Source organism: Pseudomonas sp. B7(2017) (genome assembly GCF_002112745.1).
GTDB lineage: Bacteria > Pseudomonadota > Gammaproteobacteria > Pseudomonadales > Pseudomonadaceae > Aquipseudomonas > Aquipseudomonas ekonensis.
The window spans coordinates 170,054-254,165 of sequence record NZ_NEIP01000009.1; the positions used below are offsets into that span (position 1 = coordinate 170,054).

General features: G+C 66.4%; 70 protein-coding genes and 1 tRNA gene (1 of these 71 only partly in view). 19 read left to right on the forward strand and 52 right to left on the reverse strand.

The window, feature by feature from the left end; genetic code table 11:
• On the reverse strand, positions 1-189 hold the 5' end (the start) of the coding sequence (locus tag CAG29_RS18350) for a Crp/Fnr family transcriptional regulator (RefSeq protein ID WP_085694933.1). Its footprint begins 495 nt before the window's first position; 189 of the gene's 684 nt are visible here — the first part of the coding sequence; it begins with the start codon at positions 187-189; its stop codon lies beyond the left edge, outside the window.
• A gap of 85 nt (positions 190-274) precedes the next feature.
• On the opposite strand from CAG29_RS18350, the gene CAG29_RS18355 reads away from it, so the two are divergent.
• Positions 275-799, forward strand: a complete 525-nt coding sequence (locus CAG29_RS18355; RefSeq protein WP_085582069.1) for a DUF962 domain-containing protein — start codon at positions 275-277, stop codon at positions 797-799.
• Positions 800-892: 93 nt separating this feature from the next.
• Here CAG29_RS18355 and CAG29_RS18360 read toward each other — a convergent pair whose 3' ends face one another.
• The 6 genes from CAG29_RS18360 to dibA form a co-directional block, all read right to left on the reverse strand.
• On the reverse strand, positions 893-1,882 hold the full coding sequence (locus tag CAG29_RS18360; RefSeq protein WP_085582071.1) for a sulfate/molybdate ABC transporter ATP-binding protein: 990 nt from the start codon (positions 1,880-1,882) through the stop codon (positions 893-895).
• 3 nt (positions 1,883-1,885) lie between these two features.
• On the reverse strand, positions 1,886-2,758 hold the full coding sequence (gene cysW / locus CAG29_RS18365) for a sulfate ABC transporter permease subunit CysW (RefSeq protein ID WP_085631851.1): 873 nt from the start codon (positions 2,756-2,758) through the stop codon (positions 1,886-1,888).
• A gap of 13 nt (positions 2,759-2,771) precedes the next feature.
• Positions 2,772-3,590, reverse strand: coding sequence for a sulfate ABC transporter permease subunit CysT (gene cysT, locus CAG29_RS18370; RefSeq protein ID WP_085582075.1), 819 nt, complete (start codon positions 3,588-3,590; stop codon positions 2,772-2,774).
• A 144-nt stretch (positions 3,591-3,734) separates the two neighbouring features.
• Positions 3,735-4,748 carry a sulfate ABC transporter substrate-binding protein gene (locus tag CAG29_RS18375; RefSeq protein ID WP_085582077.1) on the reverse strand — a complete coding sequence of 338 codons (1,014 nt, stop codon included), beginning with the start codon at positions 4,746-4,748 and terminating at the stop codon, positions 3,735-3,737.
• Positions 4,749-4,884: 136 nt separating this feature from the next.
• Entirely contained in the window at positions 4,885-5,067 is a 183-nt protein-coding gene (gene oscA, locus CAG29_RS18380) for a sulfur starvation response protein OscA (RefSeq protein ID WP_085582079.1), read from the reverse strand.
• 259 nt (positions 5,068-5,326) lie between these two features.
• The gene (dibA, locus tag CAG29_RS18385) at positions 5,327-7,246 is read right to left on the reverse strand and encodes a phosphodiesterase DibA (protein ID WP_085582081.1); all 1,920 of its coding nucleotides are present in this window, start codon (positions 7,244-7,246) and stop codon (positions 5,327-5,329) included.
• A gap of 146 nt (positions 7,247-7,392) precedes the next feature.
• Here dibA and desA point away from each other — a divergent pair, with 146 nt between their 5' ends.
• Together desA and CAG29_RS18395 are read left to right on the forward strand one after the other, a co-directional pair.
• Positions 7,393-8,577 (forward strand): delta-9 fatty acid desaturase DesA, encoded by a 1,185-nt coding sequence (gene desA, locus CAG29_RS18390; RefSeq protein WP_085582083.1) that lies wholly within the window; start codon positions 7,393-7,395, stop codon positions 8,575-8,577.
• Between the two features lie 229 nt (positions 8,578-8,806).
• On the forward strand, positions 8,807-9,796 hold the full coding sequence (locus CAG29_RS18395; protein WP_085582085.1) for a sensor domain-containing diguanylate cyclase: 990 nt from the start codon (positions 8,807-8,809) through the stop codon (positions 9,794-9,796).
• A 57-nt stretch (positions 9,797-9,853) separates the two neighbouring features.
• Here CAG29_RS18395 and CAG29_RS18400 read toward each other — a convergent pair whose 3' ends face one another.
• From CAG29_RS18400 to CAG29_RS18425, 6 genes are all read right to left on the reverse strand, one after another.
• The gene (locus CAG29_RS18400) at positions 9,854-11,065 is read right to left on the reverse strand and encodes a response regulator (RefSeq protein WP_085582087.1); all 1,212 of its coding nucleotides are present in this window, start codon (positions 11,063-11,065) and stop codon (positions 9,854-9,856) included.
• 140 nt (positions 11,066-11,205) lie between these two features.
• The gene (gene gabT, locus CAG29_RS18405; protein WP_085582089.1) at positions 11,206-12,483 is read right to left on the reverse strand and encodes a 4-aminobutyrate--2-oxoglutarate transaminase; all 1,278 of its coding nucleotides are present in this window, start codon (positions 12,481-12,483) and stop codon (positions 11,206-11,208) included.
• Between the two features lie 190 nt (positions 12,484-12,673).
• Entirely contained in the window at positions 12,674-14,116 is a 1,443-nt protein-coding gene (gene gabD, locus CAG29_RS18410; protein WP_085639510.1) for an NADP-dependent succinate-semialdehyde dehydrogenase, read from the reverse strand.
• Positions 14,117-14,434: 318 nt separating this feature from the next.
• The gene (locus CAG29_RS18415; protein ID WP_085631847.1) at positions 14,435-14,719 is read right to left on the reverse strand and encodes a RebB family R body protein; all 285 of its coding nucleotides are present in this window, start codon (positions 14,717-14,719) and stop codon (positions 14,435-14,437) included.
• Positions 14,720-14,751: 32 nt separating this feature from the next.
• Positions 14,752-15,294 (reverse strand): hypothetical protein, encoded by a 543-nt coding sequence (locus tag CAG29_RS18420; RefSeq protein WP_085582095.1) that lies wholly within the window; start codon positions 15,292-15,294, stop codon positions 14,752-14,754.
• Positions 15,291-15,518 (reverse strand): RebB family R body protein, encoded by a 228-nt coding sequence (locus CAG29_RS18425; RefSeq protein WP_085582097.1) that lies wholly within the window; start codon positions 15,516-15,518, stop codon positions 15,291-15,293. The genes CAG29_RS18420 and CAG29_RS18425 overlap by 4 nt, the downstream gene beginning before the upstream one ends.
• 199 nt (positions 15,519-15,717) lie before the next feature.
• Between CAG29_RS18425 and CAG29_RS18430 the strand changes: the two genes are divergently transcribed.
• A tRNA-Arg gene (locus CAG29_RS18430) sits at positions 15,718-15,794 on the forward strand.
• A 76-nt stretch (positions 15,795-15,870) separates the two neighbouring features.
• Here the strand turns inward: CAG29_RS18430 and CAG29_RS18435 are convergent.
• From CAG29_RS18435 to CAG29_RS18455, 5 genes are all read right to left on the reverse strand, one after another.
• Positions 15,871-16,161, reverse strand: a complete 291-nt coding sequence (locus tag CAG29_RS18435) for a hypothetical protein (RefSeq protein ID WP_371856105.1) — start codon at positions 16,159-16,161, stop codon at positions 15,871-15,873.
• Entirely contained in the window at positions 16,158-16,769 is a 612-nt protein-coding gene (locus CAG29_RS18440; protein ID WP_085694934.1) for a hypothetical protein, read from the reverse strand. Before CAG29_RS18440 ends, CAG29_RS18435 begins: the two co-directional genes overlap by 4 nt.
• Positions 16,766-17,347, reverse strand: coding sequence for an RNA polymerase sigma factor (locus CAG29_RS18445; protein WP_170930288.1), 582 nt, complete (start codon positions 17,345-17,347; stop codon positions 16,766-16,768). Before CAG29_RS18445 ends, CAG29_RS18440 begins: the two co-directional genes overlap by 4 nt.
• A 29-nt stretch (positions 17,348-17,376) precedes the next feature.
• Positions 17,377-19,077: a VWA domain-containing protein gene (locus CAG29_RS18450; RefSeq protein WP_085694935.1), complete on the reverse strand. Its 1,701-nt coding sequence runs from the start codon at positions 19,075-19,077 to the stop codon at positions 17,377-17,379.
• An 87-nt stretch (positions 19,078-19,164) separates the two neighbouring features.
• Positions 19,165-19,725: a YbhB/YbcL family Raf kinase inhibitor-like protein gene (locus CAG29_RS18455; RefSeq protein WP_085639522.1), complete on the reverse strand. Its 561-nt coding sequence runs from the start codon at positions 19,723-19,725 to the stop codon at positions 19,165-19,167.
• Positions 19,726-19,864: 139 nt separating this feature from the next.
• Between CAG29_RS18455 and CAG29_RS18460 the strand changes: the two genes are divergently transcribed.
• Complete coding sequence (locus CAG29_RS18460; protein WP_085694936.1) at positions 19,865-21,394, forward strand: FAD-dependent oxidoreductase; 1,530 nt, start codon at positions 19,865-19,867, stop codon at positions 21,392-21,394.
• On the opposite strand, the gene pgaD is transcribed toward CAG29_RS18460, so the two are convergent.
• From pgaD to CAG29_RS18515, 11 genes are all read right to left on the reverse strand, one after another.
• Positions 21,387-21,920, reverse strand: coding sequence for a poly-beta-1,6-N-acetyl-D-glucosamine biosynthesis protein PgaD (gene pgaD, locus CAG29_RS18465; protein WP_085582109.1), 534 nt, complete (start codon positions 21,918-21,920; stop codon positions 21,387-21,389). The genes CAG29_RS18460 and pgaD overlap by 8 nt on opposite strands.
• Positions 21,917-23,272, reverse strand: coding sequence for a poly-beta-1,6-N-acetyl-D-glucosamine synthase (pgaC, locus tag CAG29_RS18470; protein WP_085582111.1), 1,356 nt, complete (start codon positions 23,270-23,272; stop codon positions 21,917-21,919). Before pgaC ends, pgaD begins: the two co-directional genes overlap by 4 nt.
• Before the next feature lies 1 nt (position 23,273).
• The gene (gene pgaB / locus CAG29_RS18475; protein ID WP_085656652.1) at positions 23,274-25,271 is read right to left on the reverse strand and encodes a poly-beta-1,6-N-acetyl-D-glucosamine N-deacetylase PgaB; all 1,998 of its coding nucleotides are present in this window, start codon (positions 25,269-25,271) and stop codon (positions 23,274-23,276) included.
• Positions 25,272-25,283: 12 nt separating this feature from the next.
• Entirely contained in the window at positions 25,284-27,764 is a 2,481-nt protein-coding gene (gene pgaA, locus CAG29_RS18480; RefSeq protein WP_085694937.1) for a poly-beta-1,6 N-acetyl-D-glucosamine export porin PgaA, read from the reverse strand.
• Between the two features lie 252 nt (positions 27,765-28,016).
• Positions 28,017-29,522 carry a YdgA family protein gene (locus CAG29_RS18485; protein ID WP_085582115.1) on the reverse strand — a complete coding sequence of 502 codons (1,506 nt, stop codon included), beginning with the start codon at positions 29,520-29,522 and terminating at the stop codon, positions 28,017-28,019.
• Positions 29,523-29,713: 191 nt separating this feature from the next.
• On the reverse strand, positions 29,714-30,349 hold the full coding sequence (locus CAG29_RS18490; protein WP_085582117.1) for an NADH:ubiquinone oxidoreductase subunit N: 636 nt from the start codon (positions 30,347-30,349) through the stop codon (positions 29,714-29,716).
• Positions 30,350-30,440: 91 nt separating this feature from the next.
• Entirely contained in the window at positions 30,441-31,883 is a 1,443-nt protein-coding gene (locus tag CAG29_RS18495; RefSeq protein WP_085582119.1) for an efflux transporter outer membrane subunit, read from the reverse strand.
• Entirely contained in the window at positions 31,880-32,767 is an 888-nt protein-coding gene (locus CAG29_RS18500; RefSeq protein ID WP_085582121.1) for an HlyD family secretion protein, read from the reverse strand. Before CAG29_RS18500 ends, CAG29_RS18495 begins: the two co-directional genes overlap by 4 nt.
• Entirely contained in the window at positions 32,764-32,973 is a 210-nt protein-coding gene (locus CAG29_RS18505) for a DUF1656 domain-containing protein (RefSeq protein ID WP_085582123.1), read from the reverse strand. The genes CAG29_RS18500 and CAG29_RS18505 overlap by 4 nt, the downstream gene beginning before the upstream one ends.
• Positions 32,970-35,042: an FUSC family protein gene (locus CAG29_RS18510; RefSeq protein WP_085582125.1), complete on the reverse strand. Its 2,073-nt coding sequence runs from the start codon at positions 35,040-35,042 to the stop codon at positions 32,970-32,972. The genes CAG29_RS18505 and CAG29_RS18510 overlap by 4 nt, the downstream gene beginning before the upstream one ends.
• Positions 35,039-35,467, reverse strand: coding sequence for a MarR family winged helix-turn-helix transcriptional regulator (locus tag CAG29_RS18515; RefSeq protein ID WP_085632032.1), 429 nt, complete (start codon positions 35,465-35,467; stop codon positions 35,039-35,041). Before CAG29_RS18515 ends, CAG29_RS18510 begins: the two co-directional genes overlap by 4 nt.
• Positions 35,468-35,655: 188 nt before the next feature.
• Here CAG29_RS18515 and CAG29_RS18520 point away from each other — a divergent pair, with 188 nt between their 5' ends.
• Positions 35,656-35,934, forward strand: a complete 279-nt coding sequence (locus CAG29_RS18520; RefSeq protein ID WP_085694951.1) for an antitoxin of toxin-antitoxin stability system — start codon at positions 35,656-35,658, stop codon at positions 35,932-35,934.
• Entirely contained in the window at positions 35,931-36,212 is a 282-nt protein-coding gene (locus CAG29_RS18525; RefSeq protein WP_085582127.1) for a type II toxin-antitoxin system RelE/ParE family toxin, read from the forward strand. Before CAG29_RS18520 ends, CAG29_RS18525 begins: the two co-directional genes overlap by 4 nt.
• Before the next feature lie 3 nt (positions 36,213-36,215).
• Here CAG29_RS18525 and CAG29_RS18530 read toward each other — a convergent pair whose 3' ends face one another.
• Positions 36,216-36,461 carry a DUF2789 domain-containing protein gene (locus CAG29_RS18530; protein WP_085631829.1) on the reverse strand — a complete coding sequence of 82 codons (246 nt, stop codon included), beginning with the start codon at positions 36,459-36,461 and terminating at the stop codon, positions 36,216-36,218.
• Between the two features lie 115 nt (positions 36,462-36,576).
• Positions 36,577-37,038, reverse strand: coding sequence for an aminoacyl-tRNA deacylase (locus CAG29_RS18535; protein ID WP_085582131.1), 462 nt, complete (start codon positions 37,036-37,038; stop codon positions 36,577-36,579).
• 193 nt (positions 37,039-37,231) lie between these two features.
• On the opposite strand from CAG29_RS18535, the gene CAG29_RS18540 reads away from it, so the two are divergent.
• Together CAG29_RS18540 and CAG29_RS18545 are read left to right on the forward strand one after the other, a co-directional pair.
• The gene (locus CAG29_RS18540; protein WP_085582133.1) at positions 37,232-37,762 is read left to right on the forward strand and encodes an NfeD family protein; all 531 of its coding nucleotides are present in this window, start codon (positions 37,232-37,234) and stop codon (positions 37,760-37,762) included.
• Positions 37,763-37,764: 2 nt separating this feature from the next.
• Positions 37,765-38,520: a slipin family protein gene (locus CAG29_RS18545; protein WP_085694938.1), complete on the forward strand. Its 756-nt coding sequence runs from the start codon at positions 37,765-37,767 to the stop codon at positions 38,518-38,520.
• Here the strand turns inward: CAG29_RS18545 and CAG29_RS18550 are convergent.
• From CAG29_RS18550 to CAG29_RS18575, 6 genes are all read right to left on the reverse strand, one after another.
• On the reverse strand, positions 38,489-39,481 hold the full coding sequence (locus CAG29_RS18550) for a sulfotransferase family protein (protein ID WP_085694939.1): 993 nt from the start codon (positions 39,479-39,481) through the stop codon (positions 38,489-38,491). The two genes, CAG29_RS18545 and CAG29_RS18550, sit on opposite strands and share 32 nt — an antisense overlap.
• A complete protein-coding gene (locus CAG29_RS18555; protein ID WP_085582140.1) occupies positions 39,469-40,254 on the reverse strand; it encodes an aspartyl/asparaginyl beta-hydroxylase domain-containing protein in 786 nt (261 codons plus the stop codon). The genes CAG29_RS18550 and CAG29_RS18555 overlap by 13 nt, the downstream gene beginning before the upstream one ends.
• Positions 40,255-40,269: 15 nt before the next feature.
• Positions 40,270-41,784, reverse strand: a complete 1,515-nt coding sequence (locus CAG29_RS18560) for a TolC family protein (protein ID WP_085582142.1) — start codon at positions 41,782-41,784, stop codon at positions 40,270-40,272.
• Between the two features lie 41 nt (positions 41,785-41,825).
• Positions 41,826-48,203 (reverse strand): Ig-like domain-containing protein, encoded by a 6,378-nt coding sequence (locus CAG29_RS18565; RefSeq protein WP_085694940.1) that lies wholly within the window; start codon positions 48,201-48,203, stop codon positions 41,826-41,828.
• Positions 48,204-48,255: 52 nt separating this feature from the next.
• Positions 48,256-49,092, reverse strand: coding sequence for a sulfotransferase (locus CAG29_RS18570; protein ID WP_085582147.1), 837 nt, complete (start codon positions 49,090-49,092; stop codon positions 48,256-48,258).
• A 149-nt stretch (positions 49,093-49,241) separates the two neighbouring features.
• Positions 49,242-50,828, reverse strand: a complete 1,587-nt coding sequence (locus CAG29_RS18575) for a glycosyltransferase family 39 protein (protein ID WP_085694941.1) — start codon at positions 50,826-50,828, stop codon at positions 49,242-49,244.
• 233 nt (positions 50,829-51,061) lie between these two features.
• On the opposite strand from CAG29_RS18575, the gene CAG29_RS18580 reads away from it, so the two are divergent.
• The 7 genes from CAG29_RS18580 (at position 51,062) to CAG29_RS18610 (ending at position 58,913) form a co-directional block, all read left to right on the forward strand.
• On the forward strand, positions 51,062-51,649 hold the full coding sequence (locus CAG29_RS18580) for a phage tail protein (protein WP_085582151.1): 588 nt from the start codon (positions 51,062-51,064) through the stop codon (positions 51,647-51,649).
• 55 nt (positions 51,650-51,704) lie between these two features.
• Positions 51,705-52,016: a hypothetical protein gene (locus CAG29_RS18585; RefSeq protein WP_085582153.1), complete on the forward strand. Its 312-nt coding sequence runs from the start codon at positions 51,705-51,707 to the stop codon at positions 52,014-52,016.
• A gap of 147 nt (positions 52,017-52,163) precedes the next feature.
• Positions 52,164-54,245 carry a type VI secretion system tip protein VgrG gene (locus CAG29_RS18590; RefSeq protein WP_085694942.1) on the forward strand — a complete coding sequence of 694 codons (2,082 nt, stop codon included), beginning with the start codon at positions 52,164-52,166 and terminating at the stop codon, positions 54,243-54,245.
• On the forward strand, positions 54,242-55,096 hold the full coding sequence (locus CAG29_RS18595) for a DUF4123 domain-containing protein (protein ID WP_085694943.1): 855 nt from the start codon (positions 54,242-54,244) through the stop codon (positions 55,094-55,096). The genes CAG29_RS18590 and CAG29_RS18595 overlap by 4 nt, the downstream gene beginning before the upstream one ends.
• The gene (locus CAG29_RS18600) at positions 55,093-55,866 is read left to right on the forward strand and encodes a hypothetical protein (protein ID WP_085694944.1); all 774 of its coding nucleotides are present in this window, start codon (positions 55,093-55,095) and stop codon (positions 55,864-55,866) included. Before CAG29_RS18595 ends, CAG29_RS18600 begins: the two co-directional genes overlap by 4 nt.
• A 12-nt stretch (positions 55,867-55,878) precedes the next feature.
• Complete coding sequence (locus CAG29_RS18605) at positions 55,879-56,715, forward strand: hypothetical protein (protein ID WP_256576450.1); 837 nt, start codon at positions 55,879-55,881, stop codon at positions 56,713-56,715.
• Between the two features lie 11 nt (positions 56,716-56,726).
• Entirely contained in the window at positions 56,727-58,913 is a 2,187-nt protein-coding gene (locus CAG29_RS18610; protein ID WP_085694945.1) for a lipase family protein, read from the forward strand.
• 12 nt (positions 58,914-58,925) lie between these two features.
• Here the strand turns inward: CAG29_RS18610 and CAG29_RS18615 are convergent, their stop codons facing one another.
• From CAG29_RS18615 to CAG29_RS18630, 4 genes are read right to left on the reverse strand one after another with little or no spacing between them, the layout of a single operon-like run.
• Positions 58,926-59,423, reverse strand: coding sequence for a GNAT family N-acetyltransferase (locus CAG29_RS18615; protein ID WP_085582163.1), 498 nt, complete (start codon positions 59,421-59,423; stop codon positions 58,926-58,928).
• Between the two features lie 12 nt (positions 59,424-59,435).
• Positions 59,436-61,532 (reverse strand): biotin/lipoyl-binding protein, encoded by a 2,097-nt coding sequence (locus CAG29_RS18620; protein WP_085656638.1) that lies wholly within the window; start codon positions 61,530-61,532, stop codon positions 59,436-59,438.
• Positions 61,533-62,852: an efflux RND transporter periplasmic adaptor subunit gene (locus CAG29_RS18625; RefSeq protein ID WP_085656637.1), complete on the reverse strand. Its 1,320-nt coding sequence runs from the start codon at positions 62,850-62,852 to the stop codon at positions 61,533-61,535.
• Positions 62,849-63,631, reverse strand: coding sequence for an efflux RND transporter periplasmic adaptor subunit (locus CAG29_RS18630; RefSeq protein ID WP_085582169.1), 783 nt, complete (start codon positions 63,629-63,631; stop codon positions 62,849-62,851). The genes CAG29_RS18625 and CAG29_RS18630 overlap by 4 nt, the downstream gene beginning before the upstream one ends.
• Positions 63,632-63,800: 169 nt before the next feature.
• On the opposite strand from CAG29_RS18630, the gene CAG29_RS18635 reads away from it, so the two are divergent.
• Together CAG29_RS18635 and CAG29_RS18640 are read left to right on the forward strand one after the other, a co-directional pair.
• Positions 63,801-64,166 (forward strand): type II toxin-antitoxin system RelE/ParE family toxin, encoded by a 366-nt coding sequence (locus tag CAG29_RS18635; RefSeq protein WP_085694946.1) that lies wholly within the window; start codon positions 63,801-63,803, stop codon positions 64,164-64,166.
• On the forward strand, positions 64,159-64,464 hold the full coding sequence (locus CAG29_RS18640; protein WP_085582173.1) for an XRE family transcriptional regulator: 306 nt from the start codon (positions 64,159-64,161) through the stop codon (positions 64,462-64,464). The genes CAG29_RS18635 and CAG29_RS18640 overlap by 8 nt, the downstream gene beginning before the upstream one ends.
• Before the next feature lie 91 nt (positions 64,465-64,555).
• Here CAG29_RS18640 and CAG29_RS18645 read toward each other — a convergent pair whose 3' ends face one another.
• The 11 genes from CAG29_RS18645 to CAG29_RS18695 all read right to left on the reverse strand — a co-directional run bounded on the left by CAG29_RS18645 (position 64,556) and on the right by CAG29_RS18695 (position 78,952).
• Positions 64,556-66,088 carry an efflux transporter outer membrane subunit gene (locus CAG29_RS18645; RefSeq protein WP_256576449.1) on the reverse strand — a complete coding sequence of 511 codons (1,533 nt, stop codon included), beginning with the start codon at positions 66,086-66,088 and terminating at the stop codon, positions 64,556-64,558.
• Positions 66,085-67,155 carry an HlyD family secretion protein gene (locus CAG29_RS18650; RefSeq protein WP_085631805.1) on the reverse strand — a complete coding sequence of 357 codons (1,071 nt, stop codon included), beginning with the start codon at positions 67,153-67,155 and terminating at the stop codon, positions 66,085-66,087. Before CAG29_RS18650 ends, CAG29_RS18645 begins: the two co-directional genes overlap by 4 nt.
• Before the next feature lie 18 nt (positions 67,156-67,173).
• Positions 67,174-68,697: an MFS transporter gene (locus CAG29_RS18655; RefSeq protein ID WP_085631803.1), complete on the reverse strand. Its 1,524-nt coding sequence runs from the start codon at positions 68,695-68,697 to the stop codon at positions 67,174-67,176.
• 157 nt (positions 68,698-68,854) lie between these two features.
• Positions 68,855-69,772, reverse strand: a complete 918-nt coding sequence (locus CAG29_RS18660) for a LysR family transcriptional regulator (RefSeq protein ID WP_085631801.1) — start codon at positions 69,770-69,772, stop codon at positions 68,855-68,857.
• 182 nt (positions 69,773-69,954) lie between these two features.
• The gene (locus CAG29_RS18665; protein WP_085631799.1) at positions 69,955-70,821 is read right to left on the reverse strand and encodes an ABC transporter permease; all 867 of its coding nucleotides are present in this window, start codon (positions 70,819-70,821) and stop codon (positions 69,955-69,957) included.
• Between the two features lie 20 nt (positions 70,822-70,841).
• Complete coding sequence (locus CAG29_RS18670; RefSeq protein ID WP_085582183.1) at positions 70,842-71,702, reverse strand: ABC transporter ATP-binding protein; 861 nt, start codon at positions 71,700-71,702, stop codon at positions 70,842-70,844.
• A 5-nt stretch (positions 71,703-71,707) separates the two neighbouring features.
• Positions 71,708-72,733 (reverse strand): ABC transporter substrate-binding protein, encoded by a 1,026-nt coding sequence (locus CAG29_RS18675; protein ID WP_085582185.1) that lies wholly within the window; start codon positions 72,731-72,733, stop codon positions 71,708-71,710.
• An 18-nt stretch (positions 72,734-72,751) separates the two neighbouring features.
• Positions 72,752-73,639 (reverse strand): TauD/TfdA family dioxygenase, encoded by an 888-nt coding sequence (locus CAG29_RS18680; protein WP_085582187.1) that lies wholly within the window; start codon positions 73,637-73,639, stop codon positions 72,752-72,754.
• Positions 73,640-74,051: 412 nt separating this feature from the next.
• Positions 74,052-75,419, reverse strand: coding sequence for an HlyD family type I secretion periplasmic adaptor subunit (locus CAG29_RS18685; protein ID WP_085582189.1), 1,368 nt, complete (start codon positions 75,417-75,419; stop codon positions 74,052-74,054).
• Positions 75,409-77,565 carry a type I secretion system permease/ATPase gene (locus CAG29_RS18690; RefSeq protein ID WP_085582191.1) on the reverse strand — a complete coding sequence of 719 codons (2,157 nt, stop codon included), beginning with the start codon at positions 77,563-77,565 and terminating at the stop codon, positions 75,409-75,411. The genes CAG29_RS18685 and CAG29_RS18690 overlap by 11 nt, the downstream gene beginning before the upstream one ends.
• Before the next feature lie 34 nt (positions 77,566-77,599).
• Entirely contained in the window at positions 77,600-78,952 is a 1,353-nt protein-coding gene (locus CAG29_RS18695; protein ID WP_085694947.1) for a TolC family outer membrane protein, read from the reverse strand.
• A gap of 360 nt (positions 78,953-79,312) precedes the next feature.
• Between CAG29_RS18695 and CAG29_RS18700 the strand changes: the two genes are divergently transcribed.
• Positions 79,313-84,112: retention module-containing protein (locus CAG29_RS18700; RefSeq protein WP_139831509.1), on the forward strand; the 4,800-nt coding region annotated here is incomplete at its 3' end.

An 84,112-nucleotide genomic window follows, 5' to 3' on the forward strand; every position in this document is an offset into this window, starting at 1 on the left:
CGCGCCGATGCGCACCGCGCCATCGAGCACCGCGTACAGCCCGCACGGCGGATCGCCGCGCCTGAACAACCGCTGCCCCGCCGCCAGCCGCCGCTCCCGGGCCGCCGCCAGCAGGCTATCCTGAAAGGACGCCGGCAGATGGCTGAACCACTGCCCGGTCATCAGACGCTCGCGCCAGACCTTTTCCATGAACGCTCCCAAAGATTGTCGCCTGCCTGACAGAACGGGTGCCGTGCCCCAGGCATGATCCGGTCACCCTACAGGAGGAACAACAATGAAAAACCTCGTCGATCATTTGAGTCAATACGCCGCGTACCACCGCGACCCGCGCAACATCGCCAGCCACTTCGTCGGCATCCCGCTGATCGTGGTGGCGGTGGCGGTGCTGCTGTCGCGGCCCGAATGGCCGGTCGGCGCCCTGTGGATCTCTCCGGCGGTGTTGGTGGCGTTGGCGTCGGCCTGGTTCTACCTGCGCCTGGAGCTCCGTCTCGGCCTGCTGATGACCGGGCTGATGGCGCTGTCGGTCTGGGCCGGGCATGCGCTGGCCCAACAGAGCACCTTGGTGTGGCTGGGCAGCGGGCTGGCGATGTTCGTGATCGGCTGGGCGATCCAGTTTGTCGGCCACCATTACGAAGGGCGCAAACCGGCGTTCGTCGATGACCTGACCGGGTTGATCGTCGGGCCGCTGTTCGTGACGGTGGAGCTGGCGTTCATGCTCGGCCTGCGCCAGGGGCTGAAGGAGCAGATCGAGGCGCGGGTGGGCGGGGTGCGGGTCAATCCGAACCGCGCGGCCATCTAGCAGGCTGGCTCCCGCAGGGATTCCGATCGCTCACACACTGCGTGTTCACACCGGTTCACTGTGGGAGCCAGCCTGCTGGCGATGCTTTCGCCTTTAGAGACTGGCGACCTTCTGCCAGACCTTCGGCTTGAAGAACAGCGTCTCGCCCTTGGCCAGGCCGACCAGGCTGTCGTGGTCCTTCACCACTTCGGCCTCGATCAGGTCGCTCTGGCCTTCGACCTTCAGCGTCACCCGGGTGGTGGCGCCCAGCGGGCGGATGTCGCGCACTTGGGCGGCGTGGTGATCCTCCAGCTCATGGCGCGACAGCGACACTTCGTGGGGACGGAACAGCACGTGGTCGTCGCCGCCCAGGTGCAAGCGGTTCGAGTCGCCGAGGAAGTGATAGACGAAATCGCTGGCCGGGTTCTCGTAGACGTCGCCCGGCGAGCCGATCTGCTCGATCACGCCCTTGTTCATCACCACGATGCGGTCGGCGACTTCCATCGCCTCCTCCTGGTCGTGGGTCACGAACACCGAGGTCAGGTTGATGTCCTCGTGCAGGCGCGCCAGCCAGCGGCGCAGCTCCTTGCGCACCTTGGCGTCGAGGGCGCCGAACGGCTCGTCGAGCAGCAGCACCTTGGGCTCCACCGCCAGGGCGCGGGCCAGGGCGATCCGCTGGCGCTGGCCGCCGGAGAGCTGCTCCGGATACCGGTCCGACAGCCAGTCCAGCTGCACCATGTTCAGCAGTTCATGGACCTTGGCCGCGATCTGGCTTTCGTTCGGGCGCTGGTTCTTCGGCTTCATGCGCAGGCCGAAGGCGACGTTGTCGAACACGGTCATGTGGCGGAACAGGGCGTAGTGCTGGAACACGAAACCGACGTTGCGGTCGCGCACGTCGTGGCCGGAAACGTCCTCGCCGTGGAACACGATGTTGCCCTGGTCCGGGGTCTCCAGGCCGGCGATGATGCGCAGCAGCGTGGTCTTGCCGCAGCCGGACGGGCCGAGCAAGGCGACCAGCTCGCCGCTGTGGATATCCAGGCTGATGTTGTCCAGCGCCTTGAACGCGTTGAAGTTCTTGCTGACGTTACGCACTTCGATCGACATGAATTATTCCTCCGCGGCGCTGGTGCGCAGGCGGTTGATACGGTTTTCGCTCCACTGCTTGAGCAGCAGGATGAAGAGCGCCAGGATCAGCAACAGGCTCGCCACGGCGAACGCGGCCACGTGGTTGTATTCGTTGTAGAGGATCTCCACGTGCAGCGGCAGGGTGTTGGTGACCCCGCGGATGTGCCCGGACACCACCGACACCGCGCCGAACTCGCCCATGGCCCGGGCGGTGCACAGCACCACGCCGTAGATCAGGCCCCATTTGATGTTGGGCACGGTGACGTGCCAGAACATCTGCCAGCCGTTGGCGCCGAGCAGGCGCGCGGCCTCTTCCTCCTGGGTGCCTTGCTCCTGCATCAGCGGAATCAGTTCGCGGGCCACGAACGGCACGGTGACGAAGATCGTCGCCAGCACGATGCCCGGCAGGGCGAACACGATCTGGATGTCGTGGTCCTGCAGCCACGGCCCGAACAGGCCCTGGGCGCCGAACATCAGCACGTAGACCAGGCCGGCGATCACCGGCGACACCGAGAACGGCAGGTCGATCAGGGTCACCAGGATGCTCTTGCCGCGGAACGAGTACTTGCTCACGCACCAGGCGGCACTGACGCCGAACACCAGGTTCAGCGGCACCGAAATCAGCACGGCGATCACCGTGAGCTTCAGCGCCGACAAGGCGTCCGGCTCCAGGATCGCGGTGAAGAACTCACCGATGCCGTTCTTCAGGCCCTGGGACACCACGATGAACAGCGGCAGCAACAGGAACAGCGCAAAGATCAGCCAGCCGAGGCCGATCAGGATCCGGCGCGCTGCCGCGTTGCCGCGACGGGCGGCGTTGGCCGAGGACGCGGCCGCAATGGACGGTTGGGACATGGTTCGCGCCTCCTTATGGGGTTTCGATGCGCCGCTGCAACAGGTTGATCAGCAGCAACAGGACAAAGGAAACCACCAGCATCAGCACGCCGATGGACGTGGCGCCGGTGTAGTCGTACTGGTCGAGCTTGACCATGATCAGCAGCGGCAGGATCTCGGTCTTCATCGGCATGTTGCCGGCGATGAAGATCACCGAACCGTACTCGCCCACGCCCCGGGCGAACGCCAGGGCGAAACCGGTCAGCCAGGCCGGCAGCAGCGCCGGCAGCAGCACGTGACGGAACACCTGCAAGGGCTTGGCGCCCAGGCACGCGGCGGCCTCTTCGACCTCACGGGGGATGTCCGCCAGCACCGGCTGCACCGTGCGCACCACGAACGGCAGGGTCACGAAGGTCAGCGCCAGGGTGATGCCCAGGGGGGTGTAGGCGATCTTGAAGCCCAGGTCCGCGGCGAACTGCCCGACCAGGCCGGTGGGGGTGTACAGCGCCGTCAGCGCGATGCCCGCCACCGCCGTCGGCAGGGCGAACGGCAGGTCGATCATCGCGTCGATCACCTTGCGGCCGGGGAAGCTGTAGCGCACCAGCACCCAGGCCAGCAGCGTGCCGATGACGCCGTTGATGACCGCGGCGCACAACGCCGTGCCGAAGCTCAGCTTCAGGGCGGCCAGCACGCGGGGGGCGGAGATGATCGTCCAGAACTGATCCCAGGTGAGTTGGGCGGCGTGGACGAACATCGCCGCCAGCGGGATGAGCACAATCAGACTGAGGTACACCAAGGTGTAGCCCAGCGTCAGCCCGAAGCCGGGTATGACGGGGGAGATACGACGCGACATAAAAGTCCTTGGTCAAAAACACATCTAACAATGTGGGAGCGAGCCTGCTCGCGAAAGTGGAGTATCAGGCGACATGAATGTTGACTGATACTCCCTCTTCGCGAGCAGGCTCGCTCCTACAGTTTTTCAGGCTGCCAAATCAGATTACTGCGCCTGATAGATCTGGTCGAACACGCCGCCGTCGTTGAAGAATTTCGGCTGCGCGGTTTTCCACCCGCCGAAGTCCTTGTCAATGGTCACCAGTTCCAGCTTCGGGAACTGCTGGGCGTACTTGGCCGCCACGTCCTTGTCACGCGGACGGTAGAAGTTCTTCGCCGCGATCTCCTGGCCTGCCGGGCTGTACAGGTGCTTGAGGTACGCCTCGGCGATCTGCTCGTTGCCCTTCTTCTCGGCGTTCTTGTCGACCACCGCCACCGGCGGTTCGGCGAGGATCGACAGCGACGGCACGACGATGTCGAACTTGTCGGCGCCGCCGTCTTCCTTGAGCGCCAGGAACGCTTCGTTCTCCCAGGCCAGCAGCACGTCGCCCTGACCGTTGTTGACGAAGGTGATGGTCGAGCCACGGGCACCGGTATCCAGCACCGGCACATGCTTGAACAGGGTCTGCACGTAGGCCTTGGCCTTGGCTTCGTCACCGCCGTTGGCCTTCAGGCCATAGGCCCAGGCGGCGAGGAAGTTCCAGCGTGCGCCGCCGGAGGTCTTCGGGTTGGGGGTGATGACCGACACGTCGTTCTTGATCAGGTCGCCCCAGTCCTTGATGCCCTTGGGGTTGCCCTTGCGCACCAGGAACACGATGGTCGAGGTGTACGGCGTGCTGGCCTCCGGCAGGCGCTTCTGCCAGTCCGCCGGCAGGGTCTTGCCCAGCTTGGCGATTTCGTCGATGTCGCCGGCCAGCGCCAGGGTCACCACGTCAGCGCGCAGGCCGTCGATCACCGCCCGGCCCTGCTTGCCCGAACCGCCGTGGGACTGCTGGATCTTCACCGTGTCACCGGCATGTTTCTCCTGCCAGAACTTCACGAACTCGGCGTTGTAATCCTGATACAGCTCACGGGTCGGGTCATACGACACGTTGAGCAGCTCGTAGTCCTTGGCGACCGCAGAACCGGCAAACACAGCGCTGGCCAGGGCGGCCAAAGCGTAACGGCGAATCGACGACATGGGGAAAGCTCCTGGAATTCTGGGTGGTGGCTTTTTCTTATGGATTGCGAAAAGCGGTTTGCCTGTTCAAGACCGCCGTCTGCGCCGACGCCGGCATCAATCCCCCGCAGGCGCTGGCGCAGACCGGGATCGCGGTTCAGCCGGTCTTGTTGCCCGGCTGCTGCAGACGGAATTTCTCTTTGCGTTCGATCTGAACCACTTGGGCGTTGTGCACAGTGATCTCCACCGCGCCGAAACGCAGGTCGCGCAAGGCGCTCTGGATTTCGCGAAGGATGGTGCTTTCGTCCTGACCGTCAACGCTACGCAGGGATGCGCTCATGGTGCTGCTCCTTTGTATGGGATGTGCCTGGCAGCGGCTCGCGCTGCGTCCGGCGTGGGAGCAATATAAGAGAGGGCTGGATATTCTTAAAAAGACTATTTAAGAATGTTTATATAACTTTAAAACATTAGCTGACGGGACAAGGGCTTGCGGCCAAGCCCCCTGTGGAGAGGGCCATTGCTCCCTCTGGTCTGCACCGCAGACCCGAACCCGGGCGGGAGCTAGCGCCCTCGCCACGGGAGTATCCGCAGCTTGGCCGTCAGCCGATGACCGGAACCCTGGACCAATCGATGTCCTGCGCCGGCACCGGCCGCCCGAACCAGTAGCCCTGCCCCAGGTCGCACGCCTGCTCCAGCAGGAACGCCGCCTGCTCGGGCTGCTCGATGCCTTCGGCGTGCACCTGCATGCCCATGCTCCGGGCCAGTGCGATGATCACCCGCACGATCGCCCCGTCGTCCTCGTCCCACGGCAGGCCGGCGACGAACCCCTGGTCGATCTTGAGCTTCTGCACCGGCAGGCGCTTGAGCCGCAGCAGCGACGAGTAGCCGGTGCCGAAGTCGTCGATGGCCAGGCGAATGCCCAGCTCGCGCAGGCGATGCATCTGCTCCAGCGCCACCTCCGGATCGTCCATTACCGCGCTTTCGGTGACTTCCAGCTCAAGGCAGGCCGGATCCAGCCCGGTCTCGTGCAGCACCTGCGCGACCTGCCGGTACAGCTCGCGGCGGGCGAACAACCGGGACGACACGTTGACCGCGACGAACGACAGCGCCACCCCCGCCTGTTGCCACTGGCACATCTGCCGGCAGGCCTGGCGCATCACCCAGGCGTCGATGTCGGCGATCAGGCCGGTGCGTTCGGCGATGGGGATGAACTCCGCCGGCGACACCAGCCCCCGCTGCGGGTGCTGCCAACGCACCAGCGCCTCGACCCCCACCAGGCGGCCGCTGTGCAGGTCGTGCACCGGCTGGTAATAGACCCGCAGCTCCTGCTGCTCGAGCGCGCGGCGCAGTTCGAAGGCGATCTCGACCCGCTGCTGGGCGTGGGCGGTCAGCTCTTCGGTGTACAGCGCATAGCCGTTGCGGCCGCTGCTCTTGGCCTTGAACAGCGCCGCATCGGCGTTGCGCAGCAGTTGCTCGGCGCTCAGGGCATCGCTGGGGAACAGGCTGATGCCGATGCTGGCGTTGATGAACAGTTCGTGGCCCTCCAGGCAGAACGGCTCCTTGAGGCCGTCCAGGATGCGCTGGGCCAGCACCGCCGCCTGCGCAGGCTGCGGGCAGCTTTCGGCCAGCACCGCGAACTCGTCGCCGCCGAGCCGGGCCAGGGTGATGCCCGCCCCGAACAGATCCTGCAGCCGTGCGGCGACGGCCTTGAGCAGGCGGTCGCCGACGCTGTGGCTGAGGCTGTCGTTGATCAGCTTGAAATGATCCAGGTCGACCATCAGCAGCGCGCAGCCGCGCTTGTGGGTCTGGGCCGACGCCAGCGCCTGCTCGGCGCGGTCGCTGAACAGCAGGCGGTTGGGCAGGTCGGTCAGCGGGTCGTGGTGGGCCAGGTGCTTGAGTTCGTGTTCCGAGTCCTTGATCGCGCTGATGTCGGAAAACACCGCCACGTAATGGCTGAGCCGGCCCTGATCGTCGCGGATGACGCGGATCGTCTGCCATTGCGGGTAGATCTCACCGCTCTTGCGCCGGTTCCAGATCTCGCCGCTCCACTCGCCGCTCGTCTGCAGCGTGGCGAACATCGCCTGGTAGAAGCCCGGCGGATGGTGGCCGGACTTGAACAGGCTCGGCTGCCGGCCCAGCACTTCCTCGCACCGGTAACCGGTGATTTCCATGAAGGCGCGGTTGACGTGCACGATCAGCCCCTGCCGATCCGTCACCAGCACCCCCTCGCGAGTGCAGTCGAACACGGCGGCGGCCTGGCGCAGGCGCTCGCGGTCGGCCTGACGCTCGCGCAGCCGGGCGCCGATGCCGAGGCATTCGAACAACCGCGCCCGCGCGAGAAAGATCAGCCCGGCGCTGAGTGCCACGAACACGTAACCGTTGATCAGTTGCCAGTGCAGCAAGGCCACTGAATCATCGAAGAAACTGTTCAATAAGTAGCCAGTCCCTTGCAGCCAGACCACCGCCAGAACCAGGTAAAGCAGCGCTGCACGCAAGGCATCGCGATAAGAGGCAGACATTCGGCCGTCCATGTCCCTACAAAAAAGTTGGGATTATAGGTCAAGAAACATCCAGCCAACTCTTATCTGAAAGGGCGACTGGTTTTATCTGTGTGCTTGGTGATAATGCAGCGGCTGTTTTTTCTCTACAGAGGGCCCCAAAGGCTATGTGGTACGAAGGTTTTCTCGGCTTGTCGGCCTGGTCGCTGGTGGCCGTCACCCTGTTGATGACCCACGTGACGATCGTCAGCGTCACGGTCTATCTGCACCGCTACTCGGCCCATCGCTCCCTCGAGCTGAATGCCGGCCTCAAGCACTTCTTCCGGTTCTGGCTGTGGCTGACCACCGCGCAGAACACCCGCGAGTGGACCGCGATCCACCGCAAGCACCACGCCAAATGCGAAACCGAGGACGACCCGCACAGCCCGGTGATCAAGGGCCTGTCCACGGTGCTGCGCAAGGGCGCCGAACTGTACCGCGAAGAGGCCCGCAACCCCGAGACCCTGCGTATCTACGGCAAGAACTGCCCCGAGGACTGGATCGAACGCAACCTGTACAGCCGCCATAAGCTGCTGGGCGTGGCGATCATGGCCGTCATCGACCTGCTGCTGTTCGGCACCATCGGCATCACCATCTGGGCCATCCAGATGATGTGGATCCCGGTCTGGGCCGCCGGCGTGGTCAACGGGCTCGGCCATGCCGTGGGCTACCGCAACTTCGAATGCCGCGACGCCGCGACCAACCTGGTGCCGTGGGGCATCCTGATCGGCGGCGAAGAACTGCACAATAACCATCACACCTACCCCAATTCGGCCAAGCTGTCGGTGAAGAAGTGGGAGTTCGACCTGGGCTGGGCCTGGATCAAGGTCTTCTGCTTCCTGCGCCTGGCCAAGGTGCAGCGGGTCGCGCCGATCGCCCACCGCGTCAAGGGCAAGGGCAGCCTGGACATGGACACCGCCATGGCGATCCTCAACAACCGCTTCCAGATCATGGCCCAGTACCGCAAGCTGGTGATCGCTCCCCTGGTCAAGCAGGAACTGGCCCGGGTCGACCATTCGGTGCGCCACCAGTTCCACCGGGCCAAGCGCCTGCTGTCCCGGGAAACCAGCCTGCTGGAAGACCGCCACCACGTGCGCATCCAGAACATGCTCGAGCACAGCCACGCGCTGGCGGTAATCTACGAGAAGCGCCTGGCCCTGCAGCAGATCTGGATCAAGACCAGCGCAAACGGCCACGACATGCTCGCTGCCATCAAGGACTGGGTGCATGAGGCCGAGGCCAGCGGCATCCAGTCCCTGCGCGACTTCGCCGACCAGCTGAAAACCTATTCGCTGCGCCCTTCAGCCGCCTGACCGGTAGCCGGGCAAGCCCTCCCTCACAGGAGGGCTTGCCGCTGCAAGACCGGCAACGCGGTGTCCCCTGAATCCCCCTCGCCACGACCGCCCGGCGGGAGCCTCCCTCCCTCACCGCAACGGCGCGGAACTTAGCCCCGCATCCCCCATCTCAAAGACACTTCGCCACCCCAGCAGGCTCAGCTGTGGCCGCTGCGAACCGGCGGCACACCCTTTGAGATTCGCGTCGATGGTCAATAACAATGAAAACGGCTCATCCCCTTCCCAGTGGCCCGAAGCCGCGCAAACGCTGATGGCGCTGATGCACGCCCAGGGCGAAGTCGCCCGCCTGAGCGAACGGGAGCAACTGTTCAGCTCGCTGCTGGTCAGCGTCAATGCCGTGTTGTGGGCCTTCGACTGGGAAACCCGTCAGGTGCTCTACGTCAGCCCCGCCTACGAGCGGATCTTCGGCCGCTCCGCCGGGCTGCTGCTGGCGGACTACAACCAGTGGCGCGACAGCATTTACCCCGACGACCTGGACTACGCCGAACGCAGCCTCGCCGACGTGCTGCGCAAAGGCGCGGTGGAGGACCGCGAATACCGGATCATCGCCGCCGACGGCCAGGTGCGCTGGCTCAGCGACAAATGCTTCATCAACCGCCAGGAGGAACCGGGCCGGCCGGTGATCATCGTCGGCATCGCCGAAGACATCACCGAAAAGAAGCAGATGGAAACCGAGCTGCAACGCCTGGCCACCACCGACGCGCTGACCTGCAGCAGCAACCGCCGCCACTTCTTCGAATGCGCCCACCGCGAGTTCGAGCAGGCCCGCCTGCAAGGCTCGCCGCTGGCGTTCCTGCTGCTGGACATCGATGACTTCAAACTGATCAACGACACCTACGGCCACCCGGAGGGCGACAGCGTCCTGCAACGGATCGCCGAGTGCGGACGCGACTCGCTGCGCAGCGGGGATCTGTTCGGGCGCATCGGCGGCGAGGAGTTCGCCGCCGTATTCCCGGGATGCGCGCAGGACTTTGCCCTGCAAGTGGCCGAACGCCTGCAGCGGGAGATCCAGCGTTTGAGTTTCCAGCATGGCGAACACGCCTACGGCATCACCGTCAGCCAGGGCCTGACCTGCCTGACCGTCGACGACGAAAGCCTCGACAGCCTGTTCGCCCGGGCGGACGCGGCCATGTACAAGGCCAAAAGGCTGGGCAAGAACCGGATCGTCTGCGGCTGAGCCGCCTCCGGCCCTGTGGGAGCCGGCCCGCCGGCAGGAACTTTGCTCCAGACCCGGCTATTTGCGCATCCGCGTCAGTTCCGGCAGGCCGATCTTGAGCAATCGCGCCGTACGGCTCTTCGCCAGTTCCTCGACGCCTTCCTGCTCGGTCAGCCGAGCCATCTGCGCCGCCATGTTCATCACCAGCGCCTCTCGGGAATACACCCCGCCGCCGAGCTGGTAGACCGACGCGATCAGCTCGCGCAGCTCCAGCGGCAAGCGCCAACGGGTACGCAGCGCCGAACCGTAGGCCGCGCCGAACGCCACCAGCGCGTCGCCCACTTCTTCCGTCTCGTCCAGCGCACCGCCGGCCTGCTTCCACTCCTGCAGGCAGCGCAGCAGCGCCAGATCGCCGAGGCGGTGCAGCAGCCCCGCGCAATAGCAGCGCTCCTGATCCAGGTCGAGCAACCGCGCCAGTGTCCGGGCATATTCGGCGGTGTGCAGCGACAGGCCCCAATAGCGTTCGGCGTAATCGGCCAGGTACGGGTCGCTGAGCTTGGCGCTGCGCTTGAGCGCCAGGCCCAGGATCAGGTTGGTGCTCTGCCCGGTGCCCAAGCGGTGCAGCGCCTGGGCGAGGGTCTGCACCGGTGCGCCATGGTGCTGGGCAGCACTGTTGGCGGCGGCGATCAGCACGGCGGTGATCTGCGGGTCGGTGCGGATCTCTTCCTCCAGCAGCTTCAGGTCCAACCCGTCGGGATTGAGGCTGCGCTTGATCGCCACCTGCACATCGGTCATCAGCGGCGCGCCGTCGGTCTGCTCGCGGCGCCGCTCCAGGAACACCGACAGGGTCATGCCCGGCGCCAGCGCCGGCACTTCGCAGAACACTTCTTCCCCGGCGCTGAGCAGCAGGCCTTGCAGGCGCTCGGTCAGGCTCTCCATGTTCAGCGGCTTGGTCAGATAAGCGGTCGGCGCCAGCGGCAGGGCCTCGCGCACGCTGGCGCTGTCGTTGCGGGTGCTCATCAGGATGAACGGCAGCGGCGGGTTGCGCTTGCGCTGGCGGACGCTGCGCAGCACGTTCAGGCCGTCGACGCCGGGCAGCTCCCAATCGACGATGGCCAGGTCGTAGGGCACTTCGCCCAGCAGCGACATCGCCTGCTGGCCATCGGCGCACAGGTCCAGCCGCGCGTCGCAGCGCACGTTCAGCAACACCTGCTTGAGCAGATCGCGCGACCAGGGGTCGGCCTCGGCGATCAGGACTCTCGGTACAGCGGGTAATTCGACGGCAGTCATGCTCGCCCTCCCTTGCAATGGTTGAACCTTAGCCAATGCTGGCGATTCGATACAGCCCGGAATCGAAGGATGCGTTCCCCAGGCAACAAAAAACCCGCCGAAGCGGGTTTTTTGTCGATCCGGTCACACGGTGCCCGGCCTTACAGCTCGGCGAAGCACTCTTCGATGATCTTCAGGCCTTTGTCCAGCTGCTCGTCCGGCGAGGTCAGCGGCACCAGCACCCGCAGAACGTTGCCGTAGGTGCCGCAGGACAGCAGGATCAGGCCTTTTTCACGGGCCTTGGCCACCACGGCCGCTACGGCGGTCGGGTTCGGCTTGTGGCTGTCGCCGTTCTCGAACAGCTCGACGGCGATCATCGCGCCCAGGGCACGGACTTCACCGATCACCGGGTACTTGGCCTGGATGGCCTTGAGGCCGGTCACCAGACGCTCGCCGACGGCCTTGCAGCGGTCCAGCAGCTTCTCTTCCTCGAACACTTCCATCACCGCCAGCGCAGCGGCGCAGGCGATCGGGCTGCCGGCGTAGGTGCCGCCCAGGCCGCCCGGTGCGATGGCGTCCATGTATTCGGCCTTGCCGCACACACCCGCCAGCGGGAAGCCGCCGGCGATGGATTTGGCGAAGGTGGTCAGGTCGGCGGCGACGCCCATCTGCTCCATGGCGAAGAAGGTGCCGGTGCGGCCGGCGCCGGTCTGCACTTCGTCAGCGATCAGCAGGATGCCGTGCTGGTCGCACAGGGCGCGCAGACGCTTCATGAACTCTTTCGGCGCGACGTAGAAACCACCCTCGCCCTGCACAGGCTCGATGATGATCGCGGCGATGTCCTTCGGCTCGGCGTCGTTCTTGAAGATGCGCTCGATGCTGGCGATGGAGTCGTCGATGCTCACGCCGTGCAGTTCGTTCGGGTACAGCGCACGGAAGATGCCGCCCGGCATCAGGCCCATGCCGGCGGAGTAAGGCACGACCTTGCCGGTCAGGCCCAGGGTCATCATGGTGCGGCCGTGGTAGGCGCCGGTGAAGGCGATCACGCCGGCGCGGCCGGTGGCGGCACGGGCGATCTTCACGGCGTTCTCGACGGCTTCGGAACCGGTGGTCACCAGCAGGGTTTTCTTGGCGAAGTCACCCGGCACGCGGGCGTTGATCTTCTCGCACAGTTCGACGTAAGGCTCGTAGGCCAGTACCTGGAAGCAGGTGTGGGTCAGCTTGTTCAGCTGCTCGGTCACGGCGGCGATGATTTTCGGGTGCACGTGGCCGGTGTTCAGCACGGCGATGCCGCCGGCGAAGTCGATGAACTCGCGGCCTTCGACGTCGGTCACGGTGGCGTTCTTCGCGGAGTCGGCGAAGATCGGGTGGATCTGGCCGACGCCACGTGGAACAGCGGCTACACGGCGGGCCATCAGATCAGCGTTAGTCTTGCTCATTACATTCCTCATTCGCCGCTCATCGGTCGGCGTGGTTCAAGGATTACGCAGCGGGGAGGCAACTGGGGCAGCATGCGATGATCGACTGCCGCAGCTATCCCGGCCGCAGAGAAAATTCCGTTGTGGAGCGACGCAAAGGGACAGCGCTCTCGTGCCCTTTGCGCTTGGAGCAAAGCCTTGCCGGCGCGTCTCAGACGCCCAGGCAGAGGTATTTGATTTCCAGGTAGTCCTCGATGCCGTACTTGGAGCCTTCACGGCCCAGGCCCGACGCCTTGATGCCGCCGAACGGCGCGACTTCGTTGGAGATCAACCCGGTGTTGACGCCGACCATGCCGTATTCCAGGGCCTCGGCCACACGGAACACACGGCCCAGGTCGCGGGCGTAGAAGTAGGAGGCCAGGCCGAACTCGGTGTCGTTGGACATCGCGATCACTTCGGCTTCGTCCTTGAAGCGGAACAACGGCGCCAGCGGGCCGAAGGTCTCTTCCTTCGCCACGGCAGCGTCCTTGGACACGTTGGTCAGGATGGTCGGCTCGAAGAAGTTGCCTTGCATCGGCTTGCCGCCGGACAGCACGGTCGCGCCCTTGCCCACGGCGTCGGCGATGTGTTCCTGCACCTTGGCCACGGCCTTCTCGTCGATCAGGGGACCTGTGGTGGTGCCCTCTTCCAGACCGTTGCCGATCTTGAGCTTGGCCACGGCGGCCTTCAGCTTCTCGGCGAACGCGTCGTAGACCGCATCCTGGATGTACAGGCGGTTGGCGCAGACGCAGGTCTGGCCGTTGTTGCGGTACTTGGAGATGATCGCGCCTTCGACGGCCTTATCCAGGTCCGCGTCGTCGAACACGATGAACGGCGCGTTGCCGCCCAGCTCCAGGGAAACTTTCTTGATGTCCTTGGCGCATTCCGACATCAGTTGGCGACCGATCTCGGTGGAGCCGGTGAAGGACAGCTTGCGCACGGTCGGGTTGCCGGTCAGTTCGCTGCCGATGTCGCCGGCGCTGCCGGTGACCACGCTGAACACGCCTTTGGGAATGCCGGCGCGCTGGGCCAGTTCAGCCAGGGCGAAGGCGGAGAACGGGGTCTGCGAAGCGGGCTTGAGCACCATGGTGCAACCGGCGGCCAGGGCCGGGCCGGCCTTGCGGGTGATCATCGCCGCCGGGAAGTTCCACGGGGTGATGGCGGCGGTGACGCCGATCGGCTGCTTGATCACGATCAGGCGCTTGTCTGGCTGGTGGCCAGGGATCACGTCGCCGTAGATGCGCTTGGCTTCCTCGGCGAACCACTCGATGAACGAGGCGGCGTAGACGATTTCGCCCTTGGCTTCGGCCAGCGGCTTGCCTTGTTCGAGGGTCATCAGGCGGGCCAGGTCGTCCTGGTTCTCGATGATCAGCTCGAACCAGCGGCGTAGCTTGGAGGCGCGCTCCTTGGCGGTCAGCGCACGCCAGGCCGGCAGCGCCTTGTCGGCGGCCTCGATGGCGCGGCGGGTCTCGGCGGTGCCCATCTTCGGCACGGTGCCCAGGATTTCGCCCGTGGCCGGGTTGTTGACCTTGATCGTCTGACCGTTGTCCGCATCGACCCAAGCGCCATCGATGAAGGCTTGCTGGCGGAACAACTGGGTGTCTTTAAGCTGCATGTCGGCTTTCCTTAACAGCACCGCGCACGGCGCGGAGCAAAATTATGATTGTAGAAAGGCGCCTCTCGAGGCTGCCGTCAGGGAAATCATTCACCGGGTGAAGCACATGGATGGCGCACGGTCCGTAGCGTGTGCGGCTCAGCATCCAGACAAGGAGCGTTTGAAATCTCAAACGAATCCTAGGTTCAACAGGTTTAAAGGACAATAGGCCGTTCGAAAAAAAGAACAAAAACGGCGCATTTGTTGAGGTTTTCGGATCAACGAGCAAAAGGCCCCGCTCGGTGGGCGGGGCCTTTTGCAGTATCGGCGACAGGTGTTTCAGGTCTTCGGCGCCTTGGCGGCGACATCCTGGAGGATGTTCCGGGTCGCAAGGGCATCCGCCGTGGTGTCGAGGCTGTAGATCTGCATCACGCCCTGGGTGGCCGCCGCCTGGGCCAGGATGTTCTGCTGTTGCTGGGCGTTCACGGCATTCTCGAACAGGATGCCGGTGGAGTGCGCCATGGATTGGTAGAGACTGCCCAGCGCCATCGCCGGCGCCTCGGCCAGCACGTTGACGTTGGTTTGGGTGACCGCATCGGTGATCTGATCATTCACGGTTGCCATGTTCCGGCTCCTTTCGCTGGACGATGGGTTGCTCATGCATTGGCGGCCCGCTCGGCCAGGTTGGCGCTGAAGCGGGCGATGCTCTGGTTGATCCGTTCAAGCGCCTGGTCCACGCCTTCGCCGTCCAGGGCACCGGTGGCCGCCGCGACCGCCGCGGCGCCGCCGACCAACAGGTGGGTGTTGAGGGCTCCCAATGCGCTTTCGCTGGCGATCTCCAGCTCGTCGTTGACGATGCTTTCGGTCATCTTGCGCAGCAGCACGCCCTGGGCGGCCAGGGCCAGTTTGGTCACGCCGTCGAAATAGCTGGCCGCCGACTGCGCCACCAGACCGCTGGCCTGACGCACCAGCAGCTCCGACGCGAGGGCCGAGACCACCGGCGTCTGCGTGGCCAATTGGGTGTTCAGCAAATTGATCGACTCGACGATCTGCCGGTTCAGGGATTCGCTGCCGACGCCGTCGGCCACCTGCTTGAGCAACTGCTCGTTGAGCGATTCCAGCAGCGAGGCCGCCGTGGCGGCGGGGTCGGCCGCTGCCGGCTCTGCGGCGGCGCTGCGGGCCTGCTCCTTGTCCGTCATGATTTGTCTCCCACCGCCAGGATCTGCCGCACGGCCGCCGCCACCGTGGCGTTGCCGACGATGTTCATCGCCTGCTGGTGGCTGACCGCGTTCTCCAGGGCCAGGCCGACCGCGTGGCTGGCGACCTGGGACAGCGTGGCGATGGCCGTGGACGGCGCAGAGCCCACGACCTGTACGTTCGATTGGGTGACGGCATCGGTGATTTGGGGATTGACGGTAGTCATGGGTTTCTCCTTGGGGATGGGCATCCGGAAGCCCGCCGCAGGAAAACGATAGATCAGCCGCGCCAAAGCGCCAGAAGCGCTCATTGCAGGACATTGCAGCCGGCCGGCGCGCAGAAAAGGCCGGTAACGGAAACGCAATTCGCCAAGCTGAAAACCGGCATGGACGCCCCGGATCGACCTAGGTATGATGTCGCCCGCTGCACCAGTAGCTCAGCTGGATAGAGTACTGCCCTCCGAAGGCAGGGGTCGTGGGTTCGAATCCCGCCTGGTGCGCCATGAATCGAAACGAGAAAGCCCCGGACCGCAAGGTCCGGGGCTTTTTTGTGGGTGCCGGAACGGGCCGGCTTCGGATCTACTCCGTCGTCCAGTCGAACTCGTCGTACCCGTCATCCTCGTCTTCCCCGGCCTCCAGGTCGAAAACGTCATCTTCGTCAGCCACGTTCTCTTCCGCTTGGTTCAGCAGAAACTCCTTGCGGGCTTCGGTAATCGCTCGCCGCATCTCCTCGCCCTTTTCCGGGCAGTTGAGGAGTTGGGCGATGCGGTCGATTTTCGGTGCCACGGTGTTCTCCAGCGCATCGGCAATGCCCCGATAGTGCGCGCTTTTGCGGGGCAATGCCAAATCGCTGGCGGACGGAGCGGTCATTTTTCCTGCAATTGCGTGAGCCGCGCGTCGAGGTCGGTGCCCGGATAGCGCTTGTGCAGTTCGTTGAACAGCCTGTCCGCCGCCTGGGCCTGGCCGGCTTCGCGCAGGCGCAGGACCTCGCGCAGTTGCCGGTCGAGGCCGTTGGCCGGGGCCGCGGCGCGCTTGCTGGCCTTGGCCTCGTCAGCGCTGTCGGCGCTGAGCGCTTCGCTCTCCATCGGCGCCGCCCTTTCGGCCATCGGCGCCGGCGCAGGGGCCGACAGCGCGGCGGCCGGCGCGGCCAACGAGCGGGATTCGGCCGCTTCCTGGCGGGCCGCCGGCGCAGCGGGTTTGGCGGCGGGGGCGAAATCGTAGCGCGGCACCGGCTCGGGCGCCTGCTGCACCATCGACAGCATCAGCGCCACGCCGACCAGGCTGGCGAACGCCACCTGATAACGCGGCTGACGGCACATCCGCAGCCAGCGCTGCCACAGGCCCGGTTTCGCGGCCGGTGCCTGCCGGCGGGCGGCGTCGAGGATGAATGCATCCAGGTGCGGCGACGGTTCGCCAGCGTGGTGCTCGCGCACGTGCGAAATTGCCGGGTCTTCGGGTGTCCGGCGGGCGTCAGTCATGTCAGTACCTCCTCGGCCAGCAGCCGACGCAGTTTTTGCTGGGCGTAGCGCAGGCGGCTCTTGACCGTTTCCAGCGGTGTTTCGGTGAGGCTGGCGATCTGCGCCAGGTCGAGGTCGCCGTGGGCGCGCAGCAGGAACACTTCGCGCTGGTCGGCGGGCAAGGCCTGCAGGGCGTCCTCCAGGCGCTGACTGTCGCGGCTCAGGCTCAGCAGTTGTTCGGGATCGGTGGTTTCGTCGCTGACGGCGTGCGCCTGCTCGTCGTAGCTGTCGTGCAGCGGCTGGCGGGCGCCGTGCTTGCGCCAGTGGTCGATCAAGCGGTTGCGGGCGATCTGGAACAGCCAGGTGCGGAACGTCGCCCGGCCCTGCGGCCGGCTGGCGCTGCGGATCAGGCTCAGCCAGGTTTCCTGGTACACCTCCTCGGCCAGTTCGGGCTTGCCGCTCAGGCCCAGCAGAAAACGGTACAGGCCCTGACGGTGGCGGGCGTACAGAATCTCGAACGCCGCGCCGTCGCCCTCGCGGTAGCGCGCCAGCAGCGATTCGTCACTGCTGGCGGCAAGGCTGTCCTTGGCTGCGAACAGCTGGCTGATGAAGCCCTTCAGGCCGCTCACTATTCAATCCGTCGCTCGGTGGCTTCAGGGGCCGACGCCGTGGTGTCGCGCAGGCTCCGGGTCAGTTCCACCAGCTGCACAAATTCGTTGCGCAGGCCGAAGCGGTCATCGCCACGGGCGCCACGGGCCAGGTCTTCGGTGTCCTTCAGGCTGAAATCGCCGGTGTAGCGCCCGTCCTTGAGCTGCTGGGAAAACGCGGCGACGGCGGCGGCGAACCGCAGGTCTTCGCTCGGCGGCGCGACCCGGTCGGCGATCGGCCGTTCGATGAGCAGGCTTTTCCCACCTTGAGGCTGTTGATAACGCACACGCAGCATCGCCAATTCTCCATTCTTTTGCGACGCCGCCGCGCCGGCCTTGCCGTAGCGCAACGGCTCCAGCCAGCCCTTCTCTCCGCTCGGGACGATTTCGTACAGCGCCGTCACCGTATGCCCCGCACCGATCTCCCCGGCATCGACCTTGTCGTTGCTGAAGTCTTCGCGCTTCAGGGCCCGGTTCTCGTAGCCCAGCAGCCGGTATTCGCTGACCTGCGCCGGATTGAACTCCACCTGCAGCTTGACGTTCTTCGCCACCGTGGCCAGGGTCGAACCCAACTGGTCCACCAGCACCTTGCGCGCCTCGCGCAGGTTGTCGATGTAGGCGTAGTTGCCGTCGCCGGCATCGGCCAACTGTTCCATCAGGTGTTCATTGTAGTTATCCACACCGAAACCGAGGGTGGTCAGGGAGATGCCGGTCTTGCGCTTATCCACAGCCATTTGCTTGAGGCTGTCGAAATCGCTGACGCCGACGTTGAAGTCGCCGTCGGTGGCCAGCAGGATGCGGTTGATGCCGTTGGGGATGAACGCCTGCTGCGCCATCCGGTAGGCCAGCTCGATGCCCGAGGCGCCGGCCGTGGAGCCGCCCGCCGTCAGTTGTTCGATGGCGTTGCGGATCTTCGCCTTGTCCCGCCCGGACGTGGGCTCCAGCACCACCCGCGATTCGCCGGCATACACCACCAGCGACACCCGGTCCTGCTCGCGCAACTGATCGACCAGCAGTTTCAGGGTGCCTTTGACCATCGGCAGGCCTTCGCGGCGATCCATCGAGCCGGAGACGTCCACCAGGAACACCAGGTTGGCCGGGGCCAGCTCCGCCACCGCGCGGTCGGATGCCTTGATGCCGATGCGCAGCAGCCGGGTGTGCGGGTTCCACGGCGTCGCGGCCAGTTCGGTGGTCACGCCGAACGGCGAGCCGTCGGTGGGCAGCGCGTAGGCGTAGGGGAAGTAATTGACCATCTCCTCCAGGCGCACTGCGCCTTCGGGCGGCAAGCGGCCCTGGTTGAGCAGGCGGCGGACGTTGGCGTAGGCGCCGGTGTCGACGTCGGCGCTGAAGGTCGAGACCGGTGCCTCGGCGACGCTGTGGACAGGATTGTCGGCCAGTGCCTGGTACTGCTCGCGGTACTCGTCACGGTAGCCCTGTGGATAACTTTCTGCGGCAGGCATCGGCGCATAAGCGGCCATCGGTGCGGCGCGCAGGCTGCGCTTGGCCATCGCGCTGTCCGCCATCGCCGCTTCCTCCCGGACTTGAGGGGCGGAGACTTGAGGGGCGGAGGGAACCGGCGGCGCCACTGTACGGGAATCCGGTGTGGAGGACGCGCCGCAGCCGGCGATGACCAGCATCACGGCGGCGGCGACGGGGCGCAGGAACAGAGAAGGAAAGGACATGGGGGCTGACCTCGGGCGGAAATTGATCCATTCATCCCCTGAGACGGGCAGCCCCTCGCGTTCGGGTTAACCCCGCAAAACTTTTTTTCAGCGGTGGTAGCGCCGCACCGCGCTGCTGTTGCGCAGCACGTGGCCCTTGATCTTGTCCATCAGTTCGGCGCGGGTCAGCCCGGCGGGCAAGGCGTCCGGGGCCAGGTCCAAGGCGTAGATCTGGATGATGTAGTGGTGGGCGCTGTCACCGACCGGCGGGCACGGGCCGATGTAATGGGTGGTGCCTTTGCTGTTGGTGCCGCCGACGCCTTCGAGGGCCGACTTGGCGCCGACGCCGGCCGGGATCTGCCGGGTGGTGGCCTTGATGCCGTAATGAATCCAGTGATCGACGCCCAGGCCCTTCTGGCCGTCCGGGTCGTGCATGACGATGGCGTAGCTCTGGGTGCCGGTCGGGCCCGCGTTCCAGCTCAGGGCCGGCGACTGGTTCTTGCCGCCGCAGCCGCTGGCGTCGCTGGCCGCTGCCGAGGTGAACAGGCGGTTGTCCGACACGCCGGGGATGCTGAGGGTGAAGCGCTCCTGGGCCTGCGCCGGCAACTGCACGCAAAGGGCGACGGCAAGGGCCGCCAGCCAAGGGTTGAGAGAAATCGATCGGGTCATTCCGGGAGCACCTTGTGCGGTTGGGCCTTCGTCGGCCTGCAAACTATAGCCGTACCGTTCATGCCGTGGCAGTGGCAATTGGCTGAACCTGGGAATCGGCGCCAAACTCGTAAGAGAAACACTTGCGTGGAGCACGATCATGTCCCTGCACCGTGTCGCCCGTTTCGCCGATGTCCCCGAAGACCGTGGCCTGCCGGTGCAGGTCGGCGAACAGAAGATCCTGCTGGTGCGCGCCGGAACCAGCCTGCGCGCGTTCCAGGGCGAATGCCCCCACGCCGGGGCGCCGCTGGCCGAAGGGGCGATCTGCCATGGGCGCCTGATCTGTCCGTGGCACAAAGGCGCGTTTCGCCTTGAGGACGGCGCGCTGTGCGAACCGCCGGCCCTCGACGGCCTCATCCGCTACCCGCTGGAGCTGCGCGGCGACGAGGTGTGGGTCGACGATCAGCCCTTGGCGGATCCGCACACGCCGCCGGCGGACGACCCGCGCACCTTCGTCATCGTCGGCGCGGGCGCCGGGGGCACCGCCTGCGCCGCCGCGCTGCGGGAGAAAGGGTTCGGCGGGCGGATCGTCATGGTCGACCGCGAGCCCGGCGCCGGGTACGACCGCACGGTGCTGAGCAAATTCGTGCTGGCCGGGGAAATGCCGCCCCGGGAAACCCCGGCGCTGCGCGATGACGGGTTTTACCGCACGCAGCGCATCGAACGCCTCGAAGACGAAGTCACCGCCCTCGACACCGCGGCGAAGACCCTGCACCTGAAGCACGGCGCGAACCTGGCCTACGACGCCGCCGTGCTGGCCACCGGCGGCTCGCCCAACCGGTTGACGCTGCCCGGCGCCGACCTGCCGCAGGTCTTCGTGCTGCGCTCCAGGCTCCAGGCCGAATGCATCCTGGACAGCGCCCGCCCCGGCCAGCGCGCAGTGATCGTCGGCGACGGTTTCATCGCCCTCGAGTGCGCCTCGGCCTTGCGCCAGCTCGGCCTCGACGTGACGGTGATCGCCCACCACGCCGTACCCTTCGCGGCCCGCTTCGGCGATGCCGTGGGCCGCGCGCTGCGGGCGCTGCACGAGGACAACGGCGTCAGGTTCATCACTGGGCATGAGGCGCGCGAAATCATCGGCGACGGCAAGGTCGAGGCGGTGCTGCTCGACAACGGCCTGCGTCTGTCGGCGGATCTGGTGCTGGCGGGGATCGGCGTTCACCCGGCCACCGAGGCCTTTGCGTCGCTGCCGCGGGAAGAGGACCTGTCGCTGCGGGTGGACGACGGCATGCGCGTGGCCCGGGACGTGTGGGCCATCGGCGACATCGCCACGTTTCCGCTCAACGGCCGGCCCGAACGCATCGAACACTGGCGCCTGGCCCAGCAGCAGGCGCGGATCGCGGCGACCAACATGCTCGGCGGCGAGGAGCATTACCTGGACGTGCCGTACTTCTGGACCTGGCATTTCGGCAGGAGCTACGATTGCCTGGGCCATGCCGCGCACTGGGATGAGGTGGGGTTCAACGGCGACCCCGGCCAGCCGCCCTTCATCGGCCTGTTCGGCAGCCAGGGCGTGGTGGTGGCGGCCGTGGCCTGCGAAGAGGACCGGGCCATGGCCCTGCTGGCCGAACGCATGAAGCAGCCGCTGCCGATGGAGGAAGCCTGGCGGCTGATCCGCAGGCTCAGGTGATCCGGTGGCTCGGCTCGCGGTTGTCGTCGTCCTCGGCGTGCAGGAAGATCACCCGGGGATGCTCCAGCGGCGCCAGCGGCGGCGGCAGTTCGTCGGGCGTCACCGGCCAGAAGTGCGGCACCACATGGCTGACGTCGCCTTCCTGATCGTTGTGGATGGTCATCACCCCGCTGCCGCGCAGCTTCTGCAGGCGGTCGTCGCACAGCTTGAAGCTTTTGCTCAAGCCTTCGTCGTCCACCACCGGCGCCGGCAGGCGGCGCTGGGCGAAGCTCTTGCTCTTGCGCTGCTGGTAGCGCGCCCAGCCGATCAGGATCACCGCGTTGACCAGCGCCACCCACAGGTAGATCTGCAGGGTGCCCAAGGCCTCGAACGCGGAATTGTCGATCCGCGGCCCGCCTCCATGGGTGTCGATCAGCGGCCACAGCCCGCGCACCAGCAGGTACAGCAGGCCGACCCAGGCGAGCACGGTGATGAACACATCGACCACCACCAGGAAGGGCCGTTGGCGGGTCCGGATGATTTTCATTTGATGACCTCCTCTTCGTCGTCCCCGACCGGTTTGATGCCCCGGTCGGGACTGACCCAGCGCGCCCGCTTCTGGTGCTGGCCGAACAGCACTTTGGGGAAGCTGACCAGCGTGGTCAAAAGGCTGATGAACCAGAACACCAACGGATACCAGACCACCCAGAACATGGTCTTGCCCAGCCCCGGCTCGTAGCGCCGGTCGATCACGATGCTGACCGCGAACTGCACCAGGCAGACGAACGCCAGCAGCAGCCCGGTGAACGCCGGCGGCATCAGGTGGTGCACCGCGATGGCGTCCGGCAGCGCCACGAACTTGCCGACCGCCCAGAAGATCACCGACAGCAGGAAGGTGAACGCCCAGCCGGTGGACAGGCAGTACTCGAACAGCAGCGGCCAGAGGTAGCGGTGGCGGTACTGCCAGATCCCGCGGATGTTCTTGAACAGCACTTCGGCGCCGCCCTGGGCCCAGCGCAGGCGCTGCTTCCACAGGCCGCGCAGGGTTTCGGGCATGAGGATCCAGCACAGCGCGCGGGGCTCGTAGAAGATGCTCCAGTGGTCCAGTTGCAGCTTCCAGCTGATGTCGATGTCTTCGGTGATCATGTCCGGGCTCCAGTAGCCGACCCGGTGCAGCGCCGTGCGCCGGAAGGCGACGATCACCCCGGACACGGTGAAGATCCGCCCGAACACCCGCTGGGTGCGCTTGATCAGGCCGATGATCGAGGAGAACTCGCCGACCTGAACCCGCCCGACCAGGGTGGAACGGGTGCGGATCCGCGGGTTGCCGGTGACCGCGCCGAGCCGGGCGTTGTCAAGCATCGGCGCCACCAGGTAGGCCGCGGTGTTCGGCGCCAGCAGCGCATCGCCGTCGATGCACACCAGGTACTCGCTGCGCGCCGCGATGGCGCCCATGCGCAAGGCCACAGCCTTGCCCTGGTTCTCCGCCAGGTGCAGCACGCGCAGGCGCGGGTCTTCCTTGGCCAGGGCGTCGAGCACCTCGGCGGTGTTGTCCTTGGAGCCGTCGTTGATCGCGATGACTTCGATGTTCGGGTAATGCTGGGCCAGCGCCGCGTGGATGGTGTCGGCGGCGTTGTCGCCCTCGTTGTAGCAAGGGATCAGGATCGAGATCAGCGGCTCGCCGGCCAGGGGCGGCGGCAGCGTGTCGTCCTTCCACGGCCAGTGCCGCTCCCAGTGCAGCCAGAAATACAGGCCGCCGGAGATCCACAGCCCGGACATGAACAGCGGGTAGAAGAACACGAAGTCCATCAGGAACTGCCCGGTGACCAGGAAGATCAGCCCCAGCGGTACGCCGAGGACGAGCGCCAGAACAAGCAGGGCCAACAGTCTATCCAGCATGTCATGGGTTCCATTTGTTGGAGAGCGCAGGCCGCACGGCTTTCAGGTCCGGCAGGTTCTCGAGGAAGTTGTCCGGGTAATAGCCGAAGCTGGTCACGCCCTGACGCTTGAGCACGCCCATCCACTCGGCCAGTTGCGCGCCGTCGATTTCGGCCTGGTCCTTTTTCGTCCAGTCCCGGCCCTGCAGCTCGAACACCGTGCGGTCGAGCGCGCCCGGGCGAGCCTTGACGGTCGCCACCAGCGACTCCAGCCAAGGGCCGGAGCGGGCGTGGGTCTGTTTCTCCATGAGCGGCATGGCCATCGGCGCCGTCCAGTCATAGGTGACGAGGAAATCGTCGAAGTTCTGCGCGAACCACGCTTCGCTCGCCGGATTGAGCATCGGTTCGGCGAAGATGTTGCGCGCGGTCAGCACCTGCGGGCCGCGGATCGCCCGCACCTTGGCGGTCAGTTCCTGGGTGAAGTCGATCAGGTATCGGCTCTTGAAACGCGTCCAGCGCTGCATCGTCGCCGGGTCGTCGCGCAGCGCGCCGATCGAGCCCGGCAGGCCGTTGGCCGCGTAGACCTTGAGCGCCTGCGGGCCGGCGTCCTCGAAGTCCGAAAGCACCGCGTCGTCGTGGTAGAGGATGCCGTCCACCGAGGTCAGGCGCGCCAGGTCCTCGTAGATTTCGCCCACGACCCGCCGCACCTCGGGATCGAACGGCGACAGGCGCTTGTACTGGTCCGGATCGACCGACACGGCGCCGGTCTGCGGATCCCAACGGGTGACCCGCGGCAGTTTCGCGTCGAGGGCGAAGCTCAGCACCGGCATCCACGCATAGACCTTCACGTGGGCACGGGTGCGCAGCTGCCAGGCGACACGGTCGAACAGGTCGGCGCGCACCGGCAGGTGGCGGTTGGGGAAGTACAGCGAATGCACCAGACCGTCGCCCTGGGGATCGGCGAAGGCCTGCAGGAACACCGTGTTGGCGCCCATGTCGGCCATGCGCTGCACCAGTTTGCCGAGGTTGGCGTCCTGCTGCGCCGGATCCGGGTCGTAGACGTTGTCCAGGTCAACATGCACCACGCGCATCGGCGATTCGGCCTGCACCGAGACGATGCTGTTGGCGAAGTGCTCGCCGTCCGGATCCGAGGCCACCAGGAAACGCGGGCTGCTCATCAGGTTGTCGAGGGCGTCGAGGCCGTCGTCGAGGGTCAGGGCCATCTCGTAGCCCTGCTCGCCCACCACCGTCAGCGAGGTGCCGTCCGCCGTGCCGTACGGCCAGACCCAGATGCGCGGTTTCTTGCCGGTGACCTTGCGGATCTTCTCGGAGATGGCGGCCACGTCGGTGCGGATCCGCGCGCGGAATTCGTCCTCGGTCTCGTAGCGTTTGGTGACCGCGTTGTATTGCCGGGTCGCCGCCGCCGGCTGCAGGTTGCCCTGGGGGTTGGCGAGGATGCCCTTGTGGTTGGCGTCGGTGTGGGCGGCGATCTCCACCAGCCCCGACTGCGAGATTTCCCGCACCTGATCCCAGGTCAGGAAGTCCGAGCGCTGGCGCGGGGTGCCGGCGAAGTCCACCGGCTGGTTGAGCGGCGTGTCGATCCAGGTGCCGACCGGCGCCAGCAGCGCATGCCAGTTGTAGGCGCGCAGCACCGGCAGCACGCGGGTGTAGAAGCTGGAATAGCCGTCGTCGAAGCTGAGCAGGATCGCCTTGGGCGGCAGTTCCGGCCCGCCCTTGCGCGCGGCCATGATCTGATCGACCGTGACCGGCCGGTAGCCGTTCTCACGCAGCCACGCCAGTTGCTCGATCATGCGCTCGGTGCGCACCGCCACCACGGCCTGGTCGGGGTCACGGTCTTCGACGTCGTGGTAGGCGATGCCCAGCACGTGGTTCTTCGGCCACGGCTTTTCGCTGGCCGCCACCGGGCGCTCCGACGGCGGCAGGAAGGCCGGGGCCTGCTGGGCGCAGGCGCTGGCCAGCAGCGCGCCCAGCAAAAGGATGAATCGCGAAATCAGAGGCATCTTCAGACTCTTCTAGAAGCGGAAAGTGAGGTCGACGAGCAGACGCAGATCGGTTTCCCGATCACCGTCGTAGGGCCGGTTGATCGCGCTCAACAGGCCGCCCACTTCGAACACGTCGTTCCAGGCGTAGCGCTGGCCGTAGCCGATCAGCGCCATGCCGCCGGTGCCGTGGTCACGCTGGCTGTAGGTGCCCGCGCCCAGCTGGAACTGTTGGCTCCAGACCGTTTCGTAACGGTGGTAGAGCACGTGGTTGACGTTCAGCAGCGGCATGACGCTCAAGTCCGCCTTCGGGTTGAAGTACGGCACGTCATCGGACTTGGAGTTGTGGCTGGTGCCCACTTCAAGGCCGGCGTCGACCTGCAGGTTCGGCGCGCTGTACACGCCTTCGCGGCCGGTGAGCAGCGCCTCGACCCGGTTGTTGCCGTCGCTGAAGTGCGACGGGCTGACCGCCAGCTTCCATTCCCGGCTCTCGTTGGCCCGCCAGCGGATGAAACCGCTGCCGCCGTTGGCCTTGATGCCGCTGTTCAGCGCGCGCAGCGGGGTCTGCGCCGAGAGGTACTCAAGGCTGCCGCCGTATTGCCAGTGGTCGTCGATGTCCCGGGCGATCGCCAGGCGGGCGCCCTGCTTGTCGCCGAAACCGTAGGAGTGGTTGGAGATTTCCGCCTCCAGGGTCATGTCGCGGGTGCGGCGCTCCAGGCCCACGCGCTGGAAGCGGTGGTGGCCGGTGCCTTCGGTGAAGTCGCCGGTGGCGTAGCCGACGCCGGCGAACACCCGCCAGTCTTCATCGATGGGCGGGCTGTACAGGGTGCTTTCGATGCCGAAGTCCCGGCTGCCACTGACCGCGCCGGCATCGCCGCTGCCGCCGCCGTAAGCCTTGCCGCCGTAGCTTTCGACGCGCAGCTCGGCCATGTCATGCACTTCGCGCTGACGGGCCAGGCGCTGCACCTGCCGGTTGTCGGGGAAGCGCGCGACCACGTCGTCGGTCAGCGCATCCATCTGCCGCCATTCCTGCAGGTCCATGGCGGTGTGGGCCTGGGCGACTTCCAGGCCCATGTCCCGCGGCACCAGGCTTTCGGTTTCCTTGAGCTGGTTCTCGGCGCGGCGCGGCCAGTCCCGGGCCAGGTACAGGTCGGCCTGGGCCAGGCGCAGGCCGATGTTGCCCGGCGCCTGGTCGACCAACGTTTGCAGGCGCTCTTCGCCGTGGGGCAGGTCGGAGCCGTAGGTGCCGGCCTGCGCCGCGAGCTGCTGGGCGTCCATCCATTCGTCGTTGGGGTTGCCCACCGGCAAGCCCTTGAGCTCGATGCGCGGCCGCTGGGACTTGGCCAGGTCCTCGGCGACCTTGCGGGCCTCTTCGGCGCGGTCGCTTTCGAGCAGCGAGTAGTACAGGCCGGTGGTGTCTTCCAGGCGGTCGCCGGCATCGGCGTCCGGCGCTGTCAGCACCTGACGGTAGAGGTCGGTGGAGATCTCCGGCTGGCGCTGGTCCAGGTAGGACGCCGCCACCCAGCGCAGGGCGTAGGTCGGGATCTTCACCCCTTCGCCTTGCAGCTTCTGGTATTCGCCGATGACGTCGGCCGTGCGCGCCCGGGCCCGGAGCGCGCCCATGCGGTCGATGCGCCAGCGGGTCACGTCGTCGTGGGCGCTGGCGTCCGGCGTCCAGGTGGTCAGCAGCTTGTCGTAGTCGGTCAGCGCCCGGTCGGCGATGACGTAGCGTTCCTTCTCGCTGCGGGTGGCCAGGTCGGCGAGGCGCACCCGCTCGGCGGCCAGGTCGCCTTCGAGGCGACGCCGGGTGACCGGGTCGATCAGGCCCGGACGCTGGTCAGCCAGGCGCAGCGCAGGCTCCGGCAGACGGGCCTTCTGCAGGGCCGCCACGTATTCGCGGGCGACTTCCGGCTTGCTGCCGGCGCGGACGAACGCCTGATCGTATTCGTGCAGCGCGTCGTACTGCTTGCCGGCACGGGTCAGGGCATAGCCCAGCGCGAGCCGGCGGGAGGGGTCGTCGGGCCTGGCCGCGACCAGCGCCTTGGCGCGGGTCACCGCTTCGTCGGGCTTGCCGGCGTCGGCCTGGGTCAGGGCCAACCCCAGTTGCAGGTCGGCATTGCCCGGATCCAGCGCCAGGGCCTGGTTGTAGACCTGGGTCGCCTGATCCCAACGCTTGAGGTTGCGGTAGGCCCGGGCGGTGGCGGTCAGCGCCTGGACCGGCAACGTGCGGCCGCGGCCCTGGGTCTCGTAGACCTGCACCACTTCGGCGTCGAGCCCGGCCCAACTGGCGATCTGCAGGTGGTCGCTGACCTGGCCGGCGGTGGCCTGGGCCGGCGGCACCTGGCGCAGGGCATCGAGCGCGGGCGCATAGTGGCCGGCCCGGGCGTCGAGCACCATTCGGTCGTAGGCCGTATCGGCGAACCCCAGTGCCGGCCAGAGCAACTGGCTGCACAGCGCGACTCGGAACAATGGGCGTAAACCACGATGCAATACAGGAACATCAATACGCGGCATTCGTCAGCATCCTTACATGGCCAGCCGGGTCGCAATGCCCTCCTTGCCCATTCGTAACGGCGGCCGAATCGCAGACCCGGCCAAGCTTATCCAGGCAGTCTTGCACGCAAGCGTAGACCAATATCGACAACGCAATAATTATTCAGAATTGCAGTGACGGTTTTCCTACCGAACGAAAACCCAGGCGCCAGATAGCAAAACGCCCGGCGTCTGCGTTGCGCAGAGGCCGGGCGCCGTGGCGGTGCGCAGCGGTTACTGAACCTGGCTGACGCCGGCGAACTTGTTCATCAGGAAGCCGACGAACTGCTCGACGGTCATCTTCTGGCCGTTGAACTCCACCTGGTTGGCGGCGTAGTGCAGCTTGGTCGTGACGTTGGTGCCGTCCAGGGTCGCCAACTGCGAACCGACCGCCATGCCGGCGAACATGTCGGTGGCGGCGCTGGCCTGGTCGACGATGGCCTTGGCGTCGGTCTGGCCGTCGAGCTGCGCCTGAACGCTCATCAGGTCCACCAGCATCGGCTTGGACACCAGCACGTTGAGGTCAAGCAGGGCGATCAGTTGCTTGCCCAGTTGGTCCGGCGGCAGATCCATCGACTGCGGCTTGGCCAGGTCGATCACCAGATTGGCGCGGCTTTCGCCGTTGGCGGTCTTGAGCGACAGGTTCTCCAGCGCCACTTGGGGGCCTGCGGCCAGCAGTTTCTGCAGGTCGGCCTTGACCTGGGCCTCTTCGGCCGGGGTCAGGTTCAGCTCCGGCGCCGGCAGGCCGGCGGCTGCGGCTTCGGCGGCGGCCTTCTCGTAGGGCTGCAGCTTGGTCTGGTAGATCTGCATCAGCGACATCGTCGACGGAATGTCGAGGTTCTTCAGGCTCATGGCCAGGTTGGCCGAACCGATCTTCTTGTCGTTGAGGGTGACCTCGCCGATCTTGTAGTCGGCGCGGCCCGAAGCGCTGGAGCCGGTCTCTTCGGTGAGGTTCTTCATCTCGAAGTTCTTGATGCCCAGCACCGACTGCTTGGCGCCGAAGGTGGTCTTGCTGTTGGTCAGCTCCAGGGTGTTCTCCCCGGTGTAGTAGCCGTAGGTGCTCTTGGTGAGGTTGCTGGCCAGGGTCAGGCCGCTGAGCTCGATCTGCACCGGCGCCTCGTCTTCGGCGACGGTGGTCAGGTGCAGGCTGTCCATGTAGCCGTTGGCCTTGACCTTCTGGGCCTGGGCGCTGGCGGAGATGTCCATGTTCAGACCGGAGAACTTGAGGCTCGACTTGTCGTCCAGCGCCGTTTCCAGCGGCAGCAGTTCGAGGGTGCCGGTGGTGGATTCGTCGTAGCCGATGTTGACCACGCCCTTGAGCGGCGCGGCACCCTTGGTGGCGGCGAACCATTTTTCCGTCAGCGGGGTCTTTTCCAGCTCATAGTGACTGCTGGCCATGACCGGCAGCCATTTGAACGACGCCAGCCGCGAGAACGGCAGCGGGCCGTGTTCGATGCGGTCGGTGAACAGCAGCTCGACCGGCGCCTCGCCGAACATCTCGCCCTCGCCCTTGAGGCGGTACTGGGCGGTGCTGCTGAAGGTGTGGCGCTCCAGGGACACCAGCTCCAGCGACGCACTGCCGTTGGAGCCGGCCATGGCGGCCTGCAGTTCCTTGTTGGCGTTGGCGACGGCGTTGTTCAGCACGCCTTCGATTTTGGTGCCGGTGTACCACGCCCCGCCGGCGCTGATGGCGCCGATGGCAACAACGATTCCCAGAAGCACGCCTGCTGATTTATTCATGAATGACCCGATCGATTTCCGTGGCTGAAAGTGTGGTCGTCTTCCTTGAACCCGTGATCGGGCCGCGGCACGACTCCGCTGGATTTAGCGGTGCAGATTAGCACTGGCGCCCCGTGAGGGCCCAGTGTTTAAAGGTTAAAGAGTGTCCATGGCGAGGGGATGGCAGTGAGCTCGATGGCGCCTTGGCGGGCTCAGGAATACTGCACCTCGATCTCGTCCAGTTGATGGTCGAAGCTTTTGAGCCGCGCCGTCCAGGTGAACACCAGCACTTCGAAGTCCCGGTCGATCACCGCCCCGCCGGGGCCGTCGTTGCGCGGGTCGCAGAAGTCCAGCTGATAGCGTTCGCGGGCCATGGCCGTGGCGACGTCGGACAGTTCGCGGGCGTTGTTGAGCCAGTGCCAGCCGTCGCTGGCGACTTGCTTGTCGAGCTCCAGGCACTGCTTTTTCAGGGCATCCAGGCTTTTTTCCAGCGGCGTGCCGGTGAGTTCGCCCATGACTTCGGCGAAGGTGCGCCCCGGTTGCCAGTAGCTGCCCCAGAAATACCGGTCGAACACGGTCTCGACCCGGCGCAGCGCGACTTTGGTGTCCCAGATCAGCAGCAGCACCTTGCTTTGCTCCAGCTGGCGCTGCTTCAGCCGCCGGACCTGCACCAGGGCCCAGGCCACCACCACAATCCCCATGACCGCGATCAAGGCCACGGCGCTGTCGAGGAACACCATGGCCTTGTCGATCTGATGGGCCAGCATGATGCCGTAGAAATAGGTGGCCGAGAGCAGCACCAGCGCTACCAGGGCGCACCAGAAGCCAAGAGCGTAAGGGTTTTTCATTATTGGTTTCCCCGACCTGCGCAAGCCCAGTGCGCTGCAAGGACGCCTTGCACCGGGCGCCCTTCCAACACTTCAAAGCATAGCAACGGCCTCAGGGTTTGCCGGTGCCCGACGCTTGCGTTCGTCCGCTTTCCCAGCCGCCGCCCAGGGCGAGGAACAGATCGATCTGGCTCAGGGCGACCTGGGTGTTGGCCGACGCCAGCTGCGCCCGCACATCGGTGTAGGTGCGGGTGGCCTGCAGGTCGGCGAGGAACGACGCGCGGCCGGCCTGGTAGAAGCGGTGGGTCTGCTCCGCTGCCTGTTTCGCCGACTGCTCGGCATCGGCCAGCGCCTCGCGGCGCTGCAACTGTGCGCTGTACTGGGCGAGGCCGGTCTGGGTCTCGCGGACGGCGTTCAGCACCACGCCGTCGAAATGCGCCAGGGCGCCCTGGGTCGACGCTTCGGCCTCGCGGATGCGCGCCCGGGCGCCGTTGGTCGGCACGTTCCAGCTCAACGAAGGGCCGAAGCCCCAGCGGTTGGTGGACGGTTTGCCGAGGTCGTCCAGCAGGCCGACGGTGCCGATCGTCGCACCGAAGCTGATGTCCGGGTACAGCTCGCCGGTGGCGATGCCGATGCCGGCGGTCGCGGCGGCCAGTTGCCGTTCGGCCTGGCGCACGTCGGGACGGCGCTTGAGCAACGCAGCGCCGTCGCCGACGGGCATCAGTTGCGCGACCTTCGGCAGTTCGGCGCACCCGGCGGTGCCGGCCGGCAGTTGCGCCACCGGCTTGGCCAGCAGCATCGACAGGCGGAACAGCCCGGCCTGGCGCGCAGCCTCGTAGCGCGGCAGGTCGGCCCGCAGGGATTTCAATTGGGTCTGGGAGCGGGTGACCTGGGTCTCGTCGCCCCGGCCGGCATCGCGCAGGCGCTGGGTGAGCCGAGTGCTCTGGTCCTGCAGGTCGAGGGAATGCTGGGCGATTTCGCGCTCTTCGTTGGCGGCGCAGACCTGGGTGTAGGCGCGCACCACATCCGCCACCAGGGTGATGCGGGCTGTGTCGGCGGCGGCCTGGGTCGCGTCGGCGCTGGCCTTGGCCGCTTCGATGCCACGTTGCAGCTTGCCGAACAGGTCGAACTGGTAAGAGGCGCTGATGGCGATCTCGCCGATGTTGTCCACCGGCACCTTTTCCGGCAGCAGGAACGCTTCACCGGACTCCTGCAGGCGCTGGGCCCCCATCTTCACCCCGCCGCTCCAGCCACCGGCCGCCTCGGCCTCGTCGACCCGGGCCCGAGCCCGCGACAGGTTGGCCGCCGCCACCCGCAGGTCGGTGTTGGAGGCCATGGCCTGCTGCACCAGTTCGTTGAGCCGAGGATCCTGATACAGGCGCCACCAGTCGGCCGGCACCGGAGCCGACACCACCGGCTTGCCGTCCACCGCCAGTTCGCCCTGCAGGTCGTGGCGCTGCACCGCCGCTTCGCCCGGCAGGTGATAGTCCGGCCCGACCACCTGACAGGCCGACAGCAGCGCACCCAGCCCGGCGACCATCAGCGCCCGGTTCATTGCGCGGACTCCTGCCGGCCGTCCTCGATGATCGACACCGTGGCGGTGCGCCCGGCGATCATGCGGAAATCCTCGGGCACGTCGTCGAACGCGATGCGCACCGGAATGCGCTGCGCCAGCCGCACCCAGCTGAAGGCCGGGTTGACGTTGGGCAGCAGGTTGCTGCCGCTGGTGCGGTCGCGGTCCTCGATGCCGGCCACGATGCTTTCGACGTGCCCGCGCAGCTTCGCACGGTCGCCGATCACCCGGATGTCCACGGCCTGGCCCACGCGGATGCCGTCCAGCTTGGTCTCTTCGAAATAGCCGTCGATGTGGAAAGAGTTGCTGTCGACCACCGACAGCACCGGCCGACCGGCGGTGACGAACTCCTGGGCGCGCGGCGCCCGGTCGTTGACGTAGCCGTCCACCGGGCTGCGGATCACCGAGCGGTCGAGGTTGAGCTGGGCGCTGTCCACCGCCACCAGCGCTTCGGCGAGAGCCGATTGGGCGCGGGCGACCTTCGACAGGCTCTCTTCCAGTTGCTCGGCCGGCACCAGATTGCCCAGGCCCCGGTTGCGCTTGGCCTCGCGCTGCGCCTGGGCGAGGGTCTCTTCGCGGTCGGCGACGGTGGCCTTGGCCTGGCGCAGGGCCAGGCGGAAACGGTCCGGGTCGATGCTGAACAGCACCTGGCCGCGCTTGACCGGCTGGTTGTCCTTCACTTCCACCTGCTGGATCAGCCCGGACACGTCCGGGGCGATCTGCACGATGTCGGCGCGGATATGCCCGTCGCGGGTCCAGGGCGCAAACATGTAATACATCACCATGCGCCACACGACGACGACGGCGAACGTCACGATCAACAGGGTCAGCACGGTGCGGCCGAGCGTCAAAAACGGTTTTTTCATGTCATCAGGTATCGGCTGAGGGAATCCACGGCGCCCAGCAGCAAGGCGTACAGCGCCACGTTGAACAACGCCCGGTGCCAGACCAGGCGGTAGAAGTGCAGGCGCGTGAGCACGCCGTGCACCAGCAGGAACAGCAGGTACGTGATGCCCATCAGAATCAGCAGGGTCGGCAGGAAAATGCCGCTGATGTCCAGGTCACCGATCATAGGGGGGCTCCATCGATGCCGTGAGGCAACGGTTCTTCGGGTTCGGCGTTGCCGAGAAACTCGACGCCGGGCAGCAGCGCCAGGCGCAGGCCGCTGAGGGCATGCAACAGGTGCAGCCGGGTTTCGTCATCGCCGTGGCCGCTGAGGGCACGGCGGGTGCGGTCCATCGTCATCAGCAAGGGGCTGGGCGCCGGCAGGCGCTCGCCGGCCTTGAGGCAGGCGCGGAAGTAATCGCCGACTTCCGCCACCACCTGCTCCAGCAGCGCCTGCGGCGCGCCGGGCACCCGCGGGGTGTAGGCCAGCAGGTCGAGCAGGTTCAGCCCCACCCGCACTTCGCGCAGGGCGATGCCGGTGTCCTGCCCGGTCAGCGCCAGGCGCGGCAGGTGCTGCATCAGGCGGTCGAGCAGTTGCACGCCCAGTTGCCGGTGTTCGGCGAGGTTCGCCGGCTCCGTCATGTGGACGATGTCTTTCCAGCTGAACCGGGTCAGGCGCTTGGCCGCCAGCTCAGCGCCGAACGGCCGGGCCACCAGCGTCCAGATGAACGCGAACAGCAGCCCCATGGGACCTGCCAGGTTGGAGTTGGCGAAGGCGAAGAAATCCGCGTCGTAGGCGCCCTGGATGCTGATGAACGATGAGGTGTTGACCAGCGTCAGCAGCATGCCAAGGTAGAAGCGCGGCTGCACCGTCAGGGTGCCGACGCAGATGAACGGCACGGCGAACGCCAGCACCAGCATCGGGAAGTCGTGCAGGTTGGGCAACACCAGGAACAGGTACAGGCTGGCGAACAGTACCGACATCGCGGTCCAGAAGAAGAACCGGTAGATCTGCGGCGCCGGGTCGTCCATCGAGGCGAAGAAGCTGCACGACACCGCCGCCAGGATCACCGCGCTGCCGCCGTCGGTCCAGCCCAGCAGGATCCACAGCACCGACGCGACGATGATCGCCAGGATGGTCGAGGCCACCGAATACAGCATCAGCCCGCGGTCGAGGAACGGCGTCAGTCGCCCGAGGCGCCAGTGCCGGTAGACCGCGCGCCAGCTGTCCTGGCGCTCGCAGAGGATCGCGTCCTGCAGCGAACGGCAGTCCTGCCACAGGTCGATGAACTCGGCCAGGCGGTACAGCGCGTTGGAGAACAGCAACTGCCTGCGGTCGTCCAGGGCTTCGGCATCCGGCTGCAGGGCGTCGAGCCGATCCTTCAGGGTTTGCCACCGCCCGAGGTCGGCGTCCTTGTGGCCGAGCCACTCGCCGGTGGCTGTCAGCAGCGGCGCGAAACGCTCCACCAGCTCCGGCGTGCGGCGCTCAAGGGCATAGAGCGCATCGTCGAGGGCGTCGATCACCGGCAGCAAGTGGATCATCCGCCCGCGCAGTTCCTTGGTGTTGCGCACCGTCTGCGGCCGGGCGCCTTCGTGGGGCAACTGGCCGATCATCAGTTCGAGGCTGTTGAAGCTGCCGACCATGGCCATGCGCAGGGCGCCGATCTCTTCCGGGCGCACGTCGCGGCCGAGGAAGCGCAGGCTGTAGGTCGTCGCGTCGGCGAACCACTTGCCCACCGCGTCGTTGAACACCGGGGCCAGCCGGCGCGGCCAGAACATCGCCCCGACCACTGCGGCTACGGCGATGCCGAGGAAAATCTCCTCGGTGCGCGCCTCGGCCACGTCCCACACCGCCAACGGGTTGTCCACCACCGGCAGGGCGATCAGCGGCAAGGTGTAGCCGGCGAGCATCAAGGCGTAGTTGTTGGCGGTGCGCAGGTGCAGCGAGAGAAACAGCAGGATCCCCGTCCACAGCGCGATGACCACCACCAGCACATAGGGGCTCTGGACGAACATCGGCACGAACAGCACCGCGGCCGCCGCACCGAGGAACGTCCCGATGGCGCGGTACAGGGCCTTGGAACTGGTGGGACCGAGGAACGGGCTGGAGACGATGTACACCGTGGCCATCGCCCAGTACGGACGCGGCATCTGCATGAGCAGGGCGATGTACAGCGCGATCATCGAGGCGGCGAAGGTGCGGATCCCGTAGAACCAGTCCCGGGCCGGAGGAAAGCCGGAAAAGAAGCCGTTCACGGATGGGTCACCGCCGGCGGACGCGCCGCCTCGAAAGCCTTCAATACCCGAAGCGTAGCTTCCAGATCGCGCCGGTCGATGCCTTCCAGCACCTCATGGCGCAGGCGCACCAGTTCAGCCTCGACCGCCTGCACCAGCTCGCGGCCGGTGTCGGTCAGGCTCAGGCATTTGGCGCGGCGGTCCTGGGGGTCTTCGCTGCGGCAGACATACCCGGCGTGGCACAGCTGATCGAGCAGGCGCACCAGCGACGGGCTTTCCATCCCCGCCGCCTGCGCCACCTGCACCTGACGCACGCCTTCGCCCAACCGCCCGATCATCAGCAGCGGGACGGCGCAGGCTTCGGAGATGCCGTAGTTGACCAGCGTGGTCTGGCAGATTTTGCGCCAATGACGGGCGGCCACCACCATGGCACTGCTGATGTTCATCTGGAGGATGTCGAGGTTATCGGACACGGGCAAGGCACATACTGTTAGTTTGCTAACTATCAATATGGCATTGGCGGGGAATTTCAGTCAAGTTTTGAAACAAATTGATCCGTTGGTCGCAGTGAAGCTCCTTGATTGGTACTGACGGCGTATATACTTCGTCAGTACCTAAATCGAGGAACGACATGATGTCGAAACAAGCCGTTTTCACAATGAAGCTTGAACCGGAATTGCGCGAACAGTTCATGTCCGAGGCCGAAGCCAGCCATCGCCCTGCTTCGCAGATCGTGCGGGAAATGATGCGCGACTTTGTGCGGACACAACGGGAAGCACGGGAGTACGAAGCCTTTCTGCAACGCAAGGTCGACATCGCCCGCGATGCCGTCCGCTTGGGTGACGGCCTGTCGAACGAAGACGTTGAAGCTCAATTCGCCGCAAGGCGCAGGCGGGCAGACAGTCAAGAATGAAGATTATATGGACACCAACCGCCGCACAGGATCGTGCACAGATTTGGGATTACCTTTACGAAGCGAACCCAAAAGCCGCCGCAGACATGGACACCCGCTTCAGCGAGGCGGTGTCCCGCCTCTCCCGGAACCCGAACATCGGCCCCGTCGGCATCATCGCCGGCACGCGCGAGATCATTCCTCATCCCAGCTACCGTCTCGTTTACCAGATCGAGCAAGAGGCGGTGTGGATTCTGGCGCTGATCCATACCGCTCGACGATGGCCATTGCCGCAGTGACGACTACCCGGCCCTTCCCTTTCTCAACATCACATCCAACTGATCCACCACCTCCGCCCAATCCGCGTCATCCAGAATCTCGTCCCGCAGAAAGGCCTTCTGCGCCTCGTTCCAGAAAAACGCATCGGCCAGGTGCAGTTCCGGCTTGAGCGGGGAATGGGTGGCGATGAACTGGTCGATGCCGGCCGGATCGCTGGCCAGGCCGAGTTGCTTGAACAACGCTGAAAGGCTGTGGGTCGGGTTTTCCATGTCTGGCTCCTTCGAAAGTCACGGGCAAAGGAAAGACTGCGGGAGCCCGCCTGCCGCCGTCATCGCGGACAGGCTCGCTTGCGCAGGTCCTGCGTCGTGCACCGCAGGGCGGTAGCTAATCGCTCAGCTCCCGCACCTGCGCATGGGGCACCGCCTTGAGGAATTCAGGGATGCTCATGTGCAGCAGGTTGTTGTGGTTTCCGGCCTCCAGGTAGATGTCTTTCTGCCGGGTCAGCAGCGGGTCGATGACCATGTCCAGCCCGTAGGCGTCGCCCAGCGGCGGCACCGCGCCGCGTTCACAGTCGTCGAACAGGTGCGCCAGGTTGCTTTCGCGGGTGATCTGCCATTGCCCGCCATCGGGCACTTTGCTCAGGTCCAGATGATGGCTGGCCGGCAGCACGGCCATCAGGTAGTGCCCGTGGCGATCGTCGAGGATCACCGATTTGGCCACCCGCTCCGCCGGCACCCCGGCGACCCGCGCCGTTTCCAGGCTGCTGGAGGAGTGCGGATGAGCGACGATGTCATATTCGCATTGCGCCTGTCTCAGGCTGCTTTGCACCTTTCTTGCCATACGCATGATGCACCTCGATGCCCGCCGGCGCTGTGCGGCGGACGGTCATGAATGCTGTTGCCGTCCACAAAGTCTAGTCCGCCGGGCCGCCCGCACAGGGATTTCCGCCCACTGGCGGCTTGCCCGGACTGATCAAAAATCATCCAGGTGCAGGCTCAACTAGACTGTAGGTAAGCCCCTGACGCTCCCGGAGGGTCACGTGAACACCCGTTGCTGTGCGCTTGCCCTGTCGATGCTGCTCAGCGGAGCAGCCCTGGCGGCGGATGCCCCGCTGCCGGCGGTCAACCCGGTGGGCCTGTGGCTGATCACCCTCGGCATCGCGTTCATGATCGCCGAAGCCGTGCTGCCCAACTACGGTGTGGTCGGGTTGGCCGGCCTTGTCATGTTCGTGGTCGGCGCGCTGATCCTGGGTGACGTCGGCCTGCCGGTGCCGATGATGCTCGGCCTGGGTCTGGTCAGTGCGGTGCTGCTGGCCGCGCTGCTCTGGCGGGCCCTCAAGACCCGGCCGCGCCGGCCGGTCAGCGGCGACGCCGGGCTGCTCGGCAGCGTGACGGCGGTCACCGTCGTGGAGCCCGGCGATGCCCGCAGCGGCTGGGTGCAATTGCAGGGAGAACGCTGGCAGGTGCTCAGCCCCACGCCGCTGCACACCGGGCAACCGGTGCGGGTGGTGGGCCGCAAGGGCCTGTTGCTGCAAGTGGCCGCGGCTGACGCGGCACCGCTCGGAGAGTGATCATGGGTCTGCAAATCGGTTTTGTCGCGCTGCTGCTGTTGCTCATCGCCCTGGCCGGCTCGACGTTCCGCATCCTGCGCGAGTACGAACGGGGCGTGGTGTTCCAGCTCGGGCGCTTCTGGCAGGTCAAGGGGCCGGGACTGATCCTGCTGATCCCCGTGGTGCAGCAGATGGTGCGGGTGGACTTGCGCACCATCGTCCTCGACGTGCCGCCCCAGGACGTGATCACCCGCGACAACGTGTCGGTGAAGGTCAACGCGGTGCTGTACTTTCGCGTGCTCGACCCGCAGAAGGCGATCATCCAGGTCGAGGACTTCCTCATGGCCACCAGCCAACTGGCCCAGACCACCCTGCGCGCGGTGCTGGGCAAGCATGAGCTGGACGAACTGCTGGCCGAGCGGGAACGGCTGAACATCGACATCCAGCAGGTGCTGGACGCCCAGACCGACGCCTGGGGCATCAAGGTCGCCAACGTCGAGATCAAGCACGTCGACCTCAACGAATCGATGGTGCGCGCCATCGCCAAGCAGGCCGAGGCGGAACGGGAGCGGCGGGCCAAGGTGATCCACGCCGAAGGCGAACTGCAGGCCTCCGAGAAGCTCATGCAGGCCGCCGAGATGCTGGGGCGCCAGTCCGGCGCCATGCAGCTGCGCTACATGCAGACCTTGAGTTCGATCGCCGGGGACAAGAGCTCGACGATCGTCTTTCCGCTGCCGATCGAGCTGCTCAAAGGGATGAGCGACCTGACGAAACCGTAATGACCTCGGCGCACGATGTGTCCTGCCGCAACGCCTCCAGCGCCCGGTAAGGCGCCCCGGCGTAGTGCTCGACCCGCGCCTGGAGCAGCGCCGACGCTTCGCGGCGCTTGTCCTCGCCGTCGGCGACGAACACCTGCGCCGGCTGTTTCGCGTGCTGCACGGTCGCCGCCGATGCCCGAAGGCACTGCTCGGCGCTCAATCCGAAAAACGTCGCCAGGTGCCCGGTCATGGCCTCGGGCAATTCGCTGTAGTTCACCGCCAGCCCGCCGGAATCGCGGCAATGCACCCACCCGGCCTCCAGCAGACGCCCCAGGCGCCGGGCGATGAAGTCTTCGCGCCCCTCGAACGGCAGGCCGTCGTCCAGCACGCAGTCGCCGAGCATGCCCGCCACCATGTGCATGCCGGGACGGCGCATATGGGAGACGGCGATCTCCAGCGGGTCGCGGTAGACGAACAGCCACGGCGTCTGCCCGTGGCATTCGCGCAGCAGCGGCCATTCGCCGATGTTCCAGGCGTCGAGCTTGATCACCAGCCGCTGTTCGCCGCCGCGCCGACGCTGGCCGTAGGCCGACAGCAGCCCGGCGATGGCCGCCCGGCGTTCGGGCGCCGGCAGGTCGCTGCGCAGCAGGGCATCGAGGGGCGGCGGCTCGGACACGACGATGTGGTCATCGAGCCGGGCCAGCATCTGGCTGACCAGGGTCGAACCGCAGCGCGAGGCATGCAGGATGAACGCGCTCGGCGCAAGGCCGGGGCTGTGCGCCTGCCAGTCCGTCAGCGCCGACAGCGGCGTCTGCCGGCGCAAGGCCTGGTTGAACGGCAGCCGCAGCGCGTCGTCCACCGCATCGCGGAAAAACGGCTGGCGCAACGGCGCATCGCCGAACCAGCACCAGTCCACCTGCCACTGCCCGGCCTCGCTCCAGATGCGGATCGGCAGCCAGCCGTCGAAATTCATGCGCGCCATTGTTCGTTCCATGTCCGCCGTCCGTTGCGCATCGCGGCGCGCAGGGCCTGAGGCGTGAGCGCGAGGCCGCGCTCGGCGGCCAGCGCCACGGCGCAATCGATGAAGCGCTCGGGATCCTGCACGGCCTGCAGCGTCGCGCTGAGCGCCGGATCGTCCGCCACTTGCCGCTGAAACTGCTGCAGGGCCGTGTCTTCGGTGCCGGGGGCCGGCGTGTCCGCCAGGCCTTCGCCGATCATCCGCTCAAGCCAAGGGCAGGGACGGCAATCGAGCACCAGATGAACCCGAACGCTGCTGTCGCGGTTGTCGACCCGGTGGGGCCGCGACAGGTCGAGGAACCAGCACTCCCCGGCCTGCATCGGCATGCGCTGGCCGTCCAGCCAGAAATCCACGGCGGGCGGGCTGAGCAGCGGGATGTGCAGGCGCAGATCCGCCTCGGGGCCTTCCAGGTCGTAGTCGCGGTGTTCGTGGATCTGCCCGCCCGGCCCGAGCCGAAGCAGCCGGGCGCTGACGATCTGCAACGGCAGGCCACGCAGCGCCTGGCGCCAGCGGCGGTCGTTGAGCCAGGGCCCGCGGGGCACCGGCGCAGCCTGGCCGGGCGACAGTTCGGTGAACGCATCCGCCGCGGAGATCAGCGCCACGCCGCTCCAGTCGCCGGCAAAGTACGCGGTGTTGAAATGCCCCCGCCAGGCGCTGTCGTCAATCGCCGCCAGCGCCTGGCGCAGCAGCGGCAGATCCACCGCCACCGGCAACCGCGAGTAGGCCGGCCGGCTCATGGGACACCGGGCGCATCACTGCGCAGGGGCATGGGCCACCGGCACCGAAATGTCGCCCGAGGCCCACGCCGCTTCGCGGTTGGCCAGGGCGGTGGCGATCGACTGCACCTGGGTCGACTGCACCTGATCCGGCAGCGGATCGAGCCCGGCGCTGGCGAAGATCTGGCCGTAGGCGTTGCGCAGGTCGGCGTAGGCCAGGTCGCGGCGCAGGTCGGCCTGCAGGTTGTTCAGTTCGCCCTGGATCAGGTCCAGTTCGCCGATGCCGGCGGCCTGGTGGCGGTTGCGCAACTGACCGACGATCTGGCCGTCGATCTCCGACAACTGCTGGCTGGTCTTGAACTGGCGCAGCGCCTCCTGATAGTTCGCGTTGGCCACGTACAACTGGGCCAGCACCGCCACCGACATCGCCTGACGGCGTGCGGCGGCGACTTCTTCGCCGGCCTTGGCCACGTCGATGGCCGCCGGGGCGGAGATCACGTTGAACAGGTTCCAGGTGACTTTCACGCCGTAGTCGGCCCAGCCTTGCTCTACGAGGAACGAGTTGCTGTCGTAGTGCCCGCCGGCGGAGAACTCCAGCCCCGGCAGCATGCGCAACATGGCCTTGCGGGTCTCGGCGGCGCTGATGCGGGTCTGGTAGTCCTGCTCGCGCAGTTCCGGACGGTTGGTCAGGGCTTCCTGTTCCAGTTTGGCCAGGTCGACCTTGAGTTCCGGGATCTGGTAGCCGTCGTCGGTGGCCAGGGTCAGCTCCGAGCCCATCGGCAGGTTGATCAGGGTCGCCAGTTCGGTCTTGGCCAGCGACAGCGCGCGGCGCTGCTCCTCCAGCTGGCGGGTCGCCTCGATCAGCGAGCGTTGGTAGCCGAGGGCCTGCACCGGGTCGCCGATGCGCTGGTCGCTCATGCTCTGGCTGTTGCGCCGGGCGGTGTCGACCCGGGCCATCAAGGCATCGATCTGCTTGAGCAGGCGTTCGGCGGCCATCGCCCGCCAGTAGGCCGAGCGCACGTCCTGGACGATGGTGTTGATCACCTTGCGCCGGCGCTCCTGAACGATCAGGCGCTGGTCGCCCTGCTGCTTGGCGCTGATGTAGCTGACGCCGAAGTCGAGCACGTTCCAGACCATGGTCAGGTCGGCGACGTCGCGGTCGCGGTCCTGGGAGGTCGACGGTTCCAGGGACTGGGTGCCGGTGCGCACGCTCTGGCTGCTGGAGGCGCTGACGTTGTTGCGCCCCACGTAGCCGGCGTCCAGCGCCATGCGCGGCAGCATGTCGAAGCTGGCGAGGTCGAGCTGCCGCTTGGCCAGCGCCTCCTCCATGACCTTGAGCCGGCCTTCGAGATTGTACTTCACCGCCCGGGCCATGGCCTGGTGCAGGGTCAGCGGGCCGTGCAGCGGCTCCTGGCCCTTGTACATGTTCTGCAGATCGCTTCGGGCGCGCTGTTCGCTGACGCTGCGCTCGATCGGCTCACTGGTGACTGCACATCCGCTGATCGCCAGCGCCAGCAGGCTGGCGCCGAACAACTTCTGACTCTTCTTCATCCCTGGATCGCCCCTTGGGTCCTACAAATGGTGTGTTGTTTTTATGCGCTCGGCGTTTCGCTGACGCCGATCTGCTTGAGCGCCGCCGCCAGGCTGTCGACCCGGTGCTGCTCGCTGTCCTGGAACTGCTGCAGTTGCTGGCCCAGGGTCGGCGCGCCGAACACGCCGCGCAGGCCCTGGGAAACGTCGCCGCCCTTGATCGGATGGCTGTCGAAGGCGTTGACCGATTCGCGCTCGGCATCGCTGGCCTGATTGAACAGGCCGGCGAACGTGCTGCTGCCGAACACCCCGCCGTCGCCTCCGCCGAAGCCGAGGAAACCGTGACCGGTGCCGTCGCCGTAGGTGCTGTCGCCGAACACCTGGGCGATGAAGCTTGGGCTCAGCGCGCCGCGGTTGATGAAAATGTCACCGAGCGGACGGATGCCGTCGCCGATCACCCGCTGCTCGAACAGCGGCGAAAAGGTCAGCGGCGAGCCGAGGTTGCCGGTGGGCGGGGTGAACACGATCGGTTGCAGCGGCACGTAAGGCGGCGGCGCTACGGTCACCGGGTCGCTGCTGCGGAATTCAGGATCCGGGGTCACCACCACGGTCGGCGACGTCGGAGGCGTCGGCGGCACGGTATTGATCACGTAGTTGCCGGACTGGCTGATGCCGCTGCCGCTGTTGCCGGAGAGATCGCTGACCCCGGCGGCGTTGACGCTGATCGCGTTGCTGGCGCTGTTGACGTTGGCGTTCGGCGTCAGGGTCGCGGTCCAGGTCTTGCCGCCGTCGTTGCTGCTCAGGCCGGACAGGGTGCCGTTGGCGACGCTGATGTCCGCCAGGTCGAAGCCGCTGACCGCCTCGTTGAAGGTGATGGTCACCTGGGTGGTCTGGCCGATGCCCAGGTTCGGGTTAGCCACCACCACCGTGGCGGTGGGCCGCTCGGCGTCGAGGGCGTAGTTGTTGGACACCGCCACTGTGCTGCCGGCGTTGCCCGCCAGGTCCGTGACGTTGCTGGTGTCGAGGGCGATGAAGTTGCTCGGGTCGGTGACGTTCGCGGTCGGCGTGAAGGTCGCCGTCCAGGTCTTGCCGCCGTCGCTGCTGCTCAGGTTGCTCAGGTCGCCGTTGGTGACGCTGAGGTCCGACAGGTCGAAGTTGCTCACCGCCTCGCTGAAGGTGAAGGTCACGGTGGTGGTCTGGCCGATGCCCAGGTGCGGGTTGGCCACCACGATGTTCACCGTCGGCCGGGTCGCGTCGAGGATGTAGTTGTTGGAGATGGCGATGCTCGCCCCGAGGTTGCCCGCCGCGTCCTGCACGCCGGCGGTGTCGAGCACGATCAGGTTGGTCGCGTCGTTGACGCCGGCGGTCGGCGTCAGCGTGGCGGTCCAGGTCACGCCGCCGTCGCTGCTGCTCAGGTTCGACAGCACGCCGTTGGCGACGCTGATGTCCGACAGGTCGAAACCGCTGACCGCCTCGCTGAAGGTGATGGTCACCGTGGTGGTCTCGCCGATGCCCAGGCGGTTGTCGGCGACCGTGATGGTGGCGGTCGGCAGCGCGGTGTCGATGGCGAAGTTGTTGGAGTCGGTGGTGCCGACCCCGCTGTTGCCCGAGGCGTTGGTCACCCCGGCGTTGTTCAGGGTGATCAGGTTGGTGGTGTCGGTGACGTTGGCGGTCGGGGTGAACGTCGCCGTCCAGGTGATGCCGCCGTCGCTGCTGCTGACGTTGCTCAACGTGCCGTTGGCGATGGTCAGGTCGCTGTTGTCGAAGCCGCTCACCGCCTCGTTGAAGGTGATGGTCACCAAGGACGTCTCGCCGGCCTTGATGGCAGTGTCGGCGACGACGATGGTCGCGGTCGGCACCAGGGTGTTCACCGTGAAGTTGGCCGAGCTGGTGGTGCCGAGGCCGGCGTTGCCCGCCACGTCGGTGTAGCCGGCGTTGTTGAGGACGATGAGGTTGGTGTTGTCGGTCACGCCCAGGGCCGGCGTGAAGGTCGCCGTCCAGGTGATGCCGCCGTCGCTCGAGGTGACGTTGCTCAGGGTGCCGTTGGGGATGCTGAGGTCGCTGTTGTCGAACCCGGTCACCGCCTCGCTGAAGGTGATGGTCACCGTGGTGGTCTCGCCCGGGCGCAGGTCGGTGTCGGCCATGACGATGGTCGCGGTCGGACGCTGGCTGTCGACCGCGTAGTTGTTCGAGTCGGTGGTGCCGCTGCCGGCGTTGCCCGCCACGTCGGCGACGCCGGTGTTGTCCAGCGTGATCAGGTTAGTGGTGTCGGTGATGCCCGCCGCCGGGGTGAAGGTGGCCGTCCAGGTGATGTTGTCCGAGGTGGTCAGGCCGCTGAGCGTGCCGTTTTCCGCGGTCAGGTCGGCCAGGCTGAACCCGGTCACCGCTTCGCTGAAGGTGATGGTCACGGTGGTGGTCTGGCCGACGCCGAGCGCCGTGTCGGCCACCACGATGGTGGCGGTCGGGCGCTGGGTGTCGATGGCGTAGTTGTTCGAGTCGGTGGTGCCGCTGCCGGCGTTGCCGACGCTGTTCTGCACGCCGGTGTTGTCCAGGGTGATCAGGTTGCTGGTGTCGGTGACGTTGGCGGTCGGGGTGAACGTCGCCGTCCAGGTGACGCCGCCGTCGGCGCTGCTCACCGCGCTCAGGGTGCCGTTGGCGACGGTCAGGTCCGCGTTGGTGAACCCGGTGACCGCTTCGCTGAAGGTGATGGTCACCAGCGAGGTGCCGCCGACCCCCAGGCTGCTGTTGGCGACCACGATGGTGGCCGTCGGCACCTGCGTGTTGATCGTGAAGTTGCCCGAGTTGGTGGTGCCGCTGCCGGCGTTGCCGGCCAGGTCGGCGATGCCGGTGTTGGCCAGGGTGATCACGTTGGTGGCGTCGTTGACGCCCACGCTTGGGGTGAAGGTCGCCGTCCAGGTGATGCCGCCGTCGCTGCTGCTCACCGCGCTCAACGTGCCGTTGGGGACGGTCAGGTCCGCGTTGGTGAACCCGGTGACCGCTTCGCTGAAGGTGATGGTCACCAGCGAGGTTTCGCCGGCGGCGAGGTTGCTGTCGGCCATGACGATGGTCGCCGTCGGCCGCTGGGTGTCGATGGCGTAGTTGTTCGAATCGGTGGTGCCGCTGCCGGCATTGCCCGACGTGTCCGCGACCCCGGTGTTGTCCAGGGTGATCAGGTTGGTGGCGTCGGTGACATTGGCGGTCGGCGTGAAGGTCGCCGTCCAGGTGATGCCGCCATCGCTGCTGCTCACCGCGCTCAGGGTGCCGTTGGCGATGGTCAGGTCGGCGTTGGTGAAGCCGGTCACCGCCTCGCTGAAGGTGATGGTCACCAGCGAGGTCTGGCCGACGGCCAGCGTCGGGTTCGCGACCACGATGGTGGCGGTCGGGCGCTGGGTGTCGACGGCGTAGTTGTTCGAATCGGTGGTGCCGCTGCCGGTGTTGCCCGCCGCGTCGGTGACCCCGGTGTTGTCCAGGGTGATGACGTTGGTGGCGTCGGTGATGTTGGCGGTCGGCGTGAAGGTCGCCGTCCAGGTGATGCCGCCGTCGCTGCTGCTCACCGCGCTCAGGGTGCCGTTGGCGATGGTCAGGTCGGCGTTGGTGAAGCCGGTCACCGCCTCGCTGAAGGTGATGGTCACCAGCGAGGTCTCGCCGATCTTCAGCGCATTGTCGGCCACCACGATGGTGGCGGTCGGGCGCGCCGTGTCGATGGCGTAGTTGTTGGAGTTGGTGGTGCCGCTGCCGGCGTTGCCCGCCAGGTCGGCGATGCCGGTGTTGTCCAGGGTGACCAGGTTGGTGCTGTCGGTGATGTTGGCGTTCGGCGTCAGCGTGGCCGTCCAGGTGATGCCGCCGTCGCTGCTGCTCAGGCCCGACAGCGTGCCGTTGGCCACGGTCAGGTCGGCGGTGGTGAAGCCGGTCACCGCTTCGCTGAAGGTGATGGTCACCAGCGAGGTTTCGCCGGCCGCCAGGTTCGTGTCCGTCACGACGATGGTCGCGGTCGGCCGTTGGGTGTCGATGGTGAAGTTGGCCGAGTCCGTGGTGCCGCTGCCGGCGTTGCCCGACAGGTCGACGACGCCGGTGTTGTCCAGGGTGATCAGGTTGGTGGTGTCGGTGATGTTGGCGGTCGGCGTGAACGTCGCCGTCCAGGTGATGCCGCCGTCGGCGCTGCTCACCGCGCTCAGCGTGCCGTTGGGGATCGTCAGGTCGGCGTTGGTGAAGCCGCTCACGGCCTCGCTGAAGGTGATGGTCACCTGCGAGGTTTCGCCGACCTTCAGGGCCGAATCGGCCAGCACGATGGTCGCGGTCGGCCGCTGGGTGTCGATGGCATAGTTGTTCGACGAGGTGGTGCCGACGCCTGCTGCGCCGTCGGAGACCGCCGTCACCCCGGTGTTGTCCAGGACGATCAGGTTGGTGGTGTCGGTGATGCCGTTGGTCGGGGTGAAGGTCGCCGTCCAGGTGATGCCGCCGTCGGCGCTGCTCACCGCGCTCAGGGTGCCGTTGGCGATGGTCAGGTCGGCGTTGGTGAAACCGGTCACCGCCCGGCTGAAGGTGATGGTCACCAGCGAGGTCTCGCCGATCTTCAGCGCGGTGTCGGACACCACGATGGTGGCGGTCGGCGGTTCCACGTACGCGGTGTTGAGGGTACCGCCGTTGTTGAAGATCGCCGCGAAGGCCGTCGGCGACGCGCCCGTCGAGCCGCCGCCCTGGGCCGTGCCGCCCGCGCCGCTGCCGGCGCCGTTGCCGCTGATGGCGGCGAAGTTGGCGGCGGTGATCAGCACCGTGCCGCCCTGGTTCCAGATGGCGCCGACGCCGCGCCCGGCGATCCCGCCGTTGCTGGCGTTGCTGCCCTGGCCGCCACCGCCGCCACCGCCGCCGCCCGCACCGATGTTGTTGCTGATGACGGACGTGCCGACGATCTTCAGGGTGCCGCTGGCAGCGTTGTAGATACCGCCGGCCGCGTTGCCCCCGGCCCCGCCGACCTTGTCCCAGCCGGCCCCGCCACCGCCGCCGCCGATGGAAATGGTGCCGTTGCTCGCCGTGCCGCCGTTGCCGCCGTTGCTGTAGTTGGACACGCCCAGGCCGCCGGTGCCGCCGGTGGTGCCGCCGCCGCGGCCGCCCATCTGGACCGCGTCGTAGCCGCCGCCGTAGCCGCCGATGCCGGCGGTGGCGGCCCCGCCGCCCAGCGTACCGACGCCGGGGCCGGCGCTGCCGCCATGGCCGCCGCCCTGACCGCCGATGCCACCGCCGCCGCCACCGCCGCCGCCGTAGAATGCGCCCGTGACACCGCCGCCACCACCGCCGCCGGCCGCCGCGTTGCTGGTGACCGAAACGTTGCTGAGGGTCAGCACGCCGGCGTTGAAGATCCCGCCGCCCATGGCGCCGGCCGCGCCGTAGCCGCCGTTGCCGCCGTTGCCCGACACCAGCCCGCGGGTGATCACCAGGCCGTCCAGCGTCACCGTGCTGCCGGAGGCGATTTCCACCACTCGCGTCTTGTACTGGCCGTCGAGCGTCACGTCGGCCACGCCGTCGTTGTTCAGGTCGCCGTCGACGGTGATGTTCTTGTTGATCAGCAGTTCGGAGGTGAGCTGCACGGTCATGCCGGAGCTGAACGTGACGATGTCGCCGTTCTGCGCCGAGGCCAGCGCCGCCCGCAGCGAGCCGACGCCGGTGTTGAGGTTGTTGGTCGCGGTCCAGGTGGCCAGGCCCCACTGGTATTCGCTCATCGACTTGGCCGACAGCACGTTGGCGCTTTCGATGTTGCCGGTGGCGATTTCCAGGTTCCAGTCGCCGCCCACGCCGGTGCGGTTGTTCGAGGCCGCGACGTCGCGCCCGGTCAGTTGCGCCAGGGAATCGACGAAGCTCAGACCGCGGTCGCCCTCGGCGGTGTAGCAGCCGTAGATCAGGATGTCGCCGCCGACGTTCATGTCCTTGCCGATTTCCGCCAGCACCGCGCTGCGCTGGGCGACGTTGTCCGCCGACAGGTAGCTGTTGCCCAGCCACAGGTCGCCGGCGTTGCCGTGGGCGATGATCTGCACCGAACTCACGCCCTGGTGCTGGTCGAGGTAGTCGGCGATCTGCTGCAGACCGTCCTTGCCCGCGTCGAGCTTCACCACCTGGGTGCCGGGGGCGATGCCCTGGAGCAGGCTGTCGGCGTCCTTGACCCGGGAGTCGACGAACACCACGCTCTGGCCCGGCACCGCCACTGGGCTGGCGGCGGGCGCGGCATCGGCCTGGCCGTGGGTGTCCTTGCTGGCGACCGGGTGGTCGGCGGCCGGCGCCTTGGCGGCGTCGGCGGCGGGATGGCTGTCAGCCTGGGCGGCGGTGTCGGCGACGGTCGCCGCCACCGCGCCGTCGAACAGCATGCGCGGCTCCAGCGACATGATCATCGGCGCGGCCAGCGTCCGTGCACCCTCGGTTACCCGCGCGTGTTTCTTGCTCCACCACATGTTGCTCACCCGGACTCGAACAGTTGTGACACATCAATGAAAAACGCCGCGATCAACTGATCGCGGCGTCGGACTTCATACGAATGACATTGGCGGCGCTGGCTGAGCCATCGAGCCAAAAGGACAGATCGGCGTATTGGTTGAACAGGTCCGGCGGCAGGATGGTGCGCCGGGACTGCAGGGCGACCCTGGGCTTGACCTTGTGCAGGCCGGACACCCCCAGGGCTTGGTCGAACTCGGGCGCGTCGTAGGCCAGATGCTCGAAATCGTGTTCGAACCACGGCTCGCCGATGAACTCGTAGACCAGCCGCAGCACCCGCTCCGGGGCCTGGGTCAGCAGGTCGTAGTCGATGATCAGCAAGGAATCGGCGTGCTCGCCGTAATAGGCTTCCTTGAGCGCCGCCCAGGCGAACCCCACCAGGCGGTTGCGCTGGGCCAGGGTCTCGCAGCGGCTGTAGACGGTGTTGCGCTCCCCGGCGTCGCCGAACAGCTTGGTGTTCTCGAACGGATTGGCGCGGTACAGCCGCTCCAGGCTGTCCATCACCCAGGCGACGTTGCGCACGCAGGCGATCACCTTGGCGTTGGGGAACAGGTCGTTGATCGCCGGCAGGCGGGCGCTCCACTGGCGGTTGGTGTCGAACACCACCGGTTTGTCGGCCTTGTCGGCGTAGTAGGACTGGAACAGGCCGCGCAGCAAACGGCGGCGCATGTCGGTGTCGATCACCGCGCCGAACTCGCTGCCGGCGCTGCATTGCTCCAGGACACCTGAGAACAGCGCGCCCACCGGGCTGGTCATGCCGGCATGAAAGCGCGGGTTCTGCAGCAGGATCGCAGAAAGAAGGGTCGAACCTGATCGCGGCAAGCCGGAGATAAAGTGGAACTGCTGCATCCCTTCACCAAATGGTTAAGTCCGTTTGTCGGACAGAGCGTAGCCCAACAATAACCTTTCGACTAGTGGTGTTTTGATATCAAATCGAAGCTAAATCGACGTTGACCATCCGTTTCGCGAATGACTGCCCCGGTGAATCGTTTAAGCGCTCATCCTCCTGGTTTGTCGGCACTTGGCCGCACATACAGGCGAGCGTAGGCACCGCCGGCATGCACTTCGCTGACGCGCTGCCATCCGTCGGGCAACGGGCCGAACTCGGCCGGATCGTCGAGCGAGCCGATCAGCCAGACTCGTCGGCTGCCCTCGGGCAGATCGGCGAGGCGGTCCAGGTACACGTCGGCGCTCACCAACGTGCCGAAGCCGTAGCTGTTCGGGCGGGTCGGACGACCATCGGCGGCGGGCGGGGTGAACAGCCGCACCTGGGCATCGGTGCGGTTGTAGTAGACGTAACTCAAGTACCAGAGCATGTCGCTGGTGACGATCCGGTCGCCGGCGGCGTAATGCCGGTTGACGTGATCGACCATGACGCTGAACTGGTCATTGGGGTCGACCGTGGCGTTGGCGTTCACGCCGATCATCTCGACCCCGGCGAACGACACCAGCGCCGCCACCGCCAGCACGCGGGCGCCGACGTACAGCCGGTCGACGGCCACGGCGGCGAGCATCGGCAGGCCCAGCGCATAGGCCGTCAGGTAACGCTCGATGAACATGGGTGAGATGAAGGACACCGCAAACACCAGCAGCAGCGGCACGCCGGTGTAGAGCGCCAGCAGCGCGCTGCCGTGCCCCACGCTGCGGTCACGGGCCACGGCCACCCAGCCCAGCGCCAGCACCGCCAGCGGCACCGAGCAGAACACCGGCAGCGGCAGGTGTTCGCCGTCGTCCTGGATCAGCCAGGTCCAGATCATCGACGGCAGCGACGAGAGCGTCACCGGATCCTCCCAGCCCACGTCCCCGCCGGCCTTGAGCGCCTCCAGGTGCTGCAGCAGCCCCAACAGGTTCGGCAGCCACGGCAGGTAGAGCGCGGCGACGGCCAGATTCGCCAGCCACCAGTCCCGCCGCTGGATGTGCCGCAGGCGATGGCCGGGCTGCAAGCGGATCAGCCCCAGGTACAACCAATGGCTCAGGGCCGCCAGCACCGCGAAGTAATGGGTGTAGAGCGCGGCCGTGAGCAGCAGGGCGTAGGCCGCCAGATAGCGGCGCCGCTGAGGGCGCTTGATCCAGCACACCAGCGCCAGCGTGGCGGCCACCAGCAACAGCCCGAGCAGCGCGTACATGCGCACTTCCTGGCTGTAGCGCACCGCCGTCGGCAGCAGCGCCAGCAGCACCCCGGCCATGACCGCCGCGCGGCGGGTGGCCAGGCGGTCCACCAGCCACATGCCGAGCGCGACCGTGGCGATGCCGGGCACGGCGCTGAAACTGCGGATCGCGAAGATCCCGTCGCCGAACAGCGCGATCCAGCCGTGCAGCAGCATGAAGTACAGCGGCGGATGCACGTCGAACGCCGCATGGCGCCAGATGCCGTCCAGCGGATAGGCGGCCAGCAGCAGGCTGGAGCCCTCGTCGCCCCAGACCGCGGCGGCGGTGAGGTCATAGAACCGCACCGCCGCGGCCAGCAGCAGGATCGGCAGCAGCCAATGCTCGCGGGCCCAGCGCAGCAGACGCCGCACGCCGGCATTGGGCGCCGCGAACGGCTCCTGGGCGTCCCCGAACGGTGTTTCACGACGCGCTTCCATCAACCTCCCCTTTTCCCGCCCTAAACCATTCCCCCGGAACGCTCACTGTAGGCCAGCGACACCCCCCATGCGCAATAGCGACGACATCCGGCAGGTCTGCCGATCCGGGTCTACGCTACGGCTTGGCGTGACCTGCCCGCGCAACGGGAAGGAACCGGCGGATCGTCCTGACCTGCCCGGCGAAAAGAGCCGATGCGCGGCGCGCCGACCACACAACAGAAGGATGAGGAATCATGGAAGTATTCATGGGTACGATTCAGCCGTTCGCCTTCCAGTTCGCTCCACGGGACTGGGCCTGGTGCAACGGACAGATTCTCTCGATCGCACAGTACAACGCCTTGTTCGCCTTGCTCGGCACCTATTACGGCGGCAACGGCCAGACCAACTTCGCGCTGCCCAACCTGCAGGGGCGCATGCCCATGTCGCAGGGCAACGGCCTGGGCCTGACGCCGCGCACCATCGGCGAAGTGGCCGGCGTCGAAAGCGTCACCGCCACCATCGCCAATATGCCCAACCACACCCACGCGATGACCGGTCTGACGGCCAACAGCGCCCTGCAGCTGGCCGTGCCGGCCAGCAACCCGGCCACCACCCCGACCGCCACCAACGCCTACCTCGGCGCCTCCGGCGGCGGCCCGGGCTCGGCCAACATCTACTCCGACGCGCAAGGCGCCACGCCGGTACCGCTCAAGGGTCTGACCACCACCGTCACCGGGGACATCTCCCCAGCGGGCGGCAGCCAGCCGATGGGCGTGATGAACCCGTTCCTGGTGGTGAACTTCAGCGTCGCCCTGAACGGCATCTTCCCGTCGCGCAACTGAAAGGACGCCGGGGGCGCAAGCCCCCGGCCGTTTTTCCCGTCACCGGAGCCCAACCATGCTGCAATCAGTCCAGAACCACCATTTCCAGGCCCTGCTGGGGCAGACCGGCACCCTGCACCTGCCGGACGGCTCGGCCCTGGCGATCCACATCCGGCACTACGAGGAAATCCCTTCGGCCAAGCTGCGCCACAGCGAACGCATGCCGTTCAGCCTGGAGTTCGACAGCCTGGAGCCGACCGCCTTCGTCGACGGCCTGTGTGCCCTGGAACTGCCGGAGCTCGGCCGGGTGGACGACATCTTCGTATCACGGGTGCCGCCGATGGGACGGGATCCGCAGTTGGGTTATTTCTGCATTTCCTTCAACTGAAAACCCTTGCAGGAACGGGCTGTAGGACACCAGTCAACGCCCTGTAGTCCCTGCATTTCAACCGGATGAATTGGGAAACGTCCGACATCATTGCGCCGTTCCGCTTGTTACGTTGTTCCGACTCCGCCACAGGACAAGGAACAACGGATGTTCGATGCCAACGCGCGTTTCCGCTTCTCGACCGACGACCTTAAACACGATTTCCGGGTGCTGTCCTTCACCGGCACCGAGTCCGTCAGCCAGCCGTTCGCCTTCGAGATCCGGCTGGTCAGCCCGAGGCCGGACATCGACCTGGCCGATCTCATGCAGCGGCAGGCCTTCCTGGCCTTCGACAATGCCGGATCCGGCCGCCACGGCCAGATCCTGGAGGTCGCCCGCGGCGACATCGGCCACCGGCTGACCCGGTACGACGTAACCCTGACGCCCCGGCTGGCGAACCTGCGCCATCGCGTCAACCAGCGGATCTTCCAGCATCTGAGCGTCCCCCGGATCATCGCGCAGGTGCTCGGGGAGCACGGCATCCACGCCGACCTCCACCACTTCCATATCGGCCGCGCGCTGCCGGACCGCGAGTACTGCGTGCAGTACAAGGAATCCGACCTGCACTTCATTCAGCGCCTGTGCGAGGAAGATGGCCTGCACTATCACTTTCGCCACAGCCGCGACCGGCACCTGCTGGTGTTCGGCGACGACCAGACCGTGTTCCCCAGGCTGGCCGGGCCGACGCCGTTCAAGCGGCCCGCCGCCCTGGTCGCCGACCGGCCGGCGATCCAGCGTTTCGACGACCGGCGCACGACCCGGCCCGACAGCGCCAGCCGCCGCGCCTACGACTTCGAGAAGGCGCACATCGTGCAGGAAGCCGACGCCCGCCTGCCGAAGGGGGGCCGTCAGCCCGGCCTGGAGGATTACCAATACCCCGGCCGCCCTACCGAACGCGACCACGGCAAGCTGCTCGCCCGGAGGGCCCTGGAACGCCACCGCAGCGACGACCGCCCCTGCACCGGAGACAGCGACGAGCCGGCACTGGTGCCGGGGCATTTCCTGTCGCTGTCCGACCACCCTGATCCGGGTCTCAACGACCTTTGGCTGCTGACCGAGATCCGCCACGAAGGCCAGCAGCCCGAGGCGCTGGAGGAATACGGCGGCGACATCGCCGCCCCTGACGCCCCAGGCGCACCCGACGAACTGCGCCAGGGCTACCGCAACCATTTCGTGGCCACGCCGTGGGACACGGTCTACCGCCCGCCGCTGCGCCACCCGAAACCGCTCATCGGCTGCACCCAGACCGCCGTGGTCACAGGTCCCCCAGGCGAGGAAATCCACTGCGACCGCCATGGCCGGGTCAAGGTGCAGTTCTTCTGGGATCGCGAAGGCCGAAGGGACGCCCACAGCAGCTGCTGGCTGCGCACCGCCCAGACCTGGGCCGGCCAGGCACACGGCAGCACAGTCATTCCTAGGGTCGGCATGGAAGTGCTGGTGACGTTCCTCGACGGCGACCCCGATCGCCCGGTGATCAGCGGCTGCCTGACCAACAACCTCAACCCGCCGCCCTACGAGCTGCCGGCGCACAAGACCCGAAGCGTGTTCCGTTCCCGCAGCTCTCCGGACAGCGGCGGCTCCAGCGAGCTGATGATCGAGGATCGCGCCGGCCACGAACTGATCCGCCTGCGCGCCCAGCGCGACCTGCACCAGGAGGTGGCCAACGACAGCCGCCTCGACGTCGGCCACGAACGCCGGGAAACCGTCCGGGGCAACAGCATCAGCGTGCTGAAGGCCGAGGAGCACCGCACCGTCAGCGGCGACCGCAAGACCCGTCTGGAGGCCGGCGACCACTTGCACGTCAGCGCCGGCAGCCACACCCGGATCGGTGCGTCCATGACGGTCGACGCCGCCGGGCACCTGTGCCTGCGCGCCGGTGAACATCTGGTTCTGGAAGCTCAAAAAAGCATCAGCCTGAGGGTCGGCGGCGAGCACCTGCTGGTCGACCATCGCGGGATCCTGGCCAGCACCGACCTGCAGATCGGCGGCGCACCGGCATCCTTCCTGCACGCGCCGCCGCTGCAGCCCGAGGGCATCGCGGACGCAGCGCCGGCACCGCCGCTGCCGCCGTTGGTGGCGCCTTCGCAACCGGGCCTGATGGCTGCCAGCAAAGCCCTGGGGGCAGACTTCTGCCCGATCTGCGAAGCCTGCCGCGACGGCGCCTGCCCGGTGCCGGGAGCGGCGGTATGACGAACTCCACCGCACTGCCCTGGCTGAACGAACAGCACCGCGCCGACCGCCTCCTGTGCCTGGTCCTCGACTCGCAGAACGAACGCGACATGCGCCAACGCTGGCTCAAGAGCAGCCGCTACGAACAGTTCCGCAGCGTCTACGGCGAAACCGTTGTGGCCGAACTGGCCGACGCCGGCCCCTACGTCTTCACCTTCGAGCGGCCCGACGACCGTCGCCTCGACGCCTTGCTCGACAGGCCCCACACCCATTGGGGCTGGTTGGCCAGCCTGGATCAGGGTGGGCTGCCCGGGTGGGTCAGGCATTGGCAGGAGCGGCTGATCGTCGGCACCCGCCCTCATCAGGCGCTGTACCGCTTCCACGACGCCCGGGTGCTGGCCCGGGCCCTGGCGCACCTGCCCGCCGAGGCCTTGCCGGCGTACCTGGGGCCGGCCATCAGCGTGTGCCATTGGCACGGCTCGCACTGGCAGTCCGTCGACAACCCGGCGCCGGGCACCTACCCCGTGCCGGATTCGCCGCCGTGGCTGCAACTGCCGCTGCCTGATGAGCAGACCCTGGACATCCGCCTGGCCAACGCCCACCGCTTCCTGCTGGCCGGACACGTTCAGGCCTACGCCGACCTGGCCCGCTCGGAGGATCCGCACACCTGGCTGCGCGCACGGCTGGCGCTGGCCGACGCCTGGGGCTGGACGGCCCCGCAGCGGCTGGAGGTTCTCCTGCTGCAAAGCCTGCAGGCCCCGGCCCACGAACTCGCGCCGCATTGGCGACCGGGGCCGGACGAGTCTCCGGACGAGCATTTCGAGCGGGTCTGTCAGTTGTCGAGACACTGGTCAGGGGAGGACGCGCCATGAGGCTTTGGATCAAGGGTGCCGGGGTGTACGGCAGCTTGGCGATGCTCATGGGGTGCGCGGCGGGGGAACCCAACACCTTCACGTTCACCGCCGACCTGCCGCCGGGGTTTGCCTATGTGGCGGCGGTTCATTACGTCCCTGAAAAAGGCCAGACCTGCACCGTCGAAAGGCGTGACAACCTGGCGCCGGTGTTCAACAGCCAGTGGCGGACGGACTACCGGCCCGATGCTGAAATCACTGTTCGCAAGACCGTCAAGGGCTGCCCGTTGGTGGTCAGGAAAATCGCCCTGCAAATCTATGCGAAGTATGGCAAGGAGCGCGGTGATTTCAGCCGTGACGAAGGCATGGTCATCATTCGTGACGTGCTGGAGGAGCGCTACAAGAACACCTTCAACCCAGAGGGTGAAAGCTTCATCTACAGCCAGTGCGAATGGTGGTTTCGCACCGCAGGCAAAACCCGAATTCTCAGAAAAATCCTCGATTGCACAACATCCGATGATCAAGGCGCCCGCAAACAGGGCAAGACCTTCTCCGCCTATACCCTCGACCAACTGCCGGGTAAGACCGTGAAGTTGAAGGTCAGGCTGGCCAAGGAGGAAAAACCGGGTTGGAGGGACACTTGGGTGAAAGTGCCCAACGGCTGGAAGCGGTGCATGGGTGAGAGTTATGAAGACCAACGCGCCTATTGCCGTGGCAACCACACCGACTTCAGTACTTTCAAGATGCCGGACGGTCGCGTTTGCGCAATTTATCCAGGCTGCACGGAATAAGGAGACTTCGACATGACGCCATTGGAAAAGGAGCTTTCTCCGCGGTCGTCCTCAAGCGGGACGACCGGCCCGAAAAACCGGCACCTGCTGGCCTTTGCGGCACTGACCGGTTGTCTTGCACTTGCCGCCGGATGCAAGGCGGGACCACCCAACACCTTCACGTTCACCGCTGATTTGCCTCCGGGGTTTGCCTATGTGGCGGCGGTTCATTACGTCCCTGAAAAAGGCCAGACCTGCACCGTCGAAAGGCGCGACAACCTGGCACCGGTGTTCAACAGCAAGTGGCGGACGGACTATCGGCCCGATGCTGAAATCACCGTTCGCAAGACCGTCAAGGGCTGCCCGTTGGTGGTCAGGAAAATCGCCCTGCAAATCTATGCGAAGTATGGCAAGGAGCGCGGTGATTTCGGTCGTGACGAGGGCATGGTCATCATTCGTGACGTGCTGGAGGAGCGCTACAAGAACACCTTCAACCCAGAGGGTGAAAGCTTAATCTACAGCCAGTGCGAATGGTGGTTTCGCACCGCAGGCGCAAGCCGGCGCATCGTGAAAATCCTTGATTGCACGACATCCGACGATCAAGGCGCCCGCAAACAGGGCAAGACCTTCTCCGCCTATACCCTCGACCAATTGCCGGGTAAGACCGTGAAGTTGAAGGTCAAGTTGGCGAAGGAGGAAAAACCGGGTTGGGGAGACACTTGGGTGAAAGTGCCCAACGGCTGGAAGCGTTGCCTCGGTGACGGTTACGAAGATCAAGAGGCTTACTGCCATGGCAACTACACCGACTTCAGCATTTTTAGAATGCCGGATGGTCGCGTTTGCACCATTTATCCGGGCTGCACGGAATAAGGAGGTTCAACATGACATCACTTGAGATGAATTTGGAACATCCCTTGAGCAACCGTATGCTGGCTTGTCCAACTGGGGGTAAATGGATCAGCTTTCAATTGATCGATGAGTTCTGCTCGAGCGAGCCTTATGCCGGACTGGCCTATATCGCTACTGACTCAGAAGGAATGAGATATGCAGGTAACTTAGACGCAAAAGGCATCGGCAAACTAGAGAACCATTTTGCCGGGCCTGTTTCATTGTTATTTGAACAAGCCTACGAGGGAAAGGAGGCGGTCTACTTGAGACTCAAGGAAAGGCCGCATTACCCACTCAAGATTACTGAACTCCAGGTTCGCGCCGAGAAGACCCGCTACCTGAACCCGGACTCCACCCGCACACGCGAACGGCCCGCATTGGCCGACGGCGTCGATTACTTTCAGGTAGAAGTCCGGCATCTGGTCAGACACGTTTCGCACCTGCCGCCGGAGGTGTTCCGCCATTTCCCCCTCGACTCGGGGTGCGCGGCCATCATGCTTGAGCACGGCAAACTAGGGGCCGCCCTGATGCCGAACCGGCACACGGTGCTTGAAGTGCGTCCGCTGAGGGCATTGCGCCCCCTGTTGTCCACAGACACGTCGTTCTGTGCGCTCAACCTTTACCAGCTCGCATTGATGGCGACCTTGAGCTACAGCCCTTTCGGCCAACAACCCGCAATACCTTCCGCCGATACACAAACCCTGAAGTTCTCGCTTCAGCCCAGCGTCGGCAACTGGTTCGGCGATGCACTGGCCAAGTGCGAAGAACTCTGGAAAGTCGATAGCGCACAGACCACAGCCTTTTACCCGCTCTACGAAGATGTGCCGTACTCCAGACGGCTGGAAATCATACCGTTCGACCCGATCCTTTACGCCGAAAACCGGCCAACACCGGAAGGCGAACTGGAACACCCGGCCAGCGTTCACTTTCTAGATGATGTCGGTGATAAAGACAGCACCGACACCCAAGCCTTCATCACCCACAACGACGAACTGATACTGATCGCCGTGCGCGGCACCGCCGAGAAAATCCCCGACGGCTTGCGTGACGCAGATGCGCTGCAAGTGCCGTTTGAGGAAGGCGAAGGGCAAGTCCATCGGGGGTTCTACCAAGCCGCCCAGAAAGCCTATGACTTCGTGGTGGCGTACCTCGAGAAATTCCACGTCGGCCAAAAACTCCTCATCTGCGGCCACAGCCTTGGTGGCGCGATCACCCTGCTCTTGTCTGAAATGCTCCGTCGAAGGGCCGGATTCAACTACGACATCCAGCTCTACACCTACGGCGCCCCCCGCGCCGGCGACCGCCGTTTCGTCGAGGCCGCGGGCGAGCTGGTGCATTACCGCATGGTCAACCACAACGACCCGGTGCCCAGCGTGCCCGGCAGTTGGATGAACACCAAGGCCGATGTCTACGGCGCGGGGGCGGCGCTGACGTTCGTCAATGTGCCCGTCGGCCTGTCGCTGTTCGTCGCCGGCATCACCAACTGGACGGGCGAAGCCTACGGCCACCACGGTGCCCTGCGCCACGCCATGCCGGTGGAGTTCGGGCAGGGGCAGGTGTCGTCGATCCTGTGGGCGCCGGGTTGCGACACCATCACCCAGCACGCGGCCTGCGAAGTGGCGGTGCGCCAGCGCCACGGCCTGCCGGATCGGCCGTCGTTGCTCAAGCAACTGCTCGACGGCGGGCACCATTCGATGACCGGAGCGTACATCCCAGCGTGCTGGGCGGCCTTGCGGCGTTGGCAGGAGGCGCAGGAAGCGGGGCGTTCGCTGGTCACCGACCGCGAGTTCGAACACATCAAATCGGCGCTCCAGCGCATCACCGGGCAGTTGCGCAAGCGACGCAACGAACTGACGGGGCGGCCGGACAACGCCGTGCGCGCCCACCAGAAGCAGATCGATGCGCTCAGCCGTGAAGTCGACCGGGTGGACAGCACCCGTCAGCGCCTCGCGACCCTGCGCCACCGCCAGGTCAAGGCCGAAGACGTCTACGGCTCCCTCGCCGGGCAACCGCAGCGGCTGGCCGAGAGCCTGCCGCGCTGGCAGGCCCATCCGCAGAATCTTGCGCAGGAACAGCTGGCCATGGCGCCGGACAGCCTGGCGGACGACCCGCTGCTGGCCACGCTGTCGGGCCGCACCATCGGCGCGCCCTACACCCTCGACCTCGATTCGATCATTTAACCGCCGGCAAGCTCAGCCCTGGGGATACCACACCAGCCGCTCCGCCGTCGGCGAGCGCTCCTCCACGGAAAACCCGAGCGCCAGGTAGTGCTGGCGCGCATGGGGGTTGTTCGCCCACACCACCGTCGCCACCGGGCAGCGGATCTGCTGCGCGGCCTTCTGTACCCCTTGCAGCACGGCGCGGCCGTAGCCTTGGCCGCGGGCCTGAGGGATGAAGGCCAGGTACAGCACGCGGACTTCGTTGGCGCCGAAATCGGTGCTCAACGAGCCGATGGCCGTGCCGAGTTTTTCGACCACGTAATGCATGGCATTGGGGTAGTGTTCACCCATGCCCAGTTCCTGCGCCTGGAACTGCTGGCCGACGATCTGCTGGACGAACTCCTGCTCGCCGTCGATCCATTGCAGGTCCGGCCGCGCCGACTGGTAAAGGCTGTGCAGGAACGGCCCGTCGGTAGGCCGCGAAGGCCGCACCACCAGACCGTCCGCCGCGACATTCGTGTTGTCCGCCATCGTCATGCCCTCCTAGAAACCGCTTTCCCTGACGCCCAGCGCCGCCAACCGGCGCCAGGCCACCCCCAGCAGCGACTCGCCGCTGCCCTGCAGCACCACCACGCCGCGCAGGGGCTGCGCCGGCATCGGCAGCCGATCCAACGCCTCCAGGCGCGCGCCGTACTGCGCCTGCACCGGTTCGGCCCGCTGCTGCACGTCTCGGCGCACTGCGATCGGCCCATGGTGGTCAGACGTCAGCGCCTCCTGATCGACGTAGGCCACGCCGTTGGTGTCGATTTCGTCCAGCCGCACGGCGATGGCCGGGTGCATCGGATCGTCGGCGATGAACCGCCCGGTGGCGCCGGGCTTGACCCGCCACAGCTCGGCCTCCGCCAGATAGCCACGCAGGCGCGTGCCGTCCTCGACCACCCGGGCCAGCGCGTCCTTGGTGGACAACCAGCGGCCGGGCGCCAGGTTCGGCAGCAGGTCGCGCACGGTGCCGGCATGGGGCGCGCGCAGCAGCAGGCGCTCGCGCTGGGCGCTCAAGCCGCGGTAGTCCGCCACGGCCTCGGCCAGCCGCTGCTCGACGATACCGGCGTCGGCGGCGGTTTCGCTGCGCCCGGCCTGACGGCGCATGAGCAATTGCTGGATCTGGATTTCCTTGCGCACGATGGCCTGGCGCGAATCCAGGTCCGGCGACTCCAGTTCGATCAGCACATCGCCCTGGGCCACCTGTTGCCCGTCTCGCACGTTCACCGTCTTGACCCGCGCCGCCACCGGCGCATGCAAGGCGCTGGCGCGGCCGCCCTCCAGCATCACCGGCAGTTCCACGGCGCTGCGCCACGGCACGGTCAGCAGCAGCAACAGCCCGAGCACCGCCAGGCCGCTGAGCAGCACCCGAGGGGCATGGGCCTGTTCGCGGCGGCTCCACCACTGGCGCCACTCACGCATGATCGGCAAGAAGATGAACCACACCAGTTCCACCAGCATCAGGAAGATCCCCAACACCTTGAAGAACAGGTGATAGACCGCCAGCGCGATCCCGAAAAACAACGCCGCACGCCATAGCCACGAACCGTACCCCCAGATCAGCAAACGCCGCTGCATCGCCGGCGACCAAGGCTCAGGCGCCGGGGCGCCGTAGCCGAAAAGAAACTCGCGCAGGCGCCAGCGGCACAGGGCAAACGCCCGGCCCTGCAGGTTGTCCACCTCCCACAGGTCGCTGAGCAGAAAGTAGCCGTCAAAGCGCATGAACGGGTTGAGGTTGACCACCAGGGTGGTGATCCACGTCGCGCTGGCCAGCATGAACGCCGCCGTGCGGCCCGGCCCGTCGGGCAACAGCGACCAGGCCAGCAACGCCAGGCAGGCCAGCAGCAGTTCCGCCAGCACCCCGCCGGCACCGATCAGCAGCCGCGCGCGCCGGTCGTTGACCCGCCAGGCGTCGCTGACGTCGGTGTAGAACATCGGCAGCAGCACCATGAACGCCACGCCCATGCTCTGCACCCGGCAGCCGGCGCGCTTGGCCATGAACGCATGACCGAACTCGTGGCAGAGCTTGGCGAAGAACAGCGACACGCCGAACGCGATCGCCCCGCCCAAGCTGAACAGGTGCGGGAACGTCCCGACGAAACGCTGCCAGTCCCGCGACACCAGAAACACCCCGAGCCCCAGCGACGCCGGCAGGCCATAGCGCAGAAGCCTGGGGCCAAAACGCTCAAGCCACGGCCAGGCGCGGTTGAGGAACGCGTCCGGGCGCCACAGCGGAATGCGAAAGAACAGGTATTGGTGAAGCAGGATCTGCCACAGGCTCTGGCGTCGCGCCAAGGCCTTGAGCCGATAGCTGGCGCGTTGCTGATCGTCGACGGCGCTGATCAGGTCGTGGCTGCGCAGGAACGTCAGCAATTGCTCAAGCTCGGCGCCGTCCAGGGCCAGGCCCGGCTCACGGTTGGCCGCGCGCAGCACTTGCTCGGCGTCGCCCAGCGCCCAGTGGCGCAGCAGGCGCATCGCCGCCCCGCCGAGCTTGAAGTAGCGACCGCTCACCGGATCCGCCAATGTCCAGCGCGGCGAACCGTCCAGGGCCGGCGCCGCGGGCGACAGTTGCAGGTCGGCGCGCAGGCTCGGCAGGATCATTTACAGGCCCACGCTCTGGCGCAGGCCCGCCAACGGCCGGCGCAGCAGGTACAGCGCCAGCGGCGCACGGTCGCCGAAAATCTTCGCCGTGCCGCGCAAGCCGATCCGCGGCGGCGCCTCGGTGAAGCCGGCGTCCAGCCGATAGGCCAGTTGGCCGCCGGCGGTGGGCTGCGCCTCGTAGGCCGAGCGTTCGAGGGTGGCGAGGTGACGTTGCAGCGGGTCGCTGTCGAGAAACAGCGAAATCTGCGCGCCGGGCTCCAGCGCGATGGCGTCGCCCACCGCCAGCTCGATGCGCAGCTCGGCCTGGCTCGGGTCGGCGATCTCCATCAGCCGTTCGCCGGTCTGCACCGGTTTGCCGGTCCAGCGTTCGGCGTCGGCGAACACGGCGATGCCGTCACGCTCGGCACGCACTTCGCTGCGGTTGAGCAGTTCGCGGGCGTAATCGCGCTCGGCGCGCTTCTGCTCGACCCGGGCGGCCAGCAGATCCACCCGGGAACTGGACTCGGCATCGGCGAACGAGCGCTGGGAATTGGATTTGAGCTCGGCTTCAGCGACGCCCAGGGCACGCTCGGCGACGTCGGCCTGGGCCTTGAGGGTCGTGCTGTCGAAGCGCAGCAGCAGGTCGCCGGCCTTCACGTTCTGGTTGGGCTTGACCCGGAATTCGGCGATCACCCCGTCCAGCGGCGCGGCGACCACGCGGCCGCCCAACGGCACCACCTCGGCCGGCGCCAGCACCGACTGGCGCACCGGCACCAACAGGCCGAGCAGCACCAGCGCCGCCAATGCCGCCTGGCGCTTGCGCGTCCAGCGCAACCGCCACGGCTTGCGCGGCTGCAAGGCCAGCCAGGCATGGCTGCAGGTGTCGCCCAGCTGCGACAGCAGGACTTGTTCGGAGGGGTTCCACGGCACGTCCCGGGCCAGCCACAAACCGCCGAACACCTCGCCGTGACGGTCGATCAGCGGCAGCCAGAACACCTGCAGCGCCGACAGGCTCTGCCAGTCGGCCCGGATCGGCTCACTGACCATCGACGGCGCAATCACCCGTGCCTGCTTCAGCACATCCTGCTTGAACAACTGCGCCACCGCCTGCTCGACGAACGCCACGAACGGCGCGTTCGGCTCCACCGCACTGACCCCGGTGACGGCCTGCACCTTGCCGGCAATCAACAGTGTCGCGTGGCGATAGCCGAACAGCGACTGCCCGTCATTGACCAGGCTGTAGGCCAGTTGTGGAACGTCGCGGGCCGCGCGGATCTGCCGTTCGAGGTCAAGGAAGCGGGCGAACACCTGCTCGGCGCCGCCCCCCGCCGGGGCGTTCAATTGAGCTCCGCAAAGCGTGCGGTGCCGCTCATGCCGGCGAGCAGGCCGGTGGCGTTCGGCAGCGTGGCCACCAGTAGCAGGGTCTGGCTGCCCTCGTCGATTCGCGCGCCAAGGCGCTTGACCGTGGCATCGATCGGCTTGCCGGTCTCATCGGGGACGAAGCTGAAGGTCTGGCCGGGCTTGAGCCGCGCCATCCAGCGCGACGGCACCAGCAGGTGGATCTCCAGGGTGCGGTTGTCGACCACGTCCAGAAGCGGCGCACCCGCCGGCACGCTCTCATAGCGCTGCACCTTGCGCTCCACCACTTGCCCGTCGAACGGCGCGATCACGCTGCAGCGCTTGACCTGCACCTGATACACCTGGGATTGCGCCTGGGTCTCGCTGACCTTGGCCTCGGCCCGCGCCACCTCGAACCGCCCGACTGAGTTGAGCGCCGCCAGTTGCCGGTTGTGCGCCAGCTCCTCGCCGGCGCCGCGGCTGGCGGCCTGCGCCGCGTTGAGCTGGGCCTGATAGGCCGAACAGTCGAACCGCGCCAGGGTGTCGCCCTTCTTGAACGACTCGCCCTCGCTGAACGGCAGCTCGACAATCCGCCCCGACAACTCGCTGGCCAGCACCGCCTGATCGCGGGCGCGCAGCACGCCGCGGGCCTCGCTGCCACTGGCGGCAGCTTGGGCGGCCACACCGTTTTCCAGCAGCGGATCGTCTGGCACGGGGGGTTGCGCCTGAACTGCACTCGCTGCAAGGGACATTCCGAGAACCCAACCACGAAAACGCTGCATGACCGCTACTCCCTGTCGGATGTGCGGAGTCTACGACAGCGGGGTTTAGCGTCAAGCGAAAGGCCACCATTGCGACGAAGACTGGCGTAATCCCATGAAACAGACTATGGTCGAGCCATCGAAAATATAACCTTTATGGAATATTCCGTGGCGCTTATATTTGCTTCCCATGAATTGGGAAATCGAATACACCGACGAGTTCGGCAACTGGTGGGACGACCTCACGGAAAGCGAGCAGAGCTCTGTGGCCGCAAGCGTCAAACTGCTGGGCCAGTTCGGGCCGGGCCTGCGCTTCCCGCACAGCAGCGCCATTAATGGATCACGACATGGCCATCTGCGCGAATTGCGGATCCAACATGGCGGACGGCCCTACCGCATCCTGTATGCATTTGATCCGAGGCGCTGCGCATTGCTGTTGATCGGCGGAGACAAAACCGGTCAGGATCGCTGGCATGAGGTCAATGTCCCGCTCGCCGATCGACTGTACGACGAGCATCTCGATACATTGCGCAAAGAGGGTTATCACGATGGCTAAGAAATTTGCCGAACTCGAAGCGCGCATGACACCCGAAGCCCGGGCACGCGCCGAATCGATCTACGAACAACACATCAAGGAAATGCCTCTCAACGAGTTGCGGCAGGCCAAAGCCTTGAGCCAGGCGACGCTCGCCGAAACACTGCACGTCAATCAGGCGGCGATCTCGAAAATGGAACGCCGGACCGACATGTACATCAGCACCTTGCGCAACTACATCCGCGCAATGGGCGGCGAGCTCGAAATCATCGCCACATTTCCCGACGGGCAGATCAAAATCGAAAACTTCGCAGGTTGAGGCCTCCAGGCTCAATTGAACCTGCGAGGCTTTCGGGTTCCGCATCCGCTGCCCGTTCGGGTGAGGCAATTCCTGCCCGATCACATGAGCCTCAGCGCTGCACCGCCTCCCCCTCCGGATACACCGACTCCCACCCCCCGCCCAACGCCCGGTACAGCCCGACCATCGCCAGCGACACGCCGGCGGAGCTTTCCACCCATTGCTCCTGCGTCGTCAGCAACGCGCTCTGCACGGTGAGGACGTTGACGAAATCGACCACGCCTTCGACGTACTGCTGTTGCGCGGTGCGCAGGGCGATGCGGTTCTGGCGCACGGCTTCGGCCAGGCTGTCGCGGCGGCGCTGGCTGGCGTTGTAGGCCGTCAGTTGGTCGTCGATCTCATGCCAGGCGCGCAGCACGGTCTGCTGATAGGCGATCGCCGCCTCCTGCTGTTGGGCTTCGCGCAGCTGCAGCACGCCGCGCAGGCGGCCGCCGTCGAACAACGGCAGGCTCAGTTGCGGACCGATGGCGAAGGCCCGTGAGCCCCAGGAGCCGAAGTCGCTCAGTTGCATGACCTGGGAGCCCAGGTTGCCGGACAGCGTGATGCGCGGATAGAAATCCCCTTCGGCCACGCCGATGTTGGCGGTGGCCGCATGCAGCCGGGCTTCGGCCTGACGAATGTCCGGGCGGCGTTCGGCCAGTTGCGACGGCAGGCCGATGGCGACCTGGGGCGGCGACTGCGGCACCGGCGCATCGGCGGACAACGCTTTGGACAGGGCCTGGGGAGGTTCACCCATCAGCAGACTGATGGCGTTGATCAGCTGCGCCTGACGCTGCTCCAGCGCCGGCAGCCGCGACTCGATGGCGGCCACCTGCGCAGCGGCTTCGGCGACGTCCAGGTCGGTGGCCACCCCATCGTTCAGGCGCAGCTGCGACAGTTTCAGGCTGTGCCGGGCGACCTCCAGGTTCTGTTCGGTGACGGCGCGGGTGTTCTGCACGCCGCGCAGCTGGATGTAGTTCTGCGCGGTGTCGGCCAGCACTGCCAGCAGTACGCCGCGGCGGTCGTTTTCCGCCACCTCCAGATTGGCGTCGGCGGCTTCGGTCTCCCGGCGCACGCGGCCCCAGAAGTCGAGCTCCCACGAGGCGGAGAACCCGGCGTCCCACAGGTTGAAGGCCGAGTCGCCATTGCGCCCCGACGGGTCGTTGAGGCCCTCGCCGCTGTTGCGCTTGCGCCCATAGCTGCCGGTGACGGCGGTGGTCGGATAGCGGTCGGCGGTGATCGCCTGACGGACCGCGCGGCTCTGTTGCAGACGGCTGGCGGCGCGCTGCAGGTCGAGGTTGCTGTTCATCGCACGCTGGGTGAGGGCCGAGAGTTGCGGGTCGTGGAAGACCTCCCACCAGCGTTCGCTCAGGGGCTCGGCCACCGCTTGGCTCGGGGCGGTCCGGGCGGGCTGGGCCCATTCGCCGATCTGCACGCCCTCCGGTTTGCGAAAGTCCGGGCCGACGGTGCAGGCGCTGAGACTGACGACGAGCAGAACGCTCGAAAGGCGTAGCGGCCACTGGCCAATCCGCGAGGAGGCCCGCTCCCGCAGGGCGATGTGTGCGAGGCCGTTCGCGCAGGCGCCGGCCGGGTCGACAGTGATCATCGCTGGGTCACCTCACGCACCGCCGTCACCGAACTGTCGGTGTCGATGCTCGCCTCGACCGACATGCCCACCCGCAGCCGCTCGGCCAACGGCTGACCCGGCTCCAGCAGGATCTTCACCGGAATCCGCTGCACCACCTTGGTGAAGTTGCCGGTGGCGTTGTCCGGCTTCACCGCCGCGAACGTCACGCCGGTGGCCGGGGCGATGCTTTCCACGCGCCCGTTCAGGGCTTCGCCGCCCAGGCTGTCGACCCGCACCTGCACGTCCTGCCCCGGTTGCACGTCGGTCAACTGGGTTTCCTGGAAGTTGGCCACCACGTAGGCCTGCTGCAGCGGCACCACCGCCAGCAGCTTGCTGCCCGGCGTCACGTAGGCGCCGACCCGTACGGCGCGCTCGCCGATCATGCCGTCCTGCGGCGCGGTGATGCGGGTGTACGAGAGGTCGAAGCTGGCGATCTCCAGCGCGGCCTGCGCGCGTTTCAGGCCACCGTCGGCGGCATCGCGCTGGGCGGTGAGGATCTCCACCTGCTTGCGTTCCGCCGCCAGCACCGCCGTGGCGGTGTCCAGCCGCGCCGTGGCCTGATCGATGCGGGTGCGCGCCTGCTGCGCGTTCTGCACGGTGCCGGCCCCGACGCCGGCCAGGTGGCTGTAGCGGTTCAATTCTTGTTGGGCGAAGGCCATTTCCGCCTTGGCCGCCACCACCGAGGCCTGGGCCTGGGCGATGACCGACGCCTGGCGCTCCAGGGTGGCCTTGGCGTTCTGCAGTTGCGCACGGGCGACCTGGGTCTGCGCATCGGCGGCTTCGGCGGCGGCGCGCAGGTCGCGGTCGTCGATCAGCGCCAGCAATTGCCCGGCCTTGACCTGCTGGTTGTCCTCCACCAGCACTTGCTTGATGAACCCCGCCACCCGCGGCACCACCAGGGTGTAGTCGGCGGACACGAAGGCGTCGTTGGTGTTCTGCTGGGTGCGTTTGCCGAACAGGCCCGGCACCGCCAGGTGCAGCAGCACGCCGACGGCCAATGCGGCCGCCACGGCGACCGCGAGTTTTTGCTTTGCTTGAGTCGTCATAAAAACCTTCAGTTCCAGTCAGGTCGGCGCACGGGGCGGAAAGATCCGCGTCGGCAGCCAGAAAATCAGCAGGATCAGCGCCACCGCGACGCCGGCCATGCACAGGTAAAGATCCGAGGAGGTCAGCACCACCGCCTGCTCGTGCAGGCGGTGGGCGAGGCCGGCGCCGTCGGGTTCGGCCAGGGGCGAGTTGCCGAGGCGGTCCACCAGCATCGTCGAGTGGAAATGCAGCCGCGCGGTGGTCAGCGCCTCGATCACCCCGGTGGCGATCACCGCCGCCAGGCCTTTCACGGTGTTGAACCAGGCCGAGGCGAACGGTCCGTCCAGCGGCGTGATGCTGCCGGTGGAGAGCATCAGCAGCGGCAGCACCGCCATCGGCTGCCCGAAGATCTGCAGCCATTGCAGGACGTAGAAATCGTCACGGATCCACGCCGACGTCAGCTGCGAGCCGCCCAGGCACGACAGCGCCAGCATGCTCAGGCCAAGCCCCAGCACCCAGCGGCAATCGACCCAGCGCAGGTTGCACAGCGCCGCCACCAGCGGCAGCGCGATCAGTTGCGGCAACGCCGCCAGCAGCATGATCGGCGCGGTCTGCACCGGGCGGTAACCCTGCACCTGGGCCAGGTAGCTGGAAGGGATCAGGATCACCGCCAGCAGGATCACCAGCACCCCGGCCAAGGTCAGCAGGGCGAACGACAGGTTGCGGATGCCCAGCATCTGCAATTTGAAGAACGGGATCGGCTGCGACCACTCGTTGACCAGGAACGCCACCAGCAGCAGCGCACCGGCGCCGAGCAGGCCGCAGATCAGATCCGACTCGAACCAGTCCAGGCGATTGCCTTGCAGCAGCCCGATCACCAGCATGCAGATCGCCGGAAACCCCAGCAGCAGGCCCCTCCAGTTGAACGCCTTCAGGCGCTCCAGGCGCAGCGGATCCTGCGGCAAGCCGTAGGCCACGGCGGCCATGGCGATCAGGCACGGCACGATGATCTGCCAGAACGTCCACTGCCAGCCGACGTGCTCGGTCCACAGCCCGGCCAGCGGCGTGCCCAGGCCCGGGCCGAACGTGGCGGTCAACGCGTAGCCGGCCAGGCCGTAGAGCTTGACGCCGGGCGGCAAGAAACGCAGCGCCACGGTCATGAGCATCGGCGGCAACGCGCCGCCGGCCAGCCCTTGCAGGGTGCGCATCAGCAGCAGGCTTTCGTAGTTGGGGGCGAACGGGCAGAGCACGCCGAGCAGGGTGAACACAGCGATGGCGCACAGGGTGAAACGCCGCAGCGAAAACGTCACCGAGCACCACGGCGCGAACGCCATCGCCGCCACCGAGGTCGCGGTGTAGCTGGCGACGAGCCAGGTGCCTTCGTCGTAGCCGATGCCCAGGGCGCCGCGGATGTCGGCCAGGGCGACCTTGGTCACCATTTCGTTGAGGCCCGACACCAGCACCGCCAGCAGCACACCGACCAGGCCGATGATGATCCGCGCTCCGAACACCGGCGCCGCAGCGGTCGCGGCCCCAGGGGCCGGCACCGTCAGGGATGTCATGAACGCACACTCCGGTTGATTGAATACCGGAGCATGGTAGTGAGGCTTAATGTTGACGAAAATTGACTTATCGGCAGCTTATAAGTGCATCTGACGCAACCGTTTGCGTTGTGGGCGCCAGCCTGCTGGCGATGGCGCCCCTACGGATCAGGTGCTCTCAGGGCCGCGCGGCACGCCAGGTCTCGTCGCAGCACGCCTTGAGGGTCTCGCGCAGCCAGCGGTGGGCCGGATCCTTGTCGAAGCGCGGGTGCCAGGCCTGGGTCAGCATCAGGGTCGGCAACGGGATCGGCAAGTCAAAGGGACGCAGCTTCAGCCCCAGCCGCCGCACGCTCAGCAAGGCTTCCCGGGGCACCGGCAGGATCAGGTCGGAGTCCGGCAAGGCGAACATCGCGGCGTGAAAGCTCGGGGCGATCACCGCCACCCGCCGCTCCAGCCCCAAGGCGTTGAGCGCCGTGTCGATGGGGCCGCGGGCGATGCCCCGGCGGGACATGCTGATGTGGGAGAACGCGGCGTAGCGCTCGGCGGTGATTTCAGCGTCGAACAACGGATGGTCTTCGCGCACCAGGCCGACGAAGTGGGTGGAGAACAGGTTCTGCACCTTCACCTCCGGCATCACCGGGCGGGTGTTGCTCACGCTCAGGTCGATCCGCCCTTCGCGCAGCGCCTCATCGTCGCCGTCGCCCTCGGGGACGAAGCGCAACTCGCAGTGCGGCGCCTGACGGTCGAGGGTATCGAACAGCTTGCCGCCATAGACGCCGACAAAAAAATCGTTGGCGCGGATGCTGAAGCGCCGGCGCAAGGTGCCCAGCTCCACGGTGTCCGCCGAGCGGAACAGCAGCGCGGCCCGCTCGACCACATCGCGCACCTGTTCGCGCAGCTCCAGCGCCTTGGGCGTGGGCACCAGGCCCCGGCCGGCACGCACCAGCACCGGGTCGCCGATGGCCTCGCGGATCCGCGTGAGGGTGCGGCTCATGGCCGCCGGGCTGAGGTTCATCCGCCGCGCCGCGCCGACCACGCTGCCTTCGTTGAGCAGGGCGTCGAGGGCGACCAGCAGGTTCATGTCCGGGAGTTGCATCGCAAGCACTCATGGCCGATCAGGATTGATTTCCACGCAATGCTAGCAGACATGCTTCAGGATCGGCGGCGGTTGCACAGACGCCATCGCCGGCAGGCTGGCTCCCACAATGGATTTGCATCGGAGCAGAACCCTGTGGAAGCCAGCCTGCTGGCGATGAGGCCAGTCCGGGCACCCGGCACCTAGCGTTGCATTCCCCACTTCTTCACGGTCACCCGCTCCAGCGTATCGAACACCAGGTTCTCCACCAGCAACCCGATCAGGATCACCACCGCAAGCCCGGCGAACACCTTGTCGGTGTACAGCTCGTTGCGGTTCTGGAAGATGTACCAGCCCAGGCCGCCCTTGCCGCTGGTGGCGCCGAACACCAGCTCAGCGGCGATCAAGGTGCGCCAGGCGAACGCCCAGCCGATCTTCAGGCCGGCGAGGATCGACGGCAGCGCCGCCGGAATCAGGATGGACAGCACAAAACGCATGCCCTTCAGACCGTAGTTGCGCCCGGCCATGCGCAGGGTTTCCGACACGCCAAGGAAACCGGCATAGGTGTTCAGCGCCAGCGCCCACAGCACCGAATGCACCAGCACGAAGATCAGGCTGTTCTGGCCCAGGCCGAACCACAGCAACGCCAGCGGCAGCAGAGCGATGGCCGGCAGCGGGTTGAACATCGAGGTCAGCGTGCTCAACAGGTCGCGCCCCAGTTGGGTCGAGACCGCCAGGGTGGTCAGGGCGAACGCCAGCACGATGCCGATCAGGTAACCCTTGAGCAACACCAGCAGGGAGATCCACACCTTGCCCGGCAGCTCGCCGCTGAGCAGGCCGTCGTACAGGGCGTGGGCGGTCTGCAGGAAACTCGGCAGCAGCAGATCGTTGTTCTGCACCCGGGCGACTGCCTCCCAAAGCACCGCCAGCACCAGCAGGATGATGCTCTTGCGCAGCCAACCCTGCTGCCACAACCGCTGGCCGAGCGCCAGTTCGCGCTCGACCGGCACACGGGTCAGCGGCTCCAGCACCGTTTCGAACTCATGACGCGAAGAAGATGAAGGGTTCATCGGGCAATGCTCCTGGCCGCTCAATAGGCGATGCGGATGTCGGTGAAGTCCAAGACCTGCGCGGTCTCCGGCGACTGGCCTTCGTCGAACAGCAGACGGTGGATGCGCCGCGCCGACTCCTGGAACGCGATGCCGCCCAGACTGTGCAGATCGTACTGATGGCTGTGCACCTCGGCCCGCACCCTGCCCGGATGCGGCGACAGCAGCAGGATGCGGTTGCCGACCACCAGCGCCTCCTCGATGGAGTGGGTGACGAACAGCAGCGTGAAGCGCACCTCTTCCCAGAGCCGCAACAGCTCTTCCTGCATCTTGCGCCGGGTCAGCGCATCCAGCGCGGCGAAGGGCTCGTCCATCAGCAGGATCTTCGGCTGCATCGCCAGCGCCCGGGCAATCGCCACCCGCGCCTTCATGCCGCCGGACAGGGTGTGCGGATAGGCATCGGCGAACGCCGCCAGGCCGACCTTCTCCAGGTAATGCAGGGCGCGCTCTTGCGCTTCCCTTTTCTTCAGCGTGCGTGAGGCCAGCAGCGGGAACATCACGTTCTGTTTCACGGTTTTCCACGGCGGCAGCTGATCGAATTCCTGGAACACCACGATCCGGTCCGGCCCCGGCGCCTCCACGCGCCGGCCTTGCAGGCGGATCTCGCCTTCGCGCGGCGCAATGAACCCGGCCACCGCCTTGAGCAGCGTGGACTTGCCGCAGCCGGAGGGGCCGAGCAGGACAAAGCGATCCGCCGGATCGACCTCGAAACTGACCTGGTGGGTGGCCCGCACCACCCGTTGCGGCGTGCGGTATTCGAGGCTGACCTGATCGACCGCCAGCAGCGCTTCGGTGCCGGCGGCGCGGTTGCTGGCCGTGTGGCCTTGCAAAGGGGCGTTCATGGCGGTCAGCTCCCCTGCAGTGGCTTGGCGTCCTGGAAGAAGTAATCCTTCCACGAGTCCGGCTTGTTCTTGATCGCGCCGACGCGGTAAAGGAATTCGGCCAACGGGTAGGTATTCTTCGGCGTGACGCTGAACTCGAACTGCGGGTTGTCGATGATCTTCAGCAGCGCGGCGCGGTCGATCTTGGCCTTGGTCACGCGCAGGTAAGTATCCGCCGCCGCGCCCTTGTCGTTCTGGGCGAACTGCGCCGCTTCGGTCAGGGCTTCGACGAAGGCCTTGTAGGTCTTCGGGTTGTCGTTGCGGAATTTCTCGGTGGCGAACAGCACGGTCGGCGAGTTCGGGCCGAGCACGTCATAGGAATTGAGCACAACGTGGACATTGGGGTTCTCCAGGGCCTGATCCTGGAACGGCGGATTGGAGAAATGCCCGGTCAGCTCGGTGCCGCCGGCGATCAGCGCAGCGGTGGCGTCCGGGTGCGGAACGGCGATGGTGTACTTGTCGAGGCGGTTGAATTCCTTGTCGCCCCACTGCTTGGCCGCTGCGTACTGCAAGAACCGCGACTGCACCGAGACCCCGACCGCCGGCACCGCGATGCGGTCCTTTTCGGTGAAGTCGGCGATGGTCTTGACCTGGGGATTGTTGCTCACGAGGTAATACGGGAAGTTGCCCAACGAAGCCACGGCCTTGACGTTCTGCTTGCCGTGGGTGCGGTCCCAGATGGTCAGCAGCGGGCCGACGCCGGCGCCGGCTATGTCGATGGAGCCGGACAGCAACGCGTCGTTGACCGCCGCGCCGCCGGACAGCTGTGTCCAGTCGACCTTGATGTCGATCCCCTCCTGCTTGCCGTACTTCTCGATCAAGCCCTGATCGCGCACGACGTTGAGCAACAGGTAGACGATGCCGAACTGTTCGGCGATGCGGATCTCACCTTCGGCATGGGCCACGGACGGCGCCGCCAGGCTGCCGGCGATCAGGCTGAAACCCAAGCCGATGGCGGCGGCCAGCGGCGCGAATGGAAGACGTTTGGACATAATCGGTTCTCCGGCAATTCAGAAAGGCGCGTCGCCCTGGATGGTGGTGCGGTAGAGCTTGCGGCGCAGGTGCGCGGGGCAGCCGGCGGCCAGGTGGATCAGCGAGCGGTTGTCCCAGAACACCAGGTCGTGGGGCTGCCAGCGGTGGCGGTAGATGTTCTGCGCCAGGACGCTGTGGGCGTAGAGCTCGGCCAGCAGCTGTCGGCTCTCATCCTCCGGCAGGCCGACGATGCGGGTGGTGAAGCCTTCGCTGACGAACAACGCCTTGCGGCCGTTTTCCGGGTGAGTGCGCACCACCGGGTGCACCACTTCCGCGACCTGGGCCAGTTGCTCCGGGGTCAGGGTCGGGCGCCAGTTGCCTTCGAATTTGGTCTCGCTGTAGCGGGCGGTGTAGGAATGCGCCGCCGAACGGCCCTCAACCGCGTTGCGCAGCGCTTGCGGCAGGCTGTCCCAGGCTTTGTGCATGTCGGCGAACAAGGTGTCGCCGCCTTCGGACGGCAGTTCCTGGGCGTGCAGCATCGAACCCAGGCTCGGCAGTTCCTTGTAGGAGAGGTCGGAGTGCCAGAACTTGCCGGCATCGCCCAGGCCGACGTTCTGGCCGTTCTCGACGATGTTGGAGACGATGAGGATTTCCGGGTGGCCGGCCAACAGGAACTGCTTGAGCACATGGATCTGCAGCACGCCGAAACGGCGGCTGAAGTCGATCTGTTGCTGCGGGGTGATGCGCTGGTCGCGGAACACCACCACGTGGTGATCGAGGTGGGCGCGGTGAATGCGGGCGAAGTCTTGATCGCTGACCGGACGGGCCAGGTCCAGGCCGATGATTTCGGCGCCGACGGCGCCTGCGAACGGGCGGACTTCAAAGGGTTGCGGCGCGATGCCGGGTGAGGCGGTGGCGGCGGACATGGATCACTCCCACATACGGCACGCTCAAGGGCGCGCGCGTCGATCAAGAAACTCACGCTGGATTGCGTGTTCGTTCGTGTCGTGCGGCGCGCCGATTGGTCGGCAGGTACGCAGGGGTTTGACTTTATAGGTATAAAAATTGAAATTTAAATACCGTTAATGAATAACGATATGGCGATTGGGGACAGCGGCGGTTCTTGTCACAGACCCACCGAATGCGGTGCCTGGACAGACGCTTTCGCGAGCAGGCTCGCTCCTACAAGGGATGTGGCCGGACACCACGCCAATGTGGGAGCCAGCCTGCTGGCGATAAGGATTGTGGCGCAGCGCTGCGTCGGCCGGACGGACGCCTTCGCGGGCAGGCTCGCTTCCACAGGGGATCGGCGTCGGGCGCTGCCCCTGTGGCAATGGCCTACCGCTCGTGCAAGGCCTCGGCCCGCGCGCGGATGATCGGCTTGAGCAGGTAGCTCAGCACGGTCTTCTTGCCGGTGATGATGTCCACCGACGCCACCATCCCCGGAATGATCAGCAGCGGCTTCTCGTCGGTGCCGAGGTGGCTGCGCTCGGTGCGCAGCTTGATCACGTAGTAGGTGGTTTTCTTGTCTTCGTCGGTGATGGTGTCCGCGCCGATCTGCTCCAGCTTGGCCTTCAGGCCGCCGTAGATGGTGTAGTCGTAGGCGGTGAACTTCACGGTCGCATCCTGCCCCGGATGCAGGAAGGCGATGTCCTGCGGACGGATCTTGGCTTCCACCAGCAGGGTGTCGTCCAGCGGCACGATCTCCACCAGGTCGCTGCCCGGCTGGATCACGCCGCCGATGGTGTTGACCAGCATCTTGTTGACGATGCCCCGCACCGGCGAAGTGACCAGCGTGCGGCTGACCCGGTCCTCCAGCGCCTTGCCGGTAGCCTGGGCCTTGTTCAGGTCGGTGCGCGCCTCGTTGAGCTGGGTCAGCGCCTCGCTGCGGAACTTGCCGCGGGTCTCGTCGATCTTGCGCTGAACTTCCTTGATCGCCGATTCGGCCCGCGGAATCGCCAGCGTGGTGGCGTCGAGCTGGCCGCGGGTCTCCACTTCGGCGCGCTTGAGCCGCAGCACTTCGACCGGCGACACCGCGCCCTGGGCCACCAGCGGCTCGGACATGTTGATTTCCTGGCGTTGCAGGCCCAGCTGCTGACGGTACTGCGCCTGCTTGGAGGTGAACTCGCGCAGCTCTTGCTGGCGCTGGATCAGCTGTTCCTGCAACCCGCCGATCTCGTCATGCAACTGCTGACGGCGGCTCAGGTACAGCGACTCTTCGCTTTTCGCCTGGCCCGGCACGGCCTTGAGCACGTCCTCGGGGAAGTTCAGCGGACGGTCCTCGACCTCCGCGCTCAGGCGCTCGACCCGCAGCAGCATCGACAGCCGGTCGGCCTCGGTCTCGCCGACGTTGGAGGCGAACCGCGTGTCGTCCAGGCGGATCAGCGGCGCGCCGGCCTCGACGATCTGGCCTTCCTTGACGAACAGCTCGGAGACGATCCCGCCCTCGAGGTTCTGGATCTTCTGGATCTTCGACGACGGAATCGCCTTACCGTCGCCCTTGGTCACTTCGTCGATGACCGCGAAGTTGGCCCACAGCAGCAGGAACAGGAAGAAGCCGATGATCGCCCAGATCGTCAGGCGCACCACCCTCGGCGCGTCCTCGATGAGCGCTTTGTTGACCTCCGGCAGCGGCTGGCCCTGCAACGACGCGGAGCCTTTGAAGTAGCGGCGGATCGATTCCTTGACACCCGACTTAAGCAACACTGATCTGCCCCTTCTTCAACGCTTCCATCACCGCGGCCTTCGGGCCGTCGGCGAGAATCTGGCCACGGTCGACCACCAGCAGGCGATCCACCAGCGACAGCAGCGACGCCCGGTGCGTCACCAGCACCACGGTCTTGTTTTCGATCACCGCCGCCAGACGTTGCTTGAGGCGCTCCTCGCCGGTGTTGTCCATGGCGCTGGTGGGCTCGTCGAGCAGCAGGATGGGCGGGTCGAGCAGCAGCGCACGGGCCAGGGCCACGTTCTGGCGCTGGCCGCCGGACAGGTTCTGCCCGCGCTCGCCGACCTGCAGTTCGTAGCCTTTGGGGTGCAATCTGGCGAACTCATGGACGCCGGCCAGCTCGGCCGCCTGCAGCACCAGCTCGTCCTCGACGTAGCGGGCGCCGGAAATCAGGTTGTCGCGCAGAGTGCCGGCCAGCAGTTGGATGTCCTGAGGCACATAGCCGATGTTGTAGCGCAGCTCGCTGACGTCGATCTGGCGGATGTCCACGCCGTCCACCAGCAGGGCGCCGTCGTCCGGCTGGTACAGGCCCACCAGCAGCTTGGCCAGCGAGCTCTTGCCCGAACCGCTGCGGCCGATGATGCCGATCTTCTCGCCGGGACGGACCACCAGGTTGATGCCCTTGAGCGCCGGGTTCTGCTGCTCCGGGTAGGTGAAGTTGAGCTGGCGGCACTCGATGGCGCCCTGCAGCACCTTGCGGCTCAGCGGGCGCTCTTCGAAATTGCGCTCCTGGGGCAGCTCCATCATCTGGTCGACCGAGGTCATGGTCACCCGCGCCTGCTGGTAGCGGGTCAGCAGGCCCGACAGCGACGCCAGCGGGCTGAGCGCCCGGCCGCTGAGCATGTAGCAGGCGATGAGGCCGCCCATGCTCAGGTTGCCGGCGATGATCTGGTACACGCCGAAGACGATCATGACCACGCCCGCCAACTGCTGGATCAGCAGGGTGATGTTCATCGCCAGGCCGGACAGCATCTTCACCCGCAGCTCGAGGCGGCTGAGGGTGCCGATGGTCTGCTCCCACTGGTACTGGCGCTCGCTCTCGGCGTTGTTGACCTTCACCGCGTCGAGGCCGGCGAGGGTCTCGATCAGGCTCGACTGGCGCTCGGCGCCCAGCGCCATGGTGCGCTCCATGGTCGCCACCAGCGGTTTCTGCAGGGCGTAGCCGATGGCCAGGGCGATCGGGAAGGCCAGCACCGGAATCCACACCAGGTGCCCGCCCAGGATGGCGATCACGATGAAGATCAGGATCGTGAACGGCAGGTCGATCACGCTGGTCAGGGTCAGCGAGGCGAGGAAGTCGCGCAGGCTCTGGAACTCATGGATGTTCTGGGCGAAGCTGCCGACCCGCGCCGGCCGGTACTTCATGGCCATGCCGACGATCCGCTCGAACAGCGTGGCGGAGATGATCAGGTCGGTTTTCTTGCCGGCCAGATCCAGGCACAGGCTGCGCAGGCTCTTGAGGATCAGGTCGAAGAGGTAGGCCCCCGTGATGCCCAGCGCGAGCACCCACAGGGTCGCCTCGGCCTGGTTCGGCACCACGCGGTCGTAGACGTTCATCACGAACAGCGGCGCGGCCATCGCGATGATGTTGATCAGCAGGCTGGCGGCGATGGCGTCGGCGTACAGCCAGCGCGAGCGCTTGAGGGTGTCGCGGAACCACGAGCGCGCCCGGGGAATCAGCGTGCCGTGGTTGACGTCGAACTTGTGCTGGGGCTGGGCGAAGAAGACCTTGCCGGTGTAGTCGTCGGCCAGCAGGTCGCGGCCCACCAGGGATTCGCCGCCGTCGCTTTCGCTGAGCAGCACCCGGGCCTGGCCGTCGTCCTGCCAGCCGAGCAGGACGGCGCTGCGGCCGTCCTTGAGCAGCAGCAGCGCCGGCATGGCGATGGCCGGGATCTCTTCCAGCTTGCGTTGCAGCACCCGCCCCTGCAGGCCGGCGCGGGCCGCCGCACGGGGCAGCAGCTCGACGCTCAGGCGCTGCTTGGGCAGCGGCAGGCCGGTGGTGAGCATCGCCGCGCTGGCGGGCTTCTGGTGCAGCATGCACAGGGCGAGCAGACCGTCCAGCAGCGGGTCGTCGTGCATCGCGCGTGGATCATGGCTGAGTTGAACTCGACTGACTTCTGATTCCACGCTCGACACTCTTTAACGATTGAAAGGGGACAACTCAATTCATCCCGGGCAGTTGGACCTTGGGCTTCACGTCGTTCTGCACGACGGACGCCATCGGTGCGACCACTCCCTGGCTCTTGAGCAACTCGCCCATGGTCGCCTTGATTCGGTATTGAGTAAATAACTGAATGTTCTTGATCTCGGCCAGACGGCGCGAAGCGGTGAACAATTCGTTCTCGCTGTCGAGCAGATCCAGCAGGGTCCGCTCGCCGAGGCTGAACTGGCGCTGGTAGGCGGTGCGCACGGCGGTGCTGTGATCGACGTACTGCTGGGCGATCGGCACTTGGGCGTTGGCGTTGTTCAGGGCGTTCCAGGCCAGGCCCAGTTCTTCGTTCAGTTGGCGCAGGGCGTTGTTGCGGATGTCCAGCGCCTGGTTCGACAGGTAGGCCTTGGATTCCAGGTCGGCCTTGTTGCTGCCGCCCGAATAGAGGTTGAAGCGCATGCGCAGCATGGCCTGCCATTCGTTGTTGTGGCCGTTCTGGCCGTCGAGGTCGTTGTCGGCGGTGCGGCCCAGCTCGGCGTCGAAGCGCGGGTAGAAGGTCGACTTGGCGGTTTCGTACTGCTTCTCGGCCGCGGCGATGTCGGACTCGGCCGACCGCAGGATCGGGCTGTTCTCCAGCATCTGCGCGCGGGCTTCGTTCAGGTTGGCCGGCAGCATCGCCATGAACGGCGCCGGGCGCTCCAACTGGTCGGGCATCTGGCCGACGGCGCTGAGGTAGTTGGTCTCGGCGTCGGCGAGGTTGGTCTGCTCGGTGATCAGGTTGTTGCGCGCCTGGGCCATCCGCGCCTCGGCCTGGTCGAGGTCGGCGCCGCTGCCGACGCCGCGCTGGGTGCGCAGCTGGATCTGGTCGTAGATGCGCTGGTGGCTCTTGAGGTTTTCCTCGGCCAGGCGCACGAACTCGCGGCGGGTCAGTACGTCCAGGTACACCTGGGCCACGGTCAGCGCGGTACGCTCGGAAGTGCCGAGCAAGGAATAGGCACGGGAGTTGACGGTGGCTTGTTGACGCCCGACTTCGCTGGACGTCGCAAAACCGTCGAAGACCATCTGCGACAGACGCAAACTTGACTCGCTGCGGTTCAGGGTCTCCCAGTGGTTGCCGCCGCCGTTGGCGCGGGTGGTGACGCTGTCGGTGCCTTCGCGGCCGTAACCGCCGAGCAGATCGACCTTGGGCAGGTATCCACCTTTTGCCGCCTTTAATTGATAATCCGCAGCCAATCGACTATTGACCCCTGCCTGGATCTCCGGATGGACATCCAGCGCCTGCTGCATGGCTTGCGGCAGGGTTTGCGCTTGTGCGAAAGAGGCGGCGAGGGCGAAGGGTAAAGCCTTGAACAGGTGCGAACGCATGGTGAGTGTTTCCCAGGACTTCTTGTCTTGAATCACAGCAAAAGGGGGTGCTGCGTCGGAAGATGGCAACCGTGATGACCGTATGTCGGAAAGTTGAAAACCGGAACTGGGTCACACGCTGACGGACGGGTCGCCGCATAAATATCAATGTGACATTACCGGGGCGATTGTTTAGGATGGCTCCCAGAAGGTCAATAGTTTGGCATAAAGTTAATAGCGAAAGAATCTAGCCAAAATATTGACATAGATCAGCGTCAAACATGTTTCACCACATTTATTTGAAAGTACGTCCAGACTGAATCGGCTAAGAACCATCAGGTCTATGGAAGTCAACTGAACGTGACACCCGGAGAGTCTTCAATGAGCAGTGTTGTTGCCATCGTCAAAAGCATTGTCGGTCAGGTATTCGTGGTGTCGCCGGAAGGCGTGCGCCGCGTGCTCGTTGAAGGCGACCGGCTGTTCGCCGGCGATCAGGTCGACACCGGCGTCGCCGGCGCGGTGTCCCTGGAGCTGGCCGACGGCCGCACTCTGGACCTGGGCCGCGACACGCAGTGGAGCGCCAACGCTCCGGACTCCAGCACCGACCTGGCCGAGGCCACCGCGCAAGCGGCGCCTTCCGTTGAAGAGCTGCAGCAGGCCATCGCCGCCGGCGCCGACCCGACCACCGCCCTTGAAGCCACCGCCGCAGGCCCGAGCGCCGCAGGCTCGGGCGGCGCGGCCGGCGGCGGCCACAGCTTCGTGATGCTCGATGCGACCGCAGGCCGCGTCGATCCGACCATCGGCTTCCCGACCGCCGGCATCGGCGGCGCCGGCCAGGCCCCCCAGAACACCACCGGCGGGCAAACCACCGACACCACCACCAACGCGCTGCGCGACTCGACCCTGACCCTCAGCGCCACGCCGACCATCACCGAAGCCGGCGGCGTGCTGGTGTACACCGCGACCGTGACCCAGGCACCGTTGACCGACCTGACCGTCACCCTGTCCAACGGTTCGGTGATCGTGATCCCGGCCGGCTCCACCACCGGCTCCGTCAACGTGCCGCTGGCCCCGAACGACACCGTCTACAACGACCCGAAACAGATCGACGTGACCGTCACCGGCACCACCGGCGGCAACGGCATCACCGTGACCACGCCGACCACCCCGGCCACCACCCAGGTCACCGACACCATCGACACCACCACCGTCACCCTGACGGCCGGGCCGAGCGTCACCGAAGGCGGGCAGATCACCTACACCGCCACCCTGACCAACCCGGCGCAGACACCGGTGACCGTTACGCTGTCCAACGGCTCGACCATCACCATCGGCGCCGGCCAGACCACCGGCAGCGTCAACGTGCCGACCGCGCCGAACGACGTCTACAACAACGGCAGCACCGTCACCACCACCATCACCGGCGCCAGCGGCGGCAACTTCGAGAACCTGGTGCCGAACCCGGCGCCGGCCGTGACCACCATCGTCGACTCCAAGGACACCACCGGCCTGACGCTGACCGCCACCGGCAGCGTCACCGAAGGCGGCCAGATCACCTACACCGCCACCCTGACCAACCCGGCGCAGACGCCGGTGACCGTCACCCTGTCCAACGGCGCGACCATCACCATCGAAGCCGGCAAGACCAGCGGCACCGTCAACGTGCCGACCGCGCCGAACGACGTCTACAACAACGGCGGCACCGTCAGCACCACCATCACCGGCGCCACCGGCGGCAATTTCGAGAACCTGGTGCCGAGCACCACGCCGGCGACCACCACCGTCACCGACTCGATCGACAACACCGGCCTGAGCCTGTCGGCCACCGGCTCGGTCGCCGAGGGCGGCCAGATCACCTACACCGCGACCCTGACCAACGCGGCCCAGACGCCTGTCACCGTGACCCTGTCGAACGGCGCCGTCATCACGATCGAAGCCGGCAAGACCACCGGAACCGTGACCGTCCCAGCCCCGGCCGACGACGTCTACAAGGACGCCGGCAAGGTCGAGGTCACCATCAAGGACGCGTCCGGCGGCAATTTCGAGAACCTGGTGCCGAGCACCGTTCCGGCGGTCACTGAGGTCACCGATACTGTCGATACCACCACCGTGAAGCTGACCGCCACCGAGTCGGCAGCTGAGGGCGGCACCGTCACCTACACCGCCACCGTGGGCGCACCCGTGACCGGTTCGCCGGTGACCGTGACCCTGGCGAACGGCCAATCGATCACCATCGAGGTCGGCAAGACCACCGGCACCGTCACCACCACCGCGCCGAACGACGCGTTGGCCGGCAATGCGCCGCTGACCAACTCGATCACCAACGTTTCCGGCGGCAACTACGAGAACCTGGTGGCCGACAAGACGCCGGTTTCGACCACCGTCACCGACACCGTCGACACCACCGACCTGACGCTCAGCGCCACCGGCACCGTGGCCGAAGGCGGTTCGATCGTCTACACCGCAACCCTGACCAATCCGGCCGGCACTCCGGTGACCGTGACCCTGTCCAACGGCGCGACCATCACCATTGAGGCCGGCAAGACGTCCGGCACCGTGACCGTCCCCGCGCCTGCCGACGACGTCTACAAGGACGCCGGCAAGGTCGAGGTGACCATCAAGGATGCGTCCGGCGGCAACTTCGAGAACCTGGTGCCGAGCACCGTTCCGGCCGTGACCGAAGTCACCGACACCATCGACACGTCGACCGTGAAACTGACGGCGGACACTTCGGTGGCCGAGGGCGGAACTGTCACTTATACCGCCACCGTCGGTGCGCCGGTCACCGGCTCTCCTGTGACGGTCACTTTGGCCAACGGCCAATCGATCACCATCGAGGTCGGCAAGACCACCGGCACCGTCACCACCACCGCGCCGAACGACGCCCTGGCCGGCAATGCGCCGCTGACCAACTCGATCACCGGTGTTTCCGGTGGCAACTACGAGAACCTGGTCGCCGACAAGACGCCGGTCAGCACTACTGTGACCGATGTCGCCGACACCACCGACCTGACGCTCAGCGCCACCGGCACCGTGGCCGAAGGCGGTTCGATCGTCTACACCGCAACCCTGACCAATCCGGCCGGCACTCCGGTCACCGTGACGTTGAGCAACGGCGCGACCATCACCATCGAGGCCGGCAAGACGTCCGGCACCGTGACCGTTCCGGCGCCGGCCGATGACGTCTACAAGGACGCCGGCAAGGTCGAGGTGACCATCAAAGACGCCACGGGCGGCAACTTCGAGAACCTGGTGCCGAGCACCGTTCCGGCCGTGACCAACGTCACCGACACTGTCGATACCACCACCGTCAAATTGACCGCCACCGAATCGGCGGCTGAAGGCGGCACCGTCACCTACACCGCCACCGTGGGCGCTCCAGTGACCGGTTCGCCGGTCACCGTGACCCTGGCCAACGGCCAATCGATCACCATCGAAGTCGGCAAGACCACCGGCACCGTGACCACCACCGCACCGAACGACGCGTTGAACGGCCACTCACCGCTGACCAACTCGATCACCGATGTCAGCGGCGGCAACTACGAAAACCTCGTGGGCGACAAGACACCGGTTTCGACCACCGTCACCGACACCGTGGACACCACCAACCTGACGCTGAGCGCAACGGGCACCGTGGCTGAGGGCGGTTCGATCGTCTACACCGCGACCCTGACCAACGCCGCCGGCACCCCGGTGACCGTAACGTTGAGCAACGGTGCGACCATCACCATCGAAGCCGGCAAGACCACCGGCACCGTGACCGTCCCAGCCCCGGCCGACGACGTCTACAAGGACGCCGGCAAGGTCGAGGTCACCATCAAGGACGCCACCGGCGGCAACTTCGAGAACCTGGTGCCGAGCACCGTTCCGGCGGTCACTGAGGTCACCGATACTGTCGATACCACCACCGTGAAGCTGACCGCCACCGAGTCGGCAGCCGAGGGCGGCACCGTCACCTACACCGCTACCGTGGGTGCTCCGGTGACCGGCTCTCCGGTGACCGTGACCCTGGCCAACGGCCAATCGATCACCATCGAGGTCGGCAAGACCACCGGTACGGTCACCACCACCGCGCCGAACGACGCGTTGGCCGGCAACGCGCCGCTGACCAACGCGATCACCGGTGTTTCCGGTGGCAACTACGAGAACCTGGTGGCCGACAAGACCCCCGTCAGCACCACCGTGACCGATGTCGCCGACACCACCGACCTGACGCTCAGCGCCACCGGCACCGTGGCCGAGGGCGGTTCGATCGTCTATACGGCGACCCTGACCAACCCGGCAGGTACGCCGGTGACCGTGACCCTGTCCAACGGCGCGACCATCACCATCGAGGCCGGCAAGACCACCGGCACCGTGACCGTCCCTGCGCCTGCCGACGACGTCTACAAGGACGCCGGCAAGGTTGAGGTCACGATCAAGGATGCAACGGGCGGCAACTTCGAGAACTTGGTGCCGAGCACCGTTCCGGCCGTCACCGAAGTCACCGACACCATCGACACCTCCACCGTGAAGCTGACCGCTTCGGAAACGGCAGCGGAAGGCGGCACCGTCACCTACACCGCCACCGTCGGCGCGCCGGTCACCGGTTCTCCGGTGACCGTGACCCTGGCCAACGGCCAGACCATCACCATCGAAGTCGGCAAGACCACCGGCACGATCACCACCACCGCGCCGAACGACGCCCTGGCCGGCAATGCGCCGCTGACCAACTCGATCACCGGCGTGTCCGGCGGCAACTACGAGAACCTGGTCGCCGACAAGACCCCGGTCAGCACCACTGTGACCGACACCGTCGACACCACTGACCTGACGCTAAGCGCCACCGGCACCGTGGCCGAGGGCGGTTCTATCGTCTACACCGCGACCCTGACCAATCCGGCCGGCACCCCGGTGACCGTGACCCTGTCCAACGGCGCGACCATCACCATCGAGGCCGGCAAGACGTCCGGCACCGTGACCGTTCCGGCCCCTGCCGACGACGTCTACAAGGACGCCGGCAAGGTTGAGGTCACGATCAAGGACGCAACGGGCGGCAACTTCGAGAACCTGGTGCCAAGCACCACGCCGGCCGTCACCGAAGTCACCGACACCGTCGACACCACCACGGTGAAACTGACGGCGACCGAGTCGGCGGCTGAGGGCGGCACCGTCACCTACACAGCCACCGTGGGCGCGCCG

What these genes read in the sequence shown, in the direction of transcription:
- CAG29_RS18425 (WP_085582097.1), bottom strand. Translation starts at nt 15,518, where the DNA reads ATGACTACCGTCAATCCCCAAATCACCGATGCCGTCACCCAATCGAAC.
- CAG29_RS18580 (WP_085582151.1), top strand. Translation starts at nt 51,062, where the DNA reads ATGGAAGTATTCATGGGTACGATTCAGCCGTTCGCCTTCCAGTTCGCT.
- pgaB (WP_085656652.1), bottom strand. Translation starts at nt 25,271, where the DNA reads ATGCCTCTGATTTCGCGATTCATCCTTTTGCTGGGCGCGCTGCTGGCC.
- CAG29_RS18545 (WP_085694938.1), top strand. Translation starts at nt 37,765, where the DNA reads ATGGGTCTGCAAATCGGTTTTGTCGCGCTGCTGCTGTTGCTCATCGCC.
- pgaC (WP_085582111.1), bottom strand. Translation starts at nt 23,272, where the DNA reads ATGCTGGATAGACTGTTGGCCCTGCTTGTTCTGGCGCTCGTCCTCGGC.
- CAG29_RS18495 (WP_085582119.1), bottom strand. Translation starts at nt 31,883, where the DNA reads ATGAACCGGGCGCTGATGGTCGCCGGGCTGGGTGCGCTGCTGTCGGCC.
- CAG29_RS18595 (WP_085694943.1), top strand. Translation starts at nt 54,242, where the DNA reads ATGACGAACTCCACCGCACTGCCCTGGCTGAACGAACAGCACCGCGCC.
- CAG29_RS18680 (WP_085582187.1), bottom strand. Translation starts at nt 73,639, where the DNA reads ATGTCCGCCGCCACCGCCTCACCCGGCATCGCGCCGCAACCCTTTGAA.
- dibA (WP_085582081.1), bottom strand. Translation starts at nt 7,246, where the DNA reads ATGTCTGCCTCTTATCGCGATGCCTTGCGTGCAGCGCTGCTTTACCTG.
- CAG29_RS18530 (WP_085631829.1), bottom strand. Translation starts at nt 36,461, where the DNA reads ATGGAAAACCCGACCCACAGCCTTTCAGCGTTGTTCAAGCAACTCGGC.
- CAG29_RS18435 (WP_371856105.1), bottom strand. Translation starts at nt 16,161, where the DNA reads ATGACCGCTCCGTCCGCCAGCGATTTGGCATTGCCCCGCAAAAGCGCG.
- CAG29_RS18490 (WP_085582117.1), bottom strand. Translation starts at nt 30,349, where the DNA reads ATGAAAAACCCTTACGCTCTTGGCTTCTGGTGCGCCCTGGTAGCGCTG.
- CAG29_RS18520 (WP_085694951.1), top strand. Translation starts at nt 35,656, where the DNA reads ATGTCGAAACAAGCCGTTTTCACAATGAAGCTTGAACCGGAATTGCGC.
- CAG29_RS18650 (WP_085631805.1), bottom strand. Translation starts at nt 67,155, where the DNA reads ATGACGACTCAAGCAAAGCAAAAACTCGCGGTCGCCGTGGCGGCCGCA.
- CAG29_RS18600 (WP_085694944.1), top strand. Translation starts at nt 55,093, where the DNA reads ATGAGGCTTTGGATCAAGGGTGCCGGGGTGTACGGCAGCTTGGCGATG.
- CAG29_RS18655 (WP_085631803.1), bottom strand. Translation starts at nt 68,697, where the DNA reads ATGACATCCCTGACGGTGCCGGCCCCTGGGGCCGCGACCGCTGCGGCG.
- CAG29_RS18695 (WP_085694947.1), bottom strand. Translation starts at nt 78,952, where the DNA reads ATGCGTTCGCACCTGTTCAAGGCTTTACCCTTCGCCCTCGCCGCCTCT.
- CAG29_RS18640 (WP_085582173.1), top strand. Translation starts at nt 64,159, where the DNA reads ATGGCTAAGAAATTTGCCGAACTCGAAGCGCGCATGACACCCGAAGCC.
- CAG29_RS18525 (WP_085582127.1), top strand. Translation starts at nt 35,931, where the DNA reads ATGAAGATTATATGGACACCAACCGCCGCACAGGATCGTGCACAGATT.
- CAG29_RS18500 (WP_085582121.1), bottom strand. Translation starts at nt 32,767, where the DNA reads ATGAAAAAACCGTTTTTGACGCTCGGCCGCACCGTGCTGACCCTGTTG.
- CAG29_RS18675 (WP_085582185.1), bottom strand. Translation starts at nt 72,733, where the DNA reads ATGTCCAAACGTCTTCCATTCGCGCCGCTGGCCGCCGCCATCGGCTTG.
- CAG29_RS18440 (WP_085694934.1), bottom strand. Translation starts at nt 16,769, where the DNA reads ATGACTGACGCCCGCCGGACACCCGAAGACCCGGCAATTTCGCACGTG.
- CAG29_RS18415 (WP_085631847.1), bottom strand. Translation starts at nt 14,719, where the DNA reads ATGGCAACCGTGAATGATCAGATCACCGATGCGGTCACCCAAACCAAC.
- desA (WP_085582083.1), top strand. Translation starts at nt 7,393, where the DNA reads ATGTGGTACGAAGGTTTTCTCGGCTTGTCGGCCTGGTCGCTGGTGGCC.
- CAG29_RS18605 (WP_256576450.1), top strand. Translation starts at nt 55,879, where the DNA reads ATGACGCCATTGGAAAAGGAGCTTTCTCCGCGGTCGTCCTCAAGCGGG.
- CAG29_RS18585 (WP_085582153.1), top strand. Translation starts at nt 51,705, where the DNA reads ATGCTGCAATCAGTCCAGAACCACCATTTCCAGGCCCTGCTGGGGCAG.
- CAG29_RS18550 (WP_085694939.1), bottom strand. Translation starts at nt 39,481, where the DNA reads ATGGCGCGCATGAATTTCGACGGCTGGCTGCCGATCCGCATCTGGAGC.
- CAG29_RS18355 (WP_085582069.1), top strand. Translation starts at nt 275, where the DNA reads ATGAAAAACCTCGTCGATCATTTGAGTCAATACGCCGCGTACCACCGC.
- CAG29_RS18485 (WP_085582115.1), bottom strand. Translation starts at nt 29,522, where the DNA reads ATGAATAAATCAGCAGGCGTGCTTCTGGGAATCGTTGTTGCCATCGGC.
- CAG29_RS18555 (WP_085582140.1), bottom strand. Translation starts at nt 40,254, where the DNA reads ATGAGCCGGCCGGCCTACTCGCGGTTGCCGGTGGCGGTGGATCTGCCG.
- CAG29_RS18660 (WP_085631801.1), bottom strand. Translation starts at nt 69,772, where the DNA reads ATGCAACTCCCGGACATGAACCTGCTGGTCGCCCTCGACGCCCTGCTC.
- CAG29_RS18590 (WP_085694942.1), top strand. Translation starts at nt 52,164, where the DNA reads ATGTTCGATGCCAACGCGCGTTTCCGCTTCTCGACCGACGACCTTAAA.
- gabD (WP_085639510.1), bottom strand. Translation starts at nt 14,116, where the DNA reads ATGCAGCTTAAAGACACCCAGTTGTTCCGCCAGCAAGCCTTCATCGAT.
- CAG29_RS18535 (WP_085582131.1), bottom strand. Translation starts at nt 37,038, where the DNA reads ATGCGTATGGCAAGAAAGGTGCAAAGCAGCCTGAGACAGGCGCAATGC.
- CAG29_RS18455 (WP_085639522.1), bottom strand. Translation starts at nt 19,725, where the DNA reads ATGACCCGATCGATTTCTCTCAACCCTTGGCTGGCGGCCCTTGCCGTC.
- CAG29_RS18395 (WP_085582085.1), top strand. Translation starts at nt 8,807, where the DNA reads ATGGTCAATAACAATGAAAACGGCTCATCCCCTTCCCAGTGGCCCGAA.
- CAG29_RS18420 (WP_085582095.1), bottom strand. Translation starts at nt 15,294, where the DNA reads ATGACGGACAAGGAGCAGGCCCGCAGCGCCGCCGCAGAGCCGGCAGCG.
- CAG29_RS18570 (WP_085582147.1), bottom strand. Translation starts at nt 49,092, where the DNA reads ATGCAGCAGTTCCACTTTATCTCCGGCTTGCCGCGATCAGGTTCGACC.
- CAG29_RS18450 (WP_085694935.1), bottom strand. Translation starts at nt 19,077, where the DNA reads ATGTCCTTTCCTTCTCTGTTCCTGCGCCCCGTCGCCGCCGCCGTGATG.
- CAG29_RS18635 (WP_085694946.1), top strand. Translation starts at nt 63,801, where the DNA reads ATGAATTGGGAAATCGAATACACCGACGAGTTCGGCAACTGGTGGGAC.
- CAG29_RS18360 (WP_085582071.1), bottom strand. Translation starts at nt 1,882, where the DNA reads ATGTCGATCGAAGTGCGTAACGTCAGCAAGAACTTCAACGCGTTCAAG.
- CAG29_RS18575 (WP_085694941.1), bottom strand. Translation starts at nt 50,828, where the DNA reads ATGGAAGCGCGTCGTGAAACACCGTTCGGGGACGCCCAGGAGCCGTTC.
- CAG29_RS18505 (WP_085582123.1), bottom strand. Translation starts at nt 32,973, where the DNA reads ATGATCGGTGACCTGGACATCAGCGGCATTTTCCTGCCGACCCTGCTG.
- cysT (WP_085582075.1), bottom strand. Translation starts at nt 3,590, where the DNA reads ATGTCGCGTCGTATCTCCCCCGTCATACCCGGCTTCGGGCTGACGCTG.
- pgaD (WP_085582109.1), bottom strand. Translation starts at nt 21,920, where the DNA reads ATGAAAATCATCCGGACCCGCCAACGGCCCTTCCTGGTGGTGGTCGAT.
- CAG29_RS18375 (WP_085582077.1), bottom strand. Translation starts at nt 4,748, where the DNA reads ATGTCGTCGATTCGCCGTTACGCTTTGGCCGCCCTGGCCAGCGCTGTG.
- CAG29_RS18460 (WP_085694936.1), top strand. Translation starts at nt 19,865, where the DNA reads ATGTCCCTGCACCGTGTCGCCCGTTTCGCCGATGTCCCCGAAGACCGT.
- CAG29_RS18670 (WP_085582183.1), bottom strand. Translation starts at nt 71,702, where the DNA reads ATGAACGCCCCTTTGCAAGGCCACACGGCCAGCAACCGCGCCGCCGGC.
- oscA (WP_085582079.1), bottom strand. Translation starts at nt 5,067, where the DNA reads ATGAGCGCATCCCTGCGTAGCGTTGACGGTCAGGACGAAAGCACCATC.
- pgaA (WP_085694937.1), bottom strand. Translation starts at nt 27,764, where the DNA reads ATGCCGCGTATTGATGTTCCTGTATTGCATCGTGGTTTACGCCCATTG.
- CAG29_RS18515 (WP_085632032.1), bottom strand. Translation starts at nt 35,467, where the DNA reads ATGAACATCAGCAGTGCCATGGTGGTGGCCGCCCGTCATTGGCGCAAA.
- CAG29_RS18565 (WP_085694940.1), bottom strand. Translation starts at nt 48,203, where the DNA reads ATGTGGTGGAGCAAGAAACACGCGCGGGTAACCGAGGGTGCACGGACG.
- CAG29_RS18630 (WP_085582169.1), bottom strand. Translation starts at nt 63,631, where the DNA reads ATGCAGCGTTTTCGTGGTTGGGTTCTCGGAATGTCCCTTGCAGCGAGT.
- CAG29_RS18610 (WP_085694945.1), top strand. Translation starts at nt 56,727, where the DNA reads ATGACATCACTTGAGATGAATTTGGAACATCCCTTGAGCAACCGTATG.
- CAG29_RS18665 (WP_085631799.1), bottom strand. Translation starts at nt 70,821, where the DNA reads ATGAACCCTTCATCTTCTTCGCGTCATGAGTTCGAAACGGTGCTGGAG.
- CAG29_RS18400 (WP_085582087.1), bottom strand. Translation starts at nt 11,065, where the DNA reads ATGACTGCCGTCGAATTACCCGCTGTACCGAGAGTCCTGATCGCCGAG.
- CAG29_RS18620 (WP_085656638.1), bottom strand. Translation starts at nt 61,532, where the DNA reads ATGATCCTGCCGAGCCTGCGCGCCGACCTGCAACTGTCGCCCGCGGCG.
- cysW (WP_085631851.1), bottom strand. Translation starts at nt 2,758, where the DNA reads ATGTCCCAACCGTCCATTGCGGCCGCGTCCTCGGCCAACGCCGCCCGT.
- CAG29_RS18615 (WP_085582163.1), bottom strand. Translation starts at nt 59,423, where the DNA reads ATGGCGGACAACACGAATGTCGCGGCGGACGGTCTGGTGGTGCGGCCT.
- CAG29_RS18645 (WP_256576449.1), bottom strand. Translation starts at nt 66,088, where the DNA reads ATGATCACTGTCGACCCGGCCGGCGCCTGCGCGAACGGCCTCGCACAC.
- CAG29_RS18560 (WP_085582142.1), bottom strand. Translation starts at nt 41,784, where the DNA reads ATGAAGAAGAGTCAGAAGTTGTTCGGCGCCAGCCTGCTGGCGCTGGCG.
- gabT (WP_085582089.1), bottom strand. Translation starts at nt 12,483, where the DNA reads ATGAGCAAGACTAACGCTGATCTGATGGCCCGCCGTGTAGCCGCTGTT.